A 115,343-nucleotide genomic window follows, 5' to 3' on the forward strand; every position below is an offset into this window, starting at 1 on the left:
GAGTGCGATAGTTTTGAAGAGCTGATCAGTATGTATGAAATGGATACAGAAAGTGTTGTGGGTAAGCTGGATATGCTTGGCTATCAATACGACCCACTGACTAACCAGTTTAAGTCTTATTCGAGATAAGTCATAAATTAGCTCATGAATCGACACCATTTAAAAGTCACAGAACGAATCTGTGACCTTTTTTTGTTTCTTCCTTATAGTGCTGGCTTGAATCACATCATCATGTATGGATCTTAAACGACTTCAATACCATCAAGGTGACTCTTACTTTGCTGTCTTGCTGTGCTAAAGAAAGCTTGTAGATAGCGTTTGTCTTTTTCTGAGTTTCTTACCGCAGCAAACAGTCGTCGCGATAAGCCGTCGCCCAATGGTTTACTAGCGATTAAACCTTGTCTTGAAAATTCACTGATCGCCCAGTTTGGTAAGGCTGCGACCCCTAGACCAGCAGATACCATTTGCACCAACATTAATGTGTTATCTGCCTGTTTCCATTTCTTCGGCTCTACACCTGCCGGTTGCAAAAAGTGTTTCACTACATCGAGACGTTGCTTTTGAACGGGATAGGAAAGCATTGTCACATTACTAAGATCTTGTGGGTCGATGCTTGGCTTCTCTGCTAAAGGTGAATTAATAGCCGTGATCAAACGCATCTCGAAATCGAAAAGTGGCTCGTAGTGAACCTCTGAACGCGGTTGAATGTCTGAGGTGATCACCAAGTCTAATTCACCGGCCATTAATGCGGGTAGAGGTTCAAAACCAAAGCCTGATGAAAAATCGAGCGTTACGCTTGGCCAAGCAACTTGGTATTCCTTCAAAGCGGGCATTAACCATTGGAAGCATGAGTGACACTCGATCGCCATGTGCAAACGACCATTCACATCCTCTTTTAGGCTTGCGAGTTCGTTCTCTGCTTTAGCAATTCTTGGTTGTATCTCATCGGCGAGCTTAAGCAAGATCTCACCCTCAGAGGTGAATTTTACGGGCCTAGTTTTACGCAGGAAAAGCTGACCGCCAATACGAGCCTCAAGGTCTTTCAATTGATGAGAAAGCGCCGACTGAGTCAGATGAAGAGAAGTTGCAGTGGCTGTAAGCGAGCCGCTGTCTCTCAAGGTGGTCAATGTTCGAAGGTGTTTAAGCTCTATCATGAGTATTCCTCATATTCCCTAAGCCAATTCAATATTTCTTAATAATCACCCTACGGTGTTTTTGAACTTTTGTAAACGTCTAGATGTCCAGATGGATTTGTATTTTTCACTTTTAGGTTAATCAAGATGAAAATTATTAATAAACAAGATGAATATTTGGACGTTGTTCATTGTTCAGATTGGGTAGATAGTTTAGCCATCCAGACGCCTTTTTTGTGAGGGTGAAAATCACGATAGGCAATCTGAACAGATACTAATAATTATTGAATAAGGAACAGGTTCATGACTACGACAACGCATATTCTTGGCTACCCACGCATCGGTGAAAAACGCGAACTGAAATTCACACTAGAGAAGTACTGGCGTGGCGAGATTGACCAATCAGAACTTAAGCAGCTCGGCAGCGAACTGAGAAATCGTAACTGGAATGTACAAGCCGACGCGAATCTAAGCTTTGCAACTGCGGGTGACTTTGCATGGTACGACCATGTGTTAACAACGACTTTGCTGTTAGGTCATGTGCCAAAACGTCACGCTGGTGGATTAGAAGATGAAAAAGCCTTCCCAGACTTAGATACCTTGTTCCGCGTTGGTCGCGGGCAATCTCAAACACAAATACAATCTCAAAAGCAGCCAACTTGTTGCGGCGGGAAACATGGTTCAGAAAGCGCCAAAGGTGGTGCTGCGGCATCTGACATGACCAAGTGGTTCAATACTAACTATCACTACATTGTGCCCGAGTTCAGTAAGGACGATTCGTTTGAAGTGAGCTGGCCACAACTGTTTGATGAAGTGAATGAAGCAATTCAAGCTGGGCACAAGGTTAAGCCTGTCCTTCTCGGGCCATTGTCGTATTTATACCTCGGCAAAGAAGTAGAAGAATATTTTGACCGTTTAACCTTACTTCCGCGTCTGCTTACTGCTTATCAAACTATTCTGGCAAAACTCGCTAAGTTGGGCGTTGAGTGGGTTCAAATCGATGAACCAATCCTTTCTTTGGAACTTGAAAAGCCATGGGTAGAGTCATTCAAGTTGGCGTATCAAGTGATTCAAGGCGATGTGAAGTTATTACTTACCACCTACTTTGATTCGGTGACTGATACGTTAGATAAAATCGTAGAGCTACCAGTTAACGGTTTACACATCGACTTGGCTGCCGCACCGCAGCAACTCGATGAAGTGGTGGGTAAGCTACCTGAAGATTGGGTGTTTTCAGCGGGTGCAATCAACGGACGTAATGTTTGGCGAGCAGACTTAGCTACTCAGCTAGAGAAACTGCAACCTGTGAAAGAGAAATTAGGTGATAAGCTTTGGGTCGCAAGTTCATGTTCATTGCTGCACAGCCCGGTTGACCTTGAGTTAGAGGATACACTCAGCGAAGAAGTGAAGAGTTGGTTTGCTTTCGCGAAACAGAAAGTCACAGAGGTTAGCTTACTGGGGGCGGCGCTAGACGGCGATCAAAATGCCATTTTAGCGTGTGAGACTTACAGTCAACCGATTGTTGCCCGCAAGAGTGCGACCCATGTGAACAAGCCGCAGGTACAGGCTCGTATTAACACCATTACCAAAACCCTAACGGAGCGAAGTGCTCCTTATGCCGAGCGCGCCGCACATCAGTCTGAAGTTCTTGGTTTACCGTTGTTACCAACCACCACCATAGGTTCGTTCCCACAAACCGGTGAGATCCGTGTTCAGCGCAGTGCTTACCGCACTGGCAAACTGAGTGAAGCGGAATACAACACCGCGTTGAAAGGTCATATTGCGGATGCGGTGAAACGACAAGAAGCACTTGATTTGGATGTACTGGTTCATGGTGAAGCTGAACGTAACGACATGGTGGAATACTTTGCCGAAAACCTAGCAGGCTTTCAAACCACTAAGTTTGGCTGGGTGCAGAGCTATGGCTCGCGCTGCGTGAAGCCTGCGATTGTAGTCGCGGACATTGAACGTGAGAAACCGATGACGGTGGAATGGTCGACCTACGCCCAGTCTCTGACTACGAAGCAAATGAAAGGCATGCTGACAGGCCCTGTGACAATCTTGTGCTGGACATTCCCGCGTGAAGATATCTCGCGTAAAGAAATCACGAATCAGCTAGCGTTTGCTTTGCGTGATGAAGTGTCTGATCTACAAGATGCAGGAATCAACATTATCCAGATTGATGAACCTGCGATTCGTGAAGGTTTGCCTCTGAAAAAACGCGACCATGCCGAATACTTAGAGTGGGCAGTGGACGCCTTTAAGATTTCAGCGGCGAGTGCTAAACCAGAAACTCAGATTCATACGCACATGTGTTACAGCGAATTCAATGAGATCATTGATTCAGTGGCCGCGTTGGACGCCGATGTGATTACCATTGAAACCTCTCGCTCGAACATGGAACTGCTCAAAGCGTTTGAAGAGTTCAATTACCCGAATGCGATTGGCCCCGGTGTTTACGATATTCACTCACCAAACATTCCATCAGAAGAGTGGATTGTTGATTTGCTGAAGAAGGCGGCAGAGAAAATCCCGGCAGAACGTTTGTGGGCAAACCCAGATTGTGGTCTTAAGACGCGTAACTGGGTAGAGACAGAAGCGGCGCTGACTAACTTAGTTTCGGCGACTAAGGCACTGCGCAAAGAGTGGGAAGCTGTTGAAGCTTAAGCATAGATAAAATTAAGGTGACTCCCCAAAAACAAAGGCCTCGCAAATGCGAGGCCTTCTGGTTTTATGCTTGTTCGAATCTAGCTGCTGCTCTGACACGTCTCTTTACTGATCAGCTTTTCAACCATCAGTTGTCCGCGAGTGTTGCGAATCTTGATGTTGTAAGCCAAACCCATGTCGAGGTTTGCTCTGACTTCAGAGTTGGTGCAGTAGCTGTTCACACTCATGTCTACAACTTGGTTCAAAGGTTTCGCACCTTTAGCATCTTGGTTGTAGATCATCATGATCTCGATAACGGTGTTTTTTGCCAGTACACGCATAACTGACAGTGGACCATACTCAATCGGCAGGCCAGCAGATAACACGCCAGCACGGTGCTGCGCCATCATCTCGAGTTGTCTTTGTTGGTCTTGCTCACTTGAAGCACAGCCTGTAAGCAAAGCCATTGCTAGTGAGCCAATAATCCATTTTTTCACGTTAAAATACTTTCTTGAATGGTTTTACGATGACATTTTGGTAGACACCAGCATCAATGTACGGGTCTGCGTCAGCCCATGCCTGTGCGTCTTCTAAAGAGTTAAACTCAGCAATCACAGTAGAACCAGTGAAACCCGCTTCACCAGGGTTATCTGAATCAATCGCTGGCATTGGACCTGCTGTCAAAAGTCGGCCTTCATCGTGAAGTGTTTGTAGGCGTTCTAGATGTTGTGGGCGAACACTTAGGCGTTTTTTTAATGAGTTTTCGACGTCTTGAGAAAAAATCACGTACCACATATTGGATATCCTTATTTTACTTCACTGAATTGGGGCATTTAAATTCGCTATCTTGCTAATTTACGCGAACTAATGGGTATTGGAAGGGGGAATCATAAGAAATTGTGAAATGGTGCGAGAGAGCAGTATGGCCTTTAGCTAAACCATTTACTGAAACTAAAGACCATTCACATTAATGACTTAGCGAAAAGTACTACTTGTTGATAGGGCGAGGCTTGCCACTTTCATCAACTGCCACGTAGTTGAAGGTCGCGCCACAGACTTTGTAACGGTCACCGATGCCGTGATCAAGGACAGGCTTAACCCATACTTCTAGGTCGATATTCATCGAGCTACGGCCAATCTTAGTGCAGTCACCATAAACACACACGACATCGCCAACCGATACAGGCTGTTTGAATTCAATGCTTGATACTGACACGGTGACTATTTTTCCGTTTGAGATCTCTTTCGCCAGTATGCCGCCCGCTAGGTCGAGCTGAGACATTATCCAACCACCGAAGATCTGACCCGCTGCATTGGTATCAGAGGGCATCGCTAATGTGCGAAGAAGTAAAGAACCAATAGGGTTCAAAGTTGATTGAATCGTCATTGTAGTACTCTTGGTGGTATTGATTATCTTAAATAAAAACTGATGTGTTGACTGGTTAAGCACATTGGTAAATGAGTGCAATGAACAACAAGAAACCAGATGACCGCTAATTTAGTGAGATTGTCATTAAATAATAGGCTTTATTTTGACCAGTTTCCGCAACACAAAAAAGCCAGTGGCCAATGATCACGAGTATCATTGGCCACTGTTAAATAGCATATTGATAAGAAGTGTATCAAAAAGGGAGTGAGGACTCATCCCTTAGGGTTACTTCTCGTCGGTATTTTTATCCGTTAGCTCTTTCTGCTGGTCTTTTTGTAGATGCTGGTCTTTTGGCAAGTGCTTATAAATATATATACCTGTCAGTAATGTGAACAACAAGGTCGCGATGAGCAGACCAAACACCTTGAAGTTAACCCAAATATCCAACGGCAGGTTGAAGGCAACGTAAACATTGAGAATCGCACACAAAGTGAAGAACAGGGCCCAAGCCCAGTTGATCTTGCCCCATACAGGCTCAGGCAGTGTGATCTCTTTACCTAACATACCTTTAATAGCCGATTTACCCATAAGGTGACTGACGGTCAGGCCGATAGCGAACAGCGCATAAACGATGGTCACTTTCCATTTAATGAAGTTGTCGTCGTGCAAGAAGATAGTCATGCCACCAAATACGGCAACCATTAGAAACGTGATGATCTGCATTTTCTCTACTTTCTTGTAGATCAAGTACGTCAAAACAATTTGAACAGCAGATGCAACGATCAAAGCACCAGTCGCTGTATAAATGTCGTACATCTTATACAGCGCAAAGAAAATGATGAGGGGTATGAAATCAAGAATTTGTTTCATGTGGCACTGAATATCCAGTTAGTTGAGTTGCAAACAGTCTAACTAAAATTACTCCGATGCTAAATAGCCCAAGGCAATTGGCTCAAAACTAATTACTTTGATCGGCCAATCAATTCATCGGCGATGTTTGATAGCGATGAATGAACTTCTTTGTGTCTTCTAAATAGCCTTCACTTTTCAGACTATCTAAGGTGTTCTCTAGATCTTGCTCATTTATCAACGAGCCAATCCACCAAAGTCGATAGTGACGCATTCTGACGATTCTTAGGTTGAATTAAAAAGTAACCATTTCCGGAAAAGACACTGTCTTCACTCACTTTCACCAATCGACCCAAATCGATATCTTGCTGAGCGAGTGTGATATCGCCTATTGCAATCCCAAACCCTTGAATGGCCGCATTCATGGCTTGATCGAGCGTGGCAAATTGTTGGTTGTTCTTGCTTGCAAGGTCGAGGCTCCCTATATGCTCCAACCAAAGTCGCCAATCACTTTGCTCATTGTTGGCGTGTAACCAAGTGTACTGAGCAAGTTTGTGTGGCTTGATAACAGTCGAAGTGCTGTTTATCCGATGGCTCGGCACAATACTCTGTGCTTGGCAGATGGGGGCGAGTTGCTCGTTGAACAGCAGTTGGCTAACAATCGATTGTTGGTTGGGTTTCTTGCCATAGGTAATCACTGCATCGAAGGGGTCAAAGCTTGGCTCAAAAACGTGCTTGATGGTCGATGTAAGCTCAACATCAATCTCTGGGTAAGCCTGTTGAAACGACATTAACTTAGGTAGCAACCAAGAAGTAATACAACTTGGCGCGTTGAGTTTGATCTTAGAGGGTGAAGTGGCAATTTGATTAAGTGCCGATTGCAGTTGCTGAATGGTCCCTTGAATGAGAGGAACCAGTTCTTCCCCTTTAGGCGTTAATGACAAACCACGAGCATGGCGATAGAAGAGATCACAGCCAAGACTTTCTTCGAACGATAACACCTGACGACTCACTGCTCCTTGTGTGACATTGAGTTCATGTGCCGCTCGAGTAAAATTGAGGTGCCTTGCGGTGGATAAGAATGCGAGCAAGGTTTTGGTTGAGGGAAGGGTACGATTCATCTCTTTACCTATGATTTTTTATCATGGCTATTATGTGATTATTTCGATTCATTTATCAATAGTGTTCTGTTTGAATATAAATACTTAATCATCAATTGTGATTCAATATGTGTATAGTTCGCATTTTTTGAATATGAAGGCAGTGGTGAAGACCTCTTTATTACATGGAAGGGACAGTTTTTGACATCTTTTATTGATAGTTTAGTACCTCAGGCCGTAAAAAAATTAATACCTTATCAATCGGCAAGAAGAATTGGTGGTGATGGACGTATCTGGTTAAATGCCAATGAACTAGAGAACACTTTGTTCGAAGCTGAACCAAGCTATAATCGCTACCCAGATTTCTTACCTCAAGATATTGCCAAGGCGTATCAAAAATATTGCGCAACAGAAGCTCCTACAATCGCGGTTCGTGGCGCTGATGAAGCAATTGATCTTCTGATCAGGGCATTTTGTAAGCCAGAACAAGACAAGATTCTTATCTGTTCACCAACGTATGCCATGTATGAGTTTTGCGCTGATGCACTGGCGATTGAAACGCTCGACTCTCCTTTACAGGAAGATTTTAGCTTAAACGTTGCTGACATCGTGAATAAAGCCGAGTTGGCCAATATCGTTTTTCTTTGTTCACCCAATAATCCAACCGGCAATGTGATTCCTAAATCAGATTTGACTCAAGTACTCGAGGGGACCATCGGAAAATCTCTAGTGGTGGTGGACGAAGCGTACATTGAGTTTGAACCACAAACCTCAGCTGTGAATCTTATTGAGCGTTACCCGCATTTAGTGGTGGTCCGTACTTTGTCTAAGGCATTTGGTCTTGCCTCGGTTCGCTGTGGTTTTATTTTAGCTAGCGCAGATGTCATGCAGTATGTCGCTAAACTGATACCGCCATACCCAATGCCAGATTGTTCTTCTCAAATCGTGTTAGACGCTTTATCTGATGAACGAGTGTCAGTGATGAAAGACGCGACTTTAAAGCTTGTTAAGCTACGTAACTGGTTTGCTGGTGAGTTAACGCAGTTTGATTTCATAGAGCAGGTTTACCCATCTTCTACTAACTTCGTGTTACTACGCCACAAGCCTGAGCACGAAGTGTTTAGTGTATTAGCAAAAGATGGCATTGTGACAAGGGATCAAAACCACGAGCCCGCGTTACGTCATTGTGTTCGAATTAGTATCGGCAGCCAAGAGAGTATGTCGGAAGTGATTGAGTCACTTTCGCGCTACCAAGCCGAGCTACAACTAAAACTCAAACCACAAGATCAACAACCTCAATATCAACTTGGTAAAGATCATATCTAGGATGGCAATGATGAAAAAGATAATACTAGGACTCGCGTGTACGGCCGCTTTACTTGGTACAACGGTACAGGCGAAAGAAATCCGTTTGGCATCAGACTTTACGTATCCGCCATTCAACTACAAAAATAGTGAAGGTGTGCCTGTCGGGTTTGATATCGAGATAGCAGATGCTTTGTGTGAGCAAGCTAAGTTAGATTGCACTTGGGTATCACAAAGTTGGGACTCGCTAATTCCAAGCTTATTGGCAAGAAAGTCAGATGTGATCATGGCTTCAATGCGTATCACAGAAGAGCGTAAGCGCAAGATTTTGTTTACTGATAAGTACTACCAAACACCAGCCGTGTTTGTTGCTGCCAAAAGCGCGGAGTTTGGTATTGATGAGAAGGGCTTAGAGGGCAAAACCATCGGCGTACAACAGGGTACGATTCACGACCGTTACGTAACCGATAAGTTTGGTGACATCGTAAACATCAAGCGGTACACCGGTCAGGACGAAGTGTACCTTGATCTGCAAAATGGCCGTTTAGATCTAACGTTTGGTAACTCTGACCAACTATCACTTGCTTTCTTAGACAAGAAAGAAGGGGAGGGTTTCGAGTTCAAAGGCAAAGCGGTGACCGATAAAGCCTACATCGGCGAAGGCACGGCTCTAGCGCTAAGAAAGCAGGATTCAAAACTGGCGAAACAATTCAACACCGCAATCGAAGAGATAAGAGCGAACGGCACTTACGACAAGATCGCCGCTAAGTACTTCACGTTTGATATCTATGGTAGTGATTTGTAATTGAGCTAGCGCTTAAAATTAAATCACCAAAAACAAAAATCCGAGAGCTGTGAGGCTCTCGGATTTTTTCGCTTATGTCCGTGGTATCAATTCAACACCACCAATTTAGCGTTTATTTATTACGCTTGCTGTTTTTGTAGCTCAGCTTCTTTCGCTTCGTCTTCGATTAGAGAATCAACGATGACTGCACATGCTGCATCACCAGTGATGTTCAGAGCAGTACGGATCATGTCGAAGATACGGTCTAGAGCGAACAACAGAGGTAGACCTTCGATAGGGATACCAGCTGCTAGAAGAACCGCAACCACTAGGAAAGAAGGGCCTGGAACACCAGCTTGACCAACTGCGCCTAGTGTAGACGTTACGATGATAGCAACGTAAGCACCCATAGAGAGGTCGATGTTGAACAGCTGTGCAAAGAAGATAGCCACTAGGCCGTAGTAAATTGCGTTACCAGACATGTTGATCGTCGCGCCAAGAGGTAGAACGAATGAAGCGGTAGAGTTACGAACACCAAGCTCTTTCTCTACGGTTTCCATTGTTACTGGTAGTGTTGCCATAGAAGAGGCTGTTGATAGTGCAACCGCTTGAGGTTTCTTCATTGCCACTAGGAACTTCTTCGCAGAAGTCTTAGTGAAGATTTGAATCATCAGTGGGTAAGCCACAAAGCCGAAGATCAGGATCGCAGCGATGTAAACAATAAACAGCTTGAACACAACCATAAGTGCGCCAAAACCGAATGTACCTACTGCTTCTGCCATTAGGCCGAACACGCCAAGTGGAGCGATGATCATAACCTTGTTGATCATCCAAACCATTGCATCAACAATCGCATTTACACCGTTGATGATAGGATCACGCTTCTCTTTTGCTTGTTTAGAGATCGCAATACCAAAGAATAAGCAGAAAACTAGAATTTGAAGAATGTTTGCTTCGTTCAGTGATTGGAAAACGTTGGTCGGGATCATGCCTGTGATGGTTGCCCAAAACGTTGGGAGCTCGCCTTTCGCAGCGTATTCAGAAGAGAACATGCCTTCTACGCCAGAAACATCGATACCACGACCCGGTTCGAATACTTCACCCATTACCAGCGCTAGGGCTACAGCAAGTGCAGACGTTAGTGCGAAGTAACCCAGTGTTGTTACACCGACTTTACCAGCCGATGAGCTATTACCTAGACCAGCAGCACCTGAAATTAGGGCAACCGCGACGAGAGGAATAACCAGCATCTTGATCAAGTTGATGAAGATAGCACCCAGTGGAGCGAACATAGTTGCGCTGTCACCCATCATCGCACCGACTACGGTACCGACGATCATTGCAATAACGACTTGAATGCCGATATTGCTTAGTAAATTCTTTTCTTTTAACACTTCCATAACCTCTGTGCTACTAAATATAAAAATCCCAGAACTACTCACCAATGAACGATGTGCCATTGGATAAATATTTCGCTAAGAGTTTTACACGTATCTTTTACATTTATCAATATGAGCTGAGGTGAAAACCCTCTAAAAACACGTGGTCTAATGTTATTTGTCGCTTTTTTGTGTCCAAGCAAACGTTTGCTTTTGGGTTTTATTGCTCGAGCATTTGTTGGGTTTATGGAATTTATGTTTAAAGATGCATTTGTGAATGGTTTCCCCCTTCGGTGGTAGAAGTGCTTTGTTAACATTTAGGTTTCATTTGTGCGCTTTTTTTTGCTCATTGGATATGGGGGAGATATTGATAAGTGTGTTGTGGGAAATTCAGCCTGAGCTATGCTTAAGATAACGAATTATTACCAAGATGTTACCTCTACGCTTTAAATAAACGTCTATTTAGCATCTCAATTGTAAGGAGAGGGGCTATGACTTTTATATTAAAGTACTTGTTTGCGTTTCTTCTGTTGTTTAGCTCTGCGAATGTTCAGGCCGATGATGTCTGGGTGATAGAGGTGAATGGAGGTATAGGTCCGGCGACCAGTGATTACCTCACGAGAGAAATAGAACAAGCCCACGATGAGCAAGCTAAGCTCATCATATTGAAAATGAACACGCCCGGCGGGTTAGATACGTCGATGCGCGACATTATTCGATCCATCACCACATCACCAGTTCCCATTGCGACTTGGGTTGGTCCTGCAGGATCACGCGCGGCAAGTGCAGGGACTTATATTTTACTCGCCAGTCACATCGCTTCTATGGCTCCAGGAACCAATTTGGGGGCAGCAACTCCAGTGTCTCTTGGTGGAGGTAAAGGCCCTTCTAATCCGTTATCCCCACAAGAAGACGCGAATAAAGACGACAACGGCACAGCCAATGAGCAAGGTTCACCTAAAGAAGAGAGCTCCGAGCAAGTAAAAGCCACCACTGCGATGGAGAAAAAGGTGATCAACGATGCTTCCGCTTACATTGTTAGCCTAGCTAAATTGCACAATCGTAATGAAGAGTGGGCAGAAAAGGCGGTGAGAGAAGCAGCGAGTTTGGATTCAGAGAATGCACTCGAATTTAACGTTATTGATTTCATTGCCAGCGATATTCAGCAACTGGTCGAGATGAGCAATGGGCGCACCATCGCAATCAACGGTGTCAGCCAGGAAATTCTGCTCAACGAGGTGGCTTTTGTTGAGCGAGAACAAGACTGGCGCTTTAGTTTGCTCTCGGTTATCACCAACCCGAACGTAGCTTATATTCTCATGCTTATCGGCATCTACGGTTTGTTGCTTGAGTTCTATAACCCTGGTGGTGGTTTACCGGGTGTGCTTGGTGGTATTTGTTTGTTGCTCGCCATGTATTCCTTACAAATGCTGCCTGTAAGTTATGCCGGCCTTGCTTTGATCTTGTTGGGTATTGCGCTAATGATCGCAGAAGCGTTTAGCCCGAGTTTTGGTATTTTCGGTTTGGGTGGCGTCGCTGCATTTACATTGGGCTCAATCATGCTAATGGACACAGAGGTGCCGGGCTATCAAATCGCCTTGCCACTAATTATTGGAATCAGTTTGTTCTCTGTGGCATTTATTGTCGTAACAATATCAATGCTAGTCCGAGTAAGAAACAGACCAGTGACCACGGGGATGGAAGCCGTGGTCGGCGAGACAGGTAAGGTGGTCAGCGGTTTTCCGGGTGCGGGTCGAGTGCTGGTTGAAGGTGAGATCTGGCAAGCTAAATGCGCCGATGAACTGAAAGCGGGGCAGAGTATCAGAGTCACCAAGCTAACAGGGCTTTCTTTGGATGTTGAGGCGCTGCCCGATGAGAGATCATCGAAACCTAGTTAGGCGCGCCATGCAGGGCAAACTTGATCGAATTATTTATTGCTTAACCATCGTTACCATTAGGGGGCGGTTATGTTTATACACATTATAGGTATTGTCATCGTGCTCGTTATCTTGTTGATAGCCAGCATGTTCAGAGTGTTACGTGAGTACGAGCGCGCAGTGGTGTTCTTCCTTGGGCGCTTTTACGGTGTGAAAGGACCGGGGTTGATTATCATCATCCCCTTTATTCAACAGATCGTGAGAGTGGATTTACGAACAATCGTATTAGACGTACCGACACAAGACTTGATCACTCGTGACAATGTGTCGGTTAAGGTCAATGCAGTGGTCTACTTCAGAGTGCTGGATCCAAAGATGGCGATCAATAATGTGGAGAACTACCTCGAAGCGACCAGCCAGCTGTCACAAACGACGTTACGTTCCGTATTGGGGCAACATGAGTTGGATGAACTGTTGTCTGAGCGAGAAGAACTCAACAGAGACTTACAATTGATACTGGATCAACACACGGATAATTGGGGAATTAAGATAGCCAATGTTGAGATTAAACATGTTGATCTTGATGAAAGTATGGTGAGAGCCCTAGCGAAACAAGCGGAAGCTGAGCGAACCCGTCGAGCTAAGGTAATACATGCGACGGGTGAGCTCGAAGCTTCTGCTAAGCTAAGAGAGGCAGCAGAAGTATTGAATAAGGCGCCTAACGCCATTCAGTTACGATATATGCAAACATTAACCGAGGTTGCGAATGAACGCACGACAACGATCGTATTCCCGATGCCGGTCGATCTAGTGGATAAAATCACCGATCCAATCAAAGCGACACTCAATGAGGCCGCGATTAACAAAGCGATGAAAGTGGACGATTAGCTAGCGTGAATCACAAACAATAAAAAAGGCGTCACATATGTGGCGCCTTTCAGGATCTAAAGTGTTTAGCTAATGCTCTAAAGATTACTTCTGTGTTGCGGCTTTCATTGGCGTTACAAACTCAGCCAATGCTTTAAGCATTGCTTCTGGTTGTTCAACGTTGTTCTCAATGATTTTTACAACTGCTGAGCCTGAGATTGCACCGGCAGCGCCAGCTTGAATCGCTTCTTTTACTTGCTCAGGAGCCGAGATGCCGAAACCAAGCAATGCTGGTGGCGCGTCGAATTTGTTCAAACGATCAAGTAGCGCGGTTACTGGCATGTTTGCCTTTGTTTCAGCACCTGTTACGCCTGAGCGAGAAAGTAGGTAAGTGTAACCACCACCTAACTCAGATACTGACTGAAGTGTTTCATCGCTTGCTGTTGGTGGAGCAATAAAGATTGGGTGAATACCAAACTTCTTCGCTGCAGCCACAAACTCACCGCTTTCGTTGGTTGGTACGTCTGCAATCAATACTGAATCGATACCTGCATTAGCACAACGCTCGTAGAAGTTCTCGATACCACGTGCGTAAACCAAGTTTGCGTACATCAGTAGGCCGATTGGCAGCTCTGGGTATTTAGCGCGAATTTGACCAATAAGATCAAAACATACATCTGGCGTTACTTTAGAATCTAAAGCACGAATGTTTGCGCCTTGGATTGTCGGGCCATCTGCAAGCGGATCTGAGAATGGGATACCAAGCTCAAGTGCGTCAGCACCAGCTTCAACTAGCGTTTCCATGATCTTAAGAGACTGCTCAGGGTTAGGATCGCCAACCGTTACGAATGGTACAAATGCGCCCTGATTCTTTTCAGCTAAGCGAGTGAAGAGTGATTGATAGCGATCCATTATAATGTTCCTTTCTCTTTAAGAATGTCGTGTACGGAGAAAATGTCTTTATCACCACGTCCAGATAGGTTAACCACTAATAGCTGCTCTTTCTCTGGGTCGTCGTGAGCCATTTTAACAGCATGAGCTAAAGCATGAGAGGACTCTAGCGCTGCGATGATGCCTTCGTTACGTGCGATAGCTTGGAAAGCTTCTAGTGCTTCGTCATCGGTTACGTTTTCGTATTCAGCACGACCAATGGCATTTAGGTGAGCATGTTGAGGGCCAACTGATGGGAAGTCTAGACCCGCAGATACAGAGTAGGACTCTTCTACTTGGCCGTTCTCATCTTGCATCAGTGGTGCTTTCATACCAAAGAAGATACCCGTTTTACCGTGCTTAAGTGGCGCGCCGTGTTGGTCGGTATCAATACCTTTACCAGCTGGCTCAACACCGATTAGGCGAACCGTTTCTTCTTCAATGAAATCAGCGAACATGCCGATAGCGTTTGAACCGCCGCCAACACAAGCGATAACAGCATCAGGCAGGCGACCTTCACGCGCTAGAATTTGGTTCTTCGTTTCTTCACCAATCATGCGTTGGAAATCACGAACGATGGTTGGGAACGGGTGAGGGCCAGCCGCAGTACCCAATAGGTAGTGTGCGTCTTCATAAGTTGCAGACCAGTCACGTAGCGCTTCGTTACACGCATCTTTTAGCGTTGAAGAGCCAGAATGAACAGGGATAACCTCTGCGCCCATTAGTTTCATACGGAATACGTTCGGGCTTTGACGTTCAACGTCTTTAGCGCCCATGTAAACACGACACTTAAGACCTAATAGAGCACATGCTAGCGCCGTCGCAACACCGTGTTGGCCTGCGCCAGTTTCAGCGATGATTTCTTGTTTACCCATACGTTTAGCAAGTAGCGCTTGACCCAGTACTTGGTTTGTTTTGTGTGCGCCACCGTGAAGTAGGTCTTCACGCTTGAGGTACAGTTTGGTTTTTGTACCTTTGGTTAGGTTGCGAGTGAGCGTTAGTGCCGTTGGACGACCCGCGTACTCTTGAAGAAGCGTCATGAATTCACTGCGGAACTCAGGATCGGCTTGTGCATCGATAAATGCTTGTTCAAGTTGGTCTAGTGCTGGCACTAGGATCTGCGGTACGTATTGACCACCGTATTCACCAAAGTAGGCATCGAGTTTAGCCATTGTGTTATTCCTTCAATTCTATTGATGTGTATTCACACCAAGTCGTTTAATCTTGATTGAGCTTCGCAAAAGGCAAAGCCCACAAATATGTTTTTCGTTTCTGCTTTCTAAGCTCTGGGCTCTAGATTTCAAGTTCTAGGTTTTAAATTCTAGAAACCGAACTAATAATTACGAATCGCTGCAAAAGCACGTTGCAGCTTGTCTGCGTCTTTTTTACCTGGAGCGGATTCAACACCAGAGTTTAGGTCTAACCCTAAGCAGCCCAATTTAGCGGCTTGGTTAGCATTTTCTGGGTTTAAACCACCTGCCAACATGATTGCGCTTTGGTTGTTGATCAGGCTCCAATCGAACGCTTGACCTGTACCACCCGTTTGAGAACCTACTTTAGTATCTAGCAGGTGGCGAGTCACGTTGCTTTCCAGTAATTCTGGTAACGCGCTTTTAGCACCGGAAGCATCGCCAGAAGCCACACCATAAGCTTTCCAAATCTCAACGCTTTCAGGCAGTGATTGTTTTAGCTCGTCGACATACGCTTGAGACTCATCACCGTGCAGTTGTACAGCAAACAAACCGAGCTCAGAAACCGTGTTAGCCACATCTGCCACGCTGTGGTTTTGGAACACACCCACGTAGTTCAGCGGTGCTCCGCTCATCGTTAAACGAGCCGCTTCGATATCCACATGACGCTTAGACGCTTCAACGAAAATCAGACCACCGAATACCGCGCCTGCTTGATACGCTTTTGCTGCATCGTCAGAGTGAGTTAAACCACACACCTTGTTTTCTCCCAGCGTTACTTTACGCACTGCAAGTTCAAGGTTTTTCTCTGCCATTAGAGAACTGCCGATTAGGAAGCCATCTGCAAACGTTGAAAGGTCACGCACTTGTTGGTGGTTGTAGATGCCCGACTCTGAAATCACGACTGCGTTTGGAGCCAATTCGCGAATCAGCGGCGCCAACTCTTTAGTACGGTTCAAATCAGTCGAAAGGTCACGTAGGTTACGGTTATTAATACCGATCACTTTTGCTTTTAAAGCGACAGCGCGGTGAAGCTCTTCTTCGTTGCTGACTTCAGTAAGCACACCCATGTTGAATGAGTGAGCAACCTCAGCAAGTGCTTGGTACTCTTCATCATCCAATACCGATAGCATCAACAAGATAGCATCAGCTGAATAGTGACGAGCTAGGTAAACTTGGTAGGTATCAACCATGAAGTCTTTACACAGAATCGGTTGCTTAGCAATGCTGCGAACCTTAGGTAAAAACTCAAAATCACCTTGGAAGTATTTCTCGTCGGTCAGAACTGATATTGCGTTTGCGTGGTTGTTGTAAACCGATGCAATGTAATCCAAATTAAACTCGTCACGGATTAGCCCTTTTGACGGAGATGCCTTCTTACATTCAGTGATAAAAACCGTTTGGTCGCCGCTCAGAGCATCATAAAAGCTGCGGTCTGTTGCGGTTAACGCCGCTTTAAACTCATCTAATGGTTGAGTCTGCTTACGCGCTGCAACCCATTGGTATTTATCACGAACGATTTTTGCTAGTACTTCCGCCATTTCTGCTTCTTTGACTGAAACGTGGGTCGACAGTTTATCGGTATTCTGTGTCATGTTCTTTGTCTCGTCATTCGTTAGGCGTGTGCAGCAAGCTTTTGTACAAGCTCGTACGCTTTGCCAGAGTTCATTGCGTCAATCGCTTGCTGTGCGTTGGCTTTCAGATCTTCGTGACCAAATAGACGCATCAGTAGAGCAACGTTCACGGCTACTGCGCCAACTTGTGCTTCAGTGCCTTTACCTGTCAGGATATCGGTTGTGATGGCTTTGTTCTCTTCTGGCTCGCCGCCCTTAATGGCTTCAAGCGGGTGAATGTTCAAACCAAAGTCAGCCGGTGTCACTGTGTATTCGTGAATCTTGCCATCTTTAATTTCGGCAACGATAGTTTCGCCATGAATTGCTACTTCATCAAGGCCGCTACCGTGAACAACCGCCGCGCGCTTCATACCCATTTGTAACATGGTTTCTGCGATAGGGCGTACTAGCTCTTTGCTGTAAACCCCCATTAATTCGATGTTAGGGCGAGCAGGGTTAATTAATGGACCAAGAATGTTGAAGATAGTGCGTGTTTTCATTGTTTGACGAACAGGCATCGCGTGACGTACACCGCCGTGATATTGCGGAGCAAATAGGAATGCTACGCCAAGTTCATCAACAGCCGTGCGAGTGTCTTCCGCTGTCATCGCTAGGTTGATGCCAAACGAATCCAGTAGGTCAGAAGAGCCTGATTTGCTCGAGGCACTGCGGTTACCGTGCTTGGCGATTTTTAATCCACATGCAGCGGCAACAAACGCAGAAGTCGTTGAGATATTAATGGTGTTATGACCGTCACCACCTGTACCTACGATGTCTGCGAAATCGTAATCAGGGCGTGGGAACGGGTTTGCATTCGCAAGTAGTGCTTTCGCTGCGCCAGCGATTTCATCGGGCGTTTCGCCTTTGATTTTCAATGCAGTTAGCGCAGAAGCCATCAAAATTGGGTCTAGTTCGCCCTTAATGATGACATCAAACAGTTGTTGGCTTTCTTCTTGAGTAAGAGACTGCTGTTCGTAAAGTTTATTAATCTGTTCCATGATCTTGTCCTATTTCCCGTTCTTCTCTAGGCGAAGAGGTTTCTCAAGAGCCCATTCGATAGCGTTTGCTAGAAGCGTTGCACCGTAAGTCGTCATAATTGATTCAGGGTGGAATTGGAATCCACAAACCTTGTCTTGTTCTTGAACCACAGACATGACCAAATCATCGACTTCAGCGGTCACTGTTAGGCTATCGGATACATGCGTTGCTACCAAAGAGTGGTAGCGAGCGATAGCCAATGGAGAAGGTAGACCTTGGTAAGTCGCATGGTTTTGGTGTTCCATCATCGACACCTTGCCATGAATTATTTCGCCAGCGCCTGCAACGGTACCGCCATAAGCTTCAACAATCGCTTGGTGGCCTAAGCAAATACCAATCATTGGCACTTTGCCTTTTAGCAACTGAATCAGCTCAGGCATGCAGCCCGCGTCTGCTGGAGCGCCAGGGCCCGGTGAAAGCAGTGCTACCGGGTTGTCTAATTCGTTGATTGCCGCTTCAACTACCTTCGCGGGAATGTTGTTACGGTAAATCTTTACGCTGTGACCTAATGAACGGAACTGGTCTACAAGGTTGTAAGTGAACGAGTCGAAGTTATCGATGAATACAATATCAGCCATGATTACGACTCCTTCTTGCTTGATGCGTGTTGGTGAAGAGCTACGTTTTTAGTATGTGCAGCTTGAATCGCTGAGATGACCGCTTGAGCTTTACCGCGAGTTTCGTCAGCTTCTGCTTGTGGGTCTGAATCGAATACCACACCAGCCCCCGCTTGTACTTGTGCTACGCCATCTTCAACGTAAGCAGAGCGAATCACGATACACGTATCTAACGTGCCTTCACCGGTTAGGTAACCGACTGCGCCACCATAGCTACCACGACGCGTTTTTTCTACATCGCGAATAAGCTGCATTGCGCGGATTTTTGGTGCACCCGTCAGCGTCCCCATGTTCATACAAGCTTGGTAAGCGTGTAGCGCATCTAAGTCTTCACGTAGCTGACCAACTACGCGAGAAACCAAGTGCATCACATGGCTGTAGCGGTCAACTTTCAGCAAGTCTGCAACGTGGCGAGTGCCAGCTTCGGCAATACGGGCCACATCGTTACGTGCTAGGTCGACCAGCATCATGTGTTCTGCGTTTTCTTTCTTGTCGGTGCGCAGTTCAAGTTCGATACGACTATCTAGGTCGAAATCGATTTGACCATCAGGGCGCTTACCACGACGACGAGTACCCGCAATTGGGTAGATCTCAATTTGGTTGGTTTCAGTTTCGTATTTCAGCGCGCTTTCTGGAGAAGCACCGAACAGAGTAAACAGCTCATCTTGCATGTAGAACATGTAAGGGCTTGGGTTGCTTTGCTTAAGCTCTTTGTAGGCTGCTAGTGGAGCAGGGCAAGGAAGCGTGAATCGGCGTGAAGGTACCACTTGGAATACGTCGCCTTTTACTACGTATTCTTTTAGGTCACGAACCGTTTGGCAGAAATCTTCGTCTGAAACGCTTGGTACGGCGTCCACGTTGTCTAGTGGCGTAACTTCTGTGATCGCTTTCAGTGATTGACACTGTGTTTGAACGTCGGCTAAACGCTCTGTCAGTTGCGCTTTAATGCTTTCATCTTGAGTGAATAAGCTTGCGTGAAGCAGGCCTTCGTTCTCTTGGTGGTCGAAACGTAATAGTGTTTCAGCCACGTAGAAAACAAAGTCAGGGCACTTGTTGGTTGCTTGTGCATCGCCTAGCGGTTCAAAGTTCGCCACGATGTCGTAAGCGAATAGGCCAGCCATGAATAACGCGTGTTTGTTGCTTGGGTCTTGCTCGAAACTGTGCTGAACCAAACGCAGAGCATCAAAAGAAGAGGCTTCTCTTAAACGCGAGTCTTCGTCCAATTCGTTGCTTGGTTCGACAAAAGTTAGCGTTAGTAAGTTATCGGTCAGATCAGATTTAATATCTGCTTTAACGTTTTGAGTTAGATGCTCGATAAGCGCTTGACCATTTTGGGTCAACGCTTGAAAGGTTACTTCATGTCCGCGACATACGATGCGAACTGCAGAATCGATAAGGAGTAGGCTTGTTAGGTTCTGTTTAGATTCAATTTCAGCAGATTCCAGCAGCAAGCTGTCTGTTTTATTTTCACATAACGTATGAAAAACACTGGTTGGATCTTGCGAGTAGGGAACTGAAGAATTGATGGTCTCAATAGCTCCCAGCTTTTTGATTTCAATGGCCTTGTTCACAAGACCTCCTTTATGATTTTTTAAATTTCCTGCCGTACATAGTCGCATAAAGATACCCTTCACCCAATATAGAATATGGTTAACTCGTTGATTTGTTAGTGAGTGGAATGTGAAATGTTCGACAAATTAAAAAGCCCGCTATGAAAGCGGGCTTAGTGATAACTTTTTTATAAACAAATCGTTTAACTAGAAGTACACATTAGCCCACCAAGAACTTGTCCAAGTGCGCCACCAATTAAGCTCAGAACTTGCTTCTGCTGAAGAAAGTTCTAAAACTTTGTCTTTATGGTACTGGTTAAATTCTTGTAACATAGTGAACCTATTAAATGTGATACTTCGTATTTGTGTACTAGTTAACTAGTTTTACTCTTGCAGGTCAAGTGTGTTGACACAAATATAACGATAAAAATTGAAAACAATGAAAAAGAATATATGAGAATTGATCTACATAGTCATACAACAGCCTCAGATGGCCGACTTACTCCACCTGAACTGATTGACCGAGCGCTAGGCTTTAACATCGAAGCGTTAGCGATTACAGATCATGATACGACTGATGGGCTTGCGGAAGCACGCAACTATATTGCTGACAACAATCTTCCTATTCAGTTGATTAACGGAATCGAGATTTCAACCGTTTGGCAAAACAAAGATATCCATATTGTTGGGTTAAACGTCGATCCTGAATCGCCAGAATTGAAAACGTTAATTGAACAGCAAAAGCTTCATCGTATTGGGCGTGCTGAGATGATTGCTCAACGACTCGAAAAGGCGACCCGAGAAGGGGTGCTAGAAGAAGTTAAACTAATTGCAGGTGATGCGCCTATCACTCGTGCTCACTTTGCTAAATGGTTAGTCGATAATGGCTACGCGAAAACCATGCAGCAAGTGTTTAAAAAGTTTTTGACTCGCAACAATCCAGGTTATGTACCACCAACGTGGTGCTCAATGAGTGACGCCGTAACGGCGATTCATGCGGCAGGTGGACAAGCTGTGCTAGCACACCCTGGAAGATATGGCCTCACCGCGAAGTGGGTTAAGCGCCTTCTCGCAGCATTTGTTGAAGCAAATGGTGACGCTATGGAAGTTGCTCAACCTCAGCAAGCGCAACAAGAAAGGCGCACACTTGCGGATTATGCTATACAATACAAACTATTAGCCTCCCAAGGCAGTGACTTCCATTATCCGTCTCCGTGGATGGAACTTGGACGTAATCTCTGGCTACCTTCTGGGGTCGAAGAAGTATGGAAAGATTGGGAGTTTCAAACGGTGTCACCATCTGATACTAATGACAGTATTTAGGTGAACCAGCTCCTTCTGATGATAGAGTCGAGAGATTCGATAACGAGGATCAACAATGAGCCAGTTTTTTTATGTACACCCAGATAACCCACAAGCGCGTTTAATCAGCCAAGCGGTTGCTATCATTCGCAATGGCGGTGTAGTGGTTTATCCAACAGATTCCGGTTATGCACTGGGTTGTCAGCTTGAGAACAAACAAGCACTTGAACGTATTTGTAAAATTCGCCGTATTGACGATAAACACAACTTCACTTTGTTATGTCGTGACCTGTCTGAATTGTCACTTTATGCACGAGTAGATAACGTGGCTTTCCGTCTGCTTAAGGCGCATACGCCAGGTGCTTACACGTTTATTTTTAAAGCGACCAAAGAAGTGCCAAAGCGTTTAATGAACGCGAAACGTAAAACCATTGGTATTCGTGTACCAGACAATAAGATTGCACTTGACCTTTTGGAAGCGATGGGCGAACCCCTGATGTCGACGTCACTGATCCTGCCTGGTAACGAGACGACGGAGTCGGATCCTGAAGAGATTCGTGACAGCCTTGAGCACGCCGTTGATGTCATCTTGAATGGCGGATACTTGGGCGAACAACCAACGACCGTTATTGACTTCAGTGACGATGACGCCGTGATTTTACGTCGTGGTGCCGGTGATCCAGCGCCGTTTGAATAATCGATTTACTGATTAACAGTCTGTAACGATACAGAGAACCTGCCATAGTAAATAACAAGTGCTTTTTGGCGGGTTATTTGCGATAATACGCGACCGCGATTTGGTCGCGAAAAATTCATTCGACGTCTGTGAAGACGACAATTAGGTAGAAAAGAGTAAATGAGCGAAAAATTACAGAAGGTTTTAGCGCGAGCTGGTCACGGCTCTCGTCGTGAACTAGAAGGTTTAATCAAATCTGGTCGTGTTAGTGTTAATGGTCAAGTGGCGAAATTGGGTGAACGTCTTGAAGACGAGAACTCAGTGATCCGTATCGATGGTCACACTGTCTCTGGTAAAGCTTCTGAAGAAGTAGTTTGTCGTGTACTTGCATACTACAAACCTGAAGGTGAGCTTTGTACTCGTCACGATCCTGAAGGCCGCCGTACTGTTTTCGATCGTCTACCTAAAATCCGTGGGTCTCGTTGGATTTCAGTTGGTCGTCTTGATGCCAATACATCGGGTCTTTTGCTTTTCACTACTGATGGTGAACTTGCAAACCGTTTAATGCACCCAAGCCGTCAAGTTGAGCGTGAATACCTAGTACGTGTATTTGGTGAAGTGACTGAGCAAAAAGTTAAAAACGTAACTCGAGGCGTAGAATTAGAAGACGGCATGGCTCGTTTCGAAGATGTAGTCTACGCCGGCGGTGAAGGTATGAACCATACTTTCTACGTAGCGATTAACGAAGGCCGTAACCGTGAGGTTCGTCGTCTTTGGGAATCACAAGATACAACAGTAAGCCGTTTGAAGCGTGTACGTTACGGTGATATCTACCTTGATAAGAAACTGCCTCGCGGCGGTTGGAAAGAACTAGATCTTCAAGAAGTTAACTACCTACGTCAGTTGGTTGAGCTCAACCCAGAGAAAGAAACTTTGTTGGATCTTGATCCTTCAAACACTTCTCGTAAGCGTGAGCGTTCTCGTAGCCAAAAAATTCGTCGTGCTGTTAAGCGTCACGAAGAGCGTGCAAATGCACCAAAAGGCCGTAGCAACCAGTCTAAGCGTAAGAAGCCAGCGACTCGTGGTACTACAACACCTGATTCAGGTCGTAGTGCTCCAGCTGCTAAAGGTAAGCCTCAGGCTAACAAAAGCAAGCCTAAGATGAACAATGGTCGTCCGGCTAAACCAGCTAAGCCAAGAACACGTCAGTAATCGCGTAAGTTATTAACGTAACGCTTTATTAGCTGAAACACTGAATACTAAAAAACCTGCTAACTGAGCAGGTTTTTTTACATCTGAAGAAATAGAAGATGCGGGATGCGAGTAACCGAGTATCGAAAATATGTTGCCATAAACGACAGTAAGCGTGCCCTTCGTGTACGCGCATCTATAATCTGTTCGTATCTCGTATCTCGTATCTCGTATCTTCTACTTATGATTCGAAAAGTTATCGCCCTTCGCTAATCTATCGTAAAGCACAACGTTCACTGATGCGGCTAGGTTCATACAACCATTAGTTGGGACGTAAATTGTCTCACGACAGAAGTCAGTGATCTCTTTCTTTAGTGTGCCGTCTTCTGGGCCAAAGATGTAAAACGCACGTGGTGGATGCTTGTAATCAGGTAGAGGCTTTGCGCCCTCAATCAGATCGACAGCAACAGGTATGCAGCCTACTGGAATAATGCTTTTCAAGTCTTCAACACCAATTAGAGGCAGCGCTAGGTGCTTCTCTTTGGTATCGGTATGGAATTTTCGCGCGTGGTCGTAGCGTGTGCCCGTGTAAAACACAGAGTTGGCGCCGTAGCAGCCCGCCGCTCGTATTACTGAGCCTACGTTTTCAGGCGTCTTTGGGTTAACTAGGCCAATGCAGGCATAGCCTTTTGATTGTGTGTCTGTTTTTGCTTTGGTCATAATCAGTGAATCTAACGTTGATGATGAAAGTGGGTAGTCACGATGAGAAATAGCGCGATAAAAATAGCCGAGCAATGGGCTCGGCTAACTTTTAACTCACGTACATGAATACTTGTTTATTCATGCAAGGAGAGTCAACAGCGGTACTAGTCGCGTTTCCACAGCATGTGACAGAACTTATGGTCTGGATCACGGCTGATTAGCATGCGAGCAAATACGTCGTCTAGAACGTCATCGGCTTCATTCACAAGACCAATGCGTACTTCAGCGTAGATTTCTTTGTCGACTTCAAAGCCAACATGTTCAACCCAATCATCGCCAGTTTCAACAAGTTCTGCAGCGCCACGATCTTCAAACTGAGCAGTGAAAAGTATTACGTCTGCAGGTTCTAGGTTATCAGGTGCCATCTCTAGAAAGATGTCGTATGCAGTGTCAATTGCGTCGTCGTAAGACATTAGGTCGTTAGCTTCGGTCATAATAAGTATCTTAGCTTGCGCGGTTCATGTATTTACGTTCAGCTGTGTTCACAACAACTTTGTCGCCAGTTGCGATGTACTCAGGAACTTGAACAGTAAGGCCTGTAGACAGACGAGCTGGCTTAGTACGAGCAGAAGCAGATGCCCCTTTGATTGAAGGGTCAGTTTCTTCGATAATAAGCTCAACTGAAGTTGGTAGCTCTAGAGTCGCAGCGTTGCCGTCGATAAGGATCGCGTACAGGCCTTGAGTGTCTTCGTTGATGAACATTAGTTCGTCTTCGATAGTTTCACCGTTGAAGATGAATTGCGTGTAATCTTCGTTATCCATGAAGATGTACTCGTTACCATCTACGTAAGAGAACATGACTGCGCGCTTAGTAACGTCGATAGTTTCAACAATTTCGTCAGCCTTGTGACGAACTTCTGTTTTAACGCCAGTTGCTACATCGCTACCACGGAAGCGGTAAATCTTTTGACCGCCACGGCCACCAGGTGTTGTTACTTCGATATCTTTAACCAGTATTGTTTTGCCATCAACGTTGATCGCAAAACCTTTCTTAATTTCACTTGCTCTAGGCATTTTGTGTTTTTCCTTAGTGGGTCTATCCGCTGATTATATCTCGGAGATGCTATAAATAGGAATAGCTTGAATCATAAAGTCACCTAAGCGATCATAGAGTCACAGTTAAATCATTACTTTATTGACCGAAACGACCTATGCAGTTACCTGTTATTGACCCAACACAGCCATTTCAACCTGAATTCCAACCTGTGATTAACGATCTGATTACCTTTCTAAAAGGTGGGCTAGGTTCTAATCTGCACAGTGTTTACATTTATGGCAGTGTGGCACGCAAGCAAGCCGTTGTTGGTCGTTCGAATCTAGATGTGGTTGTGGTTACCCATCGTTCTTTTCCAGAACAACGAACCACCTTGTTGAACACTATCAAATGGCGCTTCCAAAAGAGCTTCCCACAAGTCACTCAAGTGGCGATTAAAACGACCTTGGTTAGCGAGGTCGTCGATTTTGACAACATCTTCACATGGGGTTTTATGCTCAAGCATTTGGCTGTCTGTGTGCACGGTGAAGACTTATCGGATTGCTATGGTGATTTTGAAACGAGTTGGGAAATTGCTAAGCATTGGAATATGGATGCGGAAAACTGGCTAGCGGTGTATCGCAACAAGATTGCCCGAGCAACCACGCCAGAACAACAAGTGGCCGCGCAAGTGATCATTGCTAAGAAGCTTCTAAGAGCGAGCTACTCCTTGGTGATGTATCGCGATAAATATTGGTTTGATGATCCTGTCGAATGCGGCCAACAGTTCTTGAAGTATCATCCAGATAAAGAAGTCGAGATCCAAAGGTTGGGTATATTACTTTCTGGAAGATCGATTCCTAAGCGTTCAGTGATCGGCATTCTGGATGGTTTTGGAGACTGGCTGGTTAAGCAGTATCAGAAAACGGAATTTCGAATTGGATAAGGCTATGTCACCCATTAATTGATGTAAAAAGCAGAATGAACTGAACATACTTCTGCTTTTTGTTTTTATGGCGCTTTGAAATTAGCGCTAGAAAAGACCTAATTGTTGACCACTGACTCTTTCAAAATCCAAACCGATGAAGGGCAATATAGCCTCTGCGACTGGTTTAATCTGCTTGTCGATGTAATGCTGATAATCAATACCACTCTTTAAATACTCTTTGGGCTCAGGGCCATTCTGAGTAATCACATATTGAATACGCCCTTTGTTTTGATATTGAAGCGGACGGCCGAGCTGAGCATTGATTTCGTCGGCCATTCTTGCAGCTCTAACTTGTGGCGGAATGTTTTTTTGATACTCATATAGCTTACGGCGTAAACGTTTTTGGTAAACCAGTAAATCATCGTGCTCACCGGCTGCGGTTTCATTCACAAACTGCCTAACGTAGTCCGTTGGATCTTGGTCGTGAAACACCATTTCATACAAGGTTTGTTGGAACTGCTGCGCGAGCGGTGTCCAATCAGTTCGTACACTCTCAAGTCCTTTGAAAATGATCTTTTCTTGGTCGCCTTGATTGATTAGACCGGCATAGCGTTTCTTCGAGCCTGTTTCTGAACCGCGAATTGTTGGCATCAGAAACTTGCTGTAGTGAGTTTCATATTCCAATTCAAGCATGGAGGTTAGGTTGTAGGTCTCTTTGAGGTGATTAGTCCACCAATTGTTAATGTACGCAACTAGCGTATGGCCAATCTCATCGGCTTGCTGTTGGTCATAACTTCCGTGCAGAGACACAAAGGTTGAATCGGTATCTCCATAGATAACTTGATAGCCTTTATCTTCGATAAGTACTTTGGTTTGCTTCATGATTTCATGACCACGCATGGTGATCGATGAGGCTAAGCGGGTATCGAAGAAACGACAACCAGACGAACCTAGTACACCATAAAACGAGTTCATGATGATCTTAATGGCTTGAGAGAATGCTTTTTCGTTGTTCTTCTTAGCAACGTCACGTGCTGCCCAGAGGTTTTCAATCATCTCTGGAAGGAAGTGCTTTGTACGGTGGAATTGACCACCCCGAAACCCAGCCACGGCCTGACCATTTTTTGAGCCTAGCTCTAACTTCAACCCTTCAATTAGTCCCATTGGGTCGATGAGGAACGAGCGAATGATAGATGGATATAGACTCTTAAAATCGAGTACTAATACAGAGTCGTAAAGGTTGGGGATAGAATCCATCACGTATCCCCCCGGGCTAGCGATCCAATTCTCAGGCTCTAGATTAGGCGCGACATAACCCGCTCTGTGTATCTGAGGTAGGTATAAATTAGTAAAAGCAGCAACAGAACCGCCAACACGATCAAGTTCGACACCGGTTAATCGCGAGCGCTCAATGGCGAAGTCGAGTAGGTGAGTGTGGTCGAAGATTCTGTTTACCAACACACAATCTTGAAGGTTGTACTTGGCGAGTGAAGGCTTATCGAATTTAAACATCCGGTTAATCTCATCCATACGGTCATGAACATTATGAATGTCTTTGCCTTCGCCGAGCAGTTCTTGCGATACCGACTCCAGTGACCAAGAACGGAAGTGGTAGGTTGCCGTTTTTAGCATATCAATGCCATCTAAAACAACGCGGCCAGGAATGGTAATAAAGCCTTGCTGACTTTGTGCTGAAGAGCGAAAGAAGCTCGGTTGGTTGTCTCGACCAATGTTGAGCTTCACTTCATTCCATTCTGAACGTTTGTGCAGTAGCCTAAAGTCGAAATCAATGACGTTCCAACCAATGATGATGTCAGGGTCAAATTCTGAAAACCATCTAATCATGGCTTCGAGCAGCGCTTTTTCGTTGGTAACCCATTGGATGTTGGTGTCTGCTTCTTGTGGTTCGCCGACCATGATCACTCGGCTATCCATTGGGCTATCTAAACCGATGGAGTAAAGCACGCCTTTTTCTGAACACTCAATATCTAGCGAGACTATTGATAATCTAGGTACGTAGTTTCCTGAGCGGCATTTTGCGTTTGAGACTCTGCGATGCTGGTTCTTTTGTACAACCGTGCCCGTGAATTCGATGCTGCCTTTGATAAAGCGTTCCATCAAGAATCGGTCGGCAAGCCGGATGTCACTTTCAAAGGTTTGGATTTCTTCGTTATGGAAAGCTTGCGCTAAGCCGAAGCTGTTTCTTGATAGCGAGGTGTAACAAGCTGCAAGAGGCGTTTGTTCGAAGGTCGCGAGTTCTAAAGGCTTAAATTGGCAGTCTATCGATTCTTTCGCTGCAATAGCCTGACACGCTGGCACATCAGATTGAGCGACAAAAAATACAGGCTTTTCATTTTGAATTGTCAGCAGAGTAGGGCCTTGAGGGGTACTTAGCCACAAATCGATTTGTGTGCGCCCTGAAAAATCTCTCGCTTGTCTTGTGAGTACAAAGCCTTGCTGAATATCCAATGTAGTAACCTATTGAAACTGGGAATCGAATACTACCATCTAGCGCTGAATTTCGCACAATAGGCTGGCCAAATAGTCATTAATTTATCGTTAATAGCGTTGAATAACGGGACTGTATAAGCAAAAAAGTGAAATTGTCACGAATGATTATTCAATGGTATTGAAAATATCTTTATCTTATGTAATTTTATTGGAATTGTTTTAACTAGTTGATTTTTAGCAAAAGCTTGTTGTTTTAGCTGTCTTATTTATAAATAAGTACTTGCTAAAGTTCGCATTTCAGCACATATTCAACAGAGCTTTTTTTTACTAATTAAGTTAAGATGTACTCAATGCTGCGATTCACTGTTCCTTTGTTTAATTGTTTCAAACAGATGAAATGACACAGTGGTTGCAGAGCCAATTAATAGTGTGGAGATACAAGTTTGATAAATGTTTTCCTTGTAGATGATCACGAGCTGGTTCGCACAGGGATACGACGTATTATTGAAGACGTCCGTGGAATGAACGTAGCAGGGGAAGCTGAAAGCGGTGAAGATGCTGCAAAATGGTGTCGTACTAACAATACAGATGTCATTTTGATGGATATGAATATGCCTGGTATTGGTGGCTTAGAAGCAACCAAGAAGATCTTGCGCTTCAACCCTGATGTTAAAATCATTGTTTTAACTGTTCATACGGAAAATCCGTTTCCAACTAAAGTGATGCAAGCTGGAGCTGCTGGTTACCTTACTAAAGGGGCAGGTCCGGATGAAATGGTCAATGCCATTAGAGTGGTGAATAGCGGCCAACGATACATTTCACCAGAAATTGCGCAGCAGATGGCTTTGAGCCAGTTTTCGCCTGCGTCTGAAAATCCATTCGCCGACTTATCTGAACGTGAATTGCAAATCATGATGATGATTACCAAAGGTCAGAGAGTGACGGATATTTCAGAACAACTCAATCTAAGCCCTAAAACAGTCAATAGTTACCGCTACCGTTTGTTCAGTAAACTGGATATCAGTGGCGATGTAGAGCTGACGCATTTAGCGATTAGACATGGAATGCTAGACACTGAGACCCTTTAACACTGAGATCGTATAGTGACTAACTTGTTTGACTCTGTCTCATTCCTTAAGACAGTAACAGAACAGCCTGGCGTTTATCGAATGTATAACGCCGAGGCTGTTGTTATTTACGTCGGTAAAGCTAAGAACCTCAAAAAACGCCTTTCCAGTTATTTCCGTAAAAAAGTCGACAGTGAAAAAACACGTGCTTTGGTCAGTAATATTGCCAAAATTGATGTCACTGTCACGCATACGGAAACAGAAGCTCTTATCCTCGAGCACAACTACATCAAGCAATACTTACCTAAATACAATGTACTGCTACGTGATGATAAGTCGTATCCTTATATTTTTATTAGCGGTCACAAACACCCTCGTTTGTCGATGCATCGTGGTGCTAAGAAGAAAAAGGGCGAATACTTTGGTCCTTATCCTGATTCCGGCGCTGTGCGCGAGACTCTACACTTAATACAAAAAATCTTTCCTGCTCGTCAGTGTGAAGATACGGTTTATGCCAACAGAACACGCCCATGCTTGATGTATCAGATTGGTCGTTGTGCTGCGCCATGTGTCAGTTCAATTATCTCTGATGAAGAGTACAGTGAACTTATCGACTACGTTCGCCTGTTCCTGCAGGGGAAAGATAAGCTAGTTCTTGAAACACTTATCGACAAGATGGACAAGGCGAGCCAAGAGCTTCGTTTTGAACAAGCGGCTGCTTTTCGCGATCAAATCCAAGCGATCAGACGCGTTCAAGAGCAGCAGTATGTATCTGACGATTCTATGGAAGATATGGACGTGTTGGGATTTGCCCAAGAGAATGGCGTGGCGTGCATTCACATCTTGATGATTCGCCAAGGTAAAGTCTTAGGTAGCCGAAGCCATTTCCCTAAAATTCCCCACAATACGGTGAGAGAAGAAGTTTTTTCGAGTTTTTTAAGCCAGTATTATCTAGCGCACAATGAAGCGAGAACCATCCCGACTCGTTTAATTTTAAATGCCGATTTGATGGATGATGTCGCACCTATTCAAGAAGCATTGTGTGAAGTCGCAGGTCGAAAGATACACTTCAACTCCAATCCTTCAGGGACTCGAGGCCGTTACCTTAAGCTGTCAAATACCAATGCATTAACGGCAATAACTACCAAGATTAATCACAAGATGACGATCAATCAGCGCTTTAAAGAGCTTCAAGAGGTGCTGTCGATGGATGCTATCAAACGCATGGAGTGTTTCGATATTAGCCACACCATGGGGGAAAGCACGATAGCTTCTTGTGTGGTATTCAATCCAGAAGGACCCGTTAAACCGGAATACCGTCGCTACAACATCACGGATATTACAGGCGGCGATGACTACGCTGCGATGGCTCAGGCGCTGGAGAGACGCTATTCGAAGCAGCTTGATGTCGATAAGATTCCAGACATCATCTTTATTGATGGCGGTAAAGGGCAGTTAAATAGTGCCTATGAGATTATTTCTCAATACTGGGGAGATTGGCCAGTTAGACCAAGAATGATGGGTATTGCGAAAGGGGTGACTCGTAAGCCTGGCCTAGAAACCTTAGTGACCTTAGAAGGCGAAGAATTTAACTTGCCCAGCGATGCGCCAGCGTTGCATCTAATTCAACACATCCGTGACGAGAGCCATAATCATGCGATTGCTGGCCACAGGGCGAAACGAGGCAAGACGCGTCGAACCAGTGCACTGGAAGGAATTGAAGGCGTAGGACCAAAACGTCGCCAAGCATTACTGAAATATATGGGGGGCTTACAAGAACTTAAACGTGCAACTGTCGAAGAAATAACCAAAGTGCCGGGCATTAGTCATTCTTTGGCAGAAAATATTTATCAAGCATTGAAACAATAGTAAAAATCCCGCACCATTGACGCGCGATTAATAAGAGCCTAATAAAATGCGTTTAAATATACCTAACATTTTGTCCTTACTGCGACTATTTCTGATTCCCGTTTTCGTTGTGGTTTTTTACTTACCTTATGAATGGGCTCCCTTTGCTGCTGCAATGGTTTTTTGGGTTGCGGGCTTCACTGATTGGCTAGATGGCATGCTGGCACGCAAGCTTGGACAAACCTCTCGCTTTGGTGCATTTATTGATCCTGTCGCTGACAAGGTACTTGTTGCGACTGCTCTTATTCTTATTACTGAACACTACCACTCAATTTGGATTACTATTCCAGCGGTAACCATGATTGGTCGCGAAATTATTATTTCCGCGCTTCGAGAATGGATGGCGGAAATCGGCAAACGTGCAAGTGTTGCTGTGTCTTGGGTTGGTAAGGTGAAAACAGTTTCTCAAATGTTCGCGTTATGGGTACTTATTTGGCGCTATGACGATTGGATGGTTTGGGTTGGTTATATTACGCTCTATGCTGCAACGCTTCTAACTTACTGGTCTATGGCACAATACTTGATGGCCGCCAAAGATGATTTGTTAGATGAAAAACATCATTGATAAGAAAGCGAGCTGAGGCTCGCTTTTTTGATCTTAAACCTCAGGTTAAGTTATCAATAGTGGATATCTAATGTGATATAGATCTCCTTTGAATAACCTGTTCCCAGTGTGTTTTGATCATAAAGTCAGCTATTTGGGCTGTTTCGTATGAAATCTATTCAAACGAATTAAAAATACAAAAAATAATATTGACTCAATCGTCTGAATCCGTAAAATGCATCCCGTACCCAAGAGGATGGCAGTGAGCGATTCGGTTGGAGTTACTAAGGCGCCTTGGCAGAGTGGCTATGCAGCGGATTGCAAATCCGTGGACCTCGGTTCGACTCCGGGAGGCGCCTCCATTCTAACTACTCTTTTTATTTACAATAGAGAGCAAGTAGCACGAATGCAATTGCGATACTAGCTCAGTTGGTAGAGCGCAACCTTGCCAAGGTTGAGGTCATCGGTTCGAACCCGATGTATCGCTCCAAAATTTGTAGTGTTGATTGGCGTCAGCATTAAGATGGTGTTTTACTTTTCAGTAATCGGCATCGCAATAAAGAATTGCGTGCCCTGGTGGTGGAATTGGTAGACACAAGGGATTTAAAATCCCTCGGCGTTCGCGCTGTGCCGGTTCAAGTCCGGCCCGGGGCACCATCTATTAAAGTCTTTATCTCGATAAAGCAAATGCGATACTAGCTCAGTTGGTAGAGCGCAACCTTGCCAAGGTTGAGGTCATCGGTTCGAACCCGATGTATCGCTCCAAATTAGAAAGCCCGAACAGAAATGTTCGGGCTTTTTTGTTTTCTGCTATTTTAATTTCTCGTTATCCTCAAAAAATTGACACTTAAATATCGATATTTAAACTAATCACCCAACCAAATCTTGTATTTATGAAGCCATCATTAAAAATTATTGATAGTTCATTTCACTTTATGTTACTTTCCCGCTTAATCTCGGAATGGCTGATGTTCAAAAAGAACCATGATTGCTTCTGGGGGATACGCGTAATGACCATTCTTGCTGATTGGGACATTACGTAGGGTAGGTATTGGCTAGTCCTTTAGCTGATAGACGGGATACTTATGGCGCCATTCGCCATGTTAATGGGAAACCCAACATTGAACACACTAACTACAACATTGCTAATCAGCTCTGCATTTCCAAAGGGACTAGCGCTTCATAGCTGTCCGATCCTGCAAAAATGTCCAATTCTTCAAAACAGTAGCATTACTGAACCTTGAGCTTACGTTAACAATTTATCGCTGTCTAAGACGGCCTAATTTCGTGTTCGTCATTTGACTTATACGAGCGTACAGCTATATCTCATTGTCTAGACAATGCACCTACTTCATCATGAACTCTCTAATATAAACAAAGAGTTATAGTGGAATTGCGTCTGGTGAGATGAGTATCAACACATTCAAGGGGACTTTTATGACTACTGCCTTTGAAGCCGATATCAATACTATCGCAAATTCATTTTCAACTATGGTTCCTATCGTAGAGGGCACTTACGACCTAACACCTGACGCTATTTTGCTCGAGCAAGAACAGCATGAGTCGGATGTTCGTTCTTACCCAAGACGCCTTCCTATTGCTATTAAGCGAGCATGTGGTGCCTTAGTTGAAGATACTCGTGGCCAGATCTTTCTCGATTGCCTAGCCGGTGCAGGTACACTTTCTTTGGGTTATAACCACCCAGAGATTAACCAAGCACTCAAAGACCAACTCGATTCCGGTCTGCCATACCAAACTCTTGATATCACGACTCAAGCAAAAGAGACGTTTATCAAGCGAGTTAAAGCTTTTCTTCCTCAAGATTTTTCAGATAATGCGGTTCTTCAATTCTGTGGCCCATCAGGCGCTGATGCTGTAGAAGCGGCTATCAAGCTCGCGAAGCAAACTACAGGTAGTAATACCATGTTTGCTTTCCGTGGTGCTTACCATGGCATGACTAACGGTACCATGGGCATGATGGGTAACCTCGGCACTAAAGAACGTCGTAGCGGCTTGATGTCTGACGTGCACTTTATGCCTTTTCCATACAACCTACGCTGTCCGTTTGGCATTGGCGGTGAAGCGGGTGCTAACGCGAGCATTCGTTACATTGAGCGCATGTTGAATGACGACGAGTCAGGTATCATGAAACCAGCCGCGATGATCGTAGAGCCTGTGCAAGGAGAGGGCGGTGTGATTCCGGCTCCTGCTTCTTGGTTACAAGGTCTACGTCGTATCTGTGATGAACACGGCATCTTACTGATCTTTGATGAAATTCAGTGTGGTGTGGGTAAAACTGGTCATCGATTCGCATTTGAAGAGTCGGGTGTTAACCCTGATATCCTATGTTTGTCTAAAGCGATCGGTGGCGGACTGCCTATGTCGCTGCTTGTATTCGATAAGAGCATCGATACATGGAAAGCGGGTGAGCACACGGGTACTTTCCGTGGTAACCAACTGGCAATGGTGTCTGGCGCTAAAGCGTTGGAAATCATCGAACGTGATGGTTTGGTTGAGCACGCGAACATTGCAGGCCAATACCTACGTCACGGGTTAGAGAAGATTCAATCTCGCGTGAGCTGTATTGCTGAAGTACGTGGTAAAGGCCTAATGCTTGGCGCTGAGATCAAGCAACCAAACGGCGAGCTCAACAAATTTGGTGAGCCGGAATCTGACGGCGAGCTCACCCTAGCGATTCAACGCGCGGCATTAGAACGTGGCTTGATGGTTGAAAAGGGTGGGCGTGATGGTTCTGTGATTCGTTTCCTACCACCGATGATTATCTCTTTTGAGCAGATTGATTTTGCATTGCGTGTAATGGAAGAAGCCATCATTGCGGTAGGCGGAGGTGTTCAACAAGATCAAGCTTCAAGTGAGCAGGCAAACCAAGAGTGGAACAAGCATTTCATTCACACCGGCCTAGGCGGTAGCGACGAATTCGCAAACGTAATGAACCAAACCACCCAAGCAATGAAAGCGGTGTTTGAGCAGGTTGAAACGCCATACTCAGGTCTAGAACCAAAAGTGCTAGAGGCAGCAATCAAGGCTGTCGACCTAGACAACAACCAACACGCTTTAGTTGATGTTGTGGACAGCACTGCTGACTTAGTTGCAGCTAACTCTATTTTTGTGCAACATCCTGACTGTATTGCACACCTTCACACTCCTCCTCTTATGGCATCAGTCGCTGCGGAATCAATTATCGCGGCCTTGAACCAATCAATGGATTCATGGGACCAAGCATCTGCGGCGACTTATGTTGAGCAGCGTGTGGTGGATTGGATGTGTGACAAATACCAACTTGGCGATCAAGCGGACGGCGTTTTCACCAGTGGCGGCACGCAAAGTAACCTAATGGGTTTATTGCTTGCGAGAGACTGGGTTGCGGATAAGCACAATGGTCATTCTATCCAAAAGTTGGGTTTACCAGAGTATGCAAGCAAGCTTCGCATCTTGTGTTCAAACAAATCTCACTTCACGGTTCAAAAATCTGCGTCACTACTTGGTTTAGGCGAGAGCGCGGTGTGCTGTGTTGAAACAAACGCTAATGGCACCATCAAACCGGATTTATTAGACGCAGAAATCAAAGCACTTAAAGCTCAAGGCCTAATTCCTTTTGCTGTAGTCGGTACGGCGGGTACAACCGATCACGGCGCTATCGACGACCTTGATGCGATTGCAGATATCGCAAACCAACAAGGCCTTTGGTTCCATGTCGACAGTGCTTACGGTGGCGCGCTTATCTTAAGTAGCCATAAAGCTCGTCTAAAGGGCATCGAAAAAGCTGACTCTGTGAGTGTCGACTTCCATAAGCTTTTCTACCAAACAATCAGCTGCGGCGCGGTGTTGTTGAAAGACAAAGCGAACTTTAAGTACCTTCTGCATCACGCCGATTACCTAAACCGTGAACACGATGAGCTGCCGAACTTAGTCGACAAGTCCATTGCAACAACCAAGCGCTTTGATGCATTGAAAGTCTTCATGACGATGCAAAGCGTTGGGCCAAAGCAGTTGGGCGATATGTACGACCATCTTCTTGAGCAAACGCTAGAAGTGGCAGACCTGATTCAAAACCAAGCTGACTTAGAGCTACTCGCGGAGCCTTCACTATCAACAGTGCTGTTCCGATCTAAGCCGAACAATAAGCCGTCAGCAAACGGTGAGCTAGATTTAGACAAACTGAATCAAACGCTAAGACTGGAAGCGCTGACTCGTGGTGTTGCGGTGCTTGGTGAAACGGTCGTCGATGGTAAGAGCGCGCTTAAATTCACTATCTTGAACCCGTGCTTAAAGACATCAGATTTCAAATCTCTAATTAACAAAATTCAAACTCTAGCCACTGAGCTAGCAGAACAACAAGGGTAATTAATACTATGGCTATTCTACAAATTGGTGCAGGCGGCGTTGGTTGGGTTGTTGCACATAAAGCAGCACAAAATAACGAAGTACTGGGTGATATCACAATCGCTTCTCGCACAATCGCGAAGTGTGAAAAAATCATCGAATCGATTAAAGGTAAAAACAACCTTAAAGATTCAACTAAAAAACTAGAAGCTCGCGCAGTAAATGCTGACGATGTTGATGCACTTGTTGCTCTGATTAACGAAGTGAAACCAGACCTAGTCATCAACGCTGGTCCTCCTTGGGTAAACATGGCGATCATGGAAGCGTGTTACCAAGCAAAAGTATCTTACCTAGATACATCGGTAGCGGTTGACCTATGTTCTGAAGGCCAACAAGTACCACAAGCTTACGATTGGCAGTGGGGCTACCGTGAGAAGTTTGCCGAGGCAGGCATCACAGGTATCCTTGGTGCGGGTTTCGATCCAGGCGTGGTTTCAGTATTTGCAGCGCACGCGGTTAAGCACCTGTTCGATGAGATCGATACGATCGACGTAATGGACGTAAACGCAGGCGACCACGGTAAGAAGTTTGCGACTAACTTTGACCCAGAAACCAACATGCTTGAGATTCAAGGCGATTCTTTCTACTGGGAAAATGAAGAGTGGAAACAAGTACCTTGTCACTCTCGTATGCTTGAGTTTGATTTCCCTAACTGTGGTTCTCACAAAGTGTACTCAATGGCGCACGATGAAGTTCGTTCAATGAAGGAATTCATCCCAGCTAAGCGCATCGAATTCTGGATGGGCTTTGGTGATGCTTACCTGAACTACTTCAACTGCATGTGTGATATCGGTCTTCTTAGCCCAGATCCGCTAACACTGCATGACGGCACTGTCGTTCAACCTCTTCATGTTCTTAAAGCACTACTGCCAGACCCAACGTCTTTGGCTCCGGGCTACACAGGTTTAACGTGTATCGGTACTTGGGTTCAAGGTAAGAAAGACGGCAAAGAGCGCAGCGTGTTCATCTACAATAACGCAGACCACGAAGTGGCTTACGAAGACGTAGAGCACCAAGCGATCTCTTACACTACGGGTGTTCCTGCAATCACGGCTGCACTTCAGTTCTTCCGTGGCGAATGGGCTGATAAAGGCGTGTTCAACATGGAGCAGCTAAACCCAGACCCGTTCCTAGCAACCATGCCGGAAATCGGTCTAGACTGGCACGTTCAAGAGCTAGAGCCGACACAAGGTCTACCTTTAATCCATACTTTGAAGTAATTCTAGCTCTTTGCCCTCGTTGCGTTGTCCTAGTGATAAGGGCAAAGTTCTGCGAATTACATCCAAAGTCATATGATTGACAAGAGTATAATTACAGCCGACGCTCTTGCGTCGGCTTTGTTCGATTATCATGTGCCTTCGTGAACTCGAGGGCCGCAAGGTATTAACATGCAAAACAACGAACTAAAAACGCCTTATTTTATGATCAACGAAGACAAGTTGATTACGAACTTAGAGAAAGCCAAGCAGCTGAAAGAGATTTCAGGTGTGAAGCTGGTATTGGCACTGAAGTGTTTCTCTACATGGGGTGTGTTTGACATCATCAAGCCTTACCTCGATGGCACGACCAGCTCTGGTCCATACGAAGTGAAACTTGGCCACGAAACCTTTGGCGGTGAAACGCACGCTTACAGTGTGGGTTACAGCGAAGATGACGTGAGAGAAGTCGCGGATATTTGCGACAAGATGATCTTCAACTCACAAAACCAATTCGAAGCTTACCGTCATATTGTTGAGGGCAAAGCGTCTCTGGGTTTACGTCTAAACCCGGGCGTGAGCTACGCAGGACAAGACTTAGCAAATCCTGCGCGTCAATATTCTCGCTTAGGTGTTCAAGCTGACCATATCAAACCTGAGATCTTCGATGAGATTAATGGCGTGATGTTCCACATGAACTGTGAGAACAAAGACGTCGACGCATTTATCGGCCTGCTTGATTCAATCTCAGAGCAGTTTGGTGAGCACTTAGATAATTTAGACTGGGTGAGCATGGGCGGTGGTGTGTTCTTCACATGGCCGGGATACGACATCGAGAAACTTGGCCTTGCACTAAAAGCCTTTTCTGAAAAGCACGGCGTGCAAATGTACCTTGAACCGGGTGAAGCCATCATCACTAAAACAACAGACTTAGTTGTGACAGTGGTTGATATCGTTGAGAACGTGAAGAAAACGGCGATTGTGGATTCAGCAACCGAAGCACACCGTCTTGATACGCTTATCTACAATGAACCAGCATCGGTATTAGAAGCGTCTGAAAACGGCAGTCATGACTACGTTATTGGTTCGTGTTCATGTCTGGCGGGTGATCAGTTCTGTGAAACAAGCTTTGATGAGCCGTTGAAGATTGGTCAAAAGCTTCACTTGTTGGACAGTGCGGGTTACACCATGGTGAAATTGAACTGGTTCAATGGTTTGAAGATGCCATCGATCTACTGTGAGCGCAGCAATGGCGACGTTCAAAAGCTGAATGAGTTTGGCTATGAAGACTTCAAACGTTCATTATCACAATGGTCGGTTAAGTAACGAGTCTTAGGTTCAAAACAACAAATAGGGCAGCCAATGAGCTGCTCTATTTTGTTTTTAAGTGTCCGTTAGTCAGAAAATAGAATATAAAATTGAGAGCGACCAGTTAACCTTCAATTATCACTCGAGTATCTTCGCTAAGCGTTTCTAGCTCATTCACTACGTCTTCGATCTGAACTTCGATTGGCAGCTTGACCGCTATCTTGGAAGTAAATAGGCTTGAGCTTACACCGCCGCCGCCAGCGATAAAGACTCGGTGGCAGTCCATATCGAGAATGCTGATTCCTTGTCTATCCAATACATGTGTTACTTCGTTGACGATACCTGCTCGGTCGTTCGAGTCGAGTCTAAGGTGATGTATCGTGTCTTGGACATTGTGTGAATGGTCTGAATCGACAAATTGCACGATGAGATCCGGATTAGCGCTGAAGGCTTCTTTAACAATCGATTCGTTGATGGCTGGAAGTTCAACTTTGAGTACACCCGCGACTTGGTCTTCAATAAAATTCACTTTACTGATGAGCCATTTTCCGTCGTTTTCGTGAGTAACCGCAGCAAGTTGCTTGATTGTTGCTGGTGATGCTTTTCCGATAAAGTTTACGATAAATGTACTGTTCATATCAGCCCCCAAAGTTTCGATTAATCGTTGCCAATTAAATGTTTGATATCACGCGATAAAGTTCTTTAATTTCAGTGTAGAAGGTTACATCGAACAATGTTTGACCTGTGTCAATTTTTGAAACTAAGCTGCGATACAAAAAAAGAGAATGAAGGCTAGGGCACAAAAAAGCGGCTAAAGAGCCGCTTTTTAAAAGAGTTGTCGCTGCTATTTGTGATTCAGAAGCTTAGCAAGCAACGAGTAAACGGCTTAGCAAGTAACACGGATACTGGTTCAAAACGTTACCTTGAAGTTCATACCAACAAACTGTGAATCATATGGTGCGCCAGCATCGTAAGCGAATTTAGCGGCATCTTGGTTGTCCCACCAAGGGTTAGTATTCAGGTTAACCTCTGCGTCACCGCCCCAAGCATCACTTACCCAGTAATGGATATGGCCAACAGGGTTTAGGAAAAATAGAGACACATCACCCATGGTTTGAGAGCCCATCACTTCACCACCTGAAGCTACTATGTTTTGTTCTGCTTCTAACATCATTTCACCAACAACCGCACCAAAGAATGGAGTGATGAAGAGATCTTGCCATGAAGGTACTTCAGCAAACGCTTCTACACCGTATTCCCAGAAGAATGTCGACATAGTCCAAGAGTATAGGAAAGACTCAAACTCATCGTACCCCGCGTGTCGAGCTGCAGTGTAGTAAACACCACCAAAATAAGGGTGCATTACGTAGTTTAAGAAGTGTTCATCACGGTCCCATACTGGACCAGCAGAAACATTATCCTTCCACTTCTGACCTAGTGCACTAATATCGCGTTGGTCATCGTCCCACTTAGTAATACTTTCAGGTAATAGGGTCATTAGGCCAACGGTTGCGACACTCAAACCAAGAATAGTGTAGGTTTGACCCATAAGGTAATCCCAATCTTTACCATCGCTGACAGTCAGGTAAAGTGGTTGTTTGTCGATCGTTAAATCGTACTGATCGCTTGACTCGTTTAATGCATAATTCTTACTTGGCTTGTAGGTGTACAAGCTTTCACTAACACAGTAATCTTGAGCACATTCATCCGAGTAAGAAAGGTTGATTGGCTGGTCGAAGTCATATTGGCTTGCAGCCGAGCTAACTGACATTAACATTGATAATACAGCTGTAACCTTTGCTAGTGACGGCGATTTGGACACAAGGGTCTCCACGAGAAGTTAAGAATTGATCAGAGTCACAATTATCTATTAAATGCCTGATTTAGGGAACTAATACTTTATTACTTTTCTCATAAGAATCTTAGTTCAGACATGGTCAATACTTATGAAAGGTGAAATGTATTAAATTCAACCATAGACTAGTTTGTAAATAATACAGTGTCTTTTTATGACAACAAGGGAAGTAATATGACGAAAATCGCAATGTTAAGTACAGGTGAAGAAGTTCTTCATGGAGACATTGTCGACACAAACGCGGCCTGGATGTCTGCTGAGTTTTATCAGCACGGTTTTGCTCTTGCGAAACGTTCCACTGTGGGTGACCAAATGAATGCTTTGGTTGAAGAGCTGCTGATGCTGAGCTTTAACTATGATGTGGTTATCGTCAATGGTGGTTTAGGGCCGACAACCGATGACATGAGTGCAGCTGCCGCTGCCGCTGCTTCCGATCAAAAGTTAGTCATGTTCCCTGAATGGCTCGATCGTATGGAAGAGATGTTCTCAGGACGAGGTATGCCGATGCCTGACAGCAACCTTAAGCAAGCTTTGTTGCCAGCAAGCTCTGAGATTGTCGATAACCCTGTCGGCACTGCATGTGGCTTTAAGATGAAAATCAACGATGCGACTTTCTATTTCACGCCAGGTGTACCGAGTGAATTCAAGCGCATGGTGACCTTTGAAATTCTGCCCGATTTGTCTCGCACGTATCCTCAAGTGGTTGCCTCTGAATGCAGTCGTTTGTTTACGTTCGGCTTATCTGAGTCGGGTATCTCGGATGTGTTAGACCAGTTAAAGTTGCCTGAAGGCTATGAGTTAGGCTATCGCTCTTATCTGCCGTTCATTGAGGTGAAACTATTTGGGCCTAAGTCTGGCTTAGAAACGCGCGTTAAACTGCTACAAATGGTGTACAAGCTGCTAGAGAGCAACGTAGTCAGTGTTGATGAGCCGATGATTGACCATATTGGTCATATCATGGCAGAGAGAAAGAAAACTTTATCTGTATCTGAAGTGTCGACCAAAGGTGCGCTTTCGGCTTGGCTACAATCGAATGAGCAGGTTGAAGATTGCTTTGGTCACTCATGGGTAATGGCTGAACCCAAAGAGAGTGAACTCGAAAAGAGTGACCCACTAGCGGCGACTTTTGCCTTGGCGGGCGCAACCAGAGAAAAGTGCGGCACGGAGTTGGCCTTGGTGACGGGCAAGTTAGACGGCAATACATTCATTATCGCGCTATCGAGCGAAGCGGGTGAGTGGGGACAAGTGCTCGAGTTTTATCGCCAATACAATCGCGAAGATGCGCGTACCATTATCAAAACTGTTGCGGCAGATATGCTGAGAAGACATTTAGATAGCAAACCTATGTTTGGTGACTATTCTTCACTAAAACGCGTGAAGGATATGTTTATCCCTTCGGCGATCATTAAGTAAGCAGCTCTTGTCGCTAACCAAGTTTTCTTGAGCCAAGACCTCTTGAACTAAGGTTAAAACAGAACAAATAAAAAGGCCCCACATCCATTTGGTTGTGGGGCCTTTTGTGTATCTAGCCTTCTAGATAAGCTAACAAGCGGCGAATAGCTTTGTAGCTAGCAGTTAAACTGAGTAAGTGATTACAAACCGTTTGTCATATGTAGGCTGTAGAACAAGCCACGGCCAATTAATTCTGAAGCCAGGAATAGTACTAATGCTAGACCTAGGTTTACTGGATTCACTTTTGCTTTGTTGAGCATAGGTAGAATCCAAATCAGTAAGCTTGCCATCAGTAATGCAACTTGAAGAATCACATAGCTGCCTAAACCGTCAACCAACTCAGAGGCTTTTGCTACTGAAGTTTGGATATCACCGATTAGGTTCAGTTTGCCTACTGTTACAAGCAAGCTGATCGCAACCGCAATAACAGCCAGCATGGTGATGTTGCGGTCAACCGTAAAGCGGCTGTCGTTGGCAAACACAATCACGAACTGAGACAGCAGCAAGCCACCCACAACCATCGTCATGATGAAGCTCATTGGTGTGTAGATGTTGTCCCAAGTCGGTACAGTGTTGATCATGTAGACGTTGATCATCGCGTACATGAAGATAACACCCAATACCATAGCGCCAACCATCAGTGCTTTTTGGATAGCCACGCCACCTTTCTTAATTACAGATAGTAGCCATTGCAGGCCACCTATTGCGAAGAATGCCGCACCGAAGAACACTTCGTTAGACAACCAAGCCGAGCCTAGTTGGTTAAAGGCATTAAACGCGCGCAGTGGAGAGCCCAGGTGCGTTGTCGAGAACATAAAACCAAGACCCATTAATGCCCACAGAATGAACATTGGAACCTTGTAGCTGTTTAGTTTCTCTTCGTCATGACCCAGTACCAGTGCACGTGCGCCAATAAGTAAGTAACCACCCACGGCTGTTTGAGCCAGTACCGTAAAGAAGATCAAAGACCACTCATGAAAAATCATCTTACACCTCCTTCGGGTTTGCTAGGTGACCACTGGTATCGCCAGTAGGCTTCGCGTTTTTGTTCAGCTTAATCACGATGTTTGGTAGCGTTTCGGTTGAAGATGGCAGTGGTGCCACGTCGGCACCAGAGCCGTACTTCTCGCGCAGCGTATTGATTTCACCAAACTCCAATGCACGGAGTGGGCAAGACTCAACACAGATAGGCTGTTTTCCTTCAGAAACGCGTTGGTAGCAACCATCGCATTTCGTCATGTGACCTTTCTTTGCATTGTATTGTGGTGCGCCGTAAGGACACGCATTGCTACAGTGCTGACAACCAATACACACACTCTCGTCAACCACAACCAAGCCGTCTTCATCACGTTTGTGCATTGCGCCCGAAGGACACACTTTCACACACGCTGGGTTAGTACAGTGGTTACAAGCGATAGACAGGTAGTAAGAAAAAACATCTTTCTGAACCCAGGTATCGCCATCTTGAGTGAAGCCGCCACCTGCGTATTCGTATACGCGACGGTAGTTGGTTTTGATGTCTAGATCGTTATAATCTTTACAAGCAAGCTGACAGGTTTTACAACCCGTGCATTTACTTGAATCAATGTAAAAGCCGTATTGTTTCATTCCAACCTACCTTATGCTTTCTTTAGCGCTTTGATTTGAACTAGGTTTGTATGCTGAGGGTTACCCTTAGCAAGTGGGCTCGGGCGCTGAGTAGTCAGCACGTTGATAGAGCCTGCATGGTCGATCTTCTGACCATCGGGTGCGTACCATGCACCTTCGCCTAGTGCGACAACTCGAGGAAGAATCCTTGGTGTCACTTTCGCTGGAATATGTACTTCGCCACGGTCGTTAAAAATACTCACCATGTCGCCGCTTTCAATACCACGTTCTTTCGCATCTATTGGGTTGATCCACAGCTCTTGCGGTGCCGCAGCTTTGATCTCTGCAACGTTGCCGTAGGTTGAGTGCGTACGAGCCTTGTAGTGGAAACCGGTTAGCTGAAGTGGGTACTTCTCTGCTAGTGGATCGTTATGGCCTTCAAACGAATCCGCGTAAATCGGAAGTGGGTGGATCACTTCATCTTCTTTCAGCTTCCAAGTCTTCGCGATATCAGCCAGTTGCTCTGAGTAAATCTCAATTTTTCCACTTGGTGTAGTCAGTGGATTCGCTTCAGGATCTTTGCGGAAATCTTCGTAAGCAATGTAGTGGTGGTCGTAGCTACGCTTGTAGATACCCAGCTCTTTCATCTCTTCGAAGGTTGGTAGTGTTGGATCGTTCTTACGAGTTTCTGCGTAAAGGTGCTCGATCCATTGCTCTTGAGTACGGCCTTCTGTGAACTCTTTTTCTACGCCCATGCGCTTCGCCAGTTGAGTACACATCTCGTAGATAGATTTCGCTTCGAACTGAGGCTCGATCGCTTTTTGCGCGAAGATAAAGTAAGGCATATTCGCTGCTTTACCATCCATACACCAGTCGTCTTGCTCTGATGTTGTTAAGTCAGGCAGGATGATGTCGGCGTATTTCGCTGAAGACGTCATATGATTATCAACCACAACAATCATTTCACATGCGCTTTCATCTTGAAGGATCTCATGTGTTTTGTTGATGTCTGAGTGCTGGTTGATAATACAGTTACCCGCATAGTTCCAGATCATCTTGATTGGGTTCTTAAGGCGCTCAGCACCGCGAACACCGTCGGTGATGTCAGTCATTTCATGGTGACGGTAAATCGCGTCTGTCCACATGAACATTGAAATGGACGTTTCAACTGGGTTTGGCACGGTAGGGAAGCGAACAAATGGAATATTGATGTCACTTTCACGAGCGCCTGTTGAACCACCTGATACACCCACAGAACCAGTTAGTAGCGACAGCATTGCGATTGCACGACAAGCTAGCTCACCGTTCGCAGTACGTTGTAGGCCCCAACCTTGGTGGATAGCACACGGCTTCGCTGTACCCATCTCACGGCCAAGTTTAACGATAGTATCAACTGGAATTCCTGTGATCTTAGAAGCCCACTCAGGCGTTTTTTCTACACCATCTTCACCTAAACCTAGGATGTAAGATTTGTAGTCACTGTTTTTAGGTGCTGATGCAGGAAGTGTTTTCTCATCGTAACCGACACAGTATTTGTCTAAGAATGGTTGGTCGACTAGGTCTTCAGTGATCATCACGTGTGCAAGACCCGCTACCAATGCAGCATCGGTAGAAGGACGAATTGGGATCCATTGATCTTCTCGGCCACCGGCAGTATCGGTGTAGCGTGGGTCGATGATGATTGTTCTTGCGTTTGACTTGTTTTTGCTTTCTACGTAGTGGTGGATCAGACCGCCGCCAGACATACGAGTCTCAGCAGGGTTGTTACCAAATTGGATGTTAAGCTGAGTGTTCTCTAAGTCAGAGAAAGAGTTGTTGTTTGCCCAACCACCATAGGTGTAGCTCAACCCTTTCGTGATTTGCGCTGTTGAGTAGTCACCATAATGGTTTAGGTAGCCACCACTTAGGTTCATTAGGCGAGCAATCAACGTTTGAGCTGGTGGCCAAGACTTAGTGACCGTACCACCAAGCGTACCTGTACCGTAGTTTAGGTAGATAGTGTCGTTACCGTAATCTTTGATAAGGCGTTGCATAGTGCCAGCGACTTCATCAAAAGCCTCTTCCCAGCTAATACGCTTGAACTTACCTTCACCACGTTTGCCCACTCGTTTCATTGGGTATTTGAGGCGATCTGGGTTGTAAACACGGCGGCGCATAGAGCGACCACGTAGACAAGCACGCACTTGGTGATGACCGTATTCGTCAGTACCTGTGTTGTCTGTTTCTACGTATTTGATTTCACCGTTTTGCACATGCATACGCAGTGGGCAGCGAGAGCCACAGTTTACCGTACATGCACTCCATACGATTTTCTCATCCACGTTCTCAGCAACCGCAGCCGCTACTGGTTTGGATTTGAAAGGTAAAGCGATACCGCCCGCGAGTGCGGCTGCACTACCTACCGCCGAAGAAGCTTTCATGAAGCCTCTTCGAGTAAGATTCATTACCCCAGATTCTTTCTTATTCGTCATTCTAAGATGCCTATTGTTATTGATAGCTAGCACTTTATAGGTAGTTTGGCTTCTATGTTTTTATTTCTAATTATTGATTGATTGGCATCAAATAAGAGAGAAATTTAAATATTATGAATCGAATGTATAAAATAGATCAAAGAATTAAATAACCATATTTATATAATTATCGTTAAACCAATGACGGTATAAATAAGAATGATTATTGATACGCATAAATTGCTCGGTTCATTATTTTATCAAGCAACAAATAAAGAACAGTTATTAGATATTGTTCAGGCACTAGTAGAGAGCGAAGTCTTATCAGAAGGTTGTTTACTGGCACTTCAAAACGAACAGGAAGATGCGCTAGCTGCAGAGTTCAGCCGCTTGTTTGAAGGCGTTGGAGAGATGCCAGCTCCGCCTTGGGGTTCTGTGTACCTAGATAAAGACCGTGTCGTGTTTGGTGCATCGACTGTAGAATATCGAAAGTTTCTAGAATTAAACCAAATTGAATTGGATACAGGTTTAAGAGAGCCAGAAGATCAATTTGGTTTAATGTTATTCGCCCATGCGTATTTGTTAGAAAATAATAATATTGATTCAGCCCATGAATTACTTGAGTGTCACTTATTACCTTGGTCTTCTACTTATTTAGATAAATTAAATGCAGCATCAGATTTATCATTTTACAAGAAGCTATCAGGCGATGTAATAAATTGGCTTAATCAATTAACATCTGAATATAATTTAAACGTTGCCACTAAAAAGTTATATATCGACTAATGCCTGAGCAAATAAATTCAAATAGGCGTGGTTTCTTAACTCGACTCTCTAAGCCGGTTAAAGCTGCGGCAAGTTATGAAGAGATATCACAGCGCTTGCATGCAAGACCGCCAAGAGCGGTTGATGAGGTGCTGTTTGAGCGTCTTTGCGACGGTTGTGGGCTGTGTGAGCAAGCGTGTCCGAATAGCGTTATTGAGATGCTAGAAGGCAGTGCGCTGCTGAATTTGGATTACAACAGTTGTTCGATGTGTAATAAGTGCAGTGAAGTGTGTCCGACTGGCGCGCTTCATCAAACCGTGACGCCTTATATCGACTTGAAGCCCAGCTTTGCTGATAGCTGCAATAACTACATGCAAATGGATTGTAATGCGTGCCAAACCGCGTGTTCAGCAGGTGCGATACACATTGAAGATGGGGAGTTGCCTACGGTCGTTCAAGATAAGTGCAATGGCTGTGGAGAGTGCCGAAGCGCTTGTTACATTGGCTCTGTGACTCTGAACCTGACTCAACAGTAACCACCTGGTTTGGCTCCTAAAGACACGAATAGAAAAAGGGTCCGCATTCCAATAGGAGGCGGACCCTTTTTAATACTTATCATCTTTGATTAAGTGTTGCTTTTAAAAGTGTTTGAACTTATGTGACTCTATCTAAAGTGAAACCAAATAAAACTAAGCAAACGAACTTAAATCGAATAGGTTAGGCGCGCTTCTGTTTGCTTCTGTGAATCACGTTACTCAGCGATAAATCGGTTTTTGCTTTACAGATGCATGGCAAAATCTCATCGCCTTGTGTGTAAGCCATAGCAAAACCAACGTACTCAACCTCACCAGTATCCAACGTACAGCGGCATGCACCGCAGTGACCATCTCGGCAGTTGTATTCTGGTTCTAACCCAGCTTGCTCCATTGTTTCCAACAGAGTGTTGGAAGGGTTAGATTCAATCGAAGTCAGCTTGTTGATTTTGATTGTCGGCATTACAGCTCAAATCCTTCAAAGTCGTCAGCTTTTACTTCGTTGTCGATTTGACCAACTAGGTAAGAACTGATTTCAGCTTCTTGCGGAGCAACTTGTACGTTATCTGAAGATAACCAAGCGTTGATCCATGGGATTGGGTTCGACGTTGCTTCTGGGTAAGCAGTACCTAGACCAACCGCTTGCATACGGATGTTGGTAATGTACTCAACGTATTGGCAAAGAATGTCTTTGTTCAGACCAATCATAGAGCCGTCTTTGAATAGGTATTCTGCCCACTCTTTCTCTTGCTCTGCTGCTTCTTTAAATAGGTCAAAACACTCTTGCTTGCACTCTTCTGCGATTTGCATGAATGCGAAGTCGTCTTGACCGTTACGTAACAAGTTGATCATGTGCTGAGTACCAGTTAGGTGAAGCGCTTCATCACGAGCGATTAGCTTGATGATTTTAGCGTTACCTTCCATTAGCTCACGCTCAGCGAATGCAAATGAACATGCAAAGCTCACGTAGAAACGGATTGCTTCTAGTGCGTTTACCGACATTAGGCATAGGTAAAGTTTCTTCTTCAGGTCATGAAGTGAAACCTTAACGTCTTCGCCGTTGATGCTGTGGTTGCCTTCACCGTAGCGGTGGTAGTCAGCCGTTAGCTTGATCAGATCGTCGTAGTAGAAAGCGATGTCTTTCGCACGCTTAAGGATCTCTTCGTTTTCAACGATGTCGTCGAATACTACGCCTGGATCATTCACGATGTTACGGATGATGTGCGTGTAAGAACGAGAGTGAATCGTTTCAGAGAAAGACCAAGTTTCAATCCAAGTTTCCACTTCTGGTAGAGATACCAATGGAAGCAGGGCAACGTTAGGGCTGCGGCCTTGGATAGAATCTAGAAGCGTTTGGTACTTCAAGTTAGAGATGAAGATGTGCTTTTCATGATCAGGTAGCTTGTTGTAGTCGATACGGTCGCTAGACACGTCTACTTCTTCTGGACGCCAGAAGAAAGAAAGCTGCTTCTCGATAAGCTTTTCGAAGATCTCGAATTTTTGTTGGTCGTAACGTGCAACGTTTACCGACTGACCTAAGAACATTGGTTCTTTTAGTTGATCATTTTTTTTCTGAGAAAAAGTACTGTAAGCCATAAATGCCTCAAATCCTTTAAAGATCCGTAATAAAACGGACCCTGTTAATGCTTTAAACCCAGAGAAGATAACTTCTCTGGGGTCTTAATGTTTATTGCAGTTTAGATCTTACAACCGCCGCCTTCACAATCTTCTTCTGGCACTTGAACTGCATCGCCTTGGTCGTCTTTAGCACCATCACGAGTGTTATGGTAGTAAAGCGTCTTAACACCGTATTTGTACGCCGTTAGTAGATCTTGAAGCAGTTGCTTCATTGGTACTTTACCGCTGCCGTAAATACTTGGATCATAGTTAGTGTTTGCAGAGATAGCTTGGTCAACGAATTTTTGCATGATACCCACTAGGTGCAGGTAACCATCGTTAGAACCAATGTTCCAAAGCAGCTCGTAGTTCTCTTTAAGATTTAGGAAATCAGGAACTACTTGCTTCAGGATGCCGTCTTTTGATGCTTTCACAGAGACATAGCCACGTGGTGGCTCGATACCGTTAGTTGCGTTCGAGATTTGAGACGATGTCTCAGAAGGCATAAGCGCTGTTAGCGTAGAGTTACGCAGACCGTGCTCCATGATCTCTTCACGTAGAGAATCCCAATCGTAGTGCAATGGCTCTTCACATACTAAGTCGATATCTTTTTTGTAAGTATCGATTGGCAGTAGGCCTTTCGCGTAGTTGGTCTCGTGGAAAGATGGGCAACGACCTTGCTCTTTCGCTAGGTCAACAGATGCTTTTAGCAAGTGGTATTGAATTGCTTCAAATGTGCGGTGAGTCAGGCCATTTGCACTGCCGTCAGAGTACTTAACACCATTTTTAGCTAGGTAGTATGCGTAGTTGATTACACCCACGCCTAAAGTACGGCGGTTCATTGTTGACTTGTATGCAGCTGGAAGCGGGTAGTCTTGGTAATCAAGGAGCGCATCTAGGGCACGAACAACCAATTCAGAAAGCTCTGCTAGGTCATCAAGTTCATTGATTGCACCAAGGTTGAATGCTGAAAGCGTACATAATGCAATTTCGCCTTCGTTATCTTCTACGTTAGAAAGCGGCTTAGTTGGTAGCGCGATCTCTAAACATAGGTTCGATTGACGAACTGGTGCTACCTCAGAATCAAACGGGCTGTGTGTATTACAGTGGTCAACGTTCTGAATGTAGATACGACCAGTAGAAGCACGCTCTTGCATTAGCAGAGAGAATAGCTCAACGGCTTTGACTGTTTCGCGTTTTACTGAAGGATCGTTTTCATACTTAACGTATAGCTCTTCAAAACGGTCTTGGTTTTCGAAGAACGCATCGTAAAGGCCTGGTACGTCTGACGGAGAGAACAGACTGATGTTGCCACCTTGCACAAGGCGAGAGTACATAAGCTTGTTCAGCTGCACGCCGTAGTCCATATGACGAACACGGTTCTCTTCAACACCGCGGTTGTTTTTCAGTACTAATAGAGACTGAACTTCACCGTGCCATAGTGGGTAGAATACCGTTGCTGCACCACCACGAACACCACCTTGAGAACAACATTTCACTGCTGTTTGGAAGTATTTGTAGAAAGGGATGCAGCCAGTGTGGAACGCTTCACCATTGCGGATCTCAGAACCAATCGCACGAATACGACCTGCGTTAATACCAATACCAGCACGTTGCGACACGTAACGAACAATTGAGCTTGCTGTTGCGTTGATTGAGTCTAGGCTGTCACCACATTCGATCAGTACACAAGAACTGAATTGACGAGTAGGTGTACGTACACCAGACATTATTGGTGTAGGTAGAGAAATCTTAAACGTAGATGATGCATCGTAAAAACGTTTGATGTAATCAAGACGAGTCGATTTTGGGTATTTAGCGAATAGACACGCAGCAACTAGGATGTAAAGGAACTGAGCACTCTCGTAGATTTCTTTTGTTACACGGTTTTGCACGAAGTATTTACCTTCAAGCTGCTTAACCGCTGCATAAGAAAAGTCTAAGTCACGTTTGTGGTCGATATACTCGTCAAGCTCGTCGAACTCAGCTTTCGTGTAGTCTTCCATTAAGTGTTTATCGTACTTACCCATACCAACCAGTTTTGTCACGTGGTCATAAAGCGCAGGCGGCTCGTATTCACCGTATGCTTTTTTACGTAGGTGGAATACTGACAGGCGTGCTGCTAGATATTGATAATCAGGAGTCTCTTCAGAGATTAAATCCGCTGCTGACTTGATGATTGTTTCATGAATGTCAGTTGTGGTGATGCCATTGTAAAACTGAATGTGAGCTTTCAATTCTACTTGTGATACAGAAACATTGTGCAAGCCTTCAGCTGCCCATGTGATCACGCGATGGATCTTCTCTAGATCGATAGTTTCTTTGCGCCCGTTACGCTTGGTAACAGTAAGTTGTTGGTTCATTCTGCTTAATTTCCCTAACAAAACTGAACAAGGCCGTGTTTTTGTGTGTTTCTGTGTAATTTTTGTAAATTACGTTCCGGCCTTGTGATCTTGGTCTACCCATACATTGTAGTTGAAACACAACATATAGGGGTCATTTGTTTGTTGGGTTACAAGATAGTGCTACATCCGATATTTTTCAAGGTAAAGAAATGGGAGTGCTTGTGGATAAGTGGTGGATTGAAAAAAAACTGTAAGTGACCACTAACTGATGAAGTTAGATGCGACTTGATTGTATAAAAGTCGGTTTTTCATGATGCTTTATTTTTGCTCGCCCATAAAAAAAAATCCCTTGATCTTTGAGCAAAATGGGCGACGGATTTTAGACGATTAAATTTAAATCGAGGTGGTCAAAATGGAAGCTAGCGCACGAAATTTAGACTGAAAAAAGTCGCAAACTTATGTTAATTGCAACCTTTTTCGTGAGCCTATTTGCTAAATAATTTTACGGTTGGGGTGTCGATATTTTTTAGGCGAAATTTTGGGTGTGAACGATGTAGTTAACGTCTACATTTATCCCTAAACGGTAAGTGTCCGTTAATGGGTTGTAGTGCAGCCCTGTAATCCCTAATTCTTGCAGCGGTGTGTTATCAATCATCTTGATAAGTTCAGCAGGGCGAATGAACTTCTCGTGCTCGTGAGTGCCCTTTGGAACGATCTTTAATAGCTTCTCCGCACCAACAATTGCAAACAAGTAAGATTTGAAATTCCGGTTCAAGGTAGAAAAGAATACGTGGCCGCCAGGTTTCACTAACTTTGAACATGCGCTAATCACCGATTGTGGGTCAGGCACATGTTCTAACATTTCCATACAAGTCACCACATCGTAAGTTTGTGGGTTTTCTTCTGCGTGGTCTTCGATTGTGCTCTGAATGTAATCTAGCTTGGTGCCGGTTTCTAATGCATGCAAGTGAGCCACTTCAAGCGGCTCTTTACCCATGTCTAGACCTGTCACTACTGCGCCTTCAACGGCCATGCTTTCAGCCAAAATGCCACCGCCGCAGCCAACATCGAGTACTTTCTTGCCAAACAGGCCTTCGGTTTTCTCTAGTACATAATTTAGGCGCAATGGGTTGATTTGATGTAATGGCTTAAACTCGCCTTCTAGATCCCACCAGCGTGATGCCATATCTTCGAATTTCTTGATTTCTGCTGGGTCTACATTCTGTGATTTAGTCATAATCGGGCATTTCCAAGTTAAATAATGCATCCATGAAATTGCAGGCATTATAGCTTGCCTTTTCGCCTTGACCAGAAGATCTACAATTTTGCTAATTTATTGGGTGTAAAGTGACCATGTTTCAGCGAGATATGACGCGGAGGTGCAATTTCTCATCAATTGATTGGCTACAAGGGTCACAAGATGGTAAAAGGAGAGGGAAAGTGATGCCTCCGTAGGTAAATTTGTGTTATATTTTTCGGTCTTATACGTATTCAAAAATACGATCTGACTATAGAGGGAAAATGGCTCTATGAGCGATCTAGCGAAAGAGATCACGCCCGTAAATATTGAAGATGAGCTTAGAGGTTCATACCTAGACTACGCGATGTCCGTCATCGTTGGTCGTGCCCTTCCAGATGTGCGTGATGGCCTAAAGCCTGTACACCGCCGCGTTTTGTTCGCGATGAATGTACTAGGTAATGATTGGAACAAACCATATAAAAAGTCTGCTCGTGTAGTAGGTGATGTAATCGGTAAATACCACCCGCATGGTGATAGTGCGGTATACGATACGATTGTTCGTATGGCTCAACCGTTCTCACTGCGTTATATGCTAGTTGATGGCCAAGGTAACTTTGGTTCTATCGATGGCGACTCCGCGGCTGCAATGCGTTATACCGAAGTTCGTATGGCGAAAATTGCTCACGAGCTCCTGGCTGACCTTGATAAGGAAACTGTGGATTACGTACCGAACTACGATGGTACAGAGCAAATTCCAGCAGTACTTCCTACAAAAATTCCTAATCTATTGGTAAACGGTGCTTCTGGTATCGCAGTAGGTATGGCTACTAACATCCCACCACACAACCTTGGTGAAGTTGTTGATGGCTGTTTAGCATTTATCAATAATGAAGATATTACTATTGATGAGCTAATGGACTATATCCCTGGTCCTGATTTCCCGACAGCAGCACTTATCAGTGGTCGTAAAGGCATCGTTGATGCTTATAAGACTGGCCGCGGTAAAGTTTACATGCGTTCAAAAGCGAATATTGAAGTAGAAAATAATGGTAAAGAAACCATTATCGTTACTGAGATTCCTTACCAAGTAAACAAAGCTCGTTTGATCGAGAAGATAGCTGAACTGGTTAAAGACAAGAAAGTTGAAGGCATCAGTGCTCTGCGTGACGAATCTGATAAAGATGGTATGCGTATTGTTATTGAATGTAAGCGTGATGCTGTAGGTGAAGTTGTTCTGAACAACCTTTACTCACAGACTCAACTGCAAACGACTTTCGGCATCAACATGGTTGCGTTGAACAACGGTCAACCACAGTTGTTCAACATCAAAGATATGCTTAAGTGCTTCGTAGACCACCGTCGCGAAGTAGTGACTCGTCGTACTATCTTTGAGCTGAAGAAAGCGCGTGACCGTGCACACATCCTTGAAGCACTGTCTCTAGCACTGGCTAACATCGATGAAATCATCGAGCTTATCCGTAACGCTCCAACACCAGCTGAAGCAAAAGCTGGCTTAGTGGCGCGCGGATGGGATCTTGGTAACGTTGCTTCCATGCTTGAACGTGCTGGTACTGATGCGGCTCGTCCTGATTGGTTGGAAGACCAATACGGCATCCGTGATGGCCAATACTTCCTAACGGAAACACAAGCACAAGCTATTCTAGAACTTCGTCTTCACCGCCTAACTGGCCTTGAGCACGAGAAGATTCTAGATGAGTACAAAGCACTTCTAGAAGAAATCGCTGAGCTAATGCACATCCTTGCAAGCACTGAGCGTTTGATGGAAGTTATCCGTGAAGAACTTGAAGCGGTACGTGAAATCTATGGCGACGAGCGTCGTACAGAAATCACAACGGCAGTTCATGACATCGACATGGAAGAGCTGATTGCTCAAGAAGACGTTGTAGTGACGCTTTCTAACGCAGGTTACGTTAAGTACCAAATCCTAAGCGATTACGAATCTCAGCATCGTGGTGGTAAAGGTAAGAGTGCAACTAAGATGAAAGATGAGGATTACATTGAGCGTCTGCTTGTCGCTAATACTCATGATAACATCTTATGTTTCTCTACACGTGGTAAGACATATCGTCTGAAAGTTTACCAACTACCGTTAGCAAGTCGCACAGCTCGTGGTAAGCCTATCATTAACATTCTTCCTCTAGAAGAAGGTGAGCGTATTACGGCTATTCTGCGTGTTTCTGAGTTCTCTAACGAGAAATTCATCTTCATGGCAACAGGCGACGGTACTGTTAAAAAGACACCTCTGGATCAATTCGCAAACGTACGTGCTAATGGCCTAATCGCTGTTAATTTACGCGACGACGATTCATTGATTGGCGTTGACATTACTAATGGTGATAGCGACATTATGCTGTTCTCTCAATCGGGCAAAGTTGTCCGCTTTAATGAGGACAAAGTACGAGCAATGGGTCGTACTGCCTCTGGTGTTCGTGGTATGAAGCTTCCAGAAAACGATCAAGTGGTTTCATTGATTGTTCCTTCAAATGAAGGCGATATCTTAACTGTGACGCAAAACGGTTACGGTAAGCGTACTGAATTAGCTGAATACCCAACGAAAGGTCGTGCAACGCAAGGTGTAGTATCTATCAAAGTCTCTGAACGTAATGGCCCAGTTGTTGGTGCTGTTCAAGTTGAGGAAGGCGATGAGATGATGATGATCACTGACGCAGGTACACTGGTACGTACTCACGTTGCGGAAGTAAGCCAAGTGGGTCGTAACACTCAAGGTGTAACACTGATTCGTACTGCTGAAGATGAGAATGTTGTAGGCCTACAACGCATCGACGAAGTAGAAGAAGCTGAAATTGTTGAAGGCGAAGCTGAAGCAGCAGATGCTGAGACTATCAACGCTGAAGTTTCTGAATCAAGTGAAGAGCAAGCATCAGATGCTTCTGACTCTGAAAGTGATAGCGAGCAAGACACTGAGTAATCTCGATTACGTTAAGTAATTAAGCTTACTAATGAAAAAACCGAGCCTAAGTGCTCGGTTTTTTATTACTTGTTATTTGTGGAACGTGGTCTGACTTTATAGTTGGGCTTTGATCGCTAAAATCTCGATAGCTAAACCTTGATCAATATTGTGGTGAGGTGAAAACGATAGAGTGGAGGGGAATAAAAGAGGAGTGTGGAATGGACATCTGGTTGTTGGTTGCGTTGATACTAATGAGCTTGTTTTTGATTGTGGTCGTCATTGCGGCAAACAAAAACAGCGGTCATCTAAAAGGTAATGTGGTGATTTCTCTTACTGCCGTGGCTCTGAGCATGCTTGTTTGGTCTCAACTGAAACAAGACTTACCTCAACTTCCTTTGGATGATAGCAATAGTTACACAGCAACAGATTTCCAAGATGAGCTTCAGCAAAGCCTTGAGCAAGACCCGAATCAATCCGATTTGTGGTTTAAGCTTGGTGGTGTGTATATGCAGAAAGGGGAGTTTGATGCAGCGTTCACTTGTTACGACTACGCGATTCGATTAGACCCTCAAGCACCTTCTGGCATTTATGCCGCTAAAGCTACTGCACTTTATTACCTTAGCTCTCAGGTGATGAGTGATGAGGTCAACAGGTTATTAAATCAGTCGATGCAGCTTGATCCAAACGATAGGACTGCATTAATGTTGATGGCGACCGATCACTTCATTAGCATGCGCTATCAACAAGCGATCGATGCGTGGACCCAAATTCTCGACTCCAATCAAAAGGGCATTGATCGTGTGTCAATTATCCATTCGATCAACCAAGCTAAACAAATGATCCGCTAAGCTACGTCTGGATAAATGCTTCGCGATTCTAACTTAACTACTGATTTTAAAATGTTCGCTTCTGTTATTATTGGCTTTCGAGCATTTCAGTTAACCCACCTGCGTTATGGATTTGAGTAAATCCTTGATCACGCAAGAACTGATAAGCTTGTCCTGAGCGATTACCACTGCGGCAATACAAAACGATCGGTTGGTCTTTCTCAATGTTAGCAAAGTGAGTCGCTAATTCTGAAAGAGGGTAGTTGATGGCGTTGTCTAGATGCCCTTGTGCGAACTCTGCAGGTGTTCTTACATCAATGACTAATGCACCTTTCTCTATTAACTCCCACCCTGTCTCTGCGCGGTCTGATGCGTTAACGTCTGAACTGAGTAGTGCAATGCATAATGCTGAAAGCGAAAATAAGGTCTTCATTGTTGACTCCTTGAATGAGTAAACGGTCATTGGAAAGTAGGTATTGATTTGAATGCTTCAAACCTAAAACTGAATATTTAAAACAAAAAACCAGCCACACAACAATAGTGTGACTGGTTTTTACCTAACGGTCTATTTGAAGAAACTAGTATTCGTAGTTGGCTTCACGCTTTTCAGCTTGTCCTTCCCATTTAGGAACAACCGTGTCTAAGAAGTGTTGTTTCTCGGCGTTCATCTTATCCATGTCCATTCCAAGCGCTTTTTGAGCGGCTTCTTTGGTCGAGATATCTGGAATCTCGATTGGATCGGTGATGCCTTTCTTAGCTAGTAGACGAACAATCTTAGTACGAGCGTCCGCTGCACGGTCAACGGCAGTACCTAGCACTTCTAAAGCGATTTCAGGAGCGTGCATATGGATACCGTGAGATGCAATAGCGTAGTCCCAACGCCATTGAGCGTGACGTATATCCAGTAGGATAGGTTCCATCTCTTGTTCTGTCGCACCTGCGTCCCATGCTGCGCCCGCTTCAAAGTGAGCGGCGACAATTTGTTTCTCAGCCGTCAGCTTCATGTTCAGAACTTGCGCTTTACGGCTTGAAACGATGTTACGCATGGTTTCTTTAGATTGAGTGTGACAGTTTGCACACGTATCTTCGAAGCGGTCGAATGGGTTGCCCACTTTGTGGTCGGTATAAACAGTGCCATCTTCTTTGGTGACTTTAGGCATATGACAGTCTGCACAAACGACTTTGTTTTTGCCGTGGATACCTTCACGCCATGTTTCGAAACCAGGGTGCTGTGCTTTCAGCATTGGCGCTTTCGATACTTTATGCGTCCAATCTTTAAAGTTGATCGCATCATAGTAACGTTCCATATCGCCGACGGTTGTACCTTGGTCCCAAGGGAATTTCACGCCTTTGGTTGGACCGGTGAAGTAATATTCCACGTGACATTGGGCACAAACTGACGCTTGTTGGTCTAAGCGGCTTTGCTCATCAAACTTTTTACCAATTGCTTCAAATGCACGTTCAACGTAAGGACGAGTCACCTTCAGTGCTGGCTCACCATTTTTAAAGCCTTCGCTTTGGGTATCGTGACAGTCTGAACAGCCAATAGGGTTAATGATCTCGTTGCCAAGACGCGCCCACTTACCGTCGAAATAACCATCTTCGCCACGCTCTTCGATAACACGTGCTACATCTGGGCTCTTACAGCTCCAACATGCCATTGGCATCGGGCCCGAACTTTCGTCAGTAGGGCCGCCAGTACGAAGTGTTTGTCTTACATCGTCAATCGCATAAAAGTGACCACGGGCTTTGTTGTAATCTTTTGCGAACCCGTAGCCTGCCCACATTATGACCATGTTGGGATCTTCTTTTAGTGCATCTTCAATGGTTTCGCTTTCTGACGTTTGTCTCCATGAATGATATTGATCTGGGTGGTTTTGCTCGAACTGGTCGTTACGAGGATCGCCAATTTCTTTTTGTTCAGACGCAGCAAAACTGGTCGCGCTTGCTAGTGATGCGCTAACTATTAATAGTGCTGTGACCGAATTACGTATCCAATGCTTTTTCACAGTGATATCTCCAATATACTGATTTTTATACCAAGCGTTGTGAGTTTGCTATTCAAATTAAGAACTGGAGAATTCCTGTTTATATTAATTCATAAATCAACATATTTTGTTACGTGTCGGGAGTTTGCTTGTTTTAGATCAATTAATGACAGTGACCTTAATCACGCTAAAGTTTATATAACTCTAAAGTAGTATGAATGGTTAGGTTGATTAGAATTTAACTGAGAATTATTATCATATATGACAAGCAATTACCTAAATTGACCATGCTTTAAATAGGGTGATTACGTTCACAGATTAACCTATCGAAATTTCGTATTACCCAATTAGAGGTATATTCTGACAATAGAAAGCGTTGTGGCTTATCCAAAATAAGAATTGATATCATTTAAACGGTAATAATATCGTTTAAGGGGACTTTTGTTTAACCGGAATATTATTTAGTTGAGAGTTAAATAATGCCGGTATAAGGAAAGGATAAAATGGGCAATATTAAATTGGCCATAGTCATAATGCTTAAATCCCTTCTAGCATTCTGCCTCTATGGTTATTCCATTCATGCTGTTGCTGAGCCTGCTGTTACGCCAGTAGGAGAATCAACAAGACATGAAGTCGAATTAATACGCGACAAAGACTACAAGTGTGTTCAATGCCATAAAGATTCAAAAGAAACGGTATTGGGTTCACATGGTGAAAGTGCACACGCTTTACTTGGCCGTGAAGTAAATTGTACCGATTGTCATAGTTCAATTAGCCCCGATCACCGTGAAGGTGCGCCTGAAGTGGTGAAGTATCGCGAGGCTCAATCACAACCGGGAACTGAAAAGGTTTTCCTAGAACCAAGCTTAATTCTAGATGCCAATAGCCAATGTATTGATTGTCACAAGCCTGATGATCTTCGTGAAGCGAATTGGACTCACGATGTTCACGCGCAAAACTTAACCTGTTCAAACTGTCATGACGTTCATGCCACTGAAGCGAAAGTGTTGGGTTTAGATAAAAAGCAAACCATCAAGCTGTGTGTGGATTGCCATTCAGACTTCAACCAGAAGAAAGAAGAGGAGTAATCTATGAGCTGCTCAAGAAGAAACTTTTTAGCAGGCGCTGGTGCTGTTATTTTTACCACAGGTGTAGCGGGAACGGCAGCGGTAACAAGTCGTAAGACGTTGGCCAATGTTCAAGAAGATGGCACTAAACGTTATGGAATGATTCATGACGAAACCGCTTGTATTGGTTGTACCGCCTGTACCGAAGCATGTCGTGAAGTAAACAAAGTACCCGAAGGTGTATCGCGCTTAGAAATTATTAAAAGCGAGCCTCAAGGCGAATATCCAAATGTTGATTACCGTTTTACTCGTAACTCTTGCCAACATTGTGATAATGCCCCTTGTGTGATGGTTTGCCCAACAGGGGCGGCCTACAAAGATGAGAAGACAGGCATTGTTGATGTGCACAAAGAGAAGTGTGTTGGTTGTGGTTACTGCTTATTAGCGTGTCCATATCAAGTGCGCTTTTTCCATCCCGAGAATAAATCCGCAGATAAATGTAACTTCTGTCGTGATACCAATCTTGCACAAGGGAAGTTGCCTGCTTGTGTCGAATCTTGCCCGACCAATGCGTTGGTATTTGGCGATCTCAATGATCCTGAGAGTGAGATAAACCAGGTGCTTCAATCGGAAGTGGTTTACAGAGATAAAGCTTATCTAGGTACTCAGCCAAAACTCTATAAAGTGCCACACCAAAAAGGGGAGATTTGATTATGAGTGCATGGGACACAGCTTTTCAGTCTGGTACCGTGGTATGGGACTGGATTATAGCCATCTATCTATTTCTGGCGGGGATGTCGGCGGGTGCCGTCATGATTTCCATTTACCTTAAGCGTAAGGTCATTGAAGGCGATCCTTCTCATAATGGTGTATTAAAGGCGACCGCTTTTCTTGCGCCATTTGGGATCATTTCAGGTCTGCTGATCTTGGTTTTCCACCTGACAAAACCATTGTCATTTTGGAAGATCATGATCTTCTATAATCCAACGTCTGTGATGTCGATGGGTGTGATCTTATTCCAAGTATATATGGTGATCTTGTTTCTTTGGATCGGCATTATATTTAGAGATCAAATCGTCGTGTTCTTGAATGACCAAACCTGGTTAAAAGGGCGACTCGACTTTGTCGGTAACTGGATTGGCAAATTAGAAGTGTTTGAGAATGCTCTGGAAATATTCTTAGCGGTTCTTGCTCTTATGCTTGCCGCTTATACCGGATTCTTGCTTTCAGCTTTAAATACCTTCCCACTATTGAATAACCCCGTGTTACCGATTTTGTTCTTATTCTCGAGCTTATCCTCGGGCGCGGCGGCGTGTATTTTATTTGGTGTGCTGGTCTTTAAAGAATCACCTCATAGCCCGACTATTTCATGGATCCACGGATTCGAACGTCCAGTCGTGATGTTTGAATTGTTTGTTCTAATTACTTTCTTTACTGGGCTTATCTTCGCTGGTGGTCAAAGTGAGCAAGCCGTATGGAACGCAATTGGCAGTGGCTTCTGGGCAAGTTGGTTCTGGTATGGCGTCATCGGTGTGGGCATGATTTTACCGTTGTTGCTGAATGCCGTTACGCCGACTTCAATTCGCCATAGCTCGGTGTATATTTTCTCCGTGACTTCGCTAAGCCTAATGGGCGTATTAATGCTGCGAACTTTTGTCCTTTATGCAGGGCAGTTAACGCTCGCTTAATTTCGCGCAAGTTTATTAGTGAGCAGATGTTGGATACTAGACATCTGCTTATTAATGAACATGCTTTTAGTAAACATGAGATGCGTGTTCAGATCGGCTCTGCTCTAGCGGAGCCTTATTGAGGTGATATGGTCGGTTCTTTGGGGCTGTTTAGTTTAGTGTTGGTTGCTGTACTCAGTAGCATTATTGGTGTGCATTCGTTTTATCAAATGCTAAACAAACGGACGCAAAATATAAGTTTAATCCGCAGTTTCTCTCTTTCAAGTGCATTGTTTTCTCTCACTTCTGTCGCATTGCTTGGCTATGCCTTTGTCAGTGATGACTTCTCTATCCTCTATGTCGCTGAACATTCAAATACTCAATTATCCTCATTTTTTAAGTTAGCAGCTGTATGGGCTGGTCATGAAGGTTCGTTGTTATTTTGGGTACTGACCATCAGTTGTTGGTCGGGTGTTATTGCCTTACAAAAACACTATTCGAATGAATACCAAAGCCGTGTGTTGTGGGTGATGAACGTACTATTGGCAATCTTCGCTTGGTTTACTTTGCTTGCATCAAACCCATTTGAGATGAACTCGACCTTACCGCTTGAAGGGCGTGACCTTAACCCAATGCTGCAAGATGTCGGCCTGATCTTTCACCCTCCATTACTTTACCTTGGCTATGTCGGATTTTCTGTGGTGCTGGCATTTGCCGTTGCCGCTTTGCTGGTTGATCCTATTGAGTTTGATTGGGTTGCCCATTGTCGCAGTTGGTGTCTAGTCGCTTGGATCTTTTTAACCGCTGGGATCATTCTTGGCTCTTGGTGGGCGTATTACGAATTAGGTTGGGGCGGCTGGTGGTTCTGGGATCCGGTTGAAAATGCGAGCTTGTTGCCGTGGCTTACTTCGACCGCTTTACTGCACAGCCTAGGCGTTGCAAAGGGCAAACAACAGTTACTGAAATGGTCTCTCAGTCTCGCTTTCATTACGTTTTGTTTGAGTATATTAGGCACCTTTATTGTTCGTTCTGGCGTACTCACATCGGTACACGCTTTTGCAGTCGACCCAACCAAAGGGATCGCACTGCTGCTTATATTAGTTCTGGTGCTGGTGAGTTCATTTTCTCTGCTTATCGTCAGAGGAGAGTCTTTTGAATCTAATCCGATTACCAGCTTCGCCAGCAAAAGCTTTTTGAGCTTAGTCGCGGTGCTTATTTTTGTTCTGGCGACTGCTGTCGTGGTGTTCGGAACATTTTATCCAATGGTATTTGAACTGCTCGGGTTGGGAAACATCTCGGTCGGTGCACCTTACTTTAATCTATTGATTGCACCTTTGGCTTTGCTTGCGTTAGCCGTCGTCGGCTTAGCCCCTTTGTTGAGCATTAAGCCTCAAGCGTCGAAAGGCGTTATGATGCTGATCGCTTTAGTATCTATTTGCCTCGGGTTCGCCTGTTACGCTTGGCAAGTAGAGAAGATCCAAGTGATGGCTCTGATGACATGGTCACTCGCATTTTGGGTTTTACTCACTCATGTTTATGGCTTAGTGGTGACGCGAAGCTCCAAGTTCCAACGCAAAGTCTGGGTGATGATGTTGGCTCATGTTGGGATTGCCGTTCTAGCCATAGGCGCTGCAATGAACAGTTACCACTCATTCGAACGCAGTTATAAATTGAGCCCAGGCGAACAGGTTGAGTTTATGGACTGGACGCTTGCTCATGAAGATACAGAGCTTTATGTCGCCTCAAATTTTACTGCTGAAAAGGCGATACTTAAGCTAGATACTGGCGAGAAAAGTTTTTCCATTACACCTGAAAGAAGACATTACCAAGTTCGAGTGATGAACATGAGCGAGCCTGCAATGAAGTGGTTCTGGCATGGCGATGTGTATATCACCATGGGTGAGAAAGTTGATGCTACCGCTTATGCATTTCGAGTTCAGTACAAAGCGTATGCTCGTTGGATATGGTTTGGTGGGCTGTTCTCAATTCTAGGTGCTGTGCTTTCACTGACCAATCGCAAAAAGAAAACCGTTAAGGCTGCACAGTATGCATACCAGCGTTCGTAACAAGCTCATCACGTTAATTATCTTGGCATTAATGGTGGTGTTGGGTTTTGCCTTTGCGCTCAATAATAAGCAGCAATCGACGATTGTGTCGGAGCAAAAAAGGGCATTTCCAGAATTCATATCTACTGCGTTAGCGAGTAGTGAACAGTACATTACGTTGGCTGATATCACGCCGTACCCTTATCAACTGGTTAATGTATGGGCTTCATGGTGTGGTATTTGTAAAACAGAACACGCGTTTTTACTCGAACTACAAAAGAAAGGCATTCCAATTGTTGGCCTCAATTATCGCGATAACCCCGGCGCCGCGCTCAATGTTCTATCCAACGACGGTAACCCATACTCAAAAGTGATCAGTGACCCTCAAGGGAAGTTGGCTTTAGAGCTCGGTGTCATAGGGACCCCTGAGACGTACTTGGTCGATGGCGATGGCCAAATTATTAAGAAGTTATTGGGCGTGATTAATGACTCTATATGGAAAGAGGAGCTTGCCATGTATTTTAATGGTGCGAATGGATGATGAAATATTTGGTGCGAATACTGGTTATACTCTCTTCGACTGTTGCTATTAGCTTTCCGGGAATGGCAGGAGATCTGTTTACAACCAATAATAAGAATACAAGCATTCAAGTTGAACTGTTTGAGTTTGACAACTCAGAACAGCAGCAGCGAGCTATTTCCTTGGCAAAAAGACTACGTTGTCCGCAATGTCAGAATCAAAATCTTATTGAGTCGAATTCTCCCATCGCAAAAGATTTACGTCTTGTTGTGTTCAATAGGGTAAAAGCTGGAGAGAGTGATCGTGAAATTACTCAATATATGACGGAAAGGTTCGGTGAATTTGTACTTTATAAGCCGGCAATGAACGCTTCAAACTTATTACTTTGGCTACTACCCAGTCTATTATTTCTATTGTTTATATATCTATCAGTAAAAAGTGTTAGAAAGAGCTCATAAAAGTCATGTATTATTGTTTACCAATTGACCTGTATTTTGTAACATTAAAAGATTATAAAGGCTAAGCACTGTTATATAAGGATGTATTCGTGGATAACGTAATCTCAAATCTAAAAAAAGAGTTCCATACCCATGTCCAAGCAGATAAATGGGGTGAAAAATACAGTGCCAAGTCAAGTGTATCTACTCTGACCCCGGAAGAGTTGACCGAATTGCAAAACGCCTGAGTTCAATTAGTCATCTGGAAGCAAACACAAGTTGGTTGATAAGCGGTCAAGGTATAACTACAGTTTTAGTCAACCACTACAAGTAGACTTATTTATAACCCATATTGGTCACGCCAATGTGGTTTTTTTTCTTATGTGAACATTTATTGTTATAACATAACAATTTGTGCCTGTTCGATCTTGAAAAAAATTGTTAACAGCCTCATAGTGTCTATCATTAGATAGTTCGCTACAAAATATTGCCTAGATATATAATGTAGTGTTGTTAAATACATCGAATTTTCAAGTGAGTATAGCTATGGCGGAAGTGCGTGCCAGAATAGATTTGAAAGTAGGGGTAACAAGCAGTATTGATGCTGAGCTTCTGTCTTTTCATGGTTTGAAAACAGATAAAGAGCATGTTGCTGTGATATTTAGGTCAGCAGATAAGACACAAGACATACCTCTTGTTCGCATGCATTCTGAATGTCTTACTGGTGATGTTTTCCATTCATCTCGTTGTGACTGTGGTGAGCAGTTAGACGAAACCATAAGGATTATGGGTGAAACGGGTGGTGTGATTCTTTATTTACGCCAAGAAGGGCGCGGTATTGGTTTGTATAACAAAATTGATGCTTACCGTCTTCAAAGTGAAGGAATGAACACGTATGAAGCAAATAATCACCTAGGCTTTGGTGATGATTTGCGTGATTTTACAGAAGCGGCTGAAATGCTACGAGCTTTAGGTACCACTAAAATCCGTTTGCTGACCAATAACCCTAAGAAGATCAATGAGCTTAGATCTTTTGGTATTGAGATTGAAGAAGTGGTAAAGACCTCTGCTCATATAAAGTCGGGTAACGAAAGCTACCTCAAGGCAAAAGTCTCACACGGAAAACATAATTTGGATATCTGACTCGCCTCTTTGTTGCGTATAACACAAAAATGTTTAAAGACCTCACCTTCGTGAGGTTTTTTTGTATTTATCTTGCAATAAAATTGTAAGTTTGTATTATTTTAATCCGTAGTGTAAATGATAATGGTTTGCACTATTACTACGAATAATAATTTAAAGCTCAACAAGGATGCTTCATGACCATTAAATCTTTAGTGACAAAAGCCGTAACTTCGTCACTCATTTTTGCCTCTGCTTCTTCTTTCGCAGCAGTAACTCAAGATCAAGTTGTAGAACATTACGCAGATATCGCGCATGCAGTATTTGCCGATTCAGTAGTTACAGCAAAAGCGTTGAACTCTTCTATTGATACCTTCTTAGCTTCTCCTTCTGCTGGCAACTTCGAACAAGTCAAACAAGCTTGGCTTGAGTCTCGTGTTCCTTACCAACAATCTGAAGTGTTCCGCTTTGGTAACGTTGTTGTTGATGATTGGGAAGGCCAACTAAACGCATGGCCACTAGATGAAGGCCTTATCGACTACGTTTCTTCTGATTACCAATATGAGCTTGGTAACGAAGGCGCTAGCGCAAACATCGTTGCGAACAAGACTTTCCAAATTGGTCAGACGACTGTTGATGCAACGAACATCACCCCTGAGCTAATCGCAGACCTTAACGAGATCGGCGGTTCTGAAGCGAACGTAGCATCTGGCTACCACGCGATTGAATTCCTACTTTGGGGCCAAGATTTAAACGGTACTAACAGCGGTGCAGGTGAGCGTGCTTACACTGACTTCGTTGTTGGCGCTGAGTGTACTAATGGTAACTGTGACCGTCGTGGCGCATACCTAAAAGCATCAGCTGAGCTACTTATCCAAGACCTAGAGTGGATGGAAAAGCAGTGGGCTGAAGGCGAGAAAGGCAACTACCGTCAAGAGCTTCTTTCTGAATCTAGCGAGAACGGCCTACGTAAAATGCTATTTGGCATGGGTTCACTGTCTCTAGGTGAGCTAGCGGGCGAGCGTATGAAGGTGGCACTAGAAGCTAACTCGACTGAAGACGAGCACGATTGTTTCTCTGATAACACGCACAACTCTCACTACTACAACGAGCAAGGCATCTACAACGTTTACACGGGCCTATACAAGCGTGAAGACGGCACTCTACTTTCAGGTCCAAGCCTGTTTGACTTAGTAGAGCAAAAAGACGAGCAAGCTGCGAAAGAGATTCAAAAGCAGTTTGACCTAGCACGTGCACAAGTAGGTGAATTAGTAACGTCTGCAGAGAAAAACAACCAGCACTTCGACCAGCTAATTGCTGCTGACAACGCGGCAGGTAACGCACTCGTAAACAAAACTATTGTGGCGCTAGTGTCTCAAACCGCTGCAATTGAGCGTGCTGCTGGTGTGATTGGTATTGATAGCCTAAACCCAGACACGGCTGATCACGAGTTCTAAGAACCTGAGTCTAAAACTAATGTAAGGGCTCTCATTGAGCCCTTAATTGTTTGCTATTCAAGAAAGCCACTCCCAAATAAAAACTAAAATCAAAAACACAGCAAGGCAATGTATGAAGTCGTATCTCTCAGCCTCACTATTAACCGCACTGTTTTTCGTATCCCCATTACACGCCCATGAAACCTACTCTGGTGGTAAAACGACCGTGAAAAAAGAGGGAGCGAACGCTTTTTCCCTTCCCGCAGCCAACCTACCAATGAGTAAACGCTTGGATTTCAGCGTGGGTAACAGCTTCTTTAGAAACCCTTGGGTTCCTGCGCCGTCGTCAACGGATGCTCGTGATGGATTAGGACCACTATTTAATACTAACGGCTGTCAAAACTGCCACATCAAAGATGGTCGTGGTCACGCGCCAGAAAAAGGCGATGAGAACGCAGTATCCATGTTGGTTCGTTTAAGTATTCCGTCTGAAACGCCAGAGCAAAGACAAGCCTTTATTCGCGATGGTGGTATTCCAGAACCGACTTACGGCGGTCAGCTACAAGATTTCGCACTTCAAGGTGTAAAACCAGAGGGTAAAGTGAACATCAGTTACACCGATGTTCCTGTTGAATTCAAAGACGGCACTGTCGTTACTCTACGTAAACCCATTTTAAAAATTACTGATCTTGCGTTCGGTGAGATGCACCCAAAAACTGAGTTTTCAGCTCGAGTTGCTCCGCCCATGATCGGCCTTGGCTTGCTTGAGAGCATTCCAAAAGAAACAATTCTAGGGTTTGCTGAGCAACAGTTGGCCGACAAACAGGGCGTGTCGGGTAAAGCCAACTATGTTCTTGATGTTCAAACCAATGACATGGCGCTCGGCCGTTTCGGTTGGAAAGCCGGACAGCCAAACCTAATGCAGCAAAACGCAGCGGCATTTAACGGTGACTTAGGTCTAACGAGTCGTTTATTCCCGAATGAAAACTGCACTTCAGCGCAATCAACCTGTGATGATTTTCCGAATGGTGGCGAGCCAGAAGTCAGCGACAACATCTTAGATTTCGTTGAGTTCTATTCGCAGCACTTAGCGGTTCCAATTCGTCGTAACGTAGATAACCCAGCTGTCGTGCAAGGTAAAAAACTGTTCAAAGACGTTGGCTGTCAAAGCTGTCACCAAGCCGAATTCCGCACCGCAGAGCGAGAAGATCTGCCTGCATTGTCTAATCAGTTAATTAGCCCATACACGGACATGTTGCTACACGACATGGGTGAAGGCTTAGCCGACAACCGCCCTGAGTATCTTGCTAATGGTCAAGAGTGGCGCACCACGCCATTGTGGGGATTAGGCTATACCAAAGAAGTGAACGGTCACACCTTCTTGCTTCATGACGGTCGTGCAAGAAACGTTATGGAAGCGGTCCTATGGCACGGAGGCGAAGCTGAAATGGCGAAACAAAAAGTTTTGTCTTTGAATGCGACTGAGCGTGAAGCACTGCTGGCGTTTTTGAACTCGCTATAGTCGGACTGATATTCAGTAGCTCAACGGCCCAGTTAACTTAAAGAACAAGCTAACCCCAAGAAAACGTTAACCTAAAGAATACACCACTGAACTTGTAGGAATGCGAGGCCAGCGGTAATTTTTAAATCTGTTGAACTCATATAATTAAAAGAAAAACTAGGAAGTAAGGTAACAGCATGACACATAAATTTTTGTTAATGCCTTTGTCGGTATTAATCATGGCAGGCTGCCAATCATCGGGTGAGCAAACGGCTTCATCTGAGTTTAACGGTGTCTCTTATCAAGCAGACACGACCGCTCATATCAGTCGTAGCGTGTATCAACAAGAGTTTGATTCAGCGTTGCTATTTGCTAAGCAAGCCAGTGAACTAGAAGTCTTGATGCAGGGTTACTGTGAAACCAAAAATGTTGAGCTAGATGCTTTGAAAGATCAGTGGCAGCTCACGATGAACAATTGGATGGCACTGCAAGGCCAAGAAAGAGGCCCAACAGCGGCACTTGAAGAGAGTTGGAATGTTCAGTTTTGGCCAGATAAAAAGAACACCACAGGCTTAAAAATGCGTCAGCTGACTCAGCAAGATAAAGCTTGGTCACAAGACGAAATCGCGCAGCAGAGTGTGACCGTTCAAGGGCTAGGCGCGTTGGAGTGGTCTCTGTACGACGAACAGTCTCCATTGCTTCAAGATAAAGCGCTAGGGTGTTTATCTTCACAAGCTATCGCACAAAACTTGGCAATGAAATCGGCTTCTATTGCTGAAGCTTGGCAAGTTAACCCTTGGTTAGCGCAAGACGAGACTCGTTGGGAATCGGAATACATCGCTTTATTGACTAACCAACTTGATTACAGCATGAAAAAACTGAGTCGTCCGATGGCGAAAATCGGTCATCCGCGTCCCTACTTCTCAGAATCATGGCGAGCACAAACCTCGATGACTCAACTAAAAGCCAATGTAGCAGCACTTCAAAAGCTTTATTTGGCTGATGGCAATGGCCTAGACGGCTTATTGAGAGAGAAGGGCTTAAGCGACCTTGCTGATCGTGTTGCTGACCAATTTACGCTAACGCTAGATACTTGGCCTACAGAATCAAGTTTGTTCGAGTTATTGCAGAGCAAAGAGGGCTACCGAGATGTGCTGACTCAATACAACAAACTAGAACACTTGAAGTACCTGATTCATGAAGAAGTGGCGATAGAGCTTGGCGTGGTAATAGGGTTTAATGCTACCGATGGTGACTGATAATACGCGAAGAACGCTACTCAAGGCTGCACTGGGTTGCGCAGCTGTTCCAGTACTGCCATTTGGGTGTGCGACTCGAAAGAGTGTATCGAATGATCCCCAGTTGATTGGCTGTGCGCTAAATGGTCGTGGCCAATATTCAGCGGTTGTGGCTGACGAATATGGGATGCCATTGAACCAACTACCGATCCCCGATCGTGGTCATGGCGTCGCTATTTGCCCAACCTCATCGCATGCTGTGGTGTTTGCTCGTCGTCCTGGTGACTATTTTATGGTGTTTGACTACAAAAATGGCGAACAGATCAAAATGGTGGTGAAAGGTAACAACCGCCACTTCTATGGTCATGGTGTTTACTCATTAGATGGCAAATTACTGTATGCCACTGAAGGGAAAACGGACAGCAGCCAAGGTGTGATTGGCGTTTACGATGTCGCGCAAGGGTATCGTAAGGTCGCAGAGTTCACCGGTTTTGGCATTGGCCCTCATGAAGTGATCGTCATGCCCGATGGTAATCTCGCGATCGGCGTTGGTGGTGTTCATACTGATGGCAGAACACCGAAAAACTTGGATTCAATGCAACCGAGCTTAAGTTATGTATCTCCTGAAGGTGTACTACTTGAGCAAGTGGAGCTGTTGGACAAGAAGCTAAGCATTCGACACTTAGCCCATGATGGTGCTGAAACCGTGCTTTGTGGCCAGCAATATCGTGGTGAGCCAGATGAGTATCCTTCGCTTTTGGCGATGCATACTAAAGGCGGGCAGTTTGAATCACTGAACGCAGAACCAGAACAATGGGCAAGGTTCAATCACTACATCGCCAGCATTGCGGCGTCAGATGACTGGATTATTGCGACCTCACCACGAGGGAATTGCTACGGTATTTGGTCTAAAGAGACGAAAGAATTAGTAGAACTCTCTGCGCTGTCGGATGCTTCTGGTGCAGTGCTGCTTGATGGAGAGTTTCGACTTAGCTCTGGGGCGGGTAATGTGATTAGCCAACGTACACCTTATCAAAAGTCGACACAGCAGTCGCCCATCCAGTGGGATAATCATTGGAGCTCTATCTGATTTATATCGCCTCGTAAAAATAACATGCTCACTCCGATTTTTTTGCCATACTTATTGGATGATAGGAAATGGAGTGAAGCATGTTCGCGAAATACTTCTGTGGATTGTTGGCGTTAGTTTCTGTGCATGCATGGAGCTATACGAGTTCTGACGAGAGTCGATTTATACCGGCTGATTCAGAGCTCTCTTTTATGCTGATTTATCCAGAACTCACCCAAAGTATTTATCAAGACTCTTCTCTTCCTATTCTTTGGGATTCACCTGAACTTGTTAAAGCGTTTGAATTTCAGCTGTCGCTTTTAGAGCAAGCGCAAATGGCCCCCCTTTTTGATCGACAACTTAAGCAAATCCGTCAATATCAATCTCGAGGTCAATGGCAAGAGTTAGACATCTTACTCACCGACACCTTTATCTATTACTTAAGCTACGTTGAAAACGCGCCACTAGCCGGTAAGGCGTGGTACTTTTCAGGTAAATTGCATTCTAAGCTGCCAGCGCCTTCCCCTCATATTCTTATGAGATTAAAAAGCAGTGTAGCCGATGATTATTTGTTAGAAATGGTGCTGTCTTACGCGCCTCCTGTTGGTAACTTCGATCAATTTAAGGCGACTTACTCTGTCCTAAAAACTGCTTCTGAACTCTCTATTGATCGATATAAACAAAAGGGTTTGAAACGGTTGGGGGACTTGATTTCAAACAAAACCGTTCTCGTGGAGCGCATAGCTTTAGTGGGTGTCGACACATCAATGATTGCTGTCGATTTTCCCAAGTTTGATCACGACTTAGAAAGCGCGGTTAAGTTGTTTCAACACATGCATGGCCTGACAGCCGATGGAATTATCGGGCCTAATACGATCAAGTGGATAAACATGGGCTTCGATGATCGATTGAATGCGTTAGCCTTAAATGCAGAACGCGTTCGCTTGTGGCCAAGAAATAGAGACTCTCTCATTGTGGTGAATGTTCCTAGCTTTGATATGAAGTATTGGGAGGGTGGCGAAGAGGTGTTTGAGTCCAAAGTCGTCGTAGGCAGAAAGTCGCGAAAAACACCACTTTTAGAGATAAACCTAGATTCGGTCATCCTAAACCCGACTTGGAATGTGCCATGGAAAATCATGGTGAAAGACATCCTGCCCAAGGTAAAAGCGGATGAAAGCTACCTAGAAACGCACAACTTCCAAGTGATTGACGGTTGGCGCACTATGGAGACGGTCGATACCACAGAGATCGATTGGCAGACCATCAATTTTAACTCGTTTCCATATCGCATGCGTCAACAGGCTGGATCGAGTAATGCATTAGGTTTGTATAAATTTAATACTCCTAATAAACGAGCGATCTATTTGCACGATACGCCAAGTAAAAGCCTGTTCAATAGTGACTCCCGTGCCTATAGCTCAGGCTGTATACGTGTCGAGTATGCGGAACAACTAGCAAAGTTGTTGTTTGCAACTAAGGTAAGAAAAGTTCCCAATCAGAGCTATGAGCTTGCTCCTAACACTAAGGTTCGTCTCAGAAAGAGGATTCCGGTACATATCATCTATCAAACCGTGTTGTTTGAAGAGGAGGGGATCCAATACCGTAGTGACATCTATCAATACGACAAAGAGGGCGGTTGATTCAAATCTGATTAGAAAAGGCGATATTGACCAAAAAATGACAACGTCGTTTCTATTGATAAAATTATAATGTGTATCAATAACTAACGTTTAAAAGGTTAGAGTTACTGGCCTTTTGGTGCGTTTTTGTACGTTGACGCAGCAATTCTCATTATGTATCGTGCGTTTTTTGTTCGATGTAATTGGGTTTTCTTGCTGTATGTCTCAAAGTTTATTTTCTCGCCGTCAGTTTTTGGCTTACGCTGGTGGTACTGCTGTTATAGCTTCAATCACTCCTTCTATTGCTTTTGCTTCGTACCCAGATCGACCAAGAACGATTAGTATGAATAACCTTCACACCGGTGAGAGATTAGAGACCTGTTATTTCGATGGCACTAATTATGTTGGTGATGAGATGGCTCGCCTAAGCAAATTATGTCGTGATTTCCGCCGAAACGAGATTCATCCAATGGATAAGAATCTATTTGATCAAATAACTCAGATTCAAAATGTCTTAGGTATTCAAGAAGAAGTTCAAATTATTTCTGGCTACCGCTCTCCAACGACGAATGAAGCGTTACGCTCTAAGTCGAGTGGTGTGGCGAAGAAGAGCTACCACATGTTAGGCAAAGCGATCGATTTTCGTATTGATGGTGTGGATTTGAAAGAGTTGAGAGATGTAGCTAAAAGCTTAAATGCAGGTGGTGTGGGTTATTATGCGCGTAGTAACTTTATCCATATTGATACTGGCCCAGTACGCAGCTGGTAGAGCTAAGCTTAGTGGAAGAGCGATACGGTAGACACTTGTCAAAGTAGACATCCAATGTCATAGTTTGCCCAAATTTCAGTTTGCCCTCTAAGGTTTATATATGTCTCTTAAGTATCAAGTTGTACCTGTTACCTCTTTTTCTCAAAACTGCTCGATTGTATGGTGTGATGAAACCATGGAAGGCATCGTCGTCGATCCGGGCGGTGATGTTCAACAACTAGCGGCTATCATCGAAGAACTAGGTATTAAGGTGGTGAACTTGGTATTGACGCACGGTCACTTAGATCATGTCGGCGGCACTGTACCCCTTGCTGAGATCTTGAAGGTGAATATTGTTGGTCCACACAAGGCAGATAATTTTTGGCTTCAAGGCCTAGAGAATCAAAGTCAGATGTTTGGTTTCCCTCTGTGTAAAGCCTTTGAACCAAATACTTGGCTAGATGAGGGTGACAAAGTGACTTTTGGTCACCAAGTTATCGATGTGTTCCACACTCCGGGCCACACACCTGGCCACGTTGTACTGTTCAGTGAGCAAGCTCGTCTAGCATTCGTTGGTGATGTGTTGTTTAACGGTGCGATTGGTCGTACTGATTTCCCTCAAGGGGATTTCAACACGCTGATTGCTTCAATCAAAACTAAGCTTTGGCCGTTAGGCAATGACGTAACATTTGTTCCAGGTCATGGCCCTGAATCTACATTTGGTCGTGAGCGCGCATCTAACCCGTTCGTCGCGGATGAAATGCCTCTATACTAATTAAGTCTTTGATTGAGAGTCGATTATTCGTGCTGTTCGATTGATTGAAAAGGAAGCTTAGTTTTTTGAAAGCTAAGCTTTTTTATTACGTGTTTGTTTTAATCTCAAACGTGTTCACTTTAATCAGAAAGCCGCTCAGCGGCAGCCAAGTAGCGTCGAGCTAATCCAATAAACTCTTCTCCACTCATATCCAAATCTTGAGTTGATATGAAAATATCATAACCGTGGAAACTTCTTTGGTACTTCATCCTATTCGCAAGCATTGCCTGTAACCCAGAATAGTTTTTAATGACTGTGTTTTGATTCTTCGGTTCATTGGATGAATCAGAGCTAGTCTGTGTTTGGCTATCGATGAAGCTAACTTCGTCAGTATTTTGTGATTCTTTATATTGGCTCAGTTCAACACAACCATTTTCAGTACAGCGAGTGTGGTAATGCGATGAGTCGAGCACTATATCCTCAAAGTTTGACTCTTTACCCGCTTGTTTAGCTCCTAGGTACAAAAGTGCTCGTTGGCTCAGTAATAACTCACAAGTGATCTTTGGGCAGATAGAGTCAAGATAGGGCGAGTAATCCTTAATCTTAATACCGACCCAAGGTAAAGGTTGGTGCCACCCTTCTTGTTCATAAGTACACAGGCCAATTTTTTGAATGTTGCGCCATTGTAAAACCCAACCACCTTTATAAAAGTGTTGCTGAAAATGAGTTGGAGTGAGTGTAAGCATCACTCTACTTCGCAGCATTAAATAATACCCAGTCCCCAGAAGAACAATAATACAAAATGCGCCGACGATTAGTAGCTTTGCATTATCGCTGTATAGAGCAACGATTAAGCAAATGAAACCCAAGGTAACAGCGATAATTCGGTACGAGCGTGTGAATGAAGGTAAAGAGAAATTTGTAAGGTGACGAGTGTCCATAGGCAACACCAAGTTTTCATATTTTTGTCTGGATGGATAACCAGTATATATGACCCTGAATTGATAAGTCGATGTTTAAATAATAGACTGTAGTAGACAATATCGGTATTTTTCGTCGACTTTCGACGCTTCACTCTACAAATAGTTCCTGTTTTTTGGTATAAATCGCGCTTCAAATTTTCACCACTGCGATAAGAGCAGTGAACTGGAGAAATATTCAATGAGACTTGCTCATAAGCGTAAGGTGCAGGCTAAACTGCAGAAACGCATTAAAGCGGCTGTAGTAAACGCAGTGGCAACGCCTAAAACAGCGAAGCCTGTCGCAGAGAAAGTGGTAGCAGAAAAACCTGTAGCAGCAAAACCAGCGGTAGAGAAAACAGTAGCAGCAACTAAAGACGTCGCTGTCGCACTGACTCCTAAGCAACAACAAGTTCTAGATATCGTTGTTAGCAATGCTGATGGCATTAACCCTAAAGGTATCGGTCTAAAAGCTGGTCAAGAAGACGCGAAAGCAGCTTCATGGGCAACAGGCGCATTGAAAAAACTTCTTGAAGAAAACCTAGTAGCGAAAGAACAGCTAGCAGGTAACAAGGTTATCTACAAAGCTATCTAATCCCTTAGGATTATATTCGCTTCGTTAAGTTTTTAAGCCTCGATCATCGAGGCTTTTTTGTATCTGACGAATCGTGCCAAACTCAGTTTTACAGCTTCACATCTCACCTTTTGCTCTTCGAAAATGATTCCCTTGTCTGACGTTCATGCGCTTTATTAGTAAGTATTAAAGTAGGGCGTCTGTAGTGATAAATTGCTGGTTGATATCCCCAGAATGTAGCAACGAATTGACTCTTATCACGCAATGGGAATCAATTGTTAATTTCGGCTCAATAGATCTACTTAAGTATTTATCAATAAGCACTCTTCTCGTGAATAAAGTGAGTCCTTTAAAATCGACATCTCTCAATGATCTCCTACGTAGTTCTACGTAATCCTTTGGTCTAATACGCAGTTTGTGTGAGTCCGTGGTGCGTGCTCTCCCTGATATCTAGTTGCCTCATCAAGATTCATTCTTATGTTGAATCACAAAAAATACTCAAAGAAAGAGTATTAACCCAACAAAAGGACGTGAACATGAGTCTCATTTCTAACTCCCTCACACGAGTTTTTAAAAACGTTGCAGTAACTGCAGCGGCTTGTTTAGCTTTGGTCGCTACCGGTGCAACTGCTGCTGATAAGGTTTATCGCTTGAAGCTTGCTGAAACATGGGGACCAAACTTCCCTGTATTCGGTGACGCGACCAAGAACATGGCTGCGATGGCTGAGAAAATGTCGAATGGCCGACTGCAAATCAGAATCGATTCAGCGAACAAACACAAAGCACCACTTGGCGTTTTTGACATGGTTAAGTCTGGTCAATACGATATGGGTCACTCAGGCTCTTATTACTGGAAAGGTAAAGTTCCAAATACTCTTTACTTCACTTCTATGCCTTTTGGTATGACCCCTGCAGAGCAATACGCGTGGTTCTATCACGGTGGTGGTATGGAGTTGATGGAGCAGGTTTACTCTCCACACAACTTGATGTCATTTCCCGGCGGTAATACTGATGTTCAAATGGGCGGTTGGTTTCAAAAAGAGATCAACAGTGTCGAAGATCTACAAGGTTTGAAAATGCGGATCCCAGGCTTTGCCGGTGAGATTCTAGCAGAGCTAGGCGCTAAACCTACCAATATTGCCCCAGGAGAGCTTTACACGTCGCTAGAGCGTCGCACAATTGATGCGTTAGAGTGGGTTGGTCCATCACTTGATTTACGAATGGGTTTTCACAAGATCGCGCCGTACTACTACACAGGTTGGCATGAGCCGGGTTCTGAGCTTCAATTCCTAGTGAACAAACGCACTTGGAACAAGCTTCCTGAAGACCTACAAGAAATCTTACGTGTTTCAATGCGCACCGCGGCTTACGACATGTACACGCAAGCTACACATGAAAGTGGCAAGAACTGGGTTTCAATGAAGACAGAATACCCAGATGTTCAAGTGAAAGATTTCCCACCAGAAGTCATGTCTGCATTGAAAGAAGCGAACGATCGCCTACTTGCTGCACATGCTGAGAAAGATGCATTGGCAAAAGAAATTCAAGCTTCACAAGCTAGTTACCTAGAGCAAGTGCGCTCGTGGACGGATATTTCACACAGAGCTTACCTTAATAGCCAAGCGAAATAATCGACCGCTGTTGAACTAAAGCTAAATGAACCCAAAGTTTTTCTTGTTAGGTAACTAAGAGTGACTAAGCGGCGGGTTCATTTAAACCATAATAATTAAGCGGGATAAATCCTGTAATACGCCCAAGAATCCTTTCTACATCGAACAGCTTGTTAGCCCGCTGAGCGATGTCTTTTCAAATTCCATGGAGTCGGGAATGCGAAGTCTAATTTATATTGAACGCCTATTTAATCGTATCGGTGATGCACTGGGATGGCTTTCCAGTATGTTGTTTATTTTACTTATCGCCAACGTCGTGTATGACGTTGTTATGAGATATGTCTTCAATGATGTCTCAATCGCGTTTCAAGAAATGGAATGGCACCTATTCTCAGCCGTTTTCTTATTAGGTGTTCCTTATGCCATCAAAGCGGGTGGTCATGTGCGAGTGGATGTGTTCTATGAACAATTGAGTTTTAAAGCCCAGGCAATTATTGATTTACTTGGCACATTTATCTTTTTGATGCCTTTCTGTTTATTGGTTGCTTGGTTTGGTATTGATGTTGCCAAAGAGAGTTATGAATTAGGTGAGACCTCAGGCGATCCCGGCGGTCTGCCGTATCGCTGGATCATTAAAGCTATGATCCCGCTGTCATTCTTCTTAATGGCACTCAGTGGCGTCGGTTTGATCCTGCATTCATTGAACAAGATTTTTAATCCGCACCTTATCCATGCAAATAATATTCATGCAAAGAACAAGTAGAGGCTGAACATGATTGGAATAGTAATGTTTTTTGTCGCCTTGTTTGCACTTTTACTTGGCTTCCCAGTAGCATTTACCTTTGGTGGTATCGCGTTAATCTTTGGTGTTTGGGCTGAAGGCATTGAAATGTTTGCCTTCATGCCATATCGAATTCAATCGATCATGGAAAATACGGTGCTGATGGCCGTTCCCTTGTTCGTTTTTATGGGGCTTGTTCTACAAAAGACCAAGCTTGCTGAGCAGTTACTTGAGTCAATGGGTCGACTGTTTGGTGGTGTTCGAGGTGGTATTGCTATCTCGACCGTACTCGTGGGGTCGTTACTTGCCGCTTCAACGGGCGTAGTAGGGGCCTCGGTGGTTGCCATGGGGCTTATCTCTTTACCAGTTATGCTCAAGTACAACTACGACAAAGGCTTAGCCTGCGGCACCATTTGTGCTTCTGGCACGCTTGGGCAAATCATTCCACCATCGATAGTTCTCATTCTATTGGGTGATGTACTGGGTGTGCCAGTTGGCGATTTGTTCCAAGCGGCGATTTGGCCGGGCGTAATGTTAGTCGGTGCTTATATCGTGTACATATTGATATACGCGAAGCTAAACCCCGAGTCGGCTCAGCCAATCGAGCGCGATGACTCGATCAGCCGCAAGCAAGAAGTGTTTAATGCGCTTAAAGCGATTCTCCCACCTCTAGCGCTCATCATCGTGGTATTGGGATCTATCTTTGCAGGTGTGGCAACGCCAACTGAATCGGCAGCGTTAGGTGGTGCCGGTGCATTGGTTCTCGCACTGTTATACGGTCAGTTTAGTTGGTCGATGGTATTTGCTGCGTCTAAAGAGACTGTGAAGGTTACCGCAATGGTCTTTGCAATCTTGCTTGGTGCCACTGCATTTTCGATGGCGTTTACTTATACCGGTGGCGACTATCTGGTCGAAGAGTGGATGCTGCAACTACCAGGTGAAAAGTGGGGCTTCTTAATCATCACCATGTTGGTTATTTTGATTTTGGGTTTCTTCATCGACTTTGTAGAGATCTGTTTCATCATCGTCCCGATCATAGCGCCAGTGGCTGAATTGATGGGCATCAACATGACTTGGTTCGCTATCCTTATCGCAATGAACCTACAAACTTCATTCCTAACGCCGCCATTTGGCTTCAGTTTGTTCTATTTGAAGGGAGTTTCACCGAAAGGAATCACTACCAAGGATATCTACCGAGGTGTGATGCCGTTCATTCTAATTCAAATCATCGTACTTGGATCACTTCTCGCTTTCCCATCTTTCTATGGAATGTGAGTGAAGCCTAGAATGTGAATGATATGTTTCAACGGCTATCTATAAATTGGTAAAGTAAAACGGCTTATTGGTATTCAGTAAGCCGTTTTTTGTGAGGGAAAGGAATGCCTCTTAAAGCTAAGCTGATTTTGTTGACGTTACTCCCGTTGCTGCTGGTAACGGCGAGCATAAGTTGGATCTCGTTACACCAAACCAAAACGTTGGGTGCGAAAGAGGTCGAGATCTTCAGAGACAGCTTAATTAAATCTCGTGAAAACGCCCTCAAAGATACGGTCGATCTCGCATTTGATGCCATCGAGCACATCTACAACGACCCAGAGATCCAAGAAGCACACGCCAAGACTGAGGTTCGGAGTATATTATCTAAACTTAGATATGGGTCCGATGGGTATTTTTTCGCATACGATCGTCATGGAACCAATTTAGTCCATCCAATACAGCCTGAATTGATAGGGAAAAACTTACTTCAACTGCAAGATGAAGATGGCGACTTTCTTATAGAGGCCCTGCTAAAAGAGGCTCAAACAGGTGGCGGGTTTCACCAGTATTTGTGGCAAAAACCATCAACGAGAGAGGTCGTTCCGAAGTTGAGTTATGCTGCTTGGTTAGAACGATGGGGGTGGATGATTGGCACGGGCTTGTATATTGAAGACGTGCATCAGGAAGTGGCTTCAATGCAGGATGCGATCAACAAAAATATTGAAACCACGTTCTTTTCTATCGTTGTAATTATTAGTGTGACAGTGGCGGTGATCATTGTGCTTACATTAGCCATTAACATGCATGAACACCGTATTGCCGATAACAATTTAAAGGAACTTGCCCATAAAACGGTAATGTTTCAAGAAGACGAAAAGAAACACTTAGCTCGTGAACTACATGATGGTATTAACCAGCTACTAGTCTCAAGTCGTTGTCATTTGGAGTTGTTAGGTTATAAGTTACAAAGTGAAGATCTGAAGTCCCATTTGAATAAGTCTCAGCACTCATTAATGAGAGCTATTGAGGAGGTCAGGCATATTTCTCACCAGCTTCGCCCTAGCTCTCTGGATGATATTGGCTTGGAAGCGGCTTTATCGTCATTACTCTTAGATTTTCAGGCTCACTCTGGTATTGAAGTTGATACTTTATTTAAAACCAATCCTGGAAAATTGAAATCGGAGGTCGCAACGACCTTGTATCGAGTTGTACAAGAGTCATTGAATAATATAGAGAAGCACGCAAAAGCTACCAAGGTAACGGTTATTGCACAACAAATCGGCAATGTATTGCAATTGCTGATTCAAGATAACGGTGTGGGTTTTAATACTTATAAAGCGATGGAAAAACGAGGGATTGGGCTACGCAATATGAGAGAGCGAGTGGAGTTCATTGGTGGTGATTTTGAATTGATGAGCGAGATTGGCTTCGGAACGGAAATTACAGTGTTGTTGACACTAGAGGGATTAGTGAATGAGTGAAGTTATTCGAGTTGTGATCGTTGACGATCACCAAGTGGTATTGGATGGCTTTATGGCGAGGTTGGAGCTTGAGTCAGAGATTAGCGTGATAGGTACTGCTAGCAATGGTTTAGAAGCGGTAGAAATAGTTAAAACTCTTCGTCCTGACGTTGTGTTAATGGACATCAGTATGCCCATCATGAATGGTATTGACGCGACTAACCAGATCAAAGAAGAGGACTCTGAAGCGAAAGTACTGATGTTGACCATGCATAACAACCGTGAATACATCATGAAAGTGATGCAGTCAGGAGCGGTTGGATATATGTTGAAAGAGATTTCCGCAGAAAAGATGGTTCAAGCGATCAAAACGGTGAATCAAGGGTCGACTTATTTTTGCGAAAAAGTGACGCAAAACCTATTTACTCAGCCGATTACCCCACCACAATCGGTAAAGAATCCATTGAGCAGACGTGAAGAAGCGGTGTTGAAATTGGTAGCGAAAGGGGAGAGTAGTAAAGAAGTCGCGAAGACACTGAATATCAGTTATAGGACAGTCGAAACCCATAGGCAAAATATTAAGCATAAGCTGGATATTCACTCAACTGCGGAGTTGGCTAAGTATGCTGTTAATTCTGGTCTTGTAGAGTTATCTTACGCTAATTCACATTAAAAGTGTAATTTAATTACTAACTTTGCCATTTAGGCCAACTTTTTAGAGGTTTTTTTAGTATTTTTGTGACAGGTTGATATTATTTTTTCAAAATGTAAGCGCCGAATGCAATGTTGCAAACTGTGCGCTACAAATTAGAGAGGAAACATGAAGCCTGTAAAAGATAGGTATAGTATTGAAAATACCGATTATACAGTTGGACAAGATAACATTCAGAAATGGGGTTTTGATGTTCATAACCCTGTATTTGGAATCAGTGCAGGATCGATCATCATTTTCCTGATTGCTCTTCTGGTGGCAGATCCAGAAACCGCTAAAGCCGCACTTGATGGAATTAAATGGCAGGTCATCGGTAACTTCGATGGTTTGTTCATGTGGGCTGCAAATATCTTCTTAATTTTCTGTTTTGCCCTCATTGTATCCCCTTATGGCAACATCCGCCTAGGTGGCAATGATGCCAAAGCAGAGCACTCTAGCCTTTCTTGGATGTCGATGTTATTCGCTGCGGGTATGGGGATTGGTTTATTGTTCTGGGGTGTTGCAGAACCTGTTGCTTATTTCACGGGTTGGTATGAAACCCCACTGAATGTTGAAGCCTATTCTCCTGAAGCGGCAAAACTTGCATTAGGTGCAACGATCTATAATTGGGGCTTACACGGCTGGTCTATTTACGCCATTGTCGCGTTAGCGCTTGCCTTTTTCACATTCAATAAAGGATTACCGTTGTCAATTCGCTCTGTTTTCTACCCTGTCTTAGGGGATAGAACTTGGGGGTGGTTTGGTCACATTGTGGATATCGTTGCGGTATTAGCGACATTATTTGGTTTAGCAACATCGCTAGGCTTAGGGGCACAGCAAGCTACCAGTGGTATTAACCATGTGTTTGGTACTAATGGTGGTATTGGCATGCAGTTGATTGTTATTGCTGTGGTTACCTTTTTGGCGACGATATCGGTTATCCGTGGTATCAACGGTGGTGTCAAGCTTCTAAGTAACGTCAATATGTTGGTTGCTTTAGCTGTGTTGGTCTTCGTAACCATTGCAGGTGGTATGGCGGGCATCAAATCGATACCAACGGCACTAATGGGTTACGTAGAAAACTTTATTCCTCTAAGTAATCCACATGGTCGTGATGATGAAACTTGGATGCAAGCTTGGACAGTATTCTATTGGGCATGGTGGATATCTTGGTCACCATTTGTAGGCATGTTTATCGCTCGTATCTCTAAAGGTCGTACAATTCGTGAGTTCATGGTCGCTGTGTTATTTATTCCAACATCGGTAATCATTATTTGGATGGCGATCTTTGGTGGTATCGCTATTGATCAAGTGGCAAATAAAGTTGGTGAGATCGGGGTGAATGGCCTACAAGATATTACGCTTTCTCTATTCCACACTTATGACGCACTTCCTATGAGCTCTGCGCTATCTGTTGTATCAATCGGCTTGATTATGGTGTTCTTCATTACTTCTTCAGACTCAGGTTCGCTAGTGATTGATAGTATTACCTCAGGGGGGAAAGTTGATGCTCCAGTTCCACAGCGTGTATTTTGGGCGTTGATGGGCGGTGCTATTGCGGCTGTTTTACTGTGGGTTGGCGGTACTGAATCAATTCAAGCATTGCAGGCTGGAACAGTATCAATGGCATTACCATTTGCGTTCATATTGTTGTTCATGTGTCTAAGTTTAACGCTTGGTTTACGAACAGAAAATCAATTGGTTCAACAACAAAGTGCTTTGAGCTAAAAGTATTTTTGAGTACAAGGTCGATGTATTCGGCCTTTGTTTCTTCATAAATTTGAGTAATTACGCGAATTTTGTTTGAAAATTAATCGAACTGATTCTGATTTACTGAAAACAATAAGTTAACCTGCTAAACTTCCAACATCCAAGTATTTGAATTGTTGTGACAACATGCTTGTTCTACTTGGATCGTATGTTCGAGTTTATGATTAAGTCACAGGTAAATTAAAGGATATTAGTAATATTCTGTAGAGAGGGATAATGACTAAAGGTATAGATAAATACAGTATTGACAGTACGGATTACACTGTCGGTCAAGATAACGTCCAAAAATGGGGGTTTGATGTTCACAACCCTGTGTTTGGTATTAGTGCAGGACTTATTGCTCTTTTTCTGATTGCTATTTTACTGACAGATACTGCATCAGCAAAAGCCGCTCTAGATGGTGTAAAAGGCCAAATCATCAATTCATTTGATTGGTTGTTCATTTGGTCGGGCAATATTTTTGTTATTTTCTGCTTGGGCTTGATAGTTTCTCCGTTTGGTAAAATCCGCCTTGGCGGTGTTGATGCAACCGCTGACTATTCATTTATGTCTTGGCTCTCCATGCTGTTCGCTGCAGGTATGGGTATCGGCTTAATGTTTTGGAGTGTGGCAGAGCCTGCTGCGTACTTCACTGGTTGGTATGAAACGCCGCTTGGTGTTGAAGCTAACACACCTGAAGCTGCTCGATTGGCACTTGGTGCAACCATGTATCACTGGGGTCTACATCCTTGGGCGATCTATGGGGTAGTGGCACTTTCACTTGCTTTTTTCTCTTATAACAAAGGGTTGCCTCTTTCTATTCGTTCTATCTTTTACCCAATTTTAGGTGATAGAGCTTGGGGTTGGGCTGGTCACATTGTTGATATTCTTGCGGTTCTGGCGACACTCTTTGGTTTGGCTACATCGCTAGGCTTAGGTGCTCAACAAGCGGCAAGTGGTATTCAACATGTATTTGGAGTTGAAGCTGGTCTAGGGCTACAAGTTATTGTTATTACGGTCGTAACTTTACTTGCCGTGGTTTCTGTAGTCCGTGGTATTGATGGCGGTGTTAAAGTAATTAGTAATATCAACATGTTAGTTGCTTTTATGCTACTAGTTCTGGTTGCGCTGATTGGTTATGCCGTTACTTTTGCTTCAATACCAACTACATTGATGGCTTACATCGAAAACATTATTCCGTTGAGTAACCCTCACGGCCGTGAAGATGAAGCGTGGCTGCACGGTTGGACTGTATTCTACTGGGCTTGGTGGATTTCATGGTCTCCATTCGTAGGTATGTTTATCGCACGTGTTTCTAAAGGTCGTACTGTTCGTGAATTCATTACAGCTGTACTGATTGTTCCTACCACTGTGACTATCATTTGGATGTCAGTGTTTGGCGGGATGGCGATTGATCAAATCGTAAATAATATTGGCATACTTGGCCAAGATGGTCTGACAGATGTATCACTAGCAATGTTCCAAATGTTTGATGCTCTGCCGTTTGGTACGCTGCTATCAATCATTGCGATTGTATTAGTTCTTGTGTTCTTCATCACATCATCCGATTCTGGCTCTTTAGTTATCGATAGCATCACCTCTGGTGGTAAGGTTGATACTCCAGTTCCTCAACGTATCTTCTGGGCTTTCCTCGAAGGGGCTATCGCGGTAGCTTTGCTGTGGGTTGGTGGTACTGAAGCAGTACAAGCTCTGCAAGCGGGTGCAATATCAACTGCATTACCGTTCACTATCATTCTATTGCTGATGTGTGTGAGTTTGCTAATGGGTATGCGTACTGAAAAGCGCTAACTCTAAGATTCACAGTGATATATGGTTTTTGTATCATCGTTGAACATTAGATAATACGAAAAGCAGGAAAGGGAACTTTCCTGCTTTTTTTGTGGCTGTTTACCACCTAATAACAAATCTCCTTCCCCCCCCCCCACTTGCTAAATAACCATGCTTAAAGTGCCGCCTTTATTTTGGCAAAATGCCAAGGAATTGACATAATTTAAGTTTATGGTTTATCTAAATTATATAACGATATTAAATTGTGAAATCGCTCGAATTTAATACTGATATTGGGTAATATGCGCAGGATTTCCCACCACTCGTGAAAACTTATAATGAAAATAACACTTAAACAGAAGCTTATAGGCGCTAGCCTATCTGCTGTTGTCGTTATGGCAACAGCATTGACTTGGCTATCAGCAAATCAATTATTTGAACAGACTCATAATGGCGTATATCTACGAGCAGAAAGCGTATCAGAAGCAGCATCTGAAGGTATTAAAAACTGGATAACTATTCGTAAGGATATCGCTTCGGCATTTAATGAGTTTTCACAAGAAAGTGATGTTGTCCCTTTCCTTAAGCAAGCTCGTATCGCGGGTGGCTTTGACGATATTTTTTTAGGTACTCCAGAAGGCGGAATGTACCGTTCACATCCTGATCGTAACCGTGCAGATTACGACCCTCGTCAACGCCCTTGGTACCAAGAAGCAAACGCGGCTGGCAAACAAATTATTACTACTGCTTACCAAGATGCGATCACGAAAGCGCTTTTAGTAACGATTGCAGAGCCTGTTCGTCACAACGGCAAGCTTGTTGGTGTAGTCGGCGCAGACGTACTGATCGACCAATTGGTTAACGACGTAATCAGCCTGGATGTGGGTGACAACGCATACGCAATGCTAATTGATGCCTCTGACGGCACGTTCCTAGCACACCCAGATTCAGCGTTAAGCTTGAAGCCTGTGAGCCAACTTTCAAGCGATATCTCGATGTCTATCATTGAGAATGCTGTGCGCACTGGCAGCATAGAGAGCTTTACACAGCGCGGTGCTGAGAAGCTTCTTTATTTCACGAAGGTGCCTAACACTAACTGGATCTTTGCGGTTCAGATGGACAAAGCAACAGAAGAAGCGAACCACTCAACACTACTTACTCAGTTGATCACAACGGCTGTTGTGATCACATTAATTGTGATCGTACTGGTTTCTTGGTTAGTGAGTTTCCTCTTCCGCGACTTAAATCGTGTTTCTGCTGCGTTAGAAGAAATTGCATCAGGTGAAGGTGACCTTACTCAACGACTTGAGCCTAAGAGTGATGATGAGATTGGTAAGCTTGCTGAAAACTTTAACCGCTTTGTGGGCAACATGCACACTATGGTTGTTAAGCTAAGCGAAGTGTCTGCTGCATTGGGTAACCAAGCACGTCAAACGGCTTCTCAAGCTGAAGAGCGTAGCTCTCGTATCCAAATGCAACAAGACGAAATCAATATGGTCGCAACAGCTGTTAACGAAATGGCTGCTGCAACACAAGAGATCGCGGGTAACGCCGACCACACTGCCCAGAACTCATCTGAAGCCGTTGGCGCGTGTGAGCACGGTACTGGTCAAGTGACACAGACTCAAAGTTCAATCCAAAACCTTGCTCAAGAAGTTCAAATCGCAACTAACGTGATTCTAGAACTAGAAGAGCACGGTAATAGCATCAACACTATCTTGTCTAACATTCAAGGCATCGCTGAGCAAACTAACTTACTTGCACTTAATGCTGCTATTGAAGCTGCACGTGCAGGTGAGCAGGGGAGAGGCTTCGCAGTTGTAGCGGATGAAGTTCGAGTGTTGAGTCAACGTACACATGGTTCAACGCAAGAGATTCAACAGACTATTGAACTGCTGCAAGGCACAACAGGCAAAGCGGTTAACATCATGAATGATAGTCGTACTCTTGCTGAAACCAGTGTCGATGACGCGAACTCAGCAGCTGCGAGCCTAACGCAAATTCATGCAGCCGTTGAACGTATCAGTGATATGGCGACACAGATTGCTTCAGCTGCAGAAGAGCAAGCTTCAGTAACATCTGAAATTACTCGCAATACCGAAGGAATTCGTGACGTATCTAATGAGCTAGCAGACGAAGCGCACCAAGCCGCCGAACAAGCTGCTCAGCTTTCTGAGCTGTCTCATGAACTAGAAAGCGAAATCAGCCGCTTCAAGCTTTAAGTGAATAGCTAAAAAGTAGATGAAAGTAACGTTTAGTCGTTAATTCGCTACAATGAAATTGAAAGCCGAATGTGATTATCATATTCGGCTTTTTTGCATTTATGTAGGAGAGAGTTATACCAATCAGAGTAACTCAGCGCTCATAAATAGCGCGTTATCAACTTGCAGTTCTGTGAGCGTCGATTTGGCCTTAGCACTACCATTAGTCTCCAATGTGCGTTACCGGCTTGGTGTGTATAGAGGGACTGATAGTTCGAGCGAATGGATAAAAAAGCCCGAGTATAAACTCGGGCTTGGAATCGTTTTCTTTATAGCAACGAAAGAAGACTAACTAGATAGCCTGACGTAGTTGGAAGTAACGTCCTTCTTCGTTTAACAGCTTCTCGTGAGAGCCATTTTCTACAATCTCGCCTTGTTCAATCAGAACGATCGAATCCATGGATTCCAGACCAATCAAGCGGTGAGTGATGAATATAACCGTTTTGCCTTCAAAGTGCTTTTCGAACATTGTCATAATACTTTGCTCTGTTTGCTTGTCTAAGCCTTCTGTTGGCTCATCAAGAAGCAGGATAGGAGCATCATGAAGAATCGCACGTGCGATACCAATACGGCGCTTCTCACCACCAGACAGTTGACGACCACCATCACCTAACCAGCTATCAAGCGCGTTATTCTCTAGCAACTTTTCTAGACCAACATCTTTAAGAATGTTCGCTAAGTGCTCATCGGTTGCTTCTGGCCTTGCAATCAACAAGTTGTCACGCAGAGTACCATTCAAGATGTCTACTCGTTGGCTGACCACGCTGATTGATTCACGAAGTTGTGATTCATTCCACTGTGTCAGTTCAATGCCCGCAATTGAGATATAACCCTTTTTCGGATCCCAGTAGCGCGTTAGCAGCTGAATCAGAGTCGATTTACCAGAGCCCGTTTGACCCACAATCGCAACTTTATTCGTTGCCGGGATCGTTAGGTCGACAGCGTTCAGAACATTGCGCTCAGAGTCAGGATAGTTGAACGTTACGTTTGAGAACGTAATATCAAGCGGTTTGCTGATGTCGAGTTTCTCTTCAGCGAACTGAACTTCTGGCTCTGACAGAATCACTTCGTTCAAGCGACGTGCTGAAGACAGAGTTTGACCTAAATGCTGGAATGCACCTGCGATTGGCATCAGCAGTTCAAAGCTTGCCATGGTTGCGAATGCCATTAGTGCGATGAACGGGTCTGGTGCATTACCGCCCACGCCATCAGCGGCAAGCCAAAGCATAAGAACAAGCGTCAAACCGTTGAATAGCATTAGTGCAGCTGACGCCATACCGGTTAAGTTGGCGTTCACAAACTGATTCGCCATCAGCTTCTGCTGCGTTTCTAAAATCGCATTACGGTAACGCTCTTCAGCACCAAACAGAGTTAGCTCGCTGCAGCCTTCAACCCAATCTAGTGTCGTAACACGCAGATCCGCTTTGTTTTGTGTCAGTTCACCGCCGTTACGTTTCCCCAGCTTGTAGAACAAGACCGGCCAAACCAGAAGCATGATGAGAAGGATTGAACCTAAAATTAAACCAAGCGAAGTATCGAACCACATCAGGAATAGAGTGAGGAAGAAAATTCCTAACACACCAACCGTCACTGGACTTACTAAACGCAGATACACGTGGTCCATTGCGTCGACATCAGCAACCAAACGGTTAAGTAGGTCAGCGTCACGAAGGTTTGAAATACGACCCGGGATCAGCGGTGCCAGTTTCTTGAAGAAGAAGATACGCAGATCTGTCAGTAGCTTGAATGTCGCATTGTGGCTCACAACACGTTCGCCCCAACGCCCCGCAGTTCGGCCCATGGCTAAACCACGTACACCGCCACCCGGCAGCATGTAGTTGAAGGTTTCACGCGCAATCGTAAGGCCAGCAACCGCAGAAGCTGAAATGAACCAACCCGATAGCGTTAACAAGCCGATAGAGGCCGACAGAGTAGCAAAAGCCAATAGCATGCCTAGTGATAGGCCAAACCAATGCTTTTTATAGAGTTTCAGGTAAGGCAGTAAATCACGCATCTAAATTACCCTTATTGTCTTGTTGAGCTAAGTTCGCGTTAAGCATCTCTTCGAATAAACCACCCGCCGTTGAAAGCTGAGAGTAATGACCTTGTTCAACCAGCCCACCATCGCGCATAACCAGAATATTATCGACTGACTTAAGGGGAGCAAGTTGGTGAGTCACAAGTAGGGCTGTGCGGTTTTCAATATTGCTATTGATGCCTTTCATTACCAACTGTTCGCTACGGGTATCTAAGCTGGCAGTCGGTTCATCTAACAACCAGAACTGACCGTCTTGAATCATCGCACGAGCTAAAGCCAAACGCTGAGATTGACCAACAGACAGGCCGCCCGAACGGTCAGAGATCAGGTAATCTAAGCCGTGTTCGTTTACGAATTCGTTAGCAAAAGATTGCTCGAGTGCATTCTCGACAACTTGATCAGTAATATCGTGCTCACCTAGAGTGACGTTGTCACGAATTGTACCATGCAGTAGCAACGGGTTTTGGCCAACCCAGCTAATCGTCTTACGCCAAGAGGCTAAGTCTAGGTCACGCAATTCAATGCCATTGATTTTCAAGCTTCCTTCATAAGGCATGAAACCAAGGATGGCGTTGATCAAACTTGTTTTACCCGCACCGCTTGGGCCAACCAATGCAGTCGACTGGCGAGTATTAAGCGCAAACGAGATAGGGCCAACCAGTTGAAAACCTTCAGGGCTCAACACTTTAAGGTCTTGAGCTTCAATATTGATACCTTGGGTTGGGTTTAGTTGAGTGTCACCTGATTTAACCTTAGTGATGTCTGTTTCTAGAAACTCGACAATACTTTCGGCTGCGCCAACCGCTTGTTGCTTCGCGTGGTAGAACGTACCTAAATCACGCAGAGGTTGGTAAAACTCTGGTGCCAAGATAAGGATAAACAGACCCGCGAATAGAGTAATGCCTACGCCGTAATGACCAAAGTTCAGTTCACCGATGTAAGTGAAACCGAAGTAAACCGCCGTCATCGCAATTGAGATAGATGTGAAGAACTCAAGAACCGCAGAAGACAAGAAAGCGATCTTCAATACATCCATAGTACGCGTTCGGAACACTTCAGAAGCACCTTTCAATACTTCTGTTTCTGCGCTTGTACGATCAAACAGACGAATGGTTGTCATTGATTGCAAACGGTCGTAAAAGTGGCCTGAAAGACGCTGAAGTGCTTTGAAGTTTTTACGGTTTGCATCTGCGGCTTTCATGCCGACAAGCGCCATAAACATCGGTACCAGTGGTGCGGTAATCAAGAAGATCAAACCTGCCGCCCAGTTTATTGGGAACACGACTACAAGAATGATAAACGGAATCATCACCGACAAAGACATCTGAGGTAAGTAGCGAGAGAAGAAGTCTTGCATGTCTTCAACTTGCTCTAGCAACAGTGTTGCCCACGTACCTGCTGGCTTACCCTTGATGTAGGCAGGGCCAAGTTCGCGTAACTTATCGAGAATGAGCTGCCTGATATAGACACGGATCTGTTCACCACAGCGATAACCTGCGATTTCACGGCCCCATGTACAGCCGGCACGGCCAACGACCGATAGTGCTAAGCCAGCGAAATGACCAACCAGTTCTGATTTATCGACATTCTCGATGATTAGCTGGTGGAGAATAGAGGCGAGAAGCGCTGCTTGAGCAATTAAAAACACGCTTGAAAGTACGCCAAGGCTAATCGCAATCATAAGCCAGCGTTTTGCTAACTTACTTTGTTGCTTTAGCCACTTATTCAAGCTGCGTTGTTTTTTCTTATCCATTATGAAGGCTTAATGATAATTATTATTCGTTGAGGGCCAGTAGTATACAAAAGAAAGCCCAGTGGATATACCACTGGGCTCTAGGGATTTATAACAAATTGTGATGACGCCCTGCATCCACTGAGGCTAGAGCTTCGATATTTAAATCTGTAATCTCAGATTTTATTTATCGTTCAGGCCGTCTAGGAAGCGTTCAGCATCCAGTGCAGCCATACAACCCGTACCGGCAGAAGTGATTGCTTGGCGATAGTTATGGTCCATTACGTCACCTGCAGCGAATACGCCAGGGATGCTGGTTTGCGTTGCGTTACCTTCAAGGCCAGACTGAACGATGATGTAGTCATCTTTCATGTCGACTTGGCCTTTGAAGATTTCAGTGTTCGGCTGGTGACCGATAGCGATGAACGCGCCCATTACTTCGATGTCTTCTGTCTTGTCAGACTGAGTATCTTTAATGCGAACGCCAGTAACGCCCATATCGTCGCCCAGAACTTCTTCTAGCGTGCGGTCAGTGTGAAGAACAATGTTACCGCTCTCTACTTTGTCCATTAAACGCTTCACAAGAATCTTTTCAGCGCGGAACGTGTCACGACGGTGAACTAGGTGAACTTCAGACGCGATGTTAGATAGGTAAAGTGCTTCTTCAACAGCGGTGTTACCACCACCTACAACCGCCACTTTCTGGTTGCGGTAGAAGAAACCATCACACGTTGCACAAGCAGAAACGCCGCGGCCTTTGAATGCTTCTTCAGAATCTAAACCTAGGTACTTAGCTGATGCGCCTGTTGAGATGATTAAAGCATCACATGTGTACTCGCCAGAATCACCTTTAAGGCGGAAAGGGCGGTTTGATAGGTCGACTTCGTTAATGTGGTCGAACAGGATCTCTGTTTCAAAGCGCTCTGCGTGCTCTTTCATGCGATCCATTAGTGCTGGACCCGTTAAACCTTCCGCATCACCCGGCCAGTTTTCCACTTCTGTTGTGGTTGTAAGCTGACCACCTTGCTGCATACCGGTAACCAGTACTGGGTTTAGGTTTGCACGAGCAGCGTAAACTGCAGCTGTATAGCCAGCAGGGCCAGAACCAAGAATCAATAAATTACAGTGCTTTACGTCGCTCATGAGGACTCCGAAATTGAAATTGTTTTTATTTATAATCGCTTAGGATTGTATGGAAAATATGGAGGCAATAAAAGGTTAAACAAGGGCAGAAGTGTAATTAATCGTTATAGGTTAGAACATAACCGAAATAAATGGCGGTCTTGTATTCCTGTGTTAGACCAAAAGTAATAAGTTAAGGAAGTACTCTTGCAAATAGCAAAACTTGATTGCTCATTTTAAGAGCTTTCGTGAGAATAATGTTTCTAGAACAGATATTTCTTGTTGTATATGTCCTGATGGGTAGAAAAACAAGAAGAGCTGAATATTATGTTTTTATCTTAAAAAATTTGTCTTGAGGGACACTGCATGAGTTCATCAAAATTAGGTCGCAGATAAGCGATCACAAGGCGTCCCTTTTGGTATGAACGATATGATAATGAATCGATGTAATGTTGGTTAACACTTGAATTATTGAGCGTTTCTCGATTGTTATTTTTTTGTATGTGTTATTATTGATATTTATATATCATGCGGAATCATTTGAACTATATGCAGATTCTCCTCCTTTTTATCAGTGTGTTTAGTGTGTGCCTAAATTTAGCCTTTGCTTCTCCGTTGCAAGTCAATGGGGAGCAATCTGTGTTAGCTGGTGAGGCCGTAAAATGGTATGAAGTGCCTCTATTATCTGATCCGGTCGATTTTCCCATATTAAGAGAACATATCGAATCATCTCCAAGGGTTGAAACGATATTTGGTGGTGAAGGGGCGTTTGGGCTGAGGCTTGATTTAGCCAACCCCGGAATTAAGTCGTTACACCAAATTGTTACGCTCCGTGTCAACTATTTGGACCAAGGTTGGGGTTACTGGCAATCAAAAAATGGTCAGGTTAGACGAATACTCGATTTTGGCCAATTAAGTGATAAGAGCATTCCGCATCTGCACAGGCAAAGCTTCCCACTAATATTGAATTCAGGAGAATCTGGAATACTTTGGCTTTACTTGGAAGCAAAAAAATTCCCAACGGCAATTAACTTAACTCTTCAACCTGAGCATGCATTTCATATTCGTGTTTTTCGCAATAATACGCTCACTTTAGCTTCTATCACGGTTATGCTGACATTGGGAGTTCTCGCTCTATTTTGTTATTTTCAAACTAAGCAGCCGGTTACACTGGCTTGTGCAGGCTATGTCGGGCTGCATGGTTTGGGCTGGTTTGCCGCTTCTGGCGCTTGGGGGTACTTACTACCAAGCCAAAGTTTGAACCCCGTTTATTTTGGGATGGTATTGTTTCCGTTTGCGGTTGCTTTTTCTAGCTATTACACAAGATTATTGTTTGGATTTCCGCAACATTTTATTCGTATTAATCGTATCTTTCATACCTTTAGTTGGCTGTGTGTCATTATTGGGTTTATTAATGTCTTTGCCCCGTTCCCGCTGACTTTTGTTATGTCTCATTTGATTGCAGCAATCTGGGTACCGACGATGATAGTGACTGGTATAGTAATGGCTTATCAACGAAACTTTGTCGCTAAGTATTATTTGATCGGTGGCCTTTTTTATGGCGCGGCTTTGATATATTACATTTTTGCGCATGTTACGCCATTGCCGACTCAGAGGTCGACAGAAGTGATCGTTGTTGTCGCATTAGCAATCGATTGTATCTGTATTTTATTGTCACTGACTGAATGGTTGCGGATTCAACAGCGTCAACATCAGAAAACGTATATCCAGTCTAGGGTGGATAGTTTGACTGGACTTGGAAACCGACTGGATTTTAATGATGCCAGTAAACAATTGGCACATAACTCCTATTGCATCGTCTTTATCGACTGTGATGGCCTTAAATCGATTAATGATACTTATGGTCATGATGAAGGGGATCGCTTTTTAGAATACACCAGCCGCATGATGCGAGAACAATTTACAGACCTTGGAATGGTTTATCGAGCTGGTGGTGATGAATTTATCTGGTTATTGAGAGTTGATAAAGATAAACAAGGTGAGGCCCTTTATTCTCAGATCGAGCATAGGGTGGCTCAGGTCGAAGACCAAATTCGCAGTGCTGATTGGCCTCAATCTGGCCTCAGCTTTGGAAGCGCATTTAGTTTCGAATGTGCCAATTTTTCTGAGTGTTTGAGCTTAGCTGATCAGCGAATGTACCAGCAGAAGCGCTCGAAGAACGTTTTCAAAAATCGGTCCAGTGAAATTGAGATTTAGCTCATTGTACGATTTTTAAATGAATCGTTTTAAGTCTAGTTAACTTATTTTACCTTTAACTTTTTCATAAATATCAAAAAATTAGATCTTTTATCAGCCAACCTTTCGAACTTGCTTCCTCCCTCCCGAGCTCGACCTGTTCCAGATGCTTAAGAAAAGGCGTTGGTTTCTGGTTTACTCGTAAATTAACTTGTTTATTTTGTAGGCTAAGTCATCAGTAGCTTGGCATCTGATAGGTAGGTCGTATTTTGCTGTGCAAAAATATAGAAATGAATAATGGCGATAGTGAGGACTGAGCTTATGTAAGGAGGCTGGCATATTGAAGAGAAAGGGCTAATAGAGTGTGAAATTCATTAGTCTAGTTAATAATATCGCCATATGAAAAATTTAAGGTATTTTTAACTAGCTAGTGGAGTGTGCTAGTTTTAAGAGTTGGTCATCTTTTATTCTGGTGTTATACACTGCCTTTTAGTCTTATTTTGGTTGTAGTATCTTAATTATTAAATTTGACGGGATAAATGATTGTTTATTGTTGATTTGGCAAGATCTTCAAGTATCCTTTATGTAAATAAAACGTTAAATGCCGAATGTGGATTAACAATCATTAAGGAGTCGATGATGTTACATGCTCACGAAAATACCCTACATATTACCCATCTCAGTAACCACGCGGTTGAGGAGCTGTCACCTTCATTCTCTAAGCTTCCAAGTACGGAGCATGCAGATGGTCAGTTTCGATTGAGAAGGTACTCTGTGGTTCAATTCCGTAACGGACAGGTCGTTGAGCTAAACAAACATAACTTTGTTCAGTCTGAAGATATTAACCATTTTCAAGGTGATATTGTTCGCCAGTTTGAGCCGATTGAAGCGAAAATTATAAGCAGTGAAGGCATGCAAGAGATGTGTGAACTGTTTATTGAGACGAATGGGCTTGAAGACGGTCAAGAAATTGAAATTCATCAGATCCGTATTGCCGCTATCTTTGAAGAAACTCAGGTCGCTCCGGAAGGTGTTCACCAAGATGGTTTTGATCATATCGCCTTAATCGGTGTGAACCGACATAACATTGTGGGCGGTGAAATCATGTTATATCAAGACTCACATGAAGCGCCATTCTTTAGAAAAGTATTAGGCGATGGTGAAGTGGCAATGCTGGCTGACAGTAAGCTTTGGCATAATGCACAACCAATTCGTACCATAGACCACGGCGAGATGGGCTATATGGATGTGTTTGTTCTTACGGCAAAGGATGCGCGCAATGTCCTTCACTCTTAACGATGTGCGCCAGCAGTTTAGCGCGTTAGGCCAATACCATAACGGTAAGCCTGTGACCTTTTTTGATGGGCCGGGGGGCTCTCAGGTTCCTGAAAATGTCTTAGCATCAATGACGGAATATCTCGGGTACTTTAATTCAAACCTAGGCGGTCACTATTTTTCGAGCCAAAAGACGACAGGCTTAATGCAGCAAGCGAGAGAAGCGGCGCAAGCACTGCTCAACGCTGAATCTTCAGGCAATGTTGTGTTCGGCGCGAACATGACATCTTTGACCTTCCAACTTAGTCGAGCGATCAGCCGCGATTGGCAAGAGGGCGATGAAGTTATCGTCACGGCGTTAGACCATTACTCGAATGTATCGAGCTGGCAGCAAGCGGCAGACGATAAAGGCGCGATTGTTCGCCAAGTTCGTGTCGATGAGTCGGATTGCAGCCTAGACATGGCACACTTTGAGTCTCTGCTGAATGAGAAGACCAAGCTTGTCGCGGTGACGTTTGCTTCGAACACCACTGGCTCAATTGTTGATATGGCCAAAGTTATCGAGCTTGCACATCAGCATGGTGCGCAGGTTTATGTTGATGCCGTGCATTACGCTCCACATCATTTGATCGATGTTCAGCAGCTGAATTGTGATTTCTTGGCATGTTCAGCTTATAAATTCTTCGGCCCGCATGTTGGCATTGCTTATATTTCACCTCAATGGCTACATACTTTAAAGCCTTACAAGGTAGAGCCTGCAACTAATATCGGCCCAGGTCGATTTGAGACCGGGACACAAAGTTTTGAAGGTCTTGCGGGTGTGATTGCGGCGGTGGATTACTTGGCGCAGTTCGGAGATCCTGCGGATGCGCTGCGATCTCGTTTAGAGCAAAGCTATGCGCTGTATAATAAGCATGAAAGCAAGCTTAGTGAGTACTTCCTAAAGCGTTTTTCCGATCTGGAAGGGGCAAAACTCTATGGTAAGACAGAGTTTGATTCGAACCTAAGAACCCCAACGTTCGCAATTACTTTTGATAGCCACTCTCCAGAGTTTATCGCTAAGAAGCTGGGTGAGCATAATATCTGTGTGTGGAACGGACACTTCTATGCGCTAGGTTTGGTGAAGCAGTTGGGTATCGAAGAGCAGGGTGTGGTACGTATTGGTTGTATGCATTACAACTCGATTGAAGAGATCGACTTGCTGTTCAATGTGCTTGAAGGGATCTTGCGAAGTAACTAATACCTTGGCCATTACCGAATTAGAAAAGAGCATACTTGCCTCAATAGTATTGAGTAGGGAGTATGCTCTTTTTATTTCATTGAGCTTATTGATTCACAATAGCCACATCGGCTTTGCATGTACTGGTCTGGTTGTGAGTGGTTCAGCATTTAATTTACTGAGAGCTAAAGTTAAGAAAGACTTCGTCTCGTGTTAGCAAGTGATTAAGCTGATACTTCCACTTCGTAAGAGCCAAATTTACGGATGTTAATCACGCCCGTATCTAGGATTAGGTATTGGCCTTTAATGCCTTGAAGTACACCTGTCACCTCTGGGTTCTTATCAAAGTTGTGCGACACAATCTTCACTGGGTGTTGCTCTACAGGGTAGCTGAGTGAAGTGATGTTCTCACTCAGAATTTCGATAGCATCGTCACCAAATTTCGCTCTGATCTCTTGGATTTTATCCTCAACCAGTGGCAACAGTTCTTTGGCTTTCTCTACCAATTCCATATCGTCACCATCGCCTTTTAACAGCGTGCGCCAGTTGGTTTTGTCGGCAATGTGTTTTGCTAATTCAACTTCAATCAGGCCAGAAATCTGACGTGTTTTCACTTTCAAGATTGGCAGGCCTTGAGTGGCACCTTGGTCGATCCAGCGAGTCGGGATTTGAGTATGACGAGTGATACCCACTTTAAGGCTTGATGTGTTCGATAGGTAAACGAAGTGGTCAACCATGCAGTTGGCTTCGCCCCATTCAGGTTCACGACAAGTGCCTTCATCGTAATGGCAAGTTTCTGGCTTCATGATGCACATGTCGCAGCTTGCTAGCTTTCTCATGCACACAAAGCAGTGGCCTTGAGAGTAGCTTTTCTTGGTTTTCTTGCCACACGAGCAGCAAAAAATATTACCCGTGTGAGTGAGGTTGATGGTTTTACCAATCAGAGGGTTTAGCTCTACAAACTCTTCACCGACAGGTAAACGGTAGGTAACCGCACCATCGAGCGAAGCACTCATTTTCTTGAGTGTTCCTTTTGCTAATAAAGACATGACATTACTCGTAATATTTTGATTATTATTTCGTCGACTCGGACGCTCTGTAAGCAGGTGCCACGGCTAACGATGATTATGCGGTGAGTATAACAAATAGAGTCCGTTTTTATACGTAAGATTATTTGATTATCATGGAGGGTAACTGATAGAAGATTCCATCTTATTGTTTTTTTGGATGCCCGCTCAGTGATAGTTTCAAGTAAGTGACAGCTTCACACTGAGCGGGCATTTTTGTACTGGTTGAGCCGGGGGAACTGCAACCAATTTTTTAGAGCATTCCTATAAGTATTGACCTATCAGGTCTACTCTTTAAGCATTGAATGTTTACCAGAAAATCCAAGCGAACAACGTAAGTACTAAGATACAAACTAGGTTTAACACCATGCCGATTCGCATCATCTCTTTTTGTTTGATATGACCAGAGGCAAACACGATTGCGTTAGGCGGTGTTGCAACTGGTAACATAAAGGCACAAGACGCAGCAACGGCGATCAACGCTGATAAAATAACGGGTGACATACCAAGAGCTTCAGCAATAGTCGCAAATAAAGGGACAAGCAGTGCGGCACTTGCGGTGTTACTCGCAAATTCAGTCAGGAATACAACAAAAGCAACTACAGCAAGAATTGTGAGAAGCACGCCAGCCGTTTCCAAGAAGCCACTGAGTGAGTGTGCTAAGAAGACACTGGTACCAGTCTCTTTAAGAACATTACTTAAGCAGATACCACCGCCGAACAGAATAAGTACACCCCAATCCGTTGATTTCTCGACATCTTTCCAATCAACAACTCTAGAAGCACCAAGCAGTACAATCGCACCAATTGCAACTAAGCTATCAAATTTAGAGAACCCGCCAATCATTGCGTTGATTGGTTTTCCAAATATCCAAAGCGTAACTGTTAAGAGGAAGATAGATAGAGTGATTTTCTTACTATTTGTCCACTCTACAGGAGCGTGGTCTAACTCAAACTTGTGGTTTAGCTTAGGTTTAGTCATCACATATAGGATGACCATCGCGATTGGGAGCAAGATCATTGAGATCGGCAAACCCAGTTCCATCCACTCAGTAAAACTCAAGCCAACTTCCGCTGCTGCGATTGCATTTGGAGGACTGCCGACTAAAGTTGCAATACCACCAATGGATGCGCAGTAGGCGATACCCAGAAGCACGAACACATACGTATTGCGGTCTTCACTTTGGTCAACTTTATTCATGATGCCAAGAACAAGGGGGAGCATCATTGCAGTGGTGGCTGTGTTTGAGATCCACATCGATAACCCAGCACTCACGCCAAATAACATGAAGACGGCGACTGACATTTTCCCCTTTGCTATTAGAAGTACCTTGTCAGCAATCGCTTTATCTAGTTCTTGTTTATTGAGTGCCGCCGCAAGAGCAAACCCACCCATAAACAGAAAGATGATCGGGTTGGAAAAGTTAGACAATGCAGCGGATGTGTTAAAAACACCAAACAAGATAGCCAAGAGTGGAATGAGCAAAGCTGTGATGCTGACGTGGATAGCTTCGGTTAACCATAAAATAGCGACAAATACGAGAATACTTAGGCCTGTATTCACTTGAGCTTCGAAAGGCAAGGTGTTGAGCAATAGTGCAAATAGCGAGAAATTACCAATTAAGATCATGCTGTTGCGTGTAAACAGCCAGTGTTTCAGTGTAGTAACAAGTGCCGTCATAAGGCGCTCCTTTTGTTTATCCTCGTTTTATTGGTGCACCTGACCCAAAGAGCGATGCTTCTTATTTTTTCGAGGTATATAGTTTTCGAATTATCTTGTTTCAAGCTATACAGTGCTAATGCATTGACTTGATGTAGGGGTGGGCTTTGTTGGGATAATGTTACTTAAGTTAATAAAGGAGTGTTGGTGTGTTTTTGTGTAACAGTGGTGAAGTGTGAGGTAACAAATTAAAAATGTGTAGTTTTCTACACATCAGTCTCTGCTGGTCCTGCAATAGACGGAGGGATAGGTGATGATTCTTGTTTTGGGTTTAGTTGAATTGGCTCTTTCGGGCCAAGAAATTTAGGTGTGGTCCCAATAATGTATAAGTCAAGAAACGCTTTGGTGCGGGCAAACACTTCACGTAAGCGTATGGTCATTCCCGAGTGATGAGTTGGTCCAGAAACCGCTAAACACTTTGCGTGTATATCATAAGAATTAGCGATAAATAGCGCTCTTTCACAGTGAAACTTTTGAGTGATGATCAGGAAGTTATCTGTGTCGAATATTTTTTTGGCACGAACAATTGAGTCTAATGTCCTAAATCCAGCGTAATCTAGATTGATTCGTTCATCAGGAACACCGGCTTTCAATAAGTCTCGTTTCATCGTCCAAGGTTCATTGTAAGAACGGTGAGCGTTATCGCCACTCAGTAAAAATTGATTCACCTTTTCACGATTGAACAACTCGATAGCGGCTTCAATTCGGTATTTATAATAATCGTTGAGCGTTCGACCTAAATATTTGCTGGTGCCGAGGACAACCGCAACTTCGCGCTCAGGTACTTCATCGATATCGTAGATGATGCGATCTTCTGCTTGCCACGAAACCCAATAATCGATAGCAATAATTGCAGCGCAGCTTACTAAGAATACGAGGAAGGCGCCGAACATAAACCCTTGTAGTTTTTGGTAAGCTTTTAGTAAGTAGGTACGGTAAACGTGAGAATCGAATTTCACTCTCGGTATGGCCCTTTGGTTGAACATTAAATTTTTGGTGTTCGATAATACCAAATAAAAATGAGAAAAATCAGTTAAAAAGACAAGACTGTGTAAAGAAAAAGCCCCTGTGATTACAGAGGCTTTGATTAGAAGCGTAACAATTTTTATCAGAATGCAGTGCGCTTGTAGCGACGGTAAACTGGCTGCCAGAAGTGCTGGTCAATGGCTTGCTGTAGTGCTTCGCCGGTGATCTCTAGAGCTACACCTTGTTCAATCGCTTTTTTACCAACAGCAAGAGCAATCTTCTTAGATACGGTATGGATCTCTTCCAATGGTGGAAGTAGAGCACCTGAACCATTGAGCGCGAGTGGCGAGCACGTTGCAAGAGCACGACTCGATTCCATTAGCATTTCGTCAGTGATGCGTGAAGCATTCACAGCAAGTACCCCAAGGCCGATCCCTGGGAAGATGTAGCTATTGTTACACTGAGCAATTGGGTAAGTTGTGCCGTTATGAGTTACAGGCTCAAATGGGCTACCCGTTGCAACCAATGCTTTTCCATCAGTCCAACGAATGATGTCGTTTGGCGTTGCTTCAACACGGCTAGTTGGGTTCGAGAGTGGGAACACAATAGGGCGTTCACAGTGTAGATTCATCTCTTGGATGACTTCTTTACTGAATAGACCCGGCGCACCAGATACGCCAACAAGAACGGTTGGTTTTGCGTGACGAACGACATCCAGTAGTGAGAAACCTGAGCTATCACTTTCCCAATCTTTAGTATTCGCATTGGTTTGAACTAAGCGTTGTTGGAAATCAAGTAGGTTTTGCATGCCTTCTTGTAGCAGACCCCAACGATCGACCATGTACACTTGAGAACGAGCTTGAGCATCACTGATACCTTCAGATACCATTTGCGCGATGATCGCTTCAGCGATACCACACCCCGCAGATCCAGCCCCTAAGAAGGTAATACGCTGCTCTGAAAGTTTGCTGTTTGCCGCTTTACATGCTGCAAGTAGAGAACCCACAGTGACCGCTGCTGTACCTTGGATGTCATCGTTGAAACAACAGATGCGATCTTTATAGCGCTCAAGCAATGGCATTGCATTCTTTTGAGCGAAATCTTCGAATTGTACTAATGCATCAGGCCAACGGCGTTGAACGGCTTGGATGAACTCTTCAACGAATGCATTGTAGTCAGCCCCTGTGATACGAGGGTGACGCCAACCCATGTACATAGGGTCTGCAAGACGTTGAGGGTTGTTAGTACCAACATCAAGTACAATTGGTAGCATATAAGCTGGGCTGATGCCGCCACAAGCTGTATAAAGTGCGAGTTTACCAATTGGAATACCCATACCACCGATCCCTTGGTCTCCCAAACCAAGAATACGCTCACCATCTGTTACCACGATGACTTTTACGTTGTGGTTGGTTGCATTATTCAGTAGGTCATCGATGCGATCGCGGTTCGGATATGAGATAAACAGACCACGGCCCCGACGGTAAATATTTGAAAAGTTTTCACATGCTGCGCCAACCGTTGGCGTGTAAATGATAGGCATCATTTCAGAGATGTGGTTTTGAACTAAACGATAAAAGAGCGTTTCATTTGTATCTTGGATATTACGCAGATAGATATGCTTATCCATATCGCTTTCGAAGTTGCAATATTGCTTGTAAGCACGTTCAACTTGTTCTTGAATTGTTTCGGTTGTTTCCGGTAACAAGCCTTCAAGGTTGAAAGAACTACGTTCTTGAGCTGTGAATGCACTGCCTTTGTTTAGAAGAGGAGTACTTAGTAGAGCAGGACCAGCATAAGGTATATATAGAGGGCGTTTATCGTTGTTCATTGGATGCCTAATATGGGAGAAAGGGTAACTGAAAAATGATAACGGTTTAGTTATTCAATTGTAAATAGTTTCTCCGAGATCTTAGCAAACAAAATGATATTCTTACTTATGCCCCACACTTCTCGAATTCTAACACCATAATTCGTTATACTTTGCTCACAGTTTTCCATTAGTTACCCTCTGTATGTCATCACTTCCCATCGATTCTTATCAAAAAACTTTCCATGAACAGATCTCTAATTCTCATCTTGTTGTCGAAGCTGAAACTGGATCGGGTAAATCAACACGCTTACCAGTTTGGGCATCAGCGCATGGGCGAGTGTTGGTTGTTGAACCAAGACGAATCGCTTGTACGTCACTCGCTAAATATTTAGCGCAACAATCGGATGAGAAGCTAGGTTCAAAAGTTGGCTATGCCATCAAGCTTGAGTCGGAATACAACGAGCAAACGAACGTTGTGTTTGTGACTCCCGGTATTGCATTACGTTGGTTATCAGAAGATGGGCTTGCAGGCTTTGACGTCATCGTTGTTGATGAATTTCACGAAAGACGGTGGGATATCGATCTACTGGTGGCGATTCTCAAACAAAAAGTGAGCCATCGTTTGGTGATAACATCAGCAACGATTGAAGGGGAGCGTCTTGCTCACTATTTGAATGCGAATCGAATCATTTGCGAAGGTCGAACCTATCAAGTTGCTATTGAACACCGAGCGACGGAATCAAGAACATTGCCGGATATTCGACATTTAGAGCAACGTATTGCCGAAGAAGTGACCCATCAACTTATCGCTTCTCATGGCGATATGTTGGTTTTCCTGCCGGGAAAAAAAGAGATCATGCAATGTGAACAAGCCTTGGCGAAAAATCCGGATATCCAAGTCATTAAATTGCATGCATCGGTCAGTGATAAAGAGCGAGATCTTGCGTTGTCTGGTCGCAATACTGGTAATAGCGATAATGGCAGCGGTTTGCGAAAGGTCATTCTTGCTACCAACGTGGCAGAAACCTCATTAACCATTCCCGACATTGGTGTGGTGATAGATTCAGGATTGGAAAGACGAACCGTTCAACGCAACGGCAGAACGACTCTGATGCTCAAATCCATATCACGAGCCAGTGCCAAGCAACGAGCGGGCCGTGCGGGTAGGGTGATGGATGGTGTCTGCGTTCGCCTATATGGTGAACACGCTGCATTAGAGTTAGTCACGCCTCCTGAGCTGCAGCGTGAAGAACTGACAGAGCCAATGCTTGCAGCTGCCTGCTGTGGATCACCACTTGAGAGCCTATCTTTCCTCGATTCTATTCCTGAAAAATCGCTAAACAGCGCGACTCAAACCTTGCTAACGATGGAAGCGATTAACATCAACCATCAAATTACTGAGCACGGTAAAAAGCTATACCCGCTACCGATTGATGCTCTGTATGCCGATATCGTTACTCGAATCAAAACCAAAGCACTCAAAGAGGCCATGGTGGATCTCACGGCCGCATTGTCCGTTCCGGCTCGTTTGTACCAATTACCTAGCAATGCAGAGCACCTTGAAGCGCTGGCTCAGCAAGAAAAAGAAGGGTGTGATTTATCCCTGTTAATTCAGGTTATTCGCGGTCGTGATTATCCGCATTTAGAAATAGACCAACAGGCATTAAATGAAGCCCAAGGTTTGGCGAAGCAAATGCGTGAGGTGTTTGAGCTTCCTCAGTTAGAAGTCGCGTCACGTTTCCAACGCATTGAACTGCTTAAGACCATTATGAATCTGCATCCTGAACTGGTGTTTGTACGCCGAGTTAAAAGAAAAGAAGCCTTTGCCAATGGCATATTAGAGGTGGTACTCGGCCGTCAGAGTCGTTTCCCTGATAATGCACAAGCCATGTTGGTGTTGGACACTCATAGCTTGCCGGGGCGTGGCGTGAAGCAGACACTGACCTTAGCGACGACCACTGCGCCTGTTCCTTTAGAACTCGTTGTTGAAGCAGAATTGGGTGAATGGCAGCAAGGTGAAACCGTGGTCAATGATGAGGGTATTTTTACCGAGATGGCATTGGTTTATGCTGGTCGCACGATTACGACCAAGTTAGTGGCGGCAGAAGGTCAGTTGTCTTTAAAGCCTATCGTAGACCTCGTAGTCAGCGGTGAGCAGCTTCCCGGTTTTGTAGAACGCCGCACTCAAGAGATCAAGCATTGGCAGTTGTACGTGAGACTTGGCCTCGATGAGCAAATACACAATACCCCAGAGATTGAACAATTGAGTTTTGAGGGATGGTTTATAGAGCAACTCGAAGTGTTAGGGGTTACTGACATCAGCGAGCTAGAAATGTTCGAACATTCAGATATTCCCTTTGAAGGCATCCCAACTTGGCTCTATTCAGAGTTTTCAGAAAAATATCCGTTTGCCTTGAGCCTTGCCGATTTACAGCTTAGTGTCGAATACTTCCCCGGAAGAAAGCTGATTTACGTGCATTATCAATCGGGTGGTCGCAAGTTATCGCCAAAACGTTGGGAGCTACCAACATGGTCAGGATGGCGTATTCAATATAAAAAAGCGAGCCGTATTATCGATATCAAATAGCTTAGATAAGTTTTATCTCTAAAATATTAATCAAATAGGCGCATATGTGATTTGTCAGTACTTATTTTGTTACAAACTTGATTTTTATATGCCTTTTTAACCAACCAAAAGGTCATAAAATACCATTCTTCTATATCCTATTGCTATATAAAAGAAGTTGGTGGATATTAAGTATATTATGTTGCCAAAGTGTCGGGGGACATCATGGATAAACAGAAAGAAACGTGTGTAGAATTTGATTACACAACATTTCTTGGCGCCTCATGCAGTAAAAAATGGACTTTCCTTGAAGCACTTACCACCATTGCCCCAGTATTCAGTACTGTCTGGCGCGATAGTATTAAAGAGCTAGCAAGCCCAGAAGATCGTTTATGGCAGATGGCATTGAAATCAATGTCTACTCGTAAAAGTGATGAGTCAAACATTGTCACCTTGCTTAAGCTTGCCAAGCTAGAAGGGATAAATGAACTCAAAGTTGTGATGCCATATTCTCTTGAAGAAGAGCAGATAGAGTATATCGAATCGCGTAGTCATTTAGTGCTTGCGGTTAATTCTGGAGAAGAGTTTACCATTAAGCTCTAGCTACAAGTACCAATCCTAATCTTTAATTATGAACGTTGACCACAAGCGTTAAGTGTACGACAACTTATTAACATCATATAGAAAGGGCCTCAATCTTGAGGCCCTTTTTGTATTCAGGTTGCATGAGAAAACGAACGCAATTAGTCGATCAGCCCGTAGTCGGCACGCAATATATCGATGATCTCTTGTTTAGGATTGTCGCTCAGTACGATCTCAGCACCTGTAATTTTTGCTGCGATATCAAGGTAAGTTCGAGACAAAGACATTAATGAATCTAGTGGAAGTTCATTATCACGAGCTAATGCTTCACGCTCTGGCATACGTTCTTTGTTCAACAAGATGTCTGCATCAGGGAAGTAGTTAAGTAAGAACTGACGGAAACCTTCTTTTGAGTTTTCAACGATGTTGCCGTTTTTGTATTCCTGAGCATCCCAGATTCGCGATGAGTCTGGCGTGCCGACTTCATCCATATAAATGAGTTTCTCTTTGCCTTGAGCATCGTTTACATAGCCAAATTCAAACTTCGTATCGACAAAAATTTGGTCTACGTTAGCTAATGCTTGACTGATAACGTTAAAGCCTTCCTTTAGCAGTTTCTCGTAATGCGCGATATCACTCGCTTGAGTAAAGTTGAACGCTGCGAAGTTATCTTTGATGTTGTTACGTGTGATGTTGACGTCATCAGCTTCAGGTACGCCGGGGATACCTTTTAAAATCCCTTTTGTTGAAGGTGTGATTAGAAGCTCCGGTAATTTCTTGTCTTTCTCAAGTCCTTCCGGCATCTCGATACCACAGAATTCGCGTTCGCCATTCGCGTATGCACGCCACATTGAGCCTGTGATGTATTGACGACAAATAGCTTCAATCATGACCGGGCGAGCTTTTTGTACAATCCATACGAATGGGTGCGGGATATCAAGAATATGACTATCGGCAAGCCCGTTGTCTTGGAACAGTTTGAACCAATGGTTAGAGATAGCATTCAGAGCCGCCCCCTTACCTGGAACACCTTTAAGATTCCCTTCACCGCGCCAGATACAATCAAACGCAGAGATTCGGTCACTGATCACCATAATAGCTAGAGGAGCGCCTGGTGCTACATCGTAGCCTTTCTCTTGAATTAGTCGTTGGCTATCTTCTTCAGTTAACCAGTAGACTGAGCGAACCTTGCCACTGTGGACAGGTTTATCAGTGCGGATTGGTAGGTCATCATTTACGGCAAGAACTTGATCAGCAAGGCTCATTTAGACATTCCTATTTTTTATCAAACGTCGTACAGAGAAGTGCGGTGTGCACATGATTAGACGGGCATTATACCCAATCTATTATTTGCTTCCAGAGAAAAAGCAATCGATTGCTAAATCTATTGATCAAATAAAAACCCCCGCCTAACTATCCGCTAAGAAATTGGCGAATTGTAGAGCAGGGGGAAGGCAGTATGTTTGGACTACGTCGGTTTAGTGAATACGTTCTGAATTGGCATCCATAAAGAAGACTTCACATTGAAAGCGCAACCCTAACGTTCTTAGGTACTGTTGACTGAACTGGTCAATAGAAGAACTCGCAACAATCGCACTCGCATTCTTAGAGCGGATGGCTTTCTCGACTGTCTCGACTTCTGTCATTTGGTGCGATGCTTTCATATGAATAACGCGGTCGCAGCACACGTTATGTTGTTTGAGCTGCTTGGCTGATGGTCTTGGTGTTTGAGCAGTAAACAGCAGCCATTGATATTGATTGGACAGCAACGCCATTCTTGCGAACAACGCTTCCTCGTTTGAGTTTTTGTTTTTGCGAGAAACTGATGTAAATGCGCAGTGAACTAGCGGGCTAGAGTGTTGTGCTTTAACGTGTGCTTGAATCATTTTGCTGTCCTTATATACATGCTGTATGTGTATACAGTAGTTTTTGTTGTTTATAAGATCAAGCGTTTTTTGCGGGATTATTGGACGATCTTTGTCAAAAAAATAGATAGTGATCATCTAACTATATGAAAGTAAATAATAAATTAAATTCGAATGAATTTACTATTTTGTCTCATAAGTTGAAAAATATGTGAGTTTCATACAGGTGTATACAGTGGTTTTTGCATAAAAGTACTGTATACCTCCGTATAGAAGATAAGAAGATAAGAAGATAAGAAGATAAGAAGATCAGAAGATAAGAAGATAAGAAGATAAGAAGATAAGCCCCAGATACAAAAAAAGCGCCTTAGGCGCTTTCTTATATTTCAGAAGTGTTACTTATCTCAGTGTCGCTTGGGAGAGTTTCGCTCTCATTTCCATTTCACCAATATTGAACTGGCGAACATCAATGGTTGCAATATCATTGCACTCTTTACATGCATGATGACACTTACCATCTAGGTAGTCGTGCTTTTTTACTAGGCTTGGCTTTTTGCACCAATCACAAACGCCTTCTATTGTGAACATATTCTCTCCTCACCTGTATACGCCAGGTGTATTTTCGGCGCAAATTATGACACAAGTAAGACCTATTAGTTAATAGTTTGTTACCTATTTTTGAGAAGGGGATCGATTGCAACACTAATAAAGTCGGTATATTTGTGACTTTATAAATTTAATAAGTGTGCTTGTTTACGGTTTTGTAACATTTTCTAGTAGGGTTTTTAGCGCATTGTTCAAGCGCTTCATTTCTTCGTCGCACCCGCTAGCGTCAGGGTGGTATATTTTTGATAGTTGTTTGTATCTAGCTTTTACACTTCTCTGTTCAGGAATAGAGCTCGGTGTATATCCGAATAAAGCGCAAGCCATTTGTAATTTTTGTATTTCCTTTGAATTTTTCTGTTTCTTTAGTTCGGTAAACATCGCATGCAGTTGTCTTTTTTGATGCTTTATCGTAGCGCTTTGAGCTTTTATCTGATCTTCAAGAGAATCCCGTTGCTGGCTCAATATCGCAGAGTTTGGGTTATGTCTCGCTCGGATTATAAAGAGAGTGGTGGTAACGCTTAAAAGTGCAACAAGCGCGCCAATCGATAACTCAAACATCGATATATTTGCTAAAGAAGACGGTTGGCGTGAGTTTGAATCTGGATTCTTCGGTAGAGAACTAGAGGTTTGCTTAGAGTTACTTGAAGGATCAGTACTATTATCGAGTTGTTCAATTGAAGAAATCTGCTTTGCGCGTTGTTGGTTGAATTGTGCTTCCAGAACACGATTGTATCCATCTTCTGCGTCAGGATGGTCTGGTAAGGCTGCTTCATACCATAGCTGCGCGGCATCTAGTGGTTGAAGGAGCTCCTTATTAAGTGAGGACTCGTAGATCTTAGCTACTTCTAGAGGCGCTTGCTTGTTACCTTGCAATGCCGCTTTGATGAACCACTCTAAGGCTTGTTTGTTATCTTGCTCGACACTTGTTCCCGCCAAGTACCACTCGCCGAGTTGAAATTGCGCATCTGAATTGCCATTATCTGCTGATTGCGTATACCAATAAAATGCGTCGCTGGTGCTAAGAGGGACGTCGACCCCCGACTCATAAGCTTGAGCTAACTGATATTGAGAAACTGGATCTTGAGGTTGTGATTCTAGTGAAAACTCACCACTGCTTTCAGCATAAACGAAATGTGTGATTGACAACTGTATCGTGGAAAAGGTGAGGGCTAGAAATAGAGTTCTAAGAAATGACGACGACAACAAGTTGGATAAGATAAGCAAAAGATAAGTCTCGTAAAAAGCCCAGAGTCGATAGTTCAATATGAATACATTGATGATTGTTGGTTAGCCGTATTACTTTGAATAAGTAACACGGCTGACAAGCAACTATATAATGGTTAATTCAATAGATAAAGACGAGCTGGGCTTTAGTTGTGCTACTTAAGTGGCAAGATTTGAATTTCTACGCGACGGTTGCAAGCACGACCTTGAGAGGTTTTGTTGTCACAAAGAGGGTAGCGCTCACCGTTACCACGGGCAATAGCACGACCTGCCGCTACATTTTGAGAGACCAAGAATGAACGAACGGATTCGGCGCGACGCTCGGAAAGGATTTGGTTAGTCGATTCACGGCCAGTGCTGTCAGTGTGACCTTCAATCACTAGGCTAGTATCTGGATATTCAACTAAGATACGAGCAACACCGCGCAGCGTGTTGTGAATGCTAGACTGCAAAGCGTAAGAGCTGGAATCAAAACCGATGCCGTTCTCTAGACGAAGTAGAAGTTGGTTCTCACCTACACGCTGTACTTGAACTCCTGAGTTCATTAGCTCTTCACGAAGTGCGGTTTCTTGTTGGTCAAAGTAGTAACCAACACCTCCGCCAACGGCAGCTCCGCCCGCAGCACCAATTAAAGCCCGCTTACGGCGGTCTTTAGAATCGTCACCGGTAACAGCCCCAGCAACGGCGCCTGCGATAGCACCAATTAGCGCGCCTTGAGTTGCAGAGTTAGTCTCAGACTCGCCAGTTGTCGCGTTTTGGCGTTGCGTTGCCTGGCAACCCGTTAGAGCGGCAGTAAGCGCTAGGGCTAGAGTGATTTTTTTCAACGTATTTCTCCATCATGTACTTCAGTCAAACGATGAATTCGAATGACAAACATAGTCCTGTAAATCTTATTGGTGGTTTTATCAATACGCTGATGCAATGTAAAGTGGCTCTATGATTTAGTTATCTTTTTCGCTGCCTGGGCGCCGGCAACTGGTCTATTAACAGACAGTTTACGACCTTTCTTCAAGCCAACTTCATAATCTGCGGTGAGGTTTTTCATCGCCTCTCTCAGTTGTTGCTTGAAAGTTTCGCGGTCGATATTTTTGAATTCTTTATCAATGTAGTTATTGATCTTGTTGTTTGATTCATCGTCTGGGGTAATAGTAGGTAGTTTCTCAAGCGCACCTTCAACCCAACCTGAAACAAACGAGTTCACACGACGTGTAACCTCTAATGATCCGGTTCCTGAGCCAGCGAAGCTATTTCTGAATTGGCCCGTGTGTTCATTCAACTCGCGATAAATAATATCGAACGCAAAAGCTGCAAAGATAGCGCGATCGGCTTCACCAATGAATTCAACACGCTTGAGGCCTTTGTGATTCAGTAGCACGGCTTCAACACCAAATTTGGTGTTGATACCACGAATAACACGCAGCAGTGTAGAACTGATATTTGCAGGTAACAGATGACTGGATTGAGTTTTTCCCATCTTGATAAACTCAATATCGTCTTTTTCGAGACCATATTTCAGCATCAAGCTGTGCGCCATTTTTATCGCATTGGCAGCTTCATTGACGTTCGCAGAATTTCCAAGCTCAAGACACTTGGCAATTTTCTTTAGGGCTTTTTTCTTATCCATCGACTACTTAATCATTACCGCAAATTTTTAAAAGTCCGACATTTTACATGTTTTGACCGGTAACAGAAAGTTAAAACTCACATATAAGCCTATAGGTCTGGTGATGAAGTCGAGGTAAAGCTGTTTTTCGAAAAATAAAAACGCCATCAGCGTATTGATGGCGTTAGTGAGGTTATTTATCAGAACGACTAGGGCTTTGTGGAGTTAGATTCCGAGTTCATCGAGTAAATCCGCTGCAGAATCGTTGCCTGAGCTTTGAGTGGGTTTGTTTGCTCCTTGCATATTTTTCTGAGTAGTTTCAAGAATGCTATCTGGACATTCGTCCTCAGCGATTTCAAATTCTTCCAATTGTATGAATTCTGTCTTATCCATGGCTAACTCAAGATAGAAGATATTGTTCTTTTCGGTTGAGAAAGTTACACGGCGCGCTTGTGGACGATCTAGGTTGGTGTCTACAGAAAGGTTAACTTGCTTGTTAAGCGCCAGCATTTTAGGCTGGTTTTGCGTGATGTTAGTTTGCAGTTCTTTACGGATTTTATTCGTAAAGTCGCCGACTAATTGATTCATTAATTCACCCAATACATCACCAACTTCGTCTGAAGTATGGAGAACAGCAAGTTCTTCTTCTGGCATCCCCATGTTACGCATATAATTGGCATAGATCTCTAATGCCGCTTTTGACGTAAAGTTGATAACAACAAGACCGGAAAAACCACCGTCAAATAAGACGAAACAGCCGAAATCAGGTTTCAAACTCGTTTTATTGATTTTTTGAACCATGGCTGAATAGGACACTTGAGAAGCCGTCGCTGAAGTGAGTACGCTGGAGACTGATTGGCATAGCTTAAGAAGAATATCTTCAGTTGTGACTGTTTTGTTTTTTTTCATTGTGATGTGCTCGTGAAGTGCCTTAAACAAAATGTTATTCAATATATTACTACTGAATTAAGACAAAAGTGACTATTTCTCTATTCTTGCACTGAGATTCTTATTTGAGCACCTTTTTATATGATCTTAATAGTAGTAAAGTGACGAAATTCAAAGAAAATTACTAAAATCTCAAATAACCCAATGCTGATAGGATCAGCGAAGTAGGGGCAGGAAGCAAATGTTACCAAGACTTCAACTCAATGCTGATGTCGACCCAGTAGTCGTACGCTTTTTAGATGATTTAAAAACAGTGGGCTTTACTGGCGACATTGAATCTCAATATTCTAGCCGTTTGGCCGTGGCGACTGATAACAGTGTCTATCAGCAATTGCCACAGGCTGTCATTCTTCCTAAGACAACGCACGACGTTGCATTGATCGGCAAAGTTGGTTCTAAATCCGCTTACGAACGAGTGACTTTTTCTCCTCGCGGCGGTGGTACTGGCACCAACGGACAGTCATTAACAAAAGGCGTGGTGGTTGACCTATCACGATATATGAATAAGGTTCTTGAGATTAACGAAAACGAAGGCTGGGTAAGAGTTCAGTCTGGCGTCGTTAAAGACCAATTGAACGATGCTGTGCGTCCCTACGGTTACTTTTTTTCTCCAGACCTTTCAACCAGTAACCGAGCAACTATAGGTGGCATGGTTAATACCGATGCTTCTGGTCAAGGGTCACTCAAGTACGGGAAAACCTCTGATCATGTGTTGTCGCTGCAAGCCGTGTTCGCAGATGGTTCATGTCTCGAATCTGATTTATCACACGGCTTACCCGTTGAGGGTGAATTTGCTCACCATGCACTTGCGGTGACTGAGGCTGTTTGTCGTGAAAAACGTGCTCAAATCCTAAATAAATTCCCCCCGTTGAATCGCTTTTTAACAGGCTACGATCTAAAGAATGCAATCAACGAACAAGATGACAGCTTTGACCTGACTCGCGTTTTATGCGGTGCCGAAGGTTCACTCGCATTCATTACTGAAGCAAAACTAAATTTAACGCCAATTCCAAAAGCGCGAACACTGGTTAACGTGAAATACAACACGTTTGACTCTGCGTTGCGTAATGCGCCGTTCATGGTTGAAGCGAAAGCACTGTCTGTTGAAACCGTTGATTCAAGAGTATTGAATCTTGCGAAGCAAGATATTGTTTGGCACACCGTGAGCGACCTGCTGATGGATGTGCCAAATAAAGAGATGCTTGGCATCAACATGGTTGAGTTTGCTGGCCAAGATGAAGCGGAAGTTGAACAACAAGTTCAAGCGCTGACTGCACAACTTGAAACCATGGTAGAAACCGAAGACGCGGGTGTGATTGGCTTCCAAGTGTGCAGCGACTTAGCGAGCATTGGCCGAATCTACAACATGCGTAAAAAAGCGGTGGGTCTATTAGGTGCAGCAAAAGGTCGAGCTAAGCCGGTCGCTTTTGCTGAAGATACCTGTGTACCACCGGAAAACTTGGCGGATTTTATCTCTGAATTTAGAGTGTTACTCGATTCCAAAGAGTTGAACTACGGCATGTTTGGTCACGTTGACGCGGGCGTATTACACGTTCGTCCAGCTCTGGACTTATGTGATCCGATGCAAGAAGCATTAATGCACGAAGTCTCTGATGAAGTGGTTAAGCTGGTGGCGAAATACGGCGGCTTAATGTGGGGTGAACACGGTAAAGGCTTCCGTTCTGAATATGGTCCAGACTTCTTTGGTGAAGAGCTGTTTACCGAATTAAGACGTGTTAAAGCCGCATTCGACCCACACAACAAGATGAACCCGGGCAAGATCTGTACGCCATTAGACAGTGATGCTGAATTGGTAAAAGTGACTGATACCAAACGTGGCTTTTATGATCGTCAGATTGACGTACAAGTTCGTGATAGCTTTAAGCAAGCGATGGAGTGTAACGGTAACGGGTTGTGTTTCAACTACGATACGAGCTCGCCAATGTGTCCTTCGATGAAAGTCACGGCAGACCGTCGTCATTCCCCGAAAGGCCGTGCAGGCCTCGTGAGAGAATGGTTACGCCAGTTAACGGAACAAGGCGTCGATATTCTCGATTTAGAGCAAGAAGCGCTAAAAGATAACACTCCGGTTAAAACCATGGTGGAACGTGTTCGCAACACGATGAACAAGCGCCATGAGTACGATTTCTCACATGAAGTCCACGAAGCGATGAACGGTTGTTTGGCATGTAAAGCGTGTGCGAGCCAGTGTCCTATTAAAGTCGATGTGCCGAGCTTCCGTTCTCGATTCTTAAACATCTATTACTCGCGTTATCAGCGCCCAGCAAAAGACTATTTAGTTGCCAACATTGAATCCATGCTGCCGCTGATGGCGAAAGCGCCGAAAGTTGTGAACGCAGCATTGGGGCAAAAGTGGGTTCAATCTGCAACGGCGAAAACAGTCGGTTATGTCGATGCACCATTGATGTCGGTGCCTACGCTGAAAAATCGTCTGGCGAGTAAAGAACTGCAACTCTTCGACTTACAGTACTTAGAAGGCTTGTCTTCTGATCAGAAGAAACAGCATGTATTGATCGTTCAAGACCCGTTTACTAGCTTTTATGATGCAGAAGTCGTTGAAGACTTCGTCACTCTGGCTCAGAAGCTTGGTAAAACTCCAGTATTACTGCCGTTTAAGCCAAATGGTAAAGCACTGCACATCAAAGGCTTTTTAAGTCGTTTTGCACGTGAGGCGAAATCGACGTCTGATTTCTTGTCGATGGTCGCTGATATTGGTATTCCTTTAGTGGGTGTCGATCCGGCTCTGGTACTTTGTTACCGCGATGAATACGTCGAGATCTTAGCGGATAAGCGTGGCGACTTTGATGTGCTCACCGTGCATGAATGGTTAATGCCATCGCTCGGTGAGTTTGAAGCGCGTTCTACAAGTGAGGAAATGTGGTACTTGTTCGCCCACTGTACTGAGAAAACCAAAATGCCGAACGCTGAAAAAGAGTGGGGCGCTATCTTCAAACACTTTGGCGCTGAACTTACCAGCGTTCCTGTCGGCTGTTGTGGTATGGCGGGCACCTTCGGGCACGAAGTCGATAAGCTACAGATGTCGAAAGATATATTCAGTCTAAGTTGGAAGCCAAGGATGCAAGACTTACCGAAAGAGCGTTGCTTAGTGACGGGGTATTCCTGCCGAAGCCAAGTGAAGCGTTTTGAGGGTGAGAAGCTTGCCCACCCATTACAGGCGCTCGCAAAAATTCTTTAATACATTTAGCCCAGCAATTGCTGGGCTTTTTCTAAACTAACAATGGAATTGTTAATAAGGAAAGCTATGAGATTTCTAGAGTTAAAAGTCCCACCGGTTGCTCTATTTATACTAGTATTCGTTGCGTCTTATTTTAGTGCTCAGCACCTGAGTGTAGGGGCAATAGTATTGCCTTATAAGGTCATTGTTCTGGGGATCGGAATTGCACTGAGTGGCGTGGTCGGATTATCTGGTATATGGGAGTTTCGAAAACAAAAAACCACCGTTAATCCGATCAAAGTCGAAACTGCCTCGTCAGTCGTGGACAGTGGTATCTTTGGTTACACGCGAAATCCGATGTATCTAGGGCTATTCATCCTACTGTTTTGCCTTGGCTATTTCTTCCAAAACCTGTTCAGTGTTTTATTAAGTTTTGTATTCGTAATTTACATGAATCATTTCCAGATCAAGCCGGAAGAGCGCGCACTAGAGCAATTATTTGGTGCAGAATATGTTGATTACAAACAAAAGGTTAGGCGTTGGATTTAGTGTCGATTTGTTGAGTGGATTAGTTGAATTAGGAATCGAAACTAAAAAGCCCAGCTTGAGGATATCAAGCTGGGCTTTACTGATCTTGTTCTAGAGCTATTTACATCAAGTGGTGTAAATAAGAGTGTCCATTAAGCAGCAGCTGCGAACTGAGCTAAA

Annotated in this window: 97 protein-coding genes, 4 tRNA genes and 1 other annotated feature (2 of these 102 cut by a window edge); of the genes, 56 read left to right on the forward strand and 45 right to left on the reverse strand. The window is 44.1% G+C overall.

Going from position 1 to position 115,343, the window contains the following annotated elements; translation table 11 throughout:
* Positions 1-129, forward strand: the 3' portion of a protein-coding gene (locus tag OCT63_RS06315; RefSeq protein ID WP_017055091.1) for a DUF4250 domain-containing protein. 72 nt of this gene lie to the left of the window's left edge; the window shows 129 of its 201 coding nt (coding positions 73-201); the start codon falls outside the window, past its left edge; its stop codon occupies positions 127-129.
* Between the two features lie 113 nt (positions 130-242).
* Here the strand turns inward: OCT63_RS06315 and OCT63_RS06320 are convergent, their stop codons facing one another.
* Positions 243-1,154, reverse strand: coding sequence for a LysR substrate-binding domain-containing protein (locus OCT63_RS06320; protein ID WP_060467442.1), 912 nt, complete (start codon positions 1,152-1,154; stop codon positions 243-245).
* Positions 1,155-1,436: 282 nt separating this feature from the next.
* Between OCT63_RS06320 and metE the strand changes: the two genes are divergently transcribed.
* Positions 1,437-3,800, forward strand: a complete 2,364-nt coding sequence (metE, locus tag OCT63_RS06325; protein WP_269983385.1) for a 5-methyltetrahydropteroyltriglutamate--homocysteine S-methyltransferase — start codon at positions 1,437-1,439, stop codon at positions 3,798-3,800.
* An 80-nt stretch (positions 3,801-3,880) separates the two neighbouring features.
* On the opposite strand, the gene OCT63_RS06330 is transcribed toward metE, so the two are convergent.
* The 5 genes from OCT63_RS06330 to OCT63_RS06350 form a co-directional block, all read right to left on the reverse strand.
* On the reverse strand, positions 3,881-4,276 hold the full coding sequence (locus OCT63_RS06330; protein ID WP_269983386.1) for a GspS/AspS pilotin family protein: 396 nt from the start codon (positions 4,274-4,276) through the stop codon (positions 3,881-3,883).
* A gap of 1 nt (position 4,277) precedes the next feature.
* Positions 4,278-4,574, reverse strand: coding sequence for a YciI family protein (locus OCT63_RS06335; protein WP_269983387.1), 297 nt, complete (start codon positions 4,572-4,574; stop codon positions 4,278-4,280).
* Between the two features lie 193 nt (positions 4,575-4,767).
* The gene (yciA, locus tag OCT63_RS06340) at positions 4,768-5,166 is read right to left on the reverse strand and encodes an acyl-CoA thioester hydrolase YciA (RefSeq protein WP_017061510.1); all 399 of its coding nucleotides are present in this window, start codon (positions 5,164-5,166) and stop codon (positions 4,768-4,770) included.
* 267 nt (positions 5,167-5,433) lie between these two features.
* Entirely contained in the window at positions 5,434-6,018 is a 585-nt protein-coding gene (locus tag OCT63_RS06345) for a septation protein A (RefSeq protein WP_269983388.1), read from the reverse strand.
* Positions 6,019-6,227: 209 nt separating this feature from the next.
* The gene (locus OCT63_RS06350) at positions 6,228-7,118 is read right to left on the reverse strand and encodes a LysR substrate-binding domain-containing protein (RefSeq protein ID WP_060467446.1); all 891 of its coding nucleotides are present in this window, start codon (positions 7,116-7,118) and stop codon (positions 6,228-6,230) included.
* A gap of 180 nt (positions 7,119-7,298) precedes the next feature.
* On the opposite strand from OCT63_RS06350, the gene hisC reads away from it, so the two are divergent.
* Both hisC and OCT63_RS06360 read left to right on the forward strand, forming a co-directional pair.
* Positions 7,299-8,423 (forward strand): histidinol-phosphate transaminase, encoded by a 1,125-nt coding sequence (gene hisC, locus OCT63_RS06355; protein WP_269983389.1) that lies wholly within the window; start codon positions 7,299-7,301, stop codon positions 8,421-8,423.
* A gap of 10 nt (positions 8,424-8,433) precedes the next feature.
* On the forward strand, positions 8,434-9,207 hold the full coding sequence (locus OCT63_RS06360; protein WP_161672184.1) for an ABC transporter substrate-binding protein: 774 nt from the start codon (positions 8,434-8,436) through the stop codon (positions 9,205-9,207).
* Between the two features lie 119 nt (positions 9,208-9,326).
* On the opposite strand, the gene OCT63_RS06365 is transcribed toward OCT63_RS06360, so the two are convergent.
* Positions 9,327-10,646, reverse strand: a complete 1,320-nt coding sequence (locus tag OCT63_RS06365; protein WP_443088545.1) for a dicarboxylate/amino acid:cation symporter — start codon at positions 10,644-10,646, stop codon at positions 9,327-9,329.
* 410 nt (positions 10,647-11,056) lie between these two features.
* Here OCT63_RS06365 and OCT63_RS06370 point away from each other — a divergent pair, with 410 nt between their 5' ends.
* Positions 11,057-12,463, forward strand: coding sequence for an NfeD family protein (locus OCT63_RS06370; RefSeq protein WP_161685908.1), 1,407 nt, complete (start codon positions 11,057-11,059; stop codon positions 12,461-12,463).
* Positions 12,464-12,532: 69 nt separating this feature from the next.
* A complete protein-coding gene (locus tag OCT63_RS06375; RefSeq protein WP_060467451.1) occupies positions 12,533-13,330 on the forward strand; it encodes a slipin family protein in 798 nt (265 codons plus the stop codon).
* Positions 13,331-13,414: 84 nt separating this feature from the next.
* Here the strand turns inward: OCT63_RS06375 and trpA are convergent, their stop codons facing one another.
* The 7 genes from trpA to OCT63_RS06410 all read right to left on the reverse strand — a co-directional run bounded on the left by trpA (position 13,415) and on the right by OCT63_RS06410 (position 20,580).
* On the reverse strand, positions 13,415-14,221 hold the full coding sequence (gene trpA, locus OCT63_RS06380; RefSeq protein WP_161685906.1) for a tryptophan synthase subunit alpha: 807 nt from the start codon (positions 14,219-14,221) through the stop codon (positions 13,415-13,417).
* The gene (gene trpB / locus OCT63_RS06385; protein WP_269983390.1) at positions 14,221-15,411 is read right to left on the reverse strand and encodes a tryptophan synthase subunit beta; all 1,191 of its coding nucleotides are present in this window, start codon (positions 15,409-15,411) and stop codon (positions 14,221-14,223) included. Before trpB ends, trpA begins: the two co-directional genes overlap by 1 nt.
* Positions 15,412-15,572: 161 nt before the next feature.
* Entirely contained in the window at positions 15,573-17,024 is a 1,452-nt protein-coding gene (gene trpCF, locus OCT63_RS06390) for a bifunctional indole-3-glycerol-phosphate synthase TrpC/phosphoribosylanthranilate isomerase TrpF (RefSeq protein WP_269983391.1), read from the reverse strand.
* A gap of 20 nt (positions 17,025-17,044) precedes the next feature.
* Positions 17,045-18,040, reverse strand: coding sequence for an anthranilate phosphoribosyltransferase (trpD, locus tag OCT63_RS06395; protein ID WP_269983392.1), 996 nt, complete (start codon positions 18,038-18,040; stop codon positions 17,045-17,047).
* A 9-nt stretch (positions 18,041-18,049) separates the two neighbouring features.
* On the reverse strand, positions 18,050-18,658 hold the full coding sequence (locus OCT63_RS06400; RefSeq protein WP_269983393.1) for an aminodeoxychorismate/anthranilate synthase component II: 609 nt from the start codon (positions 18,656-18,658) through the stop codon (positions 18,050-18,052).
* Between the two features lie 2 nt (positions 18,659-18,660).
* Positions 18,661-20,268, reverse strand: a complete 1,608-nt coding sequence (locus tag OCT63_RS06405; protein ID WP_161678126.1) for an anthranilate synthase component 1 — start codon at positions 20,266-20,268, stop codon at positions 18,661-18,663.
* Between the two features lie 125 nt (positions 20,269-20,393).
* Positions 20,394-20,508 (reverse strand) — a sequence feature (Trp leader region).
* Positions 20,455-20,580: a trp operon leader peptide gene (locus tag OCT63_RS06410; RefSeq protein WP_017055109.1), complete on the reverse strand. Its 126-nt coding sequence runs from the start codon at positions 20,578-20,580 to the stop codon at positions 20,455-20,457. Its footprint overlaps the feature before it by 54 nt.
* 120 nt (positions 20,581-20,700) lie before the next feature.
* Between OCT63_RS06410 and rnm the strand changes: the two genes are divergently transcribed.
* The 3 genes from rnm (at position 20,701) to rluB (ending at position 23,437) form a co-directional block, all read left to right on the forward strand.
* A complete protein-coding gene (rnm, locus tag OCT63_RS06415) occupies positions 20,701-21,570 on the forward strand; it encodes an RNase RNM (protein WP_060467458.1) in 870 nt (289 codons plus the stop codon).
* 55 nt (positions 21,571-21,625) lie between these two features.
* Positions 21,626-22,246, forward strand: a complete 621-nt coding sequence (locus OCT63_RS06420) for an L-threonylcarbamoyladenylate synthase (protein WP_060467459.1) — start codon at positions 21,626-21,628, stop codon at positions 22,244-22,246.
* A gap of 159 nt (positions 22,247-22,405) precedes the next feature.
* Entirely contained in the window at positions 22,406-23,437 is a 1,032-nt protein-coding gene (gene rluB / locus OCT63_RS06425; protein ID WP_060467460.1) for a 23S rRNA pseudouridine(2605) synthase RluB, read from the forward strand.
* Positions 23,438-23,653: 216 nt separating this feature from the next.
* Here the strand turns inward: rluB and OCT63_RS06430 are convergent, their stop codons facing one another.
* The 3 genes from OCT63_RS06430 to efpL all read right to left on the reverse strand — a co-directional run bounded on the left by OCT63_RS06430 (position 23,654) and on the right by efpL (position 25,192).
* Positions 23,654-24,136, reverse strand: a complete 483-nt coding sequence (locus OCT63_RS06430) for an RNA methyltransferase (RefSeq protein ID WP_269983394.1) — start codon at positions 24,134-24,136, stop codon at positions 23,654-23,656.
* Between the two features lie 146 nt (positions 24,137-24,282).
* Positions 24,283-24,612, reverse strand: a complete 330-nt coding sequence (locus tag OCT63_RS06435; protein WP_017055114.1) for an HI1450 family dsDNA-mimic protein — start codon at positions 24,610-24,612, stop codon at positions 24,283-24,285.
* A 10-nt stretch (positions 24,613-24,622) separates the two neighbouring features.
* Entirely contained in the window at positions 24,623-25,192 is a 570-nt protein-coding gene (gene efpL, locus OCT63_RS06440) for an elongation factor P-like protein EfpL (RefSeq protein ID WP_060467462.1), read from the reverse strand.
* A gap of 137 nt (positions 25,193-25,329) precedes the next feature.
* On the opposite strand from efpL, the gene OCT63_RS06445 reads away from it, so the two are divergent.
* On the forward strand, positions 25,330-26,097 hold the full coding sequence (locus OCT63_RS06445) for a nucleotidyltransferase domain-containing protein (RefSeq protein WP_269983395.1): 768 nt from the start codon (positions 25,330-25,332) through the stop codon (positions 26,095-26,097).
* Positions 26,098-26,184: 87 nt separating this feature from the next.
* Here the strand turns inward: OCT63_RS06445 and OCT63_RS06450 are convergent, their stop codons facing one another.
* Complete coding sequence (locus OCT63_RS06450) at positions 26,185-28,548, reverse strand: DNA polymerase II (protein WP_269983396.1); 2,364 nt, start codon at positions 28,546-28,548, stop codon at positions 26,185-26,187.
* A 425-nt stretch (positions 28,549-28,973) separates the two neighbouring features.
* On the opposite strand from OCT63_RS06450, the gene uvrY reads away from it, so the two are divergent.
* From uvrY to nspC, 10 genes are all read left to right on the forward strand, one after another.
* Positions 28,974-29,618 (forward strand): UvrY/SirA/GacA family response regulator transcription factor, encoded by a 645-nt coding sequence (gene uvrY / locus OCT63_RS06455; protein ID WP_017055118.1) that lies wholly within the window; start codon positions 28,974-28,976, stop codon positions 29,616-29,618.
* A gap of 15 nt (positions 29,619-29,633) precedes the next feature.
* Complete coding sequence (uvrC, locus tag OCT63_RS06460) at positions 29,634-31,466, forward strand: excinuclease ABC subunit UvrC (RefSeq protein WP_060467465.1); 1,833 nt, start codon at positions 29,634-29,636, stop codon at positions 31,464-31,466.
* Between the two features lie 46 nt (positions 31,467-31,512).
* A complete protein-coding gene (gene pgsA, locus OCT63_RS06465) occupies positions 31,513-32,070 on the forward strand; it encodes a CDP-diacylglycerol--glycerol-3-phosphate 3-phosphatidyltransferase (RefSeq protein ID WP_060467466.1) in 558 nt (185 codons plus the stop codon).
* Between the two features lie 267 nt (positions 32,071-32,337).
* Positions 32,338-32,411 (forward strand) — tRNA-Cys (locus tag OCT63_RS06470).
* Between the two features lie 52 nt (positions 32,412-32,463).
* Positions 32,464-32,539: transfer RNA gene (locus tag OCT63_RS06475), tRNA-Gly, on the forward strand.
* 80 nt (positions 32,540-32,619) lie between these two features.
* Positions 32,620-32,706: transfer RNA gene (locus tag OCT63_RS06480), tRNA-Leu, on the forward strand.
* 32 nt (positions 32,707-32,738) lie between these two features.
* Positions 32,739-32,814: transfer RNA gene (locus OCT63_RS06485), tRNA-Gly, on the forward strand.
* Between the two features lie 648 nt (positions 32,815-33,462).
* The gene (locus tag OCT63_RS06490) at positions 33,463-36,414 is read left to right on the forward strand and encodes a pyridoxal phosphate-dependent class III aminotransferase (protein ID WP_269983437.1); all 2,952 of its coding nucleotides are present in this window, start codon (positions 33,463-33,465) and stop codon (positions 36,412-36,414) included.
* An 8-nt stretch (positions 36,415-36,422) separates the two neighbouring features.
* Complete coding sequence (locus OCT63_RS06495) at positions 36,423-37,673, forward strand: carboxynorspermidine synthase (RefSeq protein WP_269983397.1); 1,251 nt, start codon at positions 36,423-36,425, stop codon at positions 37,671-37,673.
* A 168-nt stretch (positions 37,674-37,841) separates the two neighbouring features.
* Positions 37,842-38,975, forward strand: a complete 1,134-nt coding sequence (nspC, locus tag OCT63_RS06500) for a carboxynorspermidine decarboxylase (RefSeq protein ID WP_161685887.1) — start codon at positions 37,842-37,844, stop codon at positions 38,973-38,975.
* Positions 38,976-39,081: 106 nt separating this feature from the next.
* Here the strand turns inward: nspC and OCT63_RS06505 are convergent, their stop codons facing one another.
* Both OCT63_RS06505 and OCT63_RS06510 read right to left on the reverse strand, forming a co-directional pair.
* Entirely contained in the window at positions 39,082-39,594 is a 513-nt protein-coding gene (locus OCT63_RS06505; protein WP_060467472.1) for a glycine cleavage system protein R, read from the reverse strand.
* A gap of 273 nt (positions 39,595-39,867) precedes the next feature.
* Positions 39,868-40,779, reverse strand: a complete 912-nt coding sequence (locus tag OCT63_RS06510; RefSeq protein WP_060467473.1) for a DUF3943 domain-containing protein — start codon at positions 40,777-40,779, stop codon at positions 39,868-39,870.
* Between the two features lie 207 nt (positions 40,780-40,986).
* Between OCT63_RS06510 and OCT63_RS06515 the strand changes: the two genes are divergently transcribed.
* Positions 40,987-42,225: a CinA family nicotinamide mononucleotide deamidase-related protein gene (locus OCT63_RS06515; RefSeq protein ID WP_161685885.1), complete on the forward strand. Its 1,239-nt coding sequence runs from the start codon at positions 40,987-40,989 to the stop codon at positions 42,223-42,225.
* Between the two features lie 179 nt (positions 42,226-42,404).
* Here OCT63_RS06515 and OCT63_RS06520 read toward each other — a convergent pair whose 3' ends face one another.
* Genes OCT63_RS06520 through OCT63_RS06530 form a run of 3 tightly spaced genes read right to left on the reverse strand, consistent with a single transcriptional unit; the run spans position 42,405 to position 46,322 of the window.
* The gene (locus OCT63_RS06520; RefSeq protein ID WP_269983398.1) at positions 42,405-43,250 is read right to left on the reverse strand and encodes a dimethyl sulfoxide reductase anchor subunit family protein; all 846 of its coding nucleotides are present in this window, start codon (positions 43,248-43,250) and stop codon (positions 42,405-42,407) included.
* Between the two features lies 1 nt (position 43,251).
* On the reverse strand, positions 43,252-43,872 hold the full coding sequence (locus tag OCT63_RS06525) for a DMSO/selenate family reductase complex B subunit (RefSeq protein WP_004733360.1): 621 nt from the start codon (positions 43,870-43,872) through the stop codon (positions 43,252-43,254).
* 11 nt (positions 43,873-43,883) lie between these two features.
* On the reverse strand, positions 43,884-46,322 hold the full coding sequence (locus OCT63_RS06530) for a DmsA/YnfE/YnfF family dimethyl sulfoxide reductase (protein WP_269983399.1): 2,439 nt from the start codon (positions 46,320-46,322) through the stop codon (positions 43,884-43,886).
* A gap of 198 nt (positions 46,323-46,520) precedes the next feature.
* Here OCT63_RS06530 and OCT63_RS06535 point away from each other — a divergent pair, with 198 nt between their 5' ends.
* Positions 46,521-47,087: a TorD/DmsD family molecular chaperone gene (locus tag OCT63_RS06535; protein ID WP_269983400.1), complete on the forward strand. Its 567-nt coding sequence runs from the start codon at positions 46,521-46,523 to the stop codon at positions 47,085-47,087.
* Positions 47,087-47,602: a ferredoxin-type protein NapF gene (gene napF / locus OCT63_RS06540; RefSeq protein ID WP_269983401.1), complete on the forward strand. Its 516-nt coding sequence runs from the start codon at positions 47,087-47,089 to the stop codon at positions 47,600-47,602. Before OCT63_RS06535 ends, napF begins: the two co-directional genes overlap by 1 nt.
* Positions 47,603-47,783: 181 nt before the next feature.
* Here the strand turns inward: napF and yfaE are convergent, their stop codons facing one another.
* The 4 genes from yfaE to ubiG form a co-directional block, all read right to left on the reverse strand.
* A complete protein-coding gene (gene yfaE / locus OCT63_RS06545; RefSeq protein ID WP_161672164.1) occupies positions 47,784-48,062 on the reverse strand; it encodes a class I ribonucleotide reductase maintenance protein YfaE in 279 nt (92 codons plus the stop codon).
* Complete coding sequence (gene nrdB, locus OCT63_RS06550; RefSeq protein ID WP_060467479.1) at positions 48,062-49,195, reverse strand: class Ia ribonucleoside-diphosphate reductase subunit beta; 1,134 nt, start codon at positions 49,193-49,195, stop codon at positions 48,062-48,064. The genes yfaE and nrdB overlap by 1 nt, the downstream gene beginning before the upstream one ends.
* Positions 49,196-49,296: 101 nt before the next feature.
* Positions 49,297-51,579 carry a class 1a ribonucleoside-diphosphate reductase subunit alpha gene (gene nrdA, locus OCT63_RS06555; protein WP_060467480.1) on the reverse strand — a complete coding sequence of 761 codons (2,283 nt, stop codon included), beginning with the start codon at positions 51,577-51,579 and terminating at the stop codon, positions 49,297-49,299.
* A 508-nt stretch (positions 51,580-52,087) separates the two neighbouring features.
* Positions 52,088-52,798 carry a bifunctional 2-polyprenyl-6-hydroxyphenol methylase/3-demethylubiquinol 3-O-methyltransferase UbiG gene (gene ubiG / locus OCT63_RS06560; RefSeq protein WP_161685870.1) on the reverse strand — a complete coding sequence of 237 codons (711 nt, stop codon included), beginning with the start codon at positions 52,796-52,798 and terminating at the stop codon, positions 52,088-52,090.
* 292 nt (positions 52,799-53,090) lie between these two features.
* On the opposite strand from ubiG, the gene gyrA reads away from it, so the two are divergent.
* A complete protein-coding gene (gene gyrA, locus OCT63_RS06565; RefSeq protein ID WP_161748661.1) occupies positions 53,091-55,751 on the forward strand; it encodes a DNA topoisomerase (ATP-hydrolyzing) subunit A in 2,661 nt (886 codons plus the stop codon).
* Positions 55,752-55,951: 200 nt separating this feature from the next.
* Positions 55,952-56,581: a TPR domain-containing protein gene (locus OCT63_RS06570; protein ID WP_269983402.1), complete on the forward strand. Its 630-nt coding sequence runs from the start codon at positions 55,952-55,954 to the stop codon at positions 56,579-56,581.
* Between the two features lie 67 nt (positions 56,582-56,648).
* On the opposite strand, the gene OCT63_RS06575 is transcribed toward OCT63_RS06570, so the two are convergent.
* Both OCT63_RS06575 and nrfA read right to left on the reverse strand, forming a co-directional pair.
* Positions 56,649-56,993, reverse strand: coding sequence for a rhodanese-like domain-containing protein (locus OCT63_RS06575; RefSeq protein WP_269983403.1), 345 nt, complete (start codon positions 56,991-56,993; stop codon positions 56,649-56,651).
* A 145-nt stretch (positions 56,994-57,138) separates the two neighbouring features.
* Entirely contained in the window at positions 57,139-58,569 is a 1,431-nt protein-coding gene (nrfA, locus tag OCT63_RS06580) for an ammonia-forming nitrite reductase cytochrome c552 subunit (protein ID WP_269983404.1), read from the reverse strand.
* Between the two features lie 482 nt (positions 58,570-59,051).
* Here nrfA and nrfB point away from each other — a divergent pair, with 482 nt between their 5' ends.
* From nrfB to OCT63_RS06655, 15 genes are all read left to right on the forward strand, one after another.
* Complete coding sequence (gene nrfB / locus OCT63_RS06585) at positions 59,052-59,636, forward strand: cytochrome c nitrite reductase pentaheme subunit (RefSeq protein ID WP_060467486.1); 585 nt, start codon at positions 59,052-59,054, stop codon at positions 59,634-59,636.
* 3 nt (positions 59,637-59,639) lie between these two features.
* Positions 59,640-60,326, forward strand: coding sequence for a cytochrome c nitrite reductase Fe-S protein (gene nrfC / locus OCT63_RS06590; protein ID WP_060467487.1), 687 nt, complete (start codon positions 59,640-59,642; stop codon positions 60,324-60,326).
* 2 nt (positions 60,327-60,328) lie between these two features.
* A complete protein-coding gene (gene nrfD / locus OCT63_RS06595; protein ID WP_269983405.1) occupies positions 60,329-61,303 on the forward strand; it encodes a cytochrome c nitrite reductase subunit NrfD in 975 nt (324 codons plus the stop codon).
* A 128-nt stretch (positions 61,304-61,431) separates the two neighbouring features.
* Positions 61,432-63,348, forward strand: a complete 1,917-nt coding sequence (locus tag OCT63_RS06600) for a heme lyase CcmF/NrfE family subunit (RefSeq protein ID WP_269983406.1) — start codon at positions 61,432-61,434, stop codon at positions 63,346-63,348.
* Positions 63,329-63,868, forward strand: coding sequence for a DsbE family thiol:disulfide interchange protein (locus OCT63_RS06605; RefSeq protein ID WP_161685863.1), 540 nt, complete (start codon positions 63,329-63,331; stop codon positions 63,866-63,868). The genes OCT63_RS06600 and OCT63_RS06605 overlap by 20 nt, the downstream gene beginning before the upstream one ends.
* Complete coding sequence (locus OCT63_RS06610) at positions 63,865-64,305, forward strand: cytochrome c-type biogenesis protein (protein ID WP_161685861.1); 441 nt, start codon at positions 63,865-63,867, stop codon at positions 64,303-64,305. Before OCT63_RS06605 ends, OCT63_RS06610 begins: the two co-directional genes overlap by 4 nt.
* 89 nt (positions 64,306-64,394) lie before the next feature.
* Positions 64,395-64,532, forward strand: a complete 138-nt coding sequence (locus tag OCT63_RS06615) for a hypothetical protein (protein ID WP_269983407.1) — start codon at positions 64,395-64,397, stop codon at positions 64,530-64,532.
* 298 nt (positions 64,533-64,830) lie between these two features.
* The gene (locus tag OCT63_RS06620; protein WP_269983408.1) at positions 64,831-65,427 is read left to right on the forward strand and encodes a GTP cyclohydrolase II; all 597 of its coding nucleotides are present in this window, start codon (positions 64,831-64,833) and stop codon (positions 65,425-65,427) included.
* 176 nt (positions 65,428-65,603) lie between these two features.
* Complete coding sequence (locus OCT63_RS06625) at positions 65,604-66,863, forward strand: imelysin family protein (protein WP_161685859.1); 1,260 nt, start codon at positions 65,604-65,606, stop codon at positions 66,861-66,863.
* Between the two features lie 112 nt (positions 66,864-66,975).
* The gene (locus OCT63_RS06630) at positions 66,976-68,364 is read left to right on the forward strand and encodes a di-heme oxidoreductase family protein (protein WP_161685857.1); all 1,389 of its coding nucleotides are present in this window, start codon (positions 66,976-66,978) and stop codon (positions 68,362-68,364) included.
* 176 nt (positions 68,365-68,540) lie between these two features.
* Positions 68,541-69,602 carry an imelysin family protein gene (locus OCT63_RS06635; RefSeq protein WP_269983409.1) on the forward strand — a complete coding sequence of 354 codons (1,062 nt, stop codon included), beginning with the start codon at positions 68,541-68,543 and terminating at the stop codon, positions 69,600-69,602.
* Positions 69,592-70,671, forward strand: coding sequence for a DUF1513 domain-containing protein (locus tag OCT63_RS06640; RefSeq protein WP_161685851.1), 1,080 nt, complete (start codon positions 69,592-69,594; stop codon positions 70,669-70,671). Before OCT63_RS06635 ends, OCT63_RS06640 begins: the two co-directional genes overlap by 11 nt.
* An 80-nt stretch (positions 70,672-70,751) precedes the next feature.
* Positions 70,752-72,290: a L,D-transpeptidase family protein gene (locus OCT63_RS06645; RefSeq protein ID WP_060467497.1), complete on the forward strand. Its 1,539-nt coding sequence runs from the start codon at positions 70,752-70,754 to the stop codon at positions 72,288-72,290.
* Positions 72,291-72,489: 199 nt separating this feature from the next.
* Positions 72,490-73,038: a YcbK family protein gene (locus OCT63_RS06650; RefSeq protein WP_269983410.1), complete on the forward strand. Its 549-nt coding sequence runs from the start codon at positions 72,490-72,492 to the stop codon at positions 73,036-73,038.
* 100 nt (positions 73,039-73,138) lie between these two features.
* A complete protein-coding gene (locus tag OCT63_RS06655; RefSeq protein WP_161685847.1) occupies positions 73,139-73,792 on the forward strand; it encodes an MBL fold metallo-hydrolase in 654 nt (217 codons plus the stop codon).
* A 119-nt stretch (positions 73,793-73,911) separates the two neighbouring features.
* Here OCT63_RS06655 and OCT63_RS06660 read toward each other — a convergent pair whose 3' ends face one another.
* Positions 73,912-74,712 (reverse strand): DUF2982 domain-containing protein, encoded by an 801-nt coding sequence (locus tag OCT63_RS06660; protein WP_161685845.1) that lies wholly within the window; start codon positions 74,710-74,712, stop codon positions 73,912-73,914.
* Between the two features lie 220 nt (positions 74,713-74,932).
* Between OCT63_RS06660 and OCT63_RS06665 the strand changes: the two genes are divergently transcribed.
* The 9 genes from OCT63_RS06665 (at position 74,933) to OCT63_RS06705 (ending at position 86,859) form a co-directional block, all read left to right on the forward strand.
* Positions 74,933-75,325, forward strand: coding sequence for a MarR family transcriptional regulator (locus OCT63_RS06665; protein ID WP_161685843.1), 393 nt, complete (start codon positions 74,933-74,935; stop codon positions 75,323-75,325).
* A gap of 509 nt (positions 75,326-75,834) precedes the next feature.
* A complete protein-coding gene (locus OCT63_RS06670) occupies positions 75,835-76,935 on the forward strand; it encodes a TRAP transporter substrate-binding protein (protein ID WP_420031207.1) in 1,101 nt (366 codons plus the stop codon).
* A gap of 196 nt (positions 76,936-77,131) precedes the next feature.
* On the forward strand, positions 77,132-77,677 hold the full coding sequence (locus tag OCT63_RS06675) for a TRAP transporter small permease subunit (RefSeq protein ID WP_237668491.1): 546 nt from the start codon (positions 77,132-77,134) through the stop codon (positions 77,675-77,677).
* 9 nt (positions 77,678-77,686) lie between these two features.
* Positions 77,687-78,970 (forward strand): TRAP transporter large permease, encoded by a 1,284-nt coding sequence (locus OCT63_RS06680; RefSeq protein ID WP_077680284.1) that lies wholly within the window; start codon positions 77,687-77,689, stop codon positions 78,968-78,970.
* 104 nt (positions 78,971-79,074) lie between these two features.
* Complete coding sequence (locus OCT63_RS06685) at positions 79,075-80,430, forward strand: cache domain-containing protein (RefSeq protein ID WP_060467505.1); 1,356 nt, start codon at positions 79,075-79,077, stop codon at positions 80,428-80,430.
* Positions 80,423-81,082, forward strand: coding sequence for a response regulator transcription factor (locus OCT63_RS06690; protein ID WP_269983411.1), 660 nt, complete (start codon positions 80,423-80,425; stop codon positions 81,080-81,082). Before OCT63_RS06685 ends, OCT63_RS06690 begins: the two co-directional genes overlap by 8 nt.
* A 147-nt stretch (positions 81,083-81,229) precedes the next feature.
* Complete coding sequence (locus OCT63_RS06695; RefSeq protein ID WP_161685837.1) at positions 81,230-82,828, forward strand: BCCT family transporter; 1,599 nt, start codon at positions 81,230-81,232, stop codon at positions 82,826-82,828.
* Between the two features lie 258 nt (positions 82,829-83,086).
* A complete protein-coding gene (locus OCT63_RS06700; protein WP_017055160.1) occupies positions 83,087-84,658 on the forward strand; it encodes a BCCT family transporter in 1,572 nt (523 codons plus the stop codon).
* Between the two features lie 317 nt (positions 84,659-84,975).
* Positions 84,976-86,859 carry a methyl-accepting chemotaxis protein gene (locus tag OCT63_RS06705; RefSeq protein WP_060467509.1) on the forward strand — a complete coding sequence of 628 codons (1,884 nt, stop codon included), beginning with the start codon at positions 84,976-84,978 and terminating at the stop codon, positions 86,857-86,859.
* A 331-nt stretch (positions 86,860-87,190) separates the two neighbouring features.
* Here OCT63_RS06705 and cydC read toward each other — a convergent pair whose 3' ends face one another.
* The 3 genes from cydC to trxB form a co-directional block, all read right to left on the reverse strand.
* Positions 87,191-88,912: a heme ABC transporter ATP-binding protein/permease CydC gene (cydC, locus tag OCT63_RS06710; RefSeq protein WP_269983412.1), complete on the reverse strand. Its 1,722-nt coding sequence runs from the start codon at positions 88,910-88,912 to the stop codon at positions 87,191-87,193.
* A complete protein-coding gene (cydD, locus tag OCT63_RS06715) occupies positions 88,905-90,689 on the reverse strand; it encodes a heme ABC transporter permease/ATP-binding protein CydD (RefSeq protein ID WP_269983413.1) in 1,785 nt (594 codons plus the stop codon). Before cydD ends, cydC begins: the two co-directional genes overlap by 8 nt.
* Positions 90,690-90,851: 162 nt before the next feature.
* A complete protein-coding gene (gene trxB, locus OCT63_RS06720; RefSeq protein ID WP_136996986.1) occupies positions 90,852-91,811 on the reverse strand; it encodes a thioredoxin-disulfide reductase in 960 nt (319 codons plus the stop codon).
* 528 nt (positions 91,812-92,339) lie between these two features.
* On the opposite strand from trxB, the gene OCT63_RS06725 reads away from it, so the two are divergent.
* The 3 genes from OCT63_RS06725 (at position 92,340) to OCT63_RS06735 (ending at position 96,501) form a co-directional block, all read left to right on the forward strand.
* A complete protein-coding gene (locus OCT63_RS06725) occupies positions 92,340-94,007 on the forward strand; it encodes a GGDEF domain-containing protein (protein ID WP_161685829.1) in 1,668 nt (555 codons plus the stop codon).
* 615 nt (positions 94,008-94,622) lie between these two features.
* Positions 94,623-95,282 (forward strand): 2OG-Fe dioxygenase family protein, encoded by a 660-nt coding sequence (locus tag OCT63_RS06730; protein WP_202603124.1) that lies wholly within the window; start codon positions 94,623-94,625, stop codon positions 95,280-95,282.
* The gene (locus OCT63_RS06735) at positions 95,266-96,501 is read left to right on the forward strand and encodes a cysteine desulfurase-like protein (RefSeq protein ID WP_161685827.1); all 1,236 of its coding nucleotides are present in this window, start codon (positions 95,266-95,268) and stop codon (positions 96,499-96,501) included. Before OCT63_RS06730 ends, OCT63_RS06735 begins: the two co-directional genes overlap by 17 nt.
* Positions 96,502-96,704: 203 nt before the next feature.
* On the opposite strand, the gene OCT63_RS06740 is transcribed toward OCT63_RS06735, so the two are convergent.
* From OCT63_RS06740 to OCT63_RS06755, 4 genes are all read right to left on the reverse strand, one after another.
* Entirely contained in the window at positions 96,705-97,529 is an 825-nt protein-coding gene (locus OCT63_RS06740; RefSeq protein ID WP_017082764.1) for a DUF2797 domain-containing protein, read from the reverse strand.
* A 327-nt stretch (positions 97,530-97,856) separates the two neighbouring features.
* Entirely contained in the window at positions 97,857-99,227 is a 1,371-nt protein-coding gene (locus tag OCT63_RS06745; RefSeq protein ID WP_060467519.1) for an SLC13 family permease, read from the reverse strand.
* A gap of 245 nt (positions 99,228-99,472) precedes the next feature.
* Positions 99,473-100,225, reverse strand: coding sequence for a SanA/YdcF family protein (locus tag OCT63_RS06750; RefSeq protein WP_269983414.1), 753 nt, complete (start codon positions 100,223-100,225; stop codon positions 99,473-99,475).
* Positions 100,226-100,374: 149 nt separating this feature from the next.
* Positions 100,375-102,063: an NAD-dependent malic enzyme gene (locus tag OCT63_RS06755; protein ID WP_269983415.1), complete on the reverse strand. Its 1,689-nt coding sequence runs from the start codon at positions 102,061-102,063 to the stop codon at positions 100,375-100,377.
* A 184-nt stretch (positions 102,064-102,247) separates the two neighbouring features.
* Here OCT63_RS06755 and OCT63_RS06760 point away from each other — a divergent pair, with 184 nt between their 5' ends.
* A complete protein-coding gene (locus OCT63_RS06760; RefSeq protein WP_269983416.1) occupies positions 102,248-104,632 on the forward strand; it encodes a helicase-related protein in 2,385 nt (794 codons plus the stop codon).
* A gap of 204 nt (positions 104,633-104,836) precedes the next feature.
* Positions 104,837-105,214 carry a hypothetical protein gene (locus tag OCT63_RS06765; protein ID WP_060467523.1) on the forward strand — a complete coding sequence of 126 codons (378 nt, stop codon included), beginning with the start codon at positions 104,837-104,839 and terminating at the stop codon, positions 105,212-105,214.
* A gap of 140 nt (positions 105,215-105,354) precedes the next feature.
* Here OCT63_RS06765 and OCT63_RS06770 read toward each other — a convergent pair whose 3' ends face one another.
* The 7 genes from OCT63_RS06770 to OCT63_RS06800 form a co-directional block, all read right to left on the reverse strand.
* On the reverse strand, positions 105,355-106,458 hold the full coding sequence (locus tag OCT63_RS06770; protein ID WP_269983417.1) for a phosphoribosylaminoimidazolesuccinocarboxamide synthase: 1,104 nt from the start codon (positions 106,456-106,458) through the stop codon (positions 105,355-105,357).
* Between the two features lie 213 nt (positions 106,459-106,671).
* Positions 106,672-107,079, reverse strand: a complete 408-nt coding sequence (locus OCT63_RS06775) for a SulA-like leucine-rich domain-containing protein (RefSeq protein ID WP_060467525.1) — start codon at positions 107,077-107,079, stop codon at positions 106,672-106,674.
* A 378-nt stretch (positions 107,080-107,457) separates the two neighbouring features.
* The gene (locus tag OCT63_RS06780; protein ID WP_004733419.1) at positions 107,458-107,646 is read right to left on the reverse strand and encodes a hypothetical protein; all 189 of its coding nucleotides are present in this window, start codon (positions 107,644-107,646) and stop codon (positions 107,458-107,460) included.
* 165 nt (positions 107,647-107,811) lie between these two features.
* A complete protein-coding gene (locus OCT63_RS06785; RefSeq protein WP_269983418.1) occupies positions 107,812-108,888 on the reverse strand; it encodes a J domain-containing protein in 1,077 nt (358 codons plus the stop codon).
* A gap of 155 nt (positions 108,889-109,043) precedes the next feature.
* Positions 109,044-109,712: an OmpA family protein gene (locus OCT63_RS06790; protein WP_161754814.1), complete on the reverse strand. Its 669-nt coding sequence runs from the start codon at positions 109,710-109,712 to the stop codon at positions 109,044-109,046.
* A 110-nt stretch (positions 109,713-109,822) separates the two neighbouring features.
* Complete coding sequence (locus OCT63_RS06795) at positions 109,823-110,512, reverse strand: DUF2786 domain-containing protein (RefSeq protein ID WP_060467527.1); 690 nt, start codon at positions 110,510-110,512, stop codon at positions 109,823-109,825.
* 204 nt (positions 110,513-110,716) lie between these two features.
* Positions 110,717-111,400, reverse strand: a complete 684-nt coding sequence (locus OCT63_RS06800; protein ID WP_060467528.1) for a DUF3334 family protein — start codon at positions 111,398-111,400, stop codon at positions 110,717-110,719.
* A 220-nt stretch (positions 111,401-111,620) separates the two neighbouring features.
* Between OCT63_RS06800 and ydiJ the strand changes: the two genes are divergently transcribed.
* Both ydiJ and OCT63_RS06810 read left to right on the forward strand, forming a co-directional pair.
* On the forward strand, positions 111,621-114,656 hold the full coding sequence (ydiJ, locus tag OCT63_RS06805; protein ID WP_269983419.1) for a D-2-hydroxyglutarate dehydrogenase YdiJ: 3,036 nt from the start codon (positions 111,621-111,623) through the stop codon (positions 114,654-114,656).
* Between the two features lie 66 nt (positions 114,657-114,722).
* Entirely contained in the window at positions 114,723-115,184 is a 462-nt protein-coding gene (locus tag OCT63_RS06810; protein ID WP_077680297.1) for a methyltransferase family protein, read from the forward strand.
* 131 nt (positions 115,185-115,315) lie between these two features.
* Here OCT63_RS06810 and OCT63_RS06815 read toward each other — a convergent pair whose 3' ends face one another.
* Positions 115,316-115,343 carry the final stretch of a DUF3581 domain-containing protein gene (locus OCT63_RS06815; protein ID WP_269983420.1) on the reverse strand. It continues 698 nt past the right edge of the window, so 28 of the gene's 726 nt are visible here — the last part of the coding sequence; the start codon falls outside the window, past its right edge; its stop codon occupies positions 115,316-115,318.

The organism is Vibrio sp. RW, from assembly GCF_027587105.1.
Classification (GTDB): domain Bacteria; phylum Pseudomonadota; class Gammaproteobacteria; order Enterobacterales; family Vibrionaceae; genus Vibrio; species Vibrio toranzoniae.

Excerpts from the sequence above, each read along its gene's own strand:
- OCT63_RS06675 (WP_237668491.1), top strand. The coding sequence starts at position 77,132 with ATGCGAAGTCTAATTTATATTGAACGCCTATTTAATCGTATCGGTGAT.
- ydiJ (WP_269983419.1), top strand. The coding sequence starts at position 111,621 with ATGTTACCAAGACTTCAACTCAATGCTGATGTCGACCCAGTAGTCGTA.
- trxB (WP_136996986.1), bottom strand. The coding sequence starts at position 91,811 with ATGAGCGACGTAAAGCACTGTAATTTATTGATTCTTGGTTCTGGCCCT.
- OCT63_RS06630 (WP_161685857.1), top strand. The coding sequence starts at position 66,976 with ATGAAGTCGTATCTCTCAGCCTCACTATTAACCGCACTGTTTTTCGTA.
- ubiG (WP_161685870.1), bottom strand. The coding sequence starts at position 52,798 with ATGACTAAATCACAGAATGTAGACCCAGCAGAAATCAAGAAATTCGAA.
- OCT63_RS06375 (WP_060467451.1), top strand. The coding sequence starts at position 12,533 with ATGTTTATACACATTATAGGTATTGTCATCGTGCTCGTTATCTTGTTG.
- OCT63_RS06650 (WP_269983410.1), top strand. The coding sequence starts at position 72,490 with ATGTCTCAAAGTTTATTTTCTCGCCGTCAGTTTTTGGCTTACGCTGGT.
- OCT63_RS06570 (WP_269983402.1), top strand. The coding sequence starts at position 55,952 with ATGGACATCTGGTTGTTGGTTGCGTTGATACTAATGAGCTTGTTTTTG.
- nrdB (WP_060467479.1), bottom strand. The coding sequence starts at position 49,195 with ATGGCTTACAGTACTTTTTCTCAGAAAAAAAATGATCAACTAAAAGAA.
- OCT63_RS06400 (WP_269983393.1), bottom strand. The coding sequence starts at position 18,658 with ATGGCTGATATTGTATTCATCGATAACTTCGACTCGTTCACTTACAAC.
- pgsA (WP_060467466.1), top strand. The coding sequence starts at position 31,513 with ATGCGTTTAAATATACCTAACATTTTGTCCTTACTGCGACTATTTCTG.
- OCT63_RS06575 (WP_269983403.1), bottom strand. The coding sequence starts at position 56,993 with ATGAAGACCTTATTTTCGCTTTCAGCATTATGCATTGCACTACTCAGT.
- metE (WP_269983385.1), top strand. The coding sequence starts at position 1,437 with ATGACTACGACAACGCATATTCTTGGCTACCCACGCATCGGTGAAAAA.
- OCT63_RS06360 (WP_161672184.1), top strand. The coding sequence starts at position 8,434 with ATGAAAAAGATAATACTAGGACTCGCGTGTACGGCCGCTTTACTTGGT.
- OCT63_RS06760 (WP_269983416.1), top strand. The coding sequence starts at position 102,248 with ATGTCATCACTTCCCATCGATTCTTATCAAAAAACTTTCCATGAACAG.
- OCT63_RS06735 (WP_161685827.1), top strand. The coding sequence starts at position 95,266 with ATGTCCTTCACTCTTAACGATGTGCGCCAGCAGTTTAGCGCGTTAGGC.
- yciA (WP_017061510.1), bottom strand. The coding sequence starts at position 5,166 with ATGACGATTCAATCAACTTTGAACCCTATTGGTTCTTTACTTCTTCGC.
- OCT63_RS06645 (WP_060467497.1), top strand. The coding sequence starts at position 70,752 with ATGTTCGCGAAATACTTCTGTGGATTGTTGGCGTTAGTTTCTGTGCAT.
- OCT63_RS06780 (WP_004733419.1), bottom strand. The coding sequence starts at position 107,646 with ATGTTCACAATAGAAGGCGTTTGTGATTGGTGCAAAAAGCCAAGCCTA.
- OCT63_RS06625 (WP_161685859.1), top strand. The coding sequence starts at position 65,604 with ATGACCATTAAATCTTTAGTGACAAAAGCCGTAACTTCGTCACTCATT.
- OCT63_RS06655 (WP_161685847.1), top strand. The coding sequence starts at position 73,139 with ATGTCTCTTAAGTATCAAGTTGTACCTGTTACCTCTTTTTCTCAAAAC.
- OCT63_RS06350 (WP_060467446.1), bottom strand. The coding sequence starts at position 7,118 with ATGAATCGTACCCTTCCCTCAACCAAAACCTTGCTCGCATTCTTATCC.
- OCT63_RS06740 (WP_017082764.1), bottom strand. The coding sequence starts at position 97,529 with ATGTCTTTATTAGCAAAAGGAACACTCAAGAAAATGAGTGCTTCGCTC.
- efpL (WP_060467462.1), bottom strand. The coding sequence starts at position 25,192 with ATGCCTAGAGCAAGTGAAATTAAGAAAGGTTTTGCGATCAACGTTGAT.
- cydD (WP_269983413.1), bottom strand. The coding sequence starts at position 90,689 with ATGGATAAGAAAAAACAACGCAGCTTGAATAAGTGGCTAAAGCAACAA.
- OCT63_RS06795 (WP_060467527.1), bottom strand. The coding sequence starts at position 110,512 with ATGGATAAGAAAAAAGCCCTAAAGAAAATTGCCAAGTGTCTTGAGCTT.
- OCT63_RS06680 (WP_077680284.1), top strand. The coding sequence starts at position 77,687 with ATGATTGGAATAGTAATGTTTTTTGTCGCCTTGTTTGCACTTTTACTT.
- OCT63_RS06535 (WP_269983400.1), top strand. The coding sequence starts at position 46,521 with ATGATTATTGATACGCATAAATTGCTCGGTTCATTATTTTATCAAGCA.
- OCT63_RS06620 (WP_269983408.1), top strand. The coding sequence starts at position 64,831 with ATGGCGGAAGTGCGTGCCAGAATAGATTTGAAAGTAGGGGTAACAAGC.
- trpCF (WP_269983391.1), bottom strand. The coding sequence starts at position 17,024 with ATGACACAGAATACCGATAAACTGTCGACCCACGTTTCAGTCAAAGAA.
- nrfB (WP_060467486.1), top strand. The coding sequence starts at position 59,052 with ATGGGCAATATTAAATTGGCCATAGTCATAATGCTTAAATCCCTTCTA.
- OCT63_RS06520 (WP_269983398.1), bottom strand. The coding sequence starts at position 43,250 with ATGATTTTTCATGAGTGGTCTTTGATCTTCTTTACGGTACTGGCTCAA.
- OCT63_RS06810 (WP_077680297.1), top strand. The coding sequence starts at position 114,723 with ATGAGATTTCTAGAGTTAAAAGTCCCACCGGTTGCTCTATTTATACTA.
- nrdA (WP_060467480.1), bottom strand. The coding sequence starts at position 51,579 with ATGAACCAACAACTTACTGTTACCAAGCGTAACGGGCGCAAAGAAACT.
- cydC (WP_269983412.1), bottom strand. The coding sequence starts at position 88,912 with ATGCGTGATTTACTGCCTTACCTGAAACTCTATAAAAAGCATTGGTTT.
- OCT63_RS06525 (WP_004733360.1), bottom strand. The coding sequence starts at position 43,872 with ATGAAACAATACGGCTTTTACATTGATTCAAGTAAATGCACGGGTTGT.
- OCT63_RS06320 (WP_060467442.1), bottom strand. The coding sequence starts at position 1,154 with ATGATAGAGCTTAAACACCTTCGAACATTGACCACCTTGAGAGACAGC.
- OCT63_RS06605 (WP_161685863.1), top strand. The coding sequence starts at position 63,329 with ATGCATACCAGCGTTCGTAACAAGCTCATCACGTTAATTATCTTGGCA.
- nrfC (WP_060467487.1), top strand. The coding sequence starts at position 59,640 with ATGAGCTGCTCAAGAAGAAACTTTTTAGCAGGCGCTGGTGCTGTTATT.
- OCT63_RS06745 (WP_060467519.1), bottom strand. The coding sequence starts at position 99,227 with ATGACGGCACTTGTTACTACACTGAAACACTGGCTGTTTACACGCAAC.
- nrfD (WP_269983405.1), top strand. The coding sequence starts at position 60,329 with ATGAGTGCATGGGACACAGCTTTTCAGTCTGGTACCGTGGTATGGGAC.
- OCT63_RS06365 (WP_443088545.1), bottom strand. The coding sequence starts at position 10,646 with ATGGCACATCGTTCATTGGTGAGTAGTTCTGGGATTTTTATATTTAGT.
- OCT63_RS06430 (WP_269983394.1), bottom strand. The coding sequence starts at position 24,136 with ATGACCAAAGCAAAAACAGACACACAATCAAAAGGCTATGCCTGCATT.
- OCT63_RS06700 (WP_017055160.1), top strand. The coding sequence starts at position 83,087 with ATGACTAAAGGTATAGATAAATACAGTATTGACAGTACGGATTACACT.
- OCT63_RS06335 (WP_269983387.1), bottom strand. The coding sequence starts at position 4,574 with ATGTGGTACGTGATTTTTTCTCAAGACGTCGAAAACTCATTAAAAAAA.
- OCT63_RS06420 (WP_060467459.1), top strand. The coding sequence starts at position 21,626 with ATGAGCCAGTTTTTTTATGTACACCCAGATAACCCACAAGCGCGTTTA.
- OCT63_RS06600 (WP_269983406.1), top strand. The coding sequence starts at position 61,432 with ATGGTCGGTTCTTTGGGGCTGTTTAGTTTAGTGTTGGTTGCTGTACTC.
- napF (WP_269983401.1), top strand. The coding sequence starts at position 47,087 with ATGCCTGAGCAAATAAATTCAAATAGGCGTGGTTTCTTAACTCGACTC.
- rnm (WP_060467458.1), top strand. The coding sequence starts at position 20,701 with ATGAGAATTGATCTACATAGTCATACAACAGCCTCAGATGGCCGACTT.
- OCT63_RS06530 (WP_269983399.1), bottom strand. The coding sequence starts at position 46,322 with ATGACGAATAAGAAAGAATCTGGGGTAATGAATCTTACTCGAAGAGGC.
- OCT63_RS06695 (WP_161685837.1), top strand. The coding sequence starts at position 81,230 with ATGAAGCCTGTAAAAGATAGGTATAGTATTGAAAATACCGATTATACA.
- OCT63_RS06495 (WP_269983397.1), top strand. The coding sequence starts at position 36,423 with ATGGCTATTCTACAAATTGGTGCAGGCGGCGTTGGTTGGGTTGTTGCA.
- OCT63_RS06370 (WP_161685908.1), top strand. The coding sequence starts at position 11,057 with ATGACTTTTATATTAAAGTACTTGTTTGCGTTTCTTCTGTTGTTTAGC.
- trpB (WP_269983390.1), bottom strand. The coding sequence starts at position 15,411 with ATGGCTAAACTCGATGCCTACTTTGGTGAATACGGTGGTCAATACGTA.
- OCT63_RS06685 (WP_060467505.1), top strand. The coding sequence starts at position 79,075 with ATGCCTCTTAAAGCTAAGCTGATTTTGTTGACGTTACTCCCGTTGCTG.
- trpD (WP_269983392.1), bottom strand. The coding sequence starts at position 18,040 with ATGGAACAGATTAATAAACTTTACGAACAGCAGTCTCTTACTCAAGAA.
- OCT63_RS06690 (WP_269983411.1), top strand. The coding sequence starts at position 80,423 with ATGAGTGAAGTTATTCGAGTTGTGATCGTTGACGATCACCAAGTGGTA.
- OCT63_RS06660 (WP_161685845.1), bottom strand. The coding sequence starts at position 74,712 with ATGGACACTCGTCACCTTACAAATTTCTCTTTACCTTCATTCACACGC.
- nspC (WP_161685887.1), top strand. The coding sequence starts at position 37,842 with ATGCAAAACAACGAACTAAAAACGCCTTATTTTATGATCAACGAAGAC.
- OCT63_RS06665 (WP_161685843.1), top strand. The coding sequence starts at position 74,933 with ATGAGACTTGCTCATAAGCGTAAGGTGCAGGCTAAACTGCAGAAACGC.
- OCT63_RS06610 (WP_161685861.1), top strand. The coding sequence starts at position 63,865 with ATGATGAAATATTTGGTGCGAATACTGGTTATACTCTCTTCGACTGTT.
- OCT63_RS06775 (WP_060467525.1), bottom strand. The coding sequence starts at position 107,079 with ATGATTCAAGCACACGTTAAAGCACAACACTCTAGCCCGCTAGTTCAC.
- OCT63_RS06725 (WP_161685829.1), top strand. The coding sequence starts at position 92,340 with ATGCAGATTCTCCTCCTTTTTATCAGTGTGTTTAGTGTGTGCCTAAAT.
- OCT63_RS06765 (WP_060467523.1), top strand. The coding sequence starts at position 104,837 with ATGGATAAACAGAAAGAAACGTGTGTAGAATTTGATTACACAACATTT.
- OCT63_RS06505 (WP_060467472.1), bottom strand. The coding sequence starts at position 39,594 with ATGAACAGTACATTTATCGTAAACTTTATCGGAAAAGCATCACCAGCA.
- OCT63_RS06730 (WP_202603124.1), top strand. The coding sequence starts at position 94,623 with ATGATGTTACATGCTCACGAAAATACCCTACATATTACCCATCTCAGT.
- OCT63_RS06345 (WP_269983388.1), bottom strand. The coding sequence starts at position 6,018 with ATGAAACAAATTCTTGATTTCATACCCCTCATCATTTTCTTTGCGCTG.
- rluB (WP_060467460.1), top strand. The coding sequence starts at position 22,406 with ATGAGCGAAAAATTACAGAAGGTTTTAGCGCGAGCTGGTCACGGCTCT.
- OCT63_RS06800 (WP_060467528.1), bottom strand. The coding sequence starts at position 111,400 with ATGAAAAAAAACAAAACAGTCACAACTGAAGATATTCTTCTTAAGCTA.
- OCT63_RS06435 (WP_017055114.1), bottom strand. The coding sequence starts at position 24,612 with ATGACCGAAGCTAACGACCTAATGTCTTACGACGACGCAATTGACACT.
- OCT63_RS06635 (WP_269983409.1), top strand. The coding sequence starts at position 68,541 with ATGACACATAAATTTTTGTTAATGCCTTTGTCGGTATTAATCATGGCA.
- OCT63_RS06410 (WP_017055109.1), bottom strand. The coding sequence starts at position 20,580 with ATGTTACAAGAATTTAACCAGTACCATAAAGACAAAGTTTTAGAACTT.
- OCT63_RS06770 (WP_269983417.1), bottom strand. The coding sequence starts at position 106,458 with ATGAGCCTTGCTGATCAAGTTCTTGCCGTAAATGATGACCTACCAATC.
- OCT63_RS06515 (WP_161685885.1), top strand. The coding sequence starts at position 40,987 with ATGACGAAAATCGCAATGTTAAGTACAGGTGAAGAAGTTCTTCATGGA.
- OCT63_RS06640 (WP_161685851.1), top strand. The coding sequence starts at position 69,592 with ATGGTGACTGATAATACGCGAAGAACGCTACTCAAGGCTGCACTGGGT.
- OCT63_RS06755 (WP_269983415.1), bottom strand. The coding sequence starts at position 102,063 with ATGAACAACGATAAACGCCCTCTATATATACCTTATGCTGGTCCTGCT.
- OCT63_RS06705 (WP_060467509.1), top strand. The coding sequence starts at position 84,976 with ATGAAAATAACACTTAAACAGAAGCTTATAGGCGCTAGCCTATCTGCT.
- OCT63_RS06445 (WP_269983395.1), top strand. The coding sequence starts at position 25,330 with ATGCAGTTACCTGTTATTGACCCAACACAGCCATTTCAACCTGAATTC.
- yfaE (WP_161672164.1), bottom strand. The coding sequence starts at position 48,062 with ATGCCGACAATCAAAATCAACAAGCTGACTTCGATTGAATCTAACCCT.
- gyrA (WP_161748661.1), top strand. The coding sequence starts at position 53,091 with ATGAGCGATCTAGCGAAAGAGATCACGCCCGTAAATATTGAAGATGAG.
- trpA (WP_161685906.1), bottom strand. The coding sequence starts at position 14,221 with ATGGATCGCTATCAATCACTCTTCACTCGCTTAGCTGAAAAGAATCAG.